The 115343-nt window shown below is 71.3% G+C and carries 91 protein-coding genes and 1 pseudogene (2 of these 92 running past the window's edge); 35 read left to right on the top strand and 57 right to left on the bottom strand.

The features are described from left to right. Positions 1-702, top strand: the 3' portion of a protein-coding gene (locus ACZ32T_RS13450) for an NAD-dependent epimerase/dehydratase family protein (protein ID WP_467366865.1). 153 nt of this gene lie to the left of the window's left edge; only the last 702 of its 855 coding nucleotides appear in the window; its start codon lies off the left edge, out of view; it ends in the stop codon at positions 700-702. Between the two features lie 46 nt (positions 703-748). Here the strand turns inward: ACZ32T_RS13450 and ACZ32T_RS13445 are convergent, their stop codons facing one another. The 3 genes from ACZ32T_RS13445 to sucC all read right to left on the bottom strand — a co-directional run bounded on the left by ACZ32T_RS13445 (position 749) and on the right by sucC (position 4528). Next, positions 749-2317, bottom strand: coding sequence for an aldehyde dehydrogenase family protein (locus ACZ32T_RS13445; RefSeq protein WP_467366863.1), 1569 nt, complete (start codon positions 2315-2317; stop codon positions 749-751). Between the two features lie 190 nt (positions 2318-2507). After that, on the bottom strand, positions 2508-3389 hold the full coding sequence (gene sucD, locus ACZ32T_RS13440) for a succinate--CoA ligase subunit alpha (protein WP_467366861.1): 882 nt from the start codon (positions 3387-3389) through the stop codon (positions 2508-2510). A gap of 2 nt (positions 3390-3391) precedes the next feature. Then, on the bottom strand, positions 3392-4528 hold the full coding sequence (gene sucC, locus ACZ32T_RS13435) for an ADP-forming succinate--CoA ligase subunit beta (RefSeq protein ID WP_467366858.1): 1137 nt from the start codon (positions 4526-4528) through the stop codon (positions 3392-3394). 166 nt (positions 4529-4694) lie between these two features. On the opposite strand from sucC, the gene ACZ32T_RS13430 reads away from it, so the two are divergent. The 4 genes from ACZ32T_RS13430 to ACZ32T_RS13415 all read left to right on the top strand — a co-directional run bounded on the left by ACZ32T_RS13430 (position 4695) and on the right by ACZ32T_RS13415 (position 11316). Continuing rightward, positions 4695-6386: a thiamine pyrophosphate-binding protein gene (locus ACZ32T_RS13430; protein WP_356713343.1), complete on the top strand. Its 1692-nt coding sequence runs from the start codon at positions 4695-4697 to the stop codon at positions 6384-6386. A 16-nt stretch (positions 6387-6402) separates the two neighbouring features. Further along, entirely contained in the window at positions 6403-7641 is a 1239-nt protein-coding gene (frc, locus tag ACZ32T_RS13425) for a formyl-CoA transferase (protein ID WP_356713345.1), read from the top strand. Between the two features lie 2 nt (positions 7642-7643). Beyond that, a complete protein-coding gene (locus ACZ32T_RS13420) occupies positions 7644-9800 on the top strand; it encodes an acetate--CoA ligase family protein (protein WP_467366856.1) in 2157 nt (718 codons plus the stop codon). Positions 9801-9924: 124 nt separating this feature from the next. Then, entirely contained in the window at positions 9925-11316 is a 1392-nt protein-coding gene (locus ACZ32T_RS13415; RefSeq protein ID WP_467269926.1) for an OFA family MFS transporter, read from the top strand. A 71-nt stretch (positions 11317-11387) separates the two neighbouring features. On the opposite strand, the gene ACZ32T_RS13410 is transcribed toward ACZ32T_RS13415, so the two are convergent. The 17 genes from ACZ32T_RS13410 to ACZ32T_RS13330 form a co-directional block, all read right to left on the bottom strand. Beyond that, the gene (locus ACZ32T_RS13410) at positions 11388-12452 is read right to left on the bottom strand and encodes a sugar phosphate isomerase/epimerase family protein (RefSeq protein ID WP_467269925.1); all 1065 of its coding nucleotides are present in this window, start codon (positions 12450-12452) and stop codon (positions 11388-11390) included. A gap of 41 nt (positions 12453-12493) precedes the next feature. Next, positions 12494-13891, bottom strand: a complete 1398-nt coding sequence (locus ACZ32T_RS13405) for an alkaline phosphatase family protein (RefSeq protein WP_467366854.1) — start codon at positions 13889-13891, stop codon at positions 12494-12496. Then, positions 13888-15063: a metabolite traffic protein EboE gene (gene eboE / locus ACZ32T_RS13400; RefSeq protein WP_467366852.1), complete on the bottom strand. Its 1176-nt coding sequence runs from the start codon at positions 15061-15063 to the stop codon at positions 13888-13890. The genes ACZ32T_RS13405 and eboE overlap by 4 nt, the downstream gene beginning before the upstream one ends. A gap of 3 nt (positions 15064-15066) precedes the next feature. Then, on the bottom strand, positions 15067-15915 hold the full coding sequence (locus ACZ32T_RS13395) for a TatD family hydrolase (RefSeq protein ID WP_467269919.1): 849 nt from the start codon (positions 15913-15915) through the stop codon (positions 15067-15069). Next, positions 15912-16550, bottom strand: a complete 639-nt coding sequence (locus ACZ32T_RS13390) for an EboA domain-containing protein (RefSeq protein WP_467366850.1) — start codon at positions 16548-16550, stop codon at positions 15912-15914. Before ACZ32T_RS13390 ends, ACZ32T_RS13395 begins: the two co-directional genes overlap by 4 nt. 2 nt (positions 16551-16552) lie before the next feature. Next, the gene (locus ACZ32T_RS13385; protein ID WP_467269915.1) at positions 16553-17407 is read right to left on the bottom strand and encodes a sugar phosphate isomerase/epimerase family protein; all 855 of its coding nucleotides are present in this window, start codon (positions 17405-17407) and stop codon (positions 16553-16555) included. Continuing rightward, complete coding sequence (locus ACZ32T_RS13380) at positions 17404-18540, bottom strand: SCO3242 family prenyltransferase (protein WP_467269913.1); 1137 nt, start codon at positions 18538-18540, stop codon at positions 17404-17406. The genes ACZ32T_RS13385 and ACZ32T_RS13380 overlap by 4 nt, the downstream gene beginning before the upstream one ends. Next, positions 18537-19655 (bottom strand): inositol-3-phosphate synthase, encoded by a 1119-nt coding sequence (locus ACZ32T_RS13375; protein WP_467269911.1) that lies wholly within the window; start codon positions 19653-19655, stop codon positions 18537-18539. Before ACZ32T_RS13375 ends, ACZ32T_RS13380 begins: the two co-directional genes overlap by 4 nt. Positions 19656-19749: 94 nt before the next feature. Then, entirely contained in the window at positions 19750-23457 is a 3708-nt protein-coding gene (locus ACZ32T_RS13370) for a ThuA domain-containing protein (RefSeq protein WP_467366847.1), read from the bottom strand. A gap of 418 nt (positions 23458-23875) precedes the next feature. Next, positions 23876-24880 (bottom strand): sugar phosphate isomerase/epimerase family protein, encoded by a 1005-nt coding sequence (locus ACZ32T_RS13365; protein WP_467269907.1) that lies wholly within the window; start codon positions 24878-24880, stop codon positions 23876-23878. A 14-nt stretch (positions 24881-24894) separates the two neighbouring features. Further along, on the bottom strand, positions 24895-26115 hold the full coding sequence (locus ACZ32T_RS13360; protein WP_467269905.1) for a Gfo/Idh/MocA family protein: 1221 nt from the start codon (positions 26113-26115) through the stop codon (positions 24895-24897). A gap of 47 nt (positions 26116-26162) precedes the next feature. After that, positions 26163-27200: a substrate-binding domain-containing protein gene (locus ACZ32T_RS13355; protein ID WP_467269903.1), complete on the bottom strand. Its 1038-nt coding sequence runs from the start codon at positions 27198-27200 to the stop codon at positions 26163-26165. A gap of 82 nt (positions 27201-27282) precedes the next feature. Further along, positions 27283-28335: an ABC transporter permease gene (locus tag ACZ32T_RS13350; protein ID WP_467269900.1), complete on the bottom strand. Its 1053-nt coding sequence runs from the start codon at positions 28333-28335 to the stop codon at positions 27283-27285. Beyond that, positions 28332-29855, bottom strand: a complete 1524-nt coding sequence (locus ACZ32T_RS13345) for a sugar ABC transporter ATP-binding protein (protein ID WP_467269898.1) — start codon at positions 29853-29855, stop codon at positions 28332-28334. Before ACZ32T_RS13345 ends, ACZ32T_RS13350 begins: the two co-directional genes overlap by 4 nt. Before the next feature lie 239 nt (positions 29856-30094). After that, entirely contained in the window at positions 30095-31276 is a 1182-nt protein-coding gene (locus ACZ32T_RS13340) for an ROK family transcriptional regulator (RefSeq protein WP_467269896.1), read from the bottom strand. Positions 31277-31498: 222 nt separating this feature from the next. Then, the gene (locus ACZ32T_RS13335) at positions 31499-32176 is read right to left on the bottom strand and encodes a GntR family transcriptional regulator (protein ID WP_104783781.1); all 678 of its coding nucleotides are present in this window, start codon (positions 32174-32176) and stop codon (positions 31499-31501) included. Between the two features lie 75 nt (positions 32177-32251). Beyond that, complete coding sequence (locus ACZ32T_RS13330; protein WP_467269893.1) at positions 32252-33202, bottom strand: beta-ketoacyl-ACP synthase III; 951 nt, start codon at positions 33200-33202, stop codon at positions 32252-32254. 278 nt (positions 33203-33480) lie between these two features. Between ACZ32T_RS13330 and ACZ32T_RS13325 the strand changes: the two genes are divergently transcribed. The 5 genes from ACZ32T_RS13325 to fdhD are packed head-to-tail and all read left to right on the top strand — an operon-like array spanning position 33481 to position 40121. Beyond that, positions 33481-34470, top strand: coding sequence for a 2-dehydropantoate 2-reductase (locus tag ACZ32T_RS13325; protein ID WP_467269891.1), 990 nt, complete (start codon positions 33481-33483; stop codon positions 34468-34470). Then, a complete protein-coding gene (locus tag ACZ32T_RS13320) occupies positions 34467-36422 on the top strand; it encodes a molybdopterin oxidoreductase family protein (RefSeq protein WP_467366845.1) in 1956 nt (651 codons plus the stop codon). Before ACZ32T_RS13325 ends, ACZ32T_RS13320 begins: the two co-directional genes overlap by 4 nt. Next, positions 36413-38410, top strand: coding sequence for an NAD(P)H-dependent oxidoreductase subunit E (locus ACZ32T_RS13315; RefSeq protein ID WP_467366843.1), 1998 nt, complete (start codon positions 36413-36415; stop codon positions 38408-38410). Before ACZ32T_RS13320 ends, ACZ32T_RS13315 begins: the two co-directional genes overlap by 10 nt. Beyond that, entirely contained in the window at positions 38407-39267 is an 861-nt protein-coding gene (locus ACZ32T_RS13310; RefSeq protein ID WP_467366841.1) for a 2Fe-2S iron-sulfur cluster-binding protein, read from the top strand. The genes ACZ32T_RS13315 and ACZ32T_RS13310 overlap by 4 nt, the downstream gene beginning before the upstream one ends. Positions 39268-39272: 5 nt before the next feature. Then, on the top strand, positions 39273-40121 hold the full coding sequence (fdhD, locus tag ACZ32T_RS13305) for a formate dehydrogenase accessory sulfurtransferase FdhD (protein ID WP_467366839.1): 849 nt from the start codon (positions 39273-39275) through the stop codon (positions 40119-40121). 77 nt (positions 40122-40198) lie between these two features. On the opposite strand, the gene ACZ32T_RS13300 is transcribed toward fdhD, so the two are convergent. From ACZ32T_RS13300 to ACZ32T_RS13290, 3 genes are read right to left on the bottom strand one after another with little or no spacing between them, the layout of a single operon-like run. After that, a complete protein-coding gene (locus ACZ32T_RS13300) occupies positions 40199-40678 on the bottom strand; it encodes an NUDIX hydrolase (RefSeq protein WP_467366837.1) in 480 nt (159 codons plus the stop codon). Between the two features lie 47 nt (positions 40679-40725). Then, positions 40726-40935 (bottom strand): DUF397 domain-containing protein, encoded by a 210-nt coding sequence (locus ACZ32T_RS13295; RefSeq protein WP_467269881.1) that lies wholly within the window; start codon positions 40933-40935, stop codon positions 40726-40728. Then, on the bottom strand, positions 40917-41759 hold the full coding sequence (locus tag ACZ32T_RS13290; RefSeq protein ID WP_467269879.1) for a helix-turn-helix domain-containing protein: 843 nt from the start codon (positions 41757-41759) through the stop codon (positions 40917-40919). The genes ACZ32T_RS13295 and ACZ32T_RS13290 overlap by 19 nt, the downstream gene beginning before the upstream one ends. 174 nt (positions 41760-41933) lie before the next feature. Between ACZ32T_RS13290 and ACZ32T_RS13285 the strand changes: the two genes are divergently transcribed. Continuing rightward, on the top strand, positions 41934-42203 hold the full coding sequence (locus ACZ32T_RS13285) for a hypothetical protein (protein WP_467366835.1): 270 nt from the start codon (positions 41934-41936) through the stop codon (positions 42201-42203). Beyond that, entirely contained in the window at positions 42193-42510 is a 318-nt protein-coding gene (locus tag ACZ32T_RS13280) for a hypothetical protein (protein ID WP_467367002.1), read from the top strand. Before ACZ32T_RS13285 ends, ACZ32T_RS13280 begins: the two co-directional genes overlap by 11 nt. A 313-nt stretch (positions 42511-42823) precedes the next feature. Here the strand turns inward: ACZ32T_RS13280 and ACZ32T_RS13275 are convergent, their stop codons facing one another. Then, the gene (locus ACZ32T_RS13275) at positions 42824-43858 is read right to left on the bottom strand and encodes a bile acid:sodium symporter family protein (RefSeq protein ID WP_467269873.1); all 1035 of its coding nucleotides are present in this window, start codon (positions 43856-43858) and stop codon (positions 42824-42826) included. A 115-nt stretch (positions 43859-43973) separates the two neighbouring features. On the opposite strand from ACZ32T_RS13275, the gene ACZ32T_RS13270 reads away from it, so the two are divergent. The 4 genes from ACZ32T_RS13270 (at position 43974) to ACZ32T_RS13255 (ending at position 48358) form a co-directional block, all read left to right on the top strand. Continuing rightward, positions 43974-44867, top strand: coding sequence for a LysR substrate-binding domain-containing protein (locus tag ACZ32T_RS13270; RefSeq protein WP_467366833.1), 894 nt, complete (start codon positions 43974-43976; stop codon positions 44865-44867). 228 nt (positions 44868-45095) lie between these two features. After that, positions 45096-46895: an AMP-dependent synthetase/ligase gene (locus ACZ32T_RS13265; RefSeq protein ID WP_467269869.1), complete on the top strand. Its 1800-nt coding sequence runs from the start codon at positions 45096-45098 to the stop codon at positions 46893-46895. Positions 46896-47031: 136 nt separating this feature from the next. Then, the gene (locus ACZ32T_RS13260; protein ID WP_467366831.1) at positions 47032-47868 is read left to right on the top strand and encodes an aldo/keto reductase; all 837 of its coding nucleotides are present in this window, start codon (positions 47032-47034) and stop codon (positions 47866-47868) included. Positions 47869-47998: 130 nt separating this feature from the next. Beyond that, on the top strand, positions 47999-48358 hold the full coding sequence (locus ACZ32T_RS13255; protein WP_467366829.1) for a DUF6204 family protein: 360 nt from the start codon (positions 47999-48001) through the stop codon (positions 48356-48358). Positions 48359-48416: 58 nt separating this feature from the next. Here ACZ32T_RS13255 and ACZ32T_RS13250 read toward each other — a convergent pair whose 3' ends face one another. The 6 genes from ACZ32T_RS13250 to ACZ32T_RS13225 form a co-directional block, all read right to left on the bottom strand. Next, entirely contained in the window at positions 48417-51446 is a 3030-nt protein-coding gene (locus ACZ32T_RS13250) for an alpha-mannosidase (RefSeq protein WP_467366827.1), read from the bottom strand. 41 nt (positions 51447-51487) lie between these two features. Next, entirely contained in the window at positions 51488-53557 is a 2070-nt protein-coding gene (locus ACZ32T_RS13245; RefSeq protein ID WP_467269861.1) for an endo-beta-N-acetylglucosaminidase, read from the bottom strand. 63 nt (positions 53558-53620) lie between these two features. Continuing rightward, positions 53621-54874 carry a glycoside hydrolase 5 family protein gene (locus ACZ32T_RS13240; RefSeq protein WP_467366825.1) on the bottom strand — a complete coding sequence of 418 codons (1254 nt, stop codon included), beginning with the start codon at positions 54872-54874 and terminating at the stop codon, positions 53621-53623. Positions 54875-54917: 43 nt separating this feature from the next. Then, a complete protein-coding gene (locus ACZ32T_RS13235; protein WP_467366822.1) occupies positions 54918-55778 on the bottom strand; it encodes a carbohydrate ABC transporter permease in 861 nt (286 codons plus the stop codon). Next, the gene (locus ACZ32T_RS13230) at positions 55775-56767 is read right to left on the bottom strand and encodes a carbohydrate ABC transporter permease (protein ID WP_467269856.1); all 993 of its coding nucleotides are present in this window, start codon (positions 56765-56767) and stop codon (positions 55775-55777) included. The genes ACZ32T_RS13235 and ACZ32T_RS13230 overlap by 4 nt, the downstream gene beginning before the upstream one ends. Positions 56768-56773: 6 nt before the next feature. Then, complete coding sequence (locus tag ACZ32T_RS13225; RefSeq protein WP_467269854.1) at positions 56774-58060, bottom strand: ABC transporter substrate-binding protein; 1287 nt, start codon at positions 58058-58060, stop codon at positions 56774-56776. Positions 58061-58468: 408 nt separating this feature from the next. Between ACZ32T_RS13225 and ACZ32T_RS13220 the strand changes: the two genes are divergently transcribed. Then, the gene (locus tag ACZ32T_RS13220) at positions 58469-59524 is read left to right on the top strand and encodes a LacI family DNA-binding transcriptional regulator (RefSeq protein ID WP_467366820.1); all 1056 of its coding nucleotides are present in this window, start codon (positions 58469-58471) and stop codon (positions 59522-59524) included. Between the two features lie 9 nt (positions 59525-59533). Here ACZ32T_RS13220 and ACZ32T_RS13215 read toward each other — a convergent pair whose 3' ends face one another. Then, positions 59534-60277 (bottom strand): class I SAM-dependent methyltransferase, encoded by a 744-nt coding sequence (locus ACZ32T_RS13215; RefSeq protein WP_467366818.1) that lies wholly within the window; start codon positions 60275-60277, stop codon positions 59534-59536. A 278-nt stretch (positions 60278-60555) separates the two neighbouring features. Between ACZ32T_RS13215 and ACZ32T_RS13210 the strand changes: the two genes are divergently transcribed. Further along, a complete protein-coding gene (locus ACZ32T_RS13210) occupies positions 60556-61518 on the top strand; it encodes a LysR family transcriptional regulator (RefSeq protein ID WP_467269848.1) in 963 nt (320 codons plus the stop codon). Between the two features lie 10 nt (positions 61519-61528). Here ACZ32T_RS13210 and ACZ32T_RS13205 read toward each other — a convergent pair whose 3' ends face one another. The 5 genes from ACZ32T_RS13205 to ligA form a co-directional block, all read right to left on the bottom strand. Next, positions 61529-61834 (bottom strand): 4a-hydroxytetrahydrobiopterin dehydratase, encoded by a 306-nt coding sequence (locus tag ACZ32T_RS13205; RefSeq protein WP_401518996.1) that lies wholly within the window; start codon positions 61832-61834, stop codon positions 61529-61531. 113 nt (positions 61835-61947) lie between these two features. Further along, the gene (locus ACZ32T_RS13200; RefSeq protein WP_467366998.1) at positions 61948-62691 is read right to left on the bottom strand and encodes a YoaK family protein; all 744 of its coding nucleotides are present in this window, start codon (positions 62689-62691) and stop codon (positions 61948-61950) included. Positions 62692-63257: 566 nt separating this feature from the next. After that, the gene (gene secD / locus ACZ32T_RS13195) at positions 63258-65576 is read right to left on the bottom strand and encodes a protein translocase subunit SecD (protein WP_467366815.1); all 2319 of its coding nucleotides are present in this window, start codon (positions 65574-65576) and stop codon (positions 63258-63260) included. 731 nt (positions 65577-66307) lie between these two features. After that, positions 66308-67156, bottom strand: coding sequence for a rod shape-determining protein (locus ACZ32T_RS13190; protein WP_467272679.1), 849 nt, complete (start codon positions 67154-67156; stop codon positions 66308-66310). A gap of 147 nt (positions 67157-67303) precedes the next feature. After that, positions 67304-69418, bottom strand: a complete 2115-nt coding sequence (gene ligA / locus ACZ32T_RS13185; RefSeq protein ID WP_467272677.1) for an NAD-dependent DNA ligase LigA — start codon at positions 69416-69418, stop codon at positions 67304-67306. Between the two features lie 237 nt (positions 69419-69655). On the opposite strand from ligA, the gene ACZ32T_RS13180 reads away from it, so the two are divergent. The 3 genes from ACZ32T_RS13180 to ACZ32T_RS13170 all read left to right on the top strand — a co-directional run bounded on the left by ACZ32T_RS13180 (position 69656) and on the right by ACZ32T_RS13170 (position 72368). Then, complete coding sequence (locus tag ACZ32T_RS13180; protein ID WP_467272675.1) at positions 69656-70591, top strand: DUF1996 domain-containing protein; 936 nt, start codon at positions 69656-69658, stop codon at positions 70589-70591. Between the two features lie 83 nt (positions 70592-70674). Next, positions 70675-71262 carry a DUF305 domain-containing protein gene (locus tag ACZ32T_RS13175; protein ID WP_467366813.1) on the top strand — a complete coding sequence of 196 codons (588 nt, stop codon included), beginning with the start codon at positions 70675-70677 and terminating at the stop codon, positions 71260-71262. 50 nt (positions 71263-71312) lie between these two features. Next, on the top strand, positions 71313-72368 hold the full coding sequence (locus ACZ32T_RS13170) for a LacI family DNA-binding transcriptional regulator (RefSeq protein ID WP_467272672.1): 1056 nt from the start codon (positions 71313-71315) through the stop codon (positions 72366-72368). A 13-nt stretch (positions 72369-72381) separates the two neighbouring features. On the opposite strand, the gene ACZ32T_RS13165 is transcribed toward ACZ32T_RS13170, so the two are convergent. Further along, positions 72382-74667, bottom strand: a complete 2286-nt coding sequence (locus tag ACZ32T_RS13165; RefSeq protein ID WP_467366811.1) for a phage holin family protein — start codon at positions 74665-74667, stop codon at positions 72382-72384. Between the two features lie 275 nt (positions 74668-74942). Between ACZ32T_RS13165 and ACZ32T_RS13160 the strand changes: the two genes are divergently transcribed. Continuing rightward, positions 74943-75719, top strand: a complete 777-nt coding sequence (locus ACZ32T_RS13160; RefSeq protein ID WP_467272668.1) for an MBL fold metallo-hydrolase — start codon at positions 74943-74945, stop codon at positions 75717-75719. Continuing rightward, complete coding sequence (locus ACZ32T_RS13155; RefSeq protein WP_467272666.1) at positions 75716-76336, top strand: DedA family protein; 621 nt, start codon at positions 75716-75718, stop codon at positions 76334-76336. The genes ACZ32T_RS13160 and ACZ32T_RS13155 overlap by 4 nt, the downstream gene beginning before the upstream one ends. 28 nt (positions 76337-76364) lie before the next feature. On the opposite strand, the gene ACZ32T_RS13150 is transcribed toward ACZ32T_RS13155, so the two are convergent. From ACZ32T_RS13150 to ACZ32T_RS13135, 4 genes are all read right to left on the bottom strand, one after another. Further along, on the bottom strand, positions 76365-77387 hold the full coding sequence (locus ACZ32T_RS13150) for an MBL fold metallo-hydrolase (protein WP_467366809.1): 1023 nt from the start codon (positions 77385-77387) through the stop codon (positions 76365-76367). A 13-nt stretch (positions 77388-77400) separates the two neighbouring features. Then, positions 77401-78639 carry an aminotransferase class I/II-fold pyridoxal phosphate-dependent enzyme gene (locus ACZ32T_RS13145; RefSeq protein ID WP_467272662.1) on the bottom strand — a complete coding sequence of 413 codons (1239 nt, stop codon included), beginning with the start codon at positions 78637-78639 and terminating at the stop codon, positions 77401-77403. A gap of 117 nt (positions 78640-78756) precedes the next feature. Further along, a complete protein-coding gene (locus tag ACZ32T_RS13140; protein WP_467272660.1) occupies positions 78757-79605 on the bottom strand; it encodes an SMP-30/gluconolactonase/LRE family protein in 849 nt (282 codons plus the stop codon). After that, positions 79602-80375 carry an IclR family transcriptional regulator gene (locus ACZ32T_RS13135; RefSeq protein WP_467272689.1) on the bottom strand — a complete coding sequence of 258 codons (774 nt, stop codon included), beginning with the start codon at positions 80373-80375 and terminating at the stop codon, positions 79602-79604. The genes ACZ32T_RS13140 and ACZ32T_RS13135 overlap by 4 nt, the downstream gene beginning before the upstream one ends. 215 nt (positions 80376-80590) lie before the next feature. Here ACZ32T_RS13135 and ACZ32T_RS13130 point away from each other — a divergent pair, with 215 nt between their 5' ends. The 3 genes from ACZ32T_RS13130 (at position 80591) to ACZ32T_RS13120 (ending at position 83434) form a co-directional block, all read left to right on the top strand. Then, positions 80591-82087: a phosphatase PAP2 family protein gene (locus ACZ32T_RS13130; protein WP_467272658.1), complete on the top strand. Its 1497-nt coding sequence runs from the start codon at positions 80591-80593 to the stop codon at positions 82085-82087. Positions 82088-82198: 111 nt separating this feature from the next. Then, on the top strand, positions 82199-83008 hold the full coding sequence (locus ACZ32T_RS13125) for a class I SAM-dependent methyltransferase (protein WP_467366807.1): 810 nt from the start codon (positions 82199-82201) through the stop codon (positions 83006-83008). A gap of 72 nt (positions 83009-83080) precedes the next feature. Next, positions 83081-83434, top strand: a complete 354-nt coding sequence (locus ACZ32T_RS13120; protein WP_467272653.1) for a VOC family protein — start codon at positions 83081-83083, stop codon at positions 83432-83434. A 5-nt stretch (positions 83435-83439) separates the two neighbouring features. Here the strand turns inward: ACZ32T_RS13120 and ACZ32T_RS13115 are convergent, their stop codons facing one another. The 4 genes from ACZ32T_RS13115 to ACZ32T_RS13100 are packed head-to-tail and all read right to left on the bottom strand — an operon-like array spanning position 83440 to position 87345. Beyond that, entirely contained in the window at positions 83440-84345 is a 906-nt protein-coding gene (locus ACZ32T_RS13115) for an arginase family protein (RefSeq protein ID WP_467272651.1), read from the bottom strand. Between the two features lie 54 nt (positions 84346-84399). Further along, on the bottom strand, positions 84400-85095 hold the full coding sequence (locus ACZ32T_RS13110; protein ID WP_467272649.1) for a UdgX family uracil-DNA binding protein: 696 nt from the start codon (positions 85093-85095) through the stop codon (positions 84400-84402). Continuing rightward, positions 85092-86132, bottom strand: a complete 1041-nt coding sequence (locus ACZ32T_RS13105; RefSeq protein ID WP_467272646.1) for an NAD-dependent epimerase/dehydratase family protein — start codon at positions 86130-86132, stop codon at positions 85092-85094. Before ACZ32T_RS13105 ends, ACZ32T_RS13110 begins: the two co-directional genes overlap by 4 nt. A gap of 28 nt (positions 86133-86160) precedes the next feature. Continuing rightward, positions 86161-87345: an alcohol dehydrogenase catalytic domain-containing protein gene (locus ACZ32T_RS13100; protein ID WP_467272644.1), complete on the bottom strand. Its 1185-nt coding sequence runs from the start codon at positions 87343-87345 to the stop codon at positions 86161-86163. A gap of 279 nt (positions 87346-87624) precedes the next feature. On the opposite strand from ACZ32T_RS13100, the gene ACZ32T_RS13095 reads away from it, so the two are divergent. Then, a complete protein-coding gene (locus ACZ32T_RS13095; protein WP_467272642.1) occupies positions 87625-88080 on the top strand; it encodes an SRPBCC family protein in 456 nt (151 codons plus the stop codon). A 42-nt stretch (positions 88081-88122) separates the two neighbouring features. Here ACZ32T_RS13095 and ACZ32T_RS13090 read toward each other — a convergent pair whose 3' ends face one another. From ACZ32T_RS13090 to ACZ32T_RS13055, 8 genes are all read right to left on the bottom strand, one after another. Next, positions 88123-89226, bottom strand: a complete 1104-nt coding sequence (locus ACZ32T_RS13090) for a glutamate--cysteine ligase (RefSeq protein WP_467366996.1) — start codon at positions 89224-89226, stop codon at positions 88123-88125. A 131-nt stretch (positions 89227-89357) separates the two neighbouring features. Beyond that, a complete protein-coding gene (locus ACZ32T_RS13085; protein WP_467366805.1) occupies positions 89358-89591 on the bottom strand; it encodes a LapA family protein in 234 nt (77 codons plus the stop codon). 111 nt (positions 89592-89702) lie between these two features. Beyond that, positions 89703-91484 carry a CocE/NonD family hydrolase gene (locus ACZ32T_RS13080; RefSeq protein WP_467366803.1) on the bottom strand — a complete coding sequence of 594 codons (1782 nt, stop codon included), beginning with the start codon at positions 91482-91484 and terminating at the stop codon, positions 89703-89705. A gap of 178 nt (positions 91485-91662) precedes the next feature. After that, entirely contained in the window at positions 91663-92607 is a 945-nt protein-coding gene (locus tag ACZ32T_RS13075) for a S66 peptidase family protein (protein ID WP_467366801.1), read from the bottom strand. Next, positions 92604-94604 carry a S9 family peptidase gene (locus ACZ32T_RS13070; RefSeq protein ID WP_467366799.1) on the bottom strand — a complete coding sequence of 667 codons (2001 nt, stop codon included), beginning with the start codon at positions 94602-94604 and terminating at the stop codon, positions 92604-92606. The genes ACZ32T_RS13075 and ACZ32T_RS13070 overlap by 4 nt, the downstream gene beginning before the upstream one ends. A gap of 35 nt (positions 94605-94639) precedes the next feature. Further along, positions 94640-95983, bottom strand: coding sequence for a M20/M25/M40 family metallo-hydrolase (locus ACZ32T_RS13065; RefSeq protein WP_467272631.1), 1344 nt, complete (start codon positions 95981-95983; stop codon positions 94640-94642). Then, positions 95976-96809: a M55 family metallopeptidase gene (locus ACZ32T_RS13060; RefSeq protein ID WP_467272629.1), complete on the bottom strand. Its 834-nt coding sequence runs from the start codon at positions 96807-96809 to the stop codon at positions 95976-95978. The genes ACZ32T_RS13065 and ACZ32T_RS13060 overlap by 8 nt, the downstream gene beginning before the upstream one ends. Before the next feature lie 170 nt (positions 96810-96979). Beyond that, positions 96980-97981, bottom strand: coding sequence for an aldo/keto reductase (locus tag ACZ32T_RS13055; protein WP_467366796.1), 1002 nt, complete (start codon positions 97979-97981; stop codon positions 96980-96982). 123 nt (positions 97982-98104) lie between these two features. On the opposite strand from ACZ32T_RS13055, the gene ACZ32T_RS13050 reads away from it, so the two are divergent. After that, the gene (locus ACZ32T_RS13050) at positions 98105-98998 is read left to right on the top strand and encodes a LysR family transcriptional regulator (protein ID WP_467272625.1); all 894 of its coding nucleotides are present in this window, start codon (positions 98105-98107) and stop codon (positions 98996-98998) included. Here the strand turns inward: ACZ32T_RS13050 and ACZ32T_RS13045 are convergent. Next, the gene (locus tag ACZ32T_RS13045; RefSeq protein ID WP_467366794.1) at positions 98905-100038 is read right to left on the bottom strand and encodes a glycoside hydrolase family 18 protein; all 1134 of its coding nucleotides are present in this window, start codon (positions 100036-100038) and stop codon (positions 98905-98907) included. The two genes, ACZ32T_RS13050 and ACZ32T_RS13045, sit on opposite strands and share 94 nt — an antisense overlap. A 292-nt stretch (positions 100039-100330) precedes the next feature. Between ACZ32T_RS13045 and ACZ32T_RS13040 the strand changes: the two genes are divergently transcribed. The 3 genes from ACZ32T_RS13040 to ACZ32T_RS13030 are packed head-to-tail and all read left to right on the top strand — an operon-like array spanning position 100331 to position 104057. Continuing rightward, positions 100331-100756: a hypothetical protein gene (locus tag ACZ32T_RS13040; protein ID WP_467366792.1), complete on the top strand. Its 426-nt coding sequence runs from the start codon at positions 100331-100333 to the stop codon at positions 100754-100756. Then, entirely contained in the window at positions 100756-102981 is a 2226-nt protein-coding gene (locus ACZ32T_RS13035; protein ID WP_467366790.1) for a bifunctional polysaccharide deacetylase/glycosyltransferase family 2 protein, read from the top strand. The genes ACZ32T_RS13040 and ACZ32T_RS13035 overlap by 1 nt, the downstream gene beginning before the upstream one ends. Beyond that, positions 102981-104057 (top strand): acyltransferase family protein, encoded by a 1077-nt coding sequence (locus ACZ32T_RS13030; protein WP_467366788.1) that lies wholly within the window; start codon positions 102981-102983, stop codon positions 104055-104057. The genes ACZ32T_RS13035 and ACZ32T_RS13030 overlap by 1 nt, the downstream gene beginning before the upstream one ends. 49 nt (positions 104058-104106) lie before the next feature. On the opposite strand, the gene ACZ32T_RS13025 is transcribed toward ACZ32T_RS13030, so the two are convergent. Beyond that, a complete protein-coding gene (locus ACZ32T_RS13025) occupies positions 104107-106575 on the bottom strand; it encodes an MFS transporter (protein WP_467366786.1) in 2469 nt (822 codons plus the stop codon). Positions 106576-106775: 200 nt separating this feature from the next. Then, positions 106776-107219 carry an SRPBCC family protein gene (locus ACZ32T_RS13020; RefSeq protein WP_467272615.1) on the bottom strand — a complete coding sequence of 148 codons (444 nt, stop codon included), beginning with the start codon at positions 107217-107219 and terminating at the stop codon, positions 106776-106778. Between the two features lie 148 nt (positions 107220-107367). On the opposite strand from ACZ32T_RS13020, the gene ACZ32T_RS13015 reads away from it, so the two are divergent. After that, positions 107368-108411: an Rv2578c family radical SAM protein gene (locus ACZ32T_RS13015; protein WP_467366783.1), complete on the top strand. Its 1044-nt coding sequence runs from the start codon at positions 107368-107370 to the stop codon at positions 108409-108411. Positions 108412-108538: 127 nt separating this feature from the next. After that, a complete protein-coding gene (locus ACZ32T_RS13010) occupies positions 108539-110125 on the top strand; it encodes an alpha/beta hydrolase (protein WP_467366781.1) in 1587 nt (528 codons plus the stop codon). Between the two features lie 137 nt (positions 110126-110262). Here the strand turns inward: ACZ32T_RS13010 and ACZ32T_RS13005 are convergent. Next, positions 110263-110406: pseudogene (locus ACZ32T_RS13005) on the bottom strand (peptidoglycan-binding domain-containing protein); the annotation flags it as partial. Between ACZ32T_RS13005 and ACZ32T_RS13000 the strand changes: the two are divergent. Further along, on the top strand, positions 110385-110777 hold the full coding sequence (locus ACZ32T_RS13000; RefSeq protein WP_467366779.1) for an ATP-binding protein: 393 nt from the start codon (positions 110385-110387) through the stop codon (positions 110775-110777). The pseudogene ACZ32T_RS13005 and the gene ACZ32T_RS13000 overlap by 22 nt on opposite strands. Positions 110778-110947: 170 nt before the next feature. Next, positions 110948-115343, top strand: partial view of an RHS repeat-associated core domain-containing protein gene (locus ACZ32T_RS12995; RefSeq protein ID WP_467366777.1) — the 5' portion only. The gene runs 248 nt beyond the window's last position; only the first 4396 of its 4644 coding nucleotides appear in the window; it begins with the start codon at positions 110948-110950; its stop codon lies beyond the right edge, outside the window.

Here is a 115343-nt window from a genome sequence, read left to right as displayed (position 1 = left end):
GTCGGCGATCTGCGCGACGAGGAGGTGCTCGGCAGGGCGACGGCCGGTGTGGACACGGTGGTGAACGTCGCCGCCGCGTTCCGCGGGGTGCCGGACGAGGAGGCGCGGGCGGTGAACCGCGACGCGGCCGTCGAGCTCGGCCGGGCCTCGGTGGCCTCCGGCGTACGGCGGTTCGTCCAGGTCAGCACCGGGCTCGTGTACGGCGCGGGGCGGGGCAGGGCGCTGGTGGAGAGCGACGAGACGGTGCCCGGCGCCCACATGTGGGGCGCCTACCCGGAGTCCAAGTGGGAGGCGGAGCAGGCGCTCGGATCCATGGAGGGCCTGAGCGACCTCCGCATCGCACGTCTGCCCTTCGTGTACGGCGATGGGGACCCGCATCTCGCGGACGTGATGGAGTACGCGCCGAAGTGGCCGGCCATGCAGCGCCTGCACATGGGCCACCACGTGGACGTGGCGCAGGGCCTGCGGCGGCTGCTGTACGCGCCAGGCGCGCACGGCGCCTACAACATCGCCGACGACGCCCCGGTCACCATGGTCGACCTCTTCGAGTTCCACGGGCTGCCGGTGCCGCGGGACGCGCTCGACAGGGACGTCCCTGATCCCTGGCACGGGGTGATGTCGACGGCCCGTATCCGTCATGAACTGGGCTATCGCCCGCTGGTCCCGTCGGTGTGGACGGCGCGGGAGGCGGGCGTGCTGTAGCGGCTCGGCAGGTGGTGGCCCCGCGGCGCGGGGCCACCACCCTCGGTCAAGGCATGAGGTGGTAATCGGGGAAGTTGCCCGGCAGCCGCTCCCCCGGCGGGCCCTCGGTCACGGCCCGTACGAGGAGTTCGCCGCCCACGAAGGCGCCTCGCCAGGACCCTCCGAAGCCGCCGAAGAGTTCCTCGCGGTCGCCGCGGGAACGGGGCGTGCCGTGACCGGTCTTGAAGGCGCGGATCTGCGGGGCGAGTCGCTCGTACGTCGCCGGGTCGTCGGTGGACAGGGTGGCGACCAGGGCGCCGTTGGACGCGTTCATGGCGGCGAGGAGCTCGGCCTCGGTGTCGACCAGGACGATCGTGTCGACCGGGCCGAAGGGTTCCGCGTGGTGCAGCGGGGAGGCCGGGGGCGGGTTGAGGAGCGTGACCGGGTGGAGGTACGCGCTGGTGTCCTGGCCCGGGAGGAAGCGGGCGTCCGCCGCGGAGCCCTGGTGGAGGGGGACGGCCCCGCGGTCGATGGCCTCGGTGACCTGGTCGTGCAGTTCCTTGGCCTTGGTGGCGTTGATCAGGGGGCCGAAGTCCAGTACGGGAAGGGGGTCGGAGGGGTGCTCCACGGCGAGGGGGTGCCCGGTGCGCAGAGACCGTACGGCGGGGAGGTAGGCCGCCAGGAAGTCCGCGAAGAGCGTGCGCTGGACGACGAAGCGGGGGTAGGCCGTGCAGCGCTGCTTGCCGTAGTCGAAGAGCTTCGGGACGACCGCGGTGAGGGACGGCCAGTCCGTGTGGTTCCAGATGCCCCAGGTGTTGAGTCCCTCCTGTTCCAGGATGTGCCGCTTGCCGAGGTCGGCGACGGCCGTGGCGATCCGGGCGCCGGTGTCCCGGCCGCCGACGAAGGAGACGCAGCCGATCTCGGCCGACCGGACGAGCGGTTCCGACAGGTCGCTTCCGCTGCCGCTGAGGAGGGTGAGCGGAACGCCTTCACGGGCGGCGAGCGCGCACGCCAGGGTGAGGCAGGAGACGCCGCCGTCGGTGGGGGTCTTGGCGATCACGGCGTTGCCGGCCAGCGCCTGTACGAGCATGGCGTGGACCAGGACGGACATGGGGTAGTTCCAGCTGGCGATGTTGGAGACCGGGCCCCCGAGCGGGGTGCGGCCGGCCAGGAGGCGGTCGCTGTGGTCGACGTACCACCGGACGCCGTCGATGGCGCGGTCCACGTCGGCCTGGGCGAGGCGCCAGGGCTTGCCGATCTCCCAGACCAGGAGGAGGGCGAGGAGCTCTCGGTGCTCGGTGAGGGCGTCGAGGGTGGCCGACACGCGGGCACGGCGTTCGGGGAGCGGGATGTGGCGCCAGGCGCGGTGGGCGTCGAGAGCCGCTCGTACCGCCTGTCGGGCGGTGTCCGCGTCCAGGCGGGGCGGGCCTGTGATGGGCGTGCCGTCGATGGGGCTGGTGGCGGGGAGGGTGCGGCCGTCCCGGTGCCAGGTGGCGGCCCAGAGGTTGCGGGCGCCGTCCTCCTCGAAGGCCTCGGGGGCGGTGGTGAGGCAGCGGTTCCAGGCGTCCTGCCAGGCGGTTCCTGGTTTGAGGGTGAGCGGGGCGGGGGCTGAGGTCCGTACGGGCGTCTGTGGCATGGGGTCTCCGCTCTGGGTGCGGGGTTCGGGTGGCGCGGGCGGTGACGGGGGTGCGGGTGGCGCGGGGCGGGCGGGGCGCCTGCGGCGGGCCTGCTCCCCTGCCCGCCCCTCCCCGTAACCGGGGCTCCGCCCCGGACCCCGGTCCTCGATCTTCCCCGGACTTCGTCCGGGGGACCCCCGAGGGGCTTGCTTACGCGCGCAGCCTGATCTCTGCCAGGCGGGCCGTTTCCGTCGGCGTGGCGCCCACGGCGACTCCCGCCGCTTCCAGCGCCTCCTTCTTCGCCGCGGCCGTGCCGCTCGATCCGGAGACGATCGCTCCGGCGTGGCCCATGGTCTTGCCCTCGGGCGCCGTGAAGCCGGCGATGTAGCCGACCACGGGTTTGGTGATGTGCTGGGCGATGTGGGCCGCGGCACGTTCCTCCGCGTCGCCGCCGATCTCACCGATCAGGACGATCAGCTCGGTGTCCGGGTCGTTCTCGAAGGCCGTCAGGCAGTCGATGTGCGTCGTCCCGATCACCGGGTCTCCGCCGATGCCCACCGCCGTCGAGAAGCCCGTGTCGCGCAGCTCGTGCATCAGCTGGTAGGTGAGCGTGCCCGACTTGGAGACCAGGCCGATGCGGCCGGGCTCCGTCGCGATGTCGGCGGGGATGATGCCTGCGTTCGACTGCCCCGGGCTGATCAGCCCGGGGCAGTTGGGTCCCAGGACACGTGTGCCGCGGGCCTTCGCGTGGGCGTGGAAGGCCACGGCGTCGTGGACGGGGATGCCCTCGGTGATGACCACGGCCAGGCCGATGCCCGCGTCCGCCGCCTCGACGACGGCCGCCCTGGCGAAGGGCGGCGGGACGAAGACGACGGTGACGTCGGCGCCGGTGGCGTCCATGCCGTCGCGTACGGAGCCGAAGACCGGGACCGTACGGTCGTCGAGGTCCACGGTGCGGCCGGCCTTGCGCGGATTGACGCCGCCGACGATCTGCGTGCCCGCGGCGAGCATCCTCCTGGTGTGCTTCATGCCCTCGGCGCCGGTCATGCCCTGGACGAGGACCTTGCTCTCCTTGCTGAGGAAGATGGCCATGATCAGTGCCCTCCCAGGGCGAGTCGGGCTGCTCGGTCGGCCGCGCCGTCCATCGTGGTGACCTGCTGGACCATCGGGTGCGCACGGTCGTCGAGGATCGCCCTGCCGCGTGCCGCGCTGTTGCCGTCGAGGCGGACGACCAGCGGTTTCGTCAGGTGGACCGAGTCGAGGGCCTGGACGATCCCGTCGGCGACCGCGTCGCAGGCGGTGATGCCGCCGAACACGTTCACGAAGACGGATTTCACGGACGGGTCGGAGAGGATGACCGTCAGCCCGTCGGCCATGACCTGGGCCGAGGCCCCTCCCCCGATGTCGAGGAAGTTGGCCGGGCGTGCGCCGCAGCCGGCGACCACGTCAAGGGTGGACATGACGAGTCCGGCGCCGTTGCCGATGATGCCGACCTCACCGTCGAGCCTGACGTAGTCGATCCCCTTGGCGGCGGCCGCGGCCTCCAGCGGGTCCCCGTGGGGGTCGGTGGTGTCCGCACCCCGACGGCTCTGCCGGAAGGCGGCGTTGTCGTCCAGGGTGACCTTGCCGTCCAGAGCGAGGATCCGGCCGTCCGTGGTGCGGACCAGCGGATTGACCTCGACGAGCAGGGCGTCCTCCTGGGTGAGCACCCGCCACAGCGCCTGGAGCACGGGCGCGGTCTCCGGCGGGAGCGAGGCGGCCTCCGCGATCCGAGCCGCCTCGGCCGCTGTGACCCCCTCGGCCGGGTCCACGGGGATCCGGGCCACGGCCTCCGGACGGGTGGCGGCGACCTCCTCGATGTCCATGCCGCCCTCAGCCGACGCGATGGCGATGAAGGTTCCGGCGGCCCGGTCCAGGACGTAGCTGACGTAGAACTCCGCCTCGATGTCGACCGGCTGAGCGAGCATCACGGTCCGGACGAGGTGGCCCTTGATGTCCATGCCGAGGATCCCGCGCGCGGTGACGACGGCCGCCGCGGGGTCGGCGGCGACCTTCACCCCGCCGGCCTTGCCCCGGCCCCCCACTTTGACCTGCGCTTTGACGACGACACGGCCGCCGAGCCGTTCGGCCGCGGCGTGCACCGCGGACGGGTGGTCCACGACCTCGGCGTCCGGTACGGCGATGCCGTGGTCCGCGAAGAGTTGCCTTGCCTGGTGCTCGTACAGATCCATAGCCACTCCCGATCGTGCCGATTGTGAAAGTGCCGCTCGCCCCCTGGACACCACCCACCGGATGCGGGATAACAAGCTTCATACAGTATTCGTCGACTGTATGCAATGTACCGCGAGAGCGGCGGAACGGCTCCCGCACCCCCCTACGAAGGGACAGGACATCGCCATGCCCGAGGACAGCCAGGACAGCCAGAACCTCATCTCCGGTGGGCACTTGGTCGCCAAGGCACTCAAGGCGGAGGGGGTGGAACGCATCTACACCCTCTGTGGCGGCCACATCATCGACATCTACGACGGCTGCGTCGACGAGGGCATCGAAGTCGTCGACGTGCGGCACGAGCAGGTGGCCGCCCACGCGGCCGACGGCTACGCCCGGATCACCGGGAAGCCGGGGTGCGCAGTCGTCACCGCCGGCCCCGGCACGACCGACGCCGTCACGGGCGTCGCCAACGCCTTCCGCGCCGAGTCACCGATGCTGCTTATCGGTGGTCAGGGAGCCCACACCCAGCACAAGATGGGCTCGCTCCAGGACCTTCCGCACGTCGACATGATGACGCCGATCACCAAGTTCGCGGCCACCGTGCCGGACACCGCGCGGGCGGCGGACATGGTGTCGATGGCGTTCCGGGAGTGCTACCACGGGGCGCCCGGACCGTCGTTCCTGGAGATCCCGCGCGACGTTCTGGACGCGAAGGTCCCGGCGGACCGGGCGCGGGTCCCCGAGGCTGGGCGATACCGTGCGTCCACCCGGGGGGCGGGTGACCCGGCCGACATCGAGAAACTCGCCGATCTGCTCGTCCACGCCGAGAAGCCCGCCATCCTGCTGGGCAGTCAGGTCTGGACGACCCGCGCGACGGACTCCGCCACCGAGCTCGTCCGGACGCTCAACATCCCGGCCTACATGAACGGGGCGGGCCGCGGCACCCTCCCGCCCGGCGATCCGCACCACTTCCAGCTCTCGCGCCGTTACGCCTTCTCCAACGCCGACCTGATCGTGATCGTGGGGACCCCCTTCGACTTCCGGATGGGCTACGGCAAGCGGCTCTCCCCGGCCGCCACCGTCGTCCAGATCGACCTGGACTACCGCACGGTGGGCAAGAACCGCGACGTCGACCTCGGGATCGTCGGTGACGCGTCGCTCGTCCTGAAGGCGGTCACGGAGGCCGCGAGCGGCCGGATCAACGGCGGTTCCGCTCTGCGCAAGGCGTGGCTGGACGAGCTGCGGGCCGCCGAGCAGGTGTCGATCGAGAAGCGGCTCCCCCAGCTGAAGTCGGACGCCTCACCCATCCACCCCTACCGGCTGGTGAGCGAGATCAACGACTTCCTGACCGAGGACTCCATCTACATAGGGGACGGCGGCGACATCGTCACCTTCTCCGGGCAGGTCGTCCAGCCCCGCACCCCGGGCCACTGGATGGACCCGGGCCCGCTCGGCACGCTCGGGGTCGGAGTGCCCTTCGTGCTCGCCGCCAAGCAGGCCAGGCCCGACAAGGAGGTCGTGGCGCTGTTCGGCGACGGCGCGTTCTCCCTCACCGGATGGGACTTCGAGACGCTGGTCCGCTACAACCTGCCCTTCGTCGGCATCGTGGGCAACAACTCCTCGATGAACCAGATCCGCTACGGCCAGAAAGCCAAGTACGGCGACGAGCGCGAGCGGGTCGGCAACACCCTCGGCGATGTCCACTACGACAAGTTCGCGCAGATGCTGGGCGGTTACGGCGAAGAGGTGCGCGACCCCGCCGACATCGCACCCGCGCTGCGCAGGGCCCGCGAGTCGGGTCTGCCCTCGCTCATCAACGTCTGGGTCGACCCGGACGCGTACGCCCCCGGAACGATGAACCAGACCATGTACAAGTGACAGAGGAGCGGTTGGCATGACCAAGGCTCTTGAGGGCGTGCGCGTCCTCGACATGACGCACGTACAGTCCGGTCCCTCCGCCACCCAGCTGCTCGGCTGGCTCGGGGCGGACGTGGTCAAGCTGGAGGCGCCGGGCGGCGACATCACCCGCAAGCAGTTGCGCGATCTGCCCGACGTCGACTCCCTCTACTTCACGATGCTCAACTGCAACAAGCGGAGCATCACCCTCAACACCAAGAGCGAGCGCGGCAAGGAGATCCTCACCGAGCTCATCCGCCGCAGCGACGTGATGGTGGAGAACTTCGGCCCGGGCGCCGTGGACCGCATGGGGTTCACCTGGGAGCGGATCCAGGAGATCAACCCCCGGATCGTCTACGCCTCCATCAAGGGCTTCGGCGAGGGCCCGTACACCAACTTCAAGGCGTACGAGGTCGTCGCGCAGGCCATGGGCGGCTCGATGTCCACCACCGGATTCGCGGACGGCCCGCCGCTCGCCACCGGCGCCCAGATCGGTGACTCGGGCACGGGGATCCACGCGGTCGCCGGCATCCTCGCCGCCCTCTACCAGCGCGAGAACACCGGGCGCGGCCAGCGGGTGAACGTGGCGATGCAGCACGCGGTGCTCAACCTGTGCCGGGTCAAGCTGCGCGACCAGCAGCGGCTGGAGCACGGGCCGCTCGCCGAGTACCCGAACGCGCAGGACACCGCCGGCGCCGACGAGGTGCCGCGCAGCGGCAACGCCAGCGGCGGCGGCCAGCCGGGCTGGGCGGTCAAGTGCGCGCCGGGCGGCCCCAACGACTACGTGTACGTCATCGTGCAGCCGGTCGGCTGGAAGCCCCTGTCCGCGCTGATCGGCCGGCCGGAGCTGGCGGACGACCCCGAGTGGGCGACGCCCGAGTCCCGGCTGCCGAAGCTCGGCAAGATGTTCCAGCTGATCGAGGAGTGGTCGGCGACGCTCCCCAAGTGGGACGTCCTGGAACAGCTCAACGCGCACAACATCCCGTGCGGTCCGATCCTCTCCACGAAGGAGATCGTCGAGGACGAGTCCCTCGCGGCGAACGAGATGGTGGTCCGCGTGGAGCACCCCGAGCGGGGCACCTTCACCACCGTCGGCAGCCCGCTGAAGCTGTCCGACTCCCCCGTCGACATCGTCACCTCCCCGCTGCTCGGTGAACACAACGCGGAGGTCTATGTCGGCGAACTGGGCCTGGGTGACGAGGAACTGCGGCTTCTCAAGACGAACGGAGTCATCTGAGCATGGCCGGAACAGTCGAGAACCAGGAGCATGAGCGCGTCAGGACACTTCTCGACCGCGTCCGGGGCGAGGGGCGCAGCGCGCTCACCGCGCCGGAGGGGAAGGTCGTCGCCGACGCGTACGGGATCGCGGTGCCGGGCGAGGGCCTGGCCCGGGACGTGGACGAGGCGGTGGCGCTGGCCGACCGGCTCGGCGGACCGGTGGTCCTCAAGATCGTCTCCCCCGACATCCTGCACAAGACGGATGCGGGCGGCGTCGTGGTCGGTGTGTCGGGCGCCAAGGAGGTGCGCGCGGCGTTCTGCACCGTCGTGAAGAACGCGAAGGCCTACGCGGCCGACGCGCGGATCGAAGGCGTACAGGTGCAGCAGCTCGTGCCGCCCGGCCAGGAGGTCATCGTCGGGGCGGTCACCGACCCCACGTTCGGGAAGGTGGTGGCGTTCGGCCTGGGCGGTGTCCTGGTCGAGGTGCTCAAGGACATCACCTTCCGGCTGGCACCGGTGACGGCGGACGAGGCGCGGTCGATGCTCGACTCGATCGGCGCCGCGGAGATCCTCAAGGGGGTGCGCGGAGCGCCGGCCGTGGACCGGTGGGCGCTGGCGGAACAGATCCGGCGGGTCTCCCAGCTGGTCACGGACTTCCCGGAGATCGCGGAGGTCGACCTCAACCCCGTCATCGCGTCTCCGGACGGTGCTGTCGCCGCCGACATCCGGATCCTGCTGACGACCGAGGAGGTGAAAGCGCGGCGGCGCTACAGCCGGGAGGAGATCCTCGTGTCGATGCGCCGGCTGATGGAGCCGCGTTCCGTCGCGGTCATCGGCGCGTCCAACGAGCAGGGCAAGATCGGCAATTCGGTGATGCGCAACCTCATCGACGGCGGTTTCGCGGGCGAGATCCATCCGGTGAACCCCAAGGCCGATGACATTCTCGGCCGCAAGGCGTACAAGAGTGTCACCGACGTTCCCGGTGAGGTGGATGTGGCGGTCTTCGCGATACCCGCCAAGTTCGTCGCGTCGGCGCTCCGGGAGGTGGGCCGCAAGGGGATCCCCAACGCGGTGCTGATCCCGTCCGGCTTCGCCGAGACGGGTGAACAGGCCCTCCAGGACGAGATCGTGGCGATCGGCGAGGAGCTCGGTGTGCGGCTCCTCGGGCCGAACATCTACGGCTACTACTCGACGTGGCAGGACCTCTGCGCCACGTTCTGCACCCCGTACGACGTCAAGGGTTCGGTGGCTCTGACCTCGCAGTCGGGTGGCATCGGCATGGCGATCCTGGGCTTCGCGCGGTCGACGAGGACGGGGGTGTCGGCGATCGTCGGACTCGGCAACAAGTCGGACATCGACGAGGACGACCTGCTGACCTGGTTCGGCGAGGACCCGAACACCGAGTGTATCGCGATGCACCTGGAGGACCTGAAGGACGGGCGGGCGTTCGTGGAGGCGGCGCGGGCGACCGTGCCGAAGAAGCCCGTCGTGGTCCTCAAGGCGGGCCGTACGAGTGCGGGCGCCAGGGCGGCGGGTTCCCACACGGGCGCGCTGGCCGGGGACGACGCCGTGTACGACGACATCCTGCGGCAGGCGGGGGTGATCCGGGCTCCGGGGCTGCTGGACATGCTGGAGTACGCACGGGCGCTGCCCGTGCTGCCGGCCCCCAAGGGCGACAACATCGTGATCATCACGGGGGCGGGGGGTTCGGGGGTGCTCCTGTCGGACGCGATCGTCGACAACGGGCTCTCGCTGATGGAGATTCCGCCGGACCTGGACACGGCGTTCAAGGCGTTCATCCCACCGTTCGGCGCGGCGGGGAACCCGATCGACATCACGGGCGGTGAGCCGCCGTCGACGTACGAGGCGACGATCCGGCTGGGGATGGAGGATCCGCGGATCCACGCGCTGGTCCTGGGCTACTGGCACACGATCGTGACCCCGCCGATGGTCTTCGCGGAGCTCACGGCGCGGGTGGTGGAGGAGTTCCGGGCGCGCGGGATCGAGAAGCCCGTGGTGGCGTCGCTGGCGGGTGACACGGAGGTCGAGGAGGCATGCGCCTACCTGTTCGAGAGGGGCGTCGTGGCGTATCCGTACACCACGGAGCGGCCGGTCGCCGTACTCGGCGCGAAGTACAGGTGGGCCAGGGCCGCCGGGTTGTCGGGCGGTGCCCGATGACCTGATGACGACGGCTCGAACCACGGGGTCTGCGGCGTACCGCTCGGCCGCGGACCCCCGCGCGAAGTGAGAACGGGCAGGGGGCGCTGGCCAGACTTCTTCCACGCAAGGGGTTCGATCGACCATGACTGCTACAGACATCTCCACATCCGTCCCCTTCAGGGAGGTGACGGACGCCAACGGCAGGACCTACCGCCTTGGCGAGAGCGACATCGACATCATGGGCCGCAAGCGCAAGTGGATGGTCATCCTGCCGTGGGTCGGCATGATGGGCATCAGCTCGGCCGAGTACGCCTTCGCGTCGGCGGAGGACACACTCCACCACGCGCACAACTGGGACAGCGGCCACATCTACTGGATGATGACCGTCTGGGTGTTCTTCCAGGCCGCGGTCGCGATGCCCGCGGGCAGACTGCGGGAGACCGGCAGACTGCCGGCCCGCTGGGCGATGATGCTCGGCGCGGCGGGCACGCTCCTCGGCTATCTGTCGCTGGCGTACGCGCCGCACGTGATCTTCGCGTACCTCGGTTTCAGCGTGTTCTCCGGCATGGGCGCGGGGATGGTGTACGCCACCTGCGTCAACATGGTCGGCAAGTGGTACCCGGAGCGCAGGGGCGGCAAGACGGGCTTCGTCAACGGCGGTTTCGCCTACGGTTCGGTGCCCTTCGTCTTCATCTTCACCGGATTCATGGACATCACCAACTTCAGGTGGGTCCTGGTCTCGGTGGGTGTCTTCCTCGCCGCCCTCGTGGCCTGCGCCGGCTTCTTCTTCCGGGACCCGCCGAAGAACTGGTGGCCCTCCGAGGTCGACCCGCTCAATCCGCCGGAGGACCCACGGGCCCGCCGTGCACTGGAGAAGAACCCGCCGGCCGTCAAGCAGTACTCCCCCGGTGAAGCCTGGAAGACCGGCCGTGTGGCGCTGATGTGGTGCTGCCTCGCCTGTACCTCCGGCGTGAACATCTTCGGTATCGCCTTCCAGGTCGACATCGGCCAGGACGCCGGCTTCGCGGCCGGGATCGTGGCCACCGCCATGTCGCTCAAGGCGATCGTCAACGGCACCGGGCGCGGCGTCATCGGCTGGCTCTCCGACCTCTACGGCCGCAAGAAGTGCCTGCTCTACGTCTGCGTCATCCTGGGGCTCGCCCAGTTCGGCATCATCTGGGCGGCCGACATGAAGAGCCTGCCGCTGTTCCTGCTCTTCTCCGCGATCTCCGGTTTCGGGGGCGGCGCGATCTTCCCGATGTTCGCGGCCATGACCGCGGACTACTTCGGCGAGAACAACAACGCCACCAACTACGGCATGGTCTACAGCTCCAAGCTCGTCTCCGGACTCGGAGCGGGGATGGGCTTCCTGGTCGTCGACGCGTGGGGGCTCAACGGCGCGTTCATCCTGGCGGGCAGCATCTCGTTCTTCGCGGGATTCCTCGCCCTGTTCCTCGCAGCGCCCGGCCGCGACCGGAAGGGCAACTCACTGGTGAAGGCCGACCCGTCGCCGGTGATCCGGGAGACCGACTGACCGCACACCGCGGCACACGCGTGGGGCCCGGTTCCCCGGAACCGGGCCCCAGGCGTGTGAGCCGTCCGGCGTCAGTCCCCGCAGCGGCTCTCGCGGAGGGAGTGCAGGTGCTCACTGGACTTGCGCGCGAAGGCGAGGGAGTCGACCGGGCTGTCGTGCTCGGTCTGCCAGTGGTGGTAGGTACGGCCCCGGTGTGTACGGGCGGTGACCCGGCTCAGGAAGTTCTTGTAGTCGATGTCCCCGTCACCGACGTCCGTCATGTCGTAGCCGTCGCGGGCGGCGTCGTTGCGGGTGCCGTCCTTGACGTGGAAGAGCGGGTAGCGGTCGGGCTGCTTGAGCACGTAGTCGATGGGGTTGAAGGGGGCCGGTGTGCCGTCCACGCGCTTGCCGAAGCGGAACTGGGCGCAGAACGCCCAGTAGATGTCCATCTCGAGGTAGACCAGGTCGGGGTCGGTCTCGGCGAGCAGGACGTCGTAGAGACGCACCTTCGGCTTGTCGGTGGCGAAGGAGAACTCCTCCGCGTGGTTGTGCTGGTAGAACTTCATGCCGCGCTTGCGGGCGGCGGCGCCGTAGGTGTTGAAGTCCTCGGCGGCCCGCTTCCATCCGTCGACCGTGTCGCCGTAGCGGAACGGACCGGAGGCGGTGCCTATGTGCTTGAGGCCGAGGGCCTCCGCCTCGTCGAGGACCTTGGTGAGGTTCTGCGCGAAGGAGTAGGCGTCGGGGTTGTTGTCGTCGTAGTAGTTGACGTGACTGCCGATGGGGTTGAGCCCGTGGTCCTTGGCCAGCCTCTTGAGCTGGGCGAGGCTGATGGCGCCGGCCGAGCCCTGGGTGTAGCCGGCGAACTCGATCTCGTCGTAGCCGTACTTCTCGAGTTCGGCGAAGACGGGGGCGAAGCCGAGGGTGGAGACCTTGTCGCGGAGGCTGTAGAGCTGGATGCCGAGGCGGCCCGGAGGCAGGACGGCGCGGCCCTTGCCGTGCCCGTGGCCATGTCCGTGGCCGTGGCCGCTCTGGGGGCCGGCCGCCTGGGCGGCGGCGCCGCTGAGGAGGGTCGCGGCGGTGGCTCCGGCGGCGACGCCCAGGACGTTGCGGCGGCTGAGTCTGCGCGCGAGCTCGGGGTCCTTCGGGGTGCGGCTCATGATCACGATTCTCCCTGTGAACGTGCGGGCGGGACGGATTGTCAGTGCAGTCCGGCAAGCTGGAGGAGCAAGGACTTCACTTCGGTGGCCTGGACACGGCCGTCGAACGCATGGGGGGTGGAGCAGAGGATGAGCGGACCTTCGTCGTCGCTCGTGGGCAGGCGGCCGTGGCTGCCGCGGATAGGTGAGGGATCCAGGGGGACGACCGCCATGCGGTAGCGCATCCCGAGTTTCTTGCGGGCGACCGCCGAGGCGGCCTTGACCCGGACGTAAGGGTCCTGGGGGTCCATGAAGAGCTCCACGGGGTCGTAGCCCGGTTTGCGGTGGATCTCGACGAGCTGCGCGAAATCGGGCGCGCGGTCGTCGTCGAGCCAGTAGTAGTACGTGAACCAGGCGTCCTTCTCCGCCACGGCGACGAGCTCGCCGGATCGGGGGTGGTCCAGGTGGTGGGCCTTCTTGCCCTCGTCGTCGAGGAGTTCGGCGATGCCGGGGAGGTCCGCGAGGGCTTCCCGGGTCGCGTCGAGGTCCTCGGGCCGGCGTACGTAGACGTGGGCGAGCTGGTGGTCGGCGACCGCGAAGGCGCGGGAGGCCATCGGGTCGAGGTACTCCATGCCGTCCTGGGTGTGCACCTCCAGGAGTCCGGCGCGGCGCAGAGCCCGGTTGATGTCGACGGGCCGGTCGACGCGGGTGATGCCGTACTCGGAGAGGGCGACGACCGTGCGGCCCTCGGCCCTGGCGTCGTCCAGCAGGGGTGCCACGGCGCGGTCGAGGTCGGCCGCTGCCCGGTGGGAGCGGGGGTCGTCGGGGCCGTAGCGCTGGAGGTCGTAGTCGAGGTGCGGGAGGTAGCAGAGGGCCAGGTCGGGGCTGCGGGTGGTGAGGATGTGCCGGGTGGCATCGATGATCCACTGCGAGGAGACGAGGTCGGCGCCGGGACCCCAGAAATGGAAGAGGGGGAAGGTGCCCAGTTTCTCGGTCAGTTCGTCGTGGAGCGCCGGGGGCCGGGTGTAGCAGTCGGGCTCCTTGCGGCCGTCGGCGTAGTACACGGGGCGGGGGGTGACGGTCCAGTCGGTGTCGGCGCCCATCGCGTACCACCAGCAGATGTTGGCGACGGTGTAGCCGGGGTGGGCGCGCCGGGCGGCGTCCCAGAGCTTGTCGCCTTCGACGAGCCCGTTGTGCTGGCGCCACAGGAGGACGTCGCCGAGCTCGCGGAAGTACCAGCCGTTGGCGACGATCCCGTGTTCGGAGGGGGTGGTGCCGGTGAGGAAGGTGGACTGGGCGGCGCAGGTGACGGCGGGCAGGACGGTGGAGAGGGGCGCCTGCGCGCCGGCACCGGCCATGGCCTGGAGATTGGGCATGTGCTGGAGCAGCTGGGGGGTGAGGCCGACGACGTCGAGGACGAGGAGCGGGGTGGGGCGCGTTCCGGCGCCGGGTGCGGTCATGGGAGCTCCTTGAGTCCGAGGTCGACGAGGAGGTCGCGGGCGAGGGTGAGCTCGGCGGCGATGCCGTCGGCGAGCTGGGTGCGGGTGCGCGGCCGCAGCTCGGCCGGGAGCGCCTGCCAGGTGTACGTCTCGACCTCCAGGTGCCGGGTGAGGGGTGCGGGACCTCCGACGAGCCGGTTCAGCACGGACTGGAGCACGGGGAGTGTGGAGGTGAGCGGGGGCGCGGGCGGCGCGTGCAGGGGGACGTGGAAGTGGGAGCGCCAGGGGGTGCTGTCGGGGAGGGCGCCGCCGGAGACCGCCTCGTCGAGGTCGTCGGTCCCGCGGAGGCCCGCACCGGTGAGGGTGCGGGTCTGGTGCAGGAAGCGGGGTTCCGCGAAGGCTCCCAGGGCGGCGCGCACCTCGGGCAGATGGGGGTGTTCGGCGTGCAGTGCCGCGGAGAGCTGGGCCTTCGCGATGGTGATCCCGGCCGCGTTCAGGGCGTCGAGGGCGGTGTCCGGGTCCTCGAAGGAGGTGGCGAGGTGGCAGGTGTCGACGCAGATGCCGATGCGTGCGTGACCCACGGCGGTGAGGGGGCCGATGGCGTCGGCGGTGGTCTCCACGGTGCAGCCGGGTTCGGGTTCGAGGCCGATCCTGACGGCCTTGCCGGTCAGCTCGTCGAGGGCGTCGAGCCGCTGCGCGAGCGTGGTGAACGCCTTCCGCGCGGTGACCGCCGCCGTGGGGTCGTCGGCGAACGGGGTGCGCCAGGCGATCGGCAGGGTGGAGATGGTGCCTTCGGTGACGTCGTCGGGGAGCAGCGCGGCGAGCAGCCGGGCCAGGTCGGTGGTGTGGGAGAGCCGTTCGGGGTCGGTCCAGTCCGGTGTGTAGACGCGGTACTTGACCTCCTGGGCCCCGAAGCCCTCGTAGGGGAAGCCGTTGAGGGTGACCACTTCGAGGCCGCGGTGTTCGAGTTCGCCGCGCAGGGAGCGCAGGGCGGCGGGGTCGTTGATGAGGGCGCGGGCGGCGTCCCTGGCGAGCCAGAGCCCGATGCCGAGCCGGTCCCGGCCGAGCCGTTTGCGTACGGGTTCGCAGTGGTCGCGCAGCTGGGCGCGGACCCCTTCGAGGGTCTCGGCGGGGTGCACGTTGGTGCAGTAGGCGAGGTGCACCGTCGAGCCGTCGGGGTGGCGGAAGCGCATCGTTCACTCCCCGCCACGGAGGATGGAGTTGCCTTCGTGGAGCGGGCCCGGTGCGTCGAGGTCGAGCTGGAGCCGGCCGCTCTGCCCGTAGAAGGCGACGGGGTTGCGCCAGAGGACCTTGTCGACGTCGTCCTCGTCGAAGCCGGCCTTCAGCATGGTGTCGGCGACCTTGCGGGTCTTCAGCGGGTCGCTCTTCCCCCAGTCGGCGGCGGAGTTGACGAGGATCCTGTCGGTGCCGTGATTCCGCAGGACCGTGACCATGCGGTCCTCGTCCATCTTGGTGTCCGGGTAGATGGAGAACCCGGCCCAGCAGCCGCTGTCGAGCGCGTCCTTCACGGTCGTCTCGTTGAGGTGGTCGAGCAGGACCAGCTCGGGGGCGAGGGCCGACTCACGGATGACGTCGATGGTGCGGTGCAGGCCGGCGAGCTTGTCGCGGTGCGGGGTGTGCACGAGCGCGGGAAGACCGTGGTCGGCGGCGAGCTGCAGCTGGGTGGCGAGTGCCTTGTCCTCGGCGGGTGTCATCGAGTCGTAGCCGATCTCACCGACGGCGACGACGGAGTCCTTGACGAGGTAGCGGGGCAGGGCGTCCAGGACGGGGGTGCAGCGGGGGTCGTTCGCCTCCTTGGGGTTGAGGGCGAGGGTGCAGTGGTGGGCGATGCCGTACTGGGAGGCGCGGAAGGGCTCCCAGCCCAGGAGGGCGTCGAAGTAGTCGAAGAAGCTGGCGGGCGAGGTGCGGGGCTGGCCGAGCCAGAAGGAGGGTTCGACGAGGGCGCGGACCCCGGCGTCGTACATCGCCTGGTAGTCGTCCGTGGTGCGGGAGGTCATGTGGATGTGGGGGTCGAAGATCCTCATCGGGTTTCCTCCGTGGACGTGGGGGTGGTGGCGGGAGCCGGGGCCGTGAGGTCGAGAACGGTCCGCAGACCGGCGGGTACGGGGCGCCCCGCGGCAGTGCGTTCGGTCGCGAAGTCGCCGAGCATTCGGGCGAGTTCGGTGTCTCCGCGGGCACGTTCGCCGAGCCGGTCGAGGGCTTCGACGGGGACCTCGGTGAAGAGGCACTTGAGGACGGCGTGCCGCCAGCCGTGCGCGTCGAGGTGGGCAGCGCCGTACGGGCCGACGGCCGCGGCGACCAGCCGGGTGTCGTTGGTGCGCAGGGCGTCCTCGACGAGCGGGAGGGCGGTGGCGCCGAGGTCGAGGCGGTGCAGGGTGAGGAGGACCGCGCGGCGTTCGGCGGCGGTGCCCTGCTCGTAGAGCCTGGTCACGGCGGGCAGCCCCGCGCGGGCTTCGAGCAGCAGCAGTGCGCGCACGGAATCGGCGTGCTCCAGGCCGCAGTGTCTTCCCGCCGACGCGAACCGCAGCTCCCAGGGCGGGTTGCCGCTGTCGGCGCCGGGGTGTGCGGCGGCGTGAGCGGCCTCGGCGAGCGCTTCGTCCAGCCAGGCCCTGGCCGCTCCCGGCAGTCGGTCGTCGAGTTCCTCGCGGCTGTTCAGCATGGTCAGGCTCCGTTCGCGGCCAGGGCGGCCCGGCGCAGGAAGTCGATGGAGCTGTGGGCGAGTTCGGGGCCCGCGTGGGAGTGCCGGGGCAGTTCGACGACGGTGAGGCCGGTGTATCCGGTGGAGGCGAGCGCTTCGAGCACCGGCGGGAAGTCGATCTCGCCGTCGCCGAACGGCAGGTGTTCGTGCACGCCGCGTCGCATGTCCTCGATCTGGACGTGGCGCAGCCAGGGTCCGGCTTCCTTCACGCAGTCCACGGGCGAGGCGGGCTCGAGGCACTGGCAGTGGCCGATGTCGAGGGTGAGCCCGAGCGGGCCGGGGTCGCCGAGGAGGACGCGGAGGTGGTGGAAATCGGCGAGCGTGGCGAGGAGGTGACCGGGTTCGGGTTCGACGGCGAGCGGGATGCCCGCACGGTCGGAGGCCTCCAGTACGGGAGCGAGTGCCTCGGTCAGCCGCTGCCACGCGGTGTCCGTGGAGGTGTCCGGCGGGGTGATGCCGCTGAAGCAGTGCACGGCGTGCGCACCGAGGTCCGTGGCGACCTCGACGGCGCGGACGAGCAGGGCGGTGCGGGCCGCGCGGGCGTCCGGGTCGGGGTCCAGGAGCGACGGCCCGTGTTTGCGCCGGGGGTCCAGGACGTAGCGCGCCCCGGTCTCGACGGTGACGCCGAGGCCGAGTCCGGCGAGCCTGCGGGCCACCTGGCGGGTGCGGGCGGCGAGGTCCGGCGCGAGCGGGTCGAGGTGCATGTGGTCGAGGGTCAGGCCGACCCCGTCGTAGCCCAGGTCGGCGAGGAGGCCGAGGGCGTCGTCGAGCCGGAGGTCGGTCAGCCCGTTGGTGCCGTAGCCGAGGCGCAGGGTCATGTCGGGCTCACTTTCCGGGCGAGCGCGCGGGCGAGGGGGACGAGCCCCATGACCGCGAGACCGTTGAAGGGCGCCCCGGCCCTGGCCGCGAGCGCCGCCTGCAGCGGGATCATCGCCCGGATCCCGCCGCCGACGGCGCGCTGGGTGAGGGGCGGGGACGGGTTGAGCGCGGCGTGCAGGAGGGGGACCGCGGAGGTACGGAGATAGGTGCCGGCGAAGACCGGGAGCAGAAGCCGTACGGCGGTGGCGGGAGGGGCCGGCGGCTCCCCCTGGGCTGTCCGGCCGCGCAGGACGGTGGCCCCGAGGACGGCGACACCGGCAAGCGCCGCCAGTGGAGCGGCGGTGGAGCCGCCGTGCGCCTCGTTGCGGGAGACGGCGGTCACCGCGTAGGTGTGCGTGCCGAGCAGGAGGGCGGCGGGGAGCGCGGCGGCGGGCGTGCGCCCGGGAGCGGTCCGGGGGACCGCGGCTGTCCCTCCCCCCGCAGCCGTCGTCGGCACTCTTGCCCCGGTCGTCGCCGTCGACACCGCAGCCGCCGTCGACACCCTCGACATCGTTGCCACCGTCGCGGTCGCGCCGAGCAGCAGGTCCAGGGCGCGGGCCGAGGCCATCGCGGCCGGCCCGAGCTTCGTGTGCTTGAGACGCAGGTCGTAGGCCCAGACGGTCGCCGCCAGACCGGATGCCACCACCAGTGCGGGGCGGCCCGCCCGTGCGGCCAGGGCCAGACCCGCCGCCGTCAGGGCGCCCGCGGCGGCCAGGGCGGCCCCCGGGGCGACGCGGCCGGAAGGAATCGGCCGGTGCGGACGGTCGACGGCGTCCTCCTCGCGGTCGGCCCAGTCGTTGAGTGCCATGCCCGCCTCGTAGAGGCACAGCGAGGCGCCGACCGCGAGTGCCGTGCCCCGGCCGGGACGCCGGCCCGCGGCAGCGGCCCCGGCGAGCGCGTCACCGGGCACGGTGAACAGCGCCGACACCCGGAGCAGCTCCGCCCAGGCTCGCAGGCGCGCGCGGGCGGGGGGCCTGCCCGGTGCGGGCGCAGTCCCGCTCGCACCGGACAGGCTGTACGGGGGCGCCACCGGCCGGGCGCCGAGCAGCCGCGGGGCGCCGGTCACCGCCGCGAGCAGCCGCAGCGCCTTCACCGGGCGGCCCGCAGCCGTCCGGCGAAGGCCAGCAGCTCGGCGTACTGCTCGGGCAGTGCGGCCGGGCCGCCGTCCGGGTCCTTGAAGTAGAAGCCCAGTTCGGGCCGTGGCCCGGTCAGGCCCGCCTCGTGGGAGCGTGCCAGCAGCCGGGCGAGGTCCAGGACCAGCGGTGCGGCGAGGGCGGAGTCGCAGCCCTGCCAGATCGTCTGCAGGATCATCCGCGAGCCGAGGAAGCCGTCGAAGGCGATGTGGTCCCACGCCGTCTTCCAGTCGCCCATCGCCGGTACGTCGTCGATGTGGACCTCGCCCTCGGGTGCGGACCCGAGCGTGTCGGCGAGCACGCGTTCCTTGCCGGCGTTCTTTGCGGCCGCCGCGGCCGGGTCGGCCAGCGCCGCCCCGTCCCCGCCGCCCAGCAGGTTCGTGCCCGACCACGCCCGCACCGGCAGTGCGCGCTGGACGAACATCGGTGCGAGCACGGAACGGAGCAGCGTCTGGCCCGTCTTGCCGTCGCGTCCGGCGTGGGGAAGTCCGCAGGAGTCGACGGCGTCCTGGAGGTGGGGGCTGCGCAGCCCGGTGGAGGGGGTGAAGTTGGCGTACGGGCAGCCGGCGCGGAGCGCGGCCGCCGCGTAGAGGGAGCTGGCGGGCAGGCGGGAGTCGTCCTCGCCGGGGGCGGGTTCGGTCGAGGCGACGTTGACGACGACGGTGCGGGCCAGCCGGTTACGGCGCGCGAAGTCCTCGATGTCGGCGGCGAACGCGGAGATGAGCTCCTCGTCGGTGCGGGTGTCACCCGGGAGCGGTCCGCCGGGGCGTATCTCCGTGTCGGCGGCGGTCAGTTCGGCCTCGACGGCGGAGGGGAGCCCGTGCGGGAGCACTCCGCCGGCCGCGAGCGCCTCGGCCCGCTTGGGCAGGGGGCAGTCGAGGGTGTCGTGACCGCCGAAGACGAGGGTGGTCAGCGGTGGCAGCCCGCTGTCGGTGAAGGGTGGTGTCTCGGTGACCATGCCGGTCGGCGGGTGGAGCCCTGCCGCGACGGCCGCGCACCCGGCGGTGGCGGTGGTGGCGACGGAGCCGCGTGCTCCGATGAACCAGACTCCGGTACGAACGGCACGTGCGGTCACGGGCTGCCTCCCTGGGGGCTGAAGAGGGATGGTGGACGGTGGGCGGGGAAGAGGAACGCTTCCCCGCCCACCACCGGCGCAGGAGGTCGCCGCCCTACGTGGAGGGCAGCTCCTTCAGCTGGATGTCACGGAAGGACACCTGGTCGTCGGCTCCGTGGTTCTGGAGGCCGATGTAGCCGTTCTTGAGGCTGCGGGCCGGGTCGGTGTTGGTGAAGTCGTTGATCTTCACCCCGTTGAGGAAGACCTGGAGCCGCTCGCCCTGGACCTTGATCTCGTAGCTGTTCCACTGGCCGGGCGGCCGCAGAACCTGGTCGCGGGCCTTGATGTTGGCGGATTTGAAGGTGTAGACGGCGCCGGTCGTGCGGTCCGCCGCGTCGGTGGCGTCGATCTGGACCTCGTAGCCGTTGTTGACCGCGGACCAGGGATCGTCCGACTCGGGGAAGCCGACGAAGACTCCGGAGTTGTCGTCCCCCGACATCTTCCAGTCGAGCTTCAGCGAGTAGGACTTCAGCTCCTTGGCCTGGTAGGTCAGCAGGCCCATGCCGCCCTCGGAGCGGAGCTCACCGTCGGCCACGGCGAACTTCCCGGGGCCGGCCTGCTTCCACCCTTCGAGCGTCTTCCCGTTGAAGATCGACCGGTAGCCGGTGTCCGGCTTGCAGTTGGCCTTCACCTGCCCGGCCGCGTAGCGCAGACCGCCCAGCAGGTGCTGCCGGAGGGCGGGCTCGGCGTAGGACTCCTTGGTGTGGCCGAGGCCGGTGTAGAAGGAGCGGCCGCCCTGGTACGCCTGGCACCAGGCGATCGGGTGGTCACCCTTCATGTTGCCGCCGGTGTAGGTCGTCTCGTCCAGGGTGGCGAGGACCTGGGCCTTGTCCCGCGGGTTGGTGCGGTAGTTGTACCACTCGTCGGTACGGTCCCAGGCCTCGTCCAGGTGTGCGGTCGCCGGGTGGTCGTGGTTCTCCACACGGACGGTCGCGGGCTGGATCTGCGGGTGCGAGTCGAAGTACGCCCCGACGAGCCCTCCGTAGAACTCCCAGTCGTACTCCGTGTCGGCCGCGGCGTGGACGCCCATGTAACCGCCGCCGGTGGAGACGAAGTTCTCGAACGCCTTCTTCTGGTCGGCGTTCAGGACGTCACCGGTGGTCGACAGGAAGACGACCGCGTCGTAGCGCGCCAGGTTGCTGGTAGTGAACTGACCGGCCTCCTCCGTGGAGTCGACCGTGATGTTGGTGTCCTTGCCCAGTTCCTTCAGCGCGGCGATGCCCTCGGGGATCGAGTCGTGCCGGAAGCCGCCCGTCTTGGAGAAGACGAGGACGCGCTTCGCGGTCCGGTCGACCGGGCTGTTCGAGAGTTCGAAGTCGTCCACGTCGTACAGGGCTCCGGCCCCGCCCTTGAAGACCAGGAAGAGCTGGGTGGCCTTCTTGGGCGCGCCGCGCAGCGGCACGTCGATGTCCTGGAACGTGTCCCAGCTGCCGGTCACCGGGACGGGCGCGGAGCCGAGGATCTTGCCGGTGGGCGATCCGGCCCGCACCTCGAGGAAGCCTCCCGCGCCGGCCGAGGACGTACGGGCGGTGAGCTTGGTCGAGCCGTCGAGGATGTACGGGGTGAAGGAGATCCAGTCGTTGTTGTCGATGTCACCGACGGTCCTGCCGCCGTGGGCGCTGGTCTTGTTCGGCGTGGTGACACCGGAGGAGTTGTCGAAGTGCTCGGCCTGGCGGTGACGCGGCTGGAGCTTCGCCCCGTCGCGGCCGGTCAGCGCGGCCTGTCCGCCGCCCCCGCCGTCGGTGTAGGACGCGGAGATGCCGCCGTAGATGTTGGCGTTCGGGTCGTGGCCGCCTTCCATGGCGGTCTTGATGGTGCCTTCGCAGCCGTGTTCGGTGGTGATGTCGTGGCCGTGACTGTCATGGCCCAGGGTGAACTTGACCTCGACCTTGGAGCAGTCGATGGTGCCGTCCTCCGGGTCGGTGACGGTCACCTTGAAGGGCACCTCGTCACCGAACTCGAACGGCTGCCCGTCGGCCGGGGCCTGCAGCACGACGGTGGGCGCCGTGTTGCCGACGGTGACGTGCACGCTCGCCGAACCGGTGCGGCCCGTCGGGTCCTTGGCCGTCACGGTGGCGGTGTAGGTGCCGTTCTTCTTGTACGTGTAGGTGGGGTTGGCGGCCGTCGACTTCCCGCCGTCGCCGAAGTCCCAGGCGTAGGTGAGGGCGTCGCCGTCCCCGTCGGCCGTGCCCTCGGAGGAGAACTTCACCTTGAGGGGCGCGGTGCCTGAGGTCTTGTTCGAGGATGCCTCGGCGATGGGCGATCGGCCGCCGGTGGCGTTCTCGATGCGGTACAGCGCCGAGTGCTCGTCGCCGCCGAACCAGGAGAGGCCGTAGTCCAGGACGTACAGTGCGCCGTCCGGGCCGAAGGCCATGTCCATGATCTGGGTGCCGGTCCACGGGACGTCGTTGATGGACTGGACCGCGCCGTCGGCGTCCTGCTCGATGCGCTTGATCCACTGCCGGCCGAACTCCCCGGCGAAGAAGTCACCGTCGTACTCCTCGGGGAACTTCACCGGTGAGTCGAGGTCCGCGTCGTAGTGGTAGACGGGGCCGCCCATCGGGGACTCGGAGCCGGTGCCGAACTCGGGCACGGACGCGCCGTCGTAGGGGATCCAGGCCGCCTGTGCGGGCGGCAGGTCGACCAGGCCCGTGTTGTACCGCGACTCGTTCTTCGGGGCGGCGCAGTCGAAGGCCGGTCCTGAGGTCTGCGTCGCGAAGTCGTAGTCGCGGTAGGGCTGGTTGTCGCCGGTGCAGAACGGCCAGCCGAAGTTGCCGGGCTTCGTCACCCGGGCGAACTCGACCTGACCGGCCGGTCCGCGGTTCGGGTCCGCCGCGCCCGCGTCGGGGCCGTAGTCACCGACGTACAGGATGCCGGTGGCCTGGTCCACGCTGAAGCGGAAGGGGTTGCGGAAGCCCATCGCGTAGATCTCGGGGCGCGTCTTGTCCGTGCCCGCGGCGAAGAGGTTGCCCTCGGGGACGGTGTACGAGCCGTCGTCCGCGACCTTGATGCGGAGGATCTTGCCGCGGAGGTCGTTGGTGTTGCCGGACGTGCGTCGGGCGTCGAAGGCGGGGTTGCGGTCGGCCCGGTCGTCCAGCGGGGAGAAGCCGTCGGACGCGAAGGGGTTGGAGTCGTCGCCCGTCGAGAGGTAGAGGTTGCCCTGCGCGTCGAAGTCGATGTCGCCGCCCACGTGGCAGCACATGCCGCGCGTGGTCGGGATGTCGAGGACCTTCTTCTCGCTGGCGTTGTCGAGGGTGCCGTCCTCGTTGAGGACGAAGCGGGAGAGCCGGTTCACGCCGTCGAACTTCGCGAAGTCCGCGGCGGTGCCGTTCTCCGGGGCGTCGCCGGCCGGGGTGTCCAGCGGGGGCGCGTAGTAGAGGTAGATCGCGCGGTTCTCCGCGAAGTCCGGGTCGATCCCGACGCCCTGGAGGCCTTCCTCGTCGTGCGAGTAGACGGGGATGGTGCCGGAGACCCGGGTGTTGCCGGCGCTGTCCGTGATCCGCAGCTCGCCGCCGCGCGAGGTGTGCAGCACGCTGCGGTCGGGGAGCACCGCCAGCGAGATGGGTTCACCGGTCTCGGCCGCGCCCTTGGCAAGGGCGACCTGCTGGAAGTCCTCCGCGGCCGCCTGCGCGGCCGGGGCCTTCGGGACGTCGGCGGTGGCGGCGGGCGAGGAGCCCAGGGTGAGGGTGGCGGCGGCGAGCAGTCCGCCGGTGAAGAGAGCGAGTGATTTTCGGGCGCGGAGCCGTCTGCTGCTTCTGTGCACGTGCGTCCTCCGGAGTGTGCCGGTTGTACGGGCGGGTGCGTGGTGCCGATCCGCGCGGGGACTGCCGCGCTCGCCTCCGGGGCTCCGTACGGGGCCCCGGTGACGCGAGTCATGTCGTGTACACGTAGGGGACGGTAGCTGTGTTCGTCCCTGCCGGAAAGCCCTTGCGCAGGAGCTCGGTCGAACTTTTACCCATGGCAGGACAAAGGGCCGTCAGGGCAGGCGGGACCGCCCCCGCGGGCCTGGGCCCTGCGGGGCTGTTCCCCTGTCCGGCGTTCGAGGCGCGGGCCCGGGGCGAAGCCCCGCGACCAAGCCCGGCCGGCGTTCGAGGCGCGGGGTCAGGGGGCGGAGCCCCCGAAAGGCGCGGGGTCAGGGGGCGGAGCCCCCGAAAGGCGCCCCGCCCCCGCCCCCGCCCCCGCTACTCGCCCCCGCCGAACGCCGCGTCGAACGACGCGCTCGGCGGGTCGAAGTCGAACCGTTTCAGCGACGCCAGCGCCTCAGGCGCCCCCGTCAGCCGGTCCATGCCGGCGTCCTCCCACTCCACCGAGACCGGCCCCTCGTAGCCGATGGACCGCATCATCCGGAAGACGTCCTCCCACGGAACGTCCCCGTGCCCCGCCGAGACGAAGTCCCAGCCACGCCGTGGATCGCCCCAGGGCAGGTGGGAGCCGAGGCGCCCGTTGCGGCCGTCGAGGCGCTTGCGGGCCTCCTTGCAGTCCACGTGGTAGATCCGGTCGCGGAAGTCGTACAGGAAGCCGACCGGGTCGAGGTCCTGCCACACGAAGTGGCTCGGGTCGAAGTTCAGCCCGAACGCGGGCCGGTGGCCCACGGCTTCCAGGGCACGGTGCGTGGTCCAGTAGTCGTACGCGATCTCGCTCGGGTGCACCTCGTGGGCGAAGCGCACACCCTCGGCGTCGAAGACGTCCAGGATCGGATTCCACCGCTCCGCGAAGTCCTCGTAGCCACGTTCGATCATGTGCGGCGGGACCGGCGGGAACATGGCCACCAGGTGCCAGATCGAGGACCCCGTGAAGCCGATGACGGTGTCGACGCCGAAGGCGGCCGCCGCACGGGCGGTGTTCTTGATCTCCTCGGCGGCCCGCTGCCGGACACCCTCGGGCTCCCCGTCCCCCCAGATGCGGGCGGGCAGGATTCCCTGGTGGCGCTCGTCGATCGGGTCGTCGCAGACCGCCTGGCCCACCAAGTGGTTCGAGATTGCCCAGCACTTGAGGCCGTACTTGTCGAGGAGCTGTCGCCGGCCGTCGAGGTAGCCGGGGTCCGACAATGCCTTGTCCACCTCGAAGTGATCGCCCCAGCAGGCGAGTTCGAGCCCGTCGTAACCGAAGTCCCGGGCGTGCCGGCAGACCTCCTCCAGCGGCAGGTCGGCCCACTGGCCGGTGAAGAGAGTGAAGGGACGGGGCATGCGCACAACCTCTCCTAGAAGGGGACCGGGGTGTAGACGGAGTTCTTCGCGGCGCTCTCCTCGACGGCGGCGAGCACCCGTTGCACCTGGAGCCCGTCGGCGAACGACGGCACGGGGGTGCGGCCTTCGGTGATGGTGCGCACCACGTCGTGGGCCTGGTGGACGAAGGTGTGCTCGTAGCCCAGACCGTGGCCCGGCGGCCACCACGCCTCCAGGTAGGGGTGCTGGGGTTCGGTGACGAGGATCCGGCGGAAGCCGGCGCTGGTCGCGGGCTCCGTCTGGTCGTGGAAGGAGAGCTCGTTGAGCCGTTCGAGGTCGAAGGCGATCGACCCGAGCTCTCCGTTGATCTCCAGGCGCAGGGCGTTCTTGCGCCCGGCGGCCATCCTGGTCGCCTCGAAGGAGGCCAGGGCCCCCGACGCGAGCCGCCCCGTGAAGAGGGTCGCGTCGTCGACGGTCACCGCCCCCCGCGCGGTACTGTCACCGACCCCGGAGAGCCCGGCGGCGGCTCCGGCGAGCACGGGCCTCTCGCGTACGAAGGTCTCGCTCATCGCCGACACCCCGACCAGCGTCTCCCCGGCCAGGTACTGGGCGAGGTCGACGATGTGCGCCCCGAGGTCGCCCAGTGCGCCGGATCCGGCGCGCTCGCGGTCCAGCCGCCAGGTGAGCGGTGACTCCGGGTCGACGAGCCAGTCCTGGAGGTAGGTGGCCCGTACGTGCCGCAGGGCGCCCAGCCTGCCCTCCTCGATCATCCGGCGGGCGTAGGTGAGGGCCGGCACCTTGCGGTAGTTGAAGCCCACGATCGCCACCTGGCCGCGGGCCGCCGCCCGTTCGGCGGCCTGCGCCATGGCTTCCGCCTCGGCGACCGTGTTGGCGAGCGGCTTCTCGCAGAGGACGTGCTTGCCGGCCTCCAGGGCGGCGATGGCGATCTCGGCGTGGCTGTCGCCGGGCGTGCAGATGTCGACCAGCTGCACGTCGTCCCGGGCGATCAGGGCGCGCCAGTCGGTCTCCGCCGCAGCCCACCCGTGCCGGGCGGCGGCGGCCTCGACCGCCGTCCGGTCGCGCCCGCAGATCGCGGCGAGAGCGGGTCTCACCGGCAGGTCGAAGACGTGTCCCGCGGTGCGCCACCCCTGGGAGTGGGCGGCGCCCATGAACGCGTATCCGACCATGCCGACACCGAGCGTCGCCGTCGGCGGCGGTCCCTCGGTCTCCTGCTCCGTTTCTTCCCTGCGGGCCATGCGGGCTTCCTCCTCGTCGGTGGTTCGGTGGCTGCGGCGGTGCGGGATCAGCTGAAGCCCGTCGGCAGGTACTGGTCGACGTTGTCCTTCGTGACCACGGCCGAGTACAGGGTCAGCGAGGTCGGGATCTCCATCTCGGAGAGGCCGGTGATGCCCTTGTTCTGGCCGAGTGCGCGCGCCAGGTCGATCGCGGAGGCCGCCATCGTGGGCGGGTAGAGCACGGTGGCCTTCAGGACGCCGTCGTCGGCCTTGATGGCGTCCATCGCGGACTTGGCGCCGGCGCCGCCGACCATGATGAACTCGTCGCGTCCGGCCTGCTGGATGGCCCGCAGCGCGCCCACGCCCTGGTCGTCGTCGTGGTTCCACAGCGCGTCGAACTGCTTCTGCGCCTGGAGGAGCTGCGCCATCTTGGCCTGTCCCGACTCCACGGTGAAGTCGGCGGCCTGACGGGCCACCAGCTTGATGTTGGAGTAGTTCTTCAGCGCGTCGGCGAAGCCCTGGCTGCGCTGCTTGGTGAGTTCCAGGTTGTCGACCCCGGCGAGCTCGACGACCTTGGCGTTCGCCTTGTCCTTGAGCTGTTCGCCGATGTAGTGCCCGGCGTTGAGGCCCATGCCGTAGTTGTCGCCGCCGACCCAGCAGCGGTAGGCCTGCGGTGAGGCGAAGATGCGGTCCAGGTTGACGACCGGGATGCCGGCCTTCATCGCTTCCAGGCCGACCTGGGTGAGTGCCTTGCCGTCGGCGGGGAGGACGACGAGGACGTCGACCTTCTTGTTGATGAGGGTCTTGACCTGGCCGATCTGGGCGGCGGTGTCGTTGGAGCCCTCGGTGATCTCCAGGGTCACCTCGGAGTACTTCTCCGCCCGCCCCTTGGCCTGGACGTTGATGGCGTTGAGCCATCCGTGGTCGGCCTGGGGTCCGGCGAATCCGATGGTGACGGGCTTGCCGGGCTTGTCGTCGGCTGCGGGCTGGTCGCTCTGCGCGGCCGCCGCCTCCTTGGGCTCGTTGCTGGTGCAGGCGGTGAGGAAGGCTCCCGCGGAGACGGCCGCGGTGCCGAAGAGCAGTCCTCTACGGCTGGTTTCTGGCATGGCTGTCGAACCCTTCATCCGGTGCGATACGTACGGAACTGCGGGTGGGTGTGCTCCAGGTGCTCGCCCTGACCGGCGAGGATCAGGTGTCGCCGCCGCGCAGTGTGCGGTGCTGGACGAGTACGGCGGCGACGATGATGGCGCCCTTCGCGATCTGCTGGACGTCGCTCTGCAGATTGTTCAGAGCGAAGATGTTGGTGATCGTGGTGAAGACGAGGACCCCGAGCACGGACCCGACGATGGTGCCCCGGCCACCGCTCAGCAGGGTGCCTCCGATGATCGCGGCGGCGATGGCGTCGAGCTCGTACAGGTTGCCGTTGGTGTTCTGCCCCGAGCCGGACAGGATGATCAGCATGAAGGCGGCGATCCCGCAGCACACGCCGGAGAGCAGATAGAGGTAGAGCCGCTGGCGGCGTACGTCGATGCCGGCGAGCCTGGCCGCCTCCGCGTTGCCTCCGATGGCGACCGTACGGCGTCCGAACGTGGTCCGGTTCAGGATGAGCCAGCCGATGACGGTGACCGCGGCGAAGACGAGGACCAGCGGCGGGATGCCCAGGACGTAGGAATCGGGCAGGCCCAGGTCGAGGACGGACTGGACGGTGACGATCTGTGTCTTGCCGTCGGTGATCAGGAGGGCGAGGCCACGGGCCGACGCGAGCATGGCGAGCGTCGCGATGAAGGGGACCATGCGCCCGTAGGCGATGAGGACCCCGTTGACGAGCCCGGCGGCGAGGCCGACGACCACGGCGGTGAAGAGGATCCCGGCGAAGCCGAAGTCCTGGGTGGCGAGCGTCGTCGCCCAGACGGAGGCGAGGGCCACCATCGCGCCGACCGAGAGGTCGATGCCGCCGCCGATGATGACGAGGGTCACGCCGACCGTGACGACCCCGATGACGGAGGCCTGCGTCAGGATCAGCTGGAGGTTCCCGGTGTCCAGGAACGCGTCGGGTTCGGTGAGACCGCCGACGAGTGCCAGGACGGCGAGGACGCCGAGCAGCGAGAGGTTGCGGACATCGGCTCGCAGGCCGAGTGCGCGCAGGCCACCGCCCTGTTTCGAGGGCGGCTCGGCCACGGGGCCGGTGGCGGTCCCCTTGTCGGGCCCTTGGTGCTGCGCCGACGGTGCGGGCTGTGTCATGACGTCGGGCTCCCTTCCATGACGAGGTCGAGGACACGGTGCTCGTCGAGCTCCCTGGCATCGGCCGTGTGCACGACACGGCCCTCCCGGAGCACCAGCACCCGGTCGGCGAGGCCCAGCACTTCGGGCACTTCGCTGGAGACGAGCAGTACGGCGAGGCCTTCGTCGGCCAGCCGGCGGATCACGGCGTAGAGCTCTGCGCGGGCGCCGACGTCGACGCCGCGGGTCGGTTCGTCGAGCAGCAGGACCCGGCAGCCGCGCAGCAGCCAGCGGGCCAGGACCGCCTTCTGCTGGTTGCCCCCGGAGAGTGTGCGGACGGCGGCGTCCGGGTTGTCGGGCCGCAGGGAGAGTTCCCGGGTCGCGGTCCTGGCGGCGGTGCGCTCGGCGCCCCGGTCGAGCCAGCCTCCGCGGGCGAAGCGGGAGAGGGAGGAGACCGAGACGTTGCGGGTGACCGATTCCGTCAACAGCAGGGCCTGGGCCTTGCGTTCCTCGGGGGCCAGGCCGATGCCCGCGGCCACGGCGGCCCGGACACTGCCGGCGCGCAGCGGTGTTCCGTCGACGAGGACGCGGCCGGCGGTCGGTTTGCGGGCACCGTAGACGGTCTCCAGGATCTCGGAGCGCCCGGAGCCGACGAGGCCGGCCAGACCGACGATCTCACCGGGCCTGAGCTCCAGGTCGACGGGCTCGAACTCCCCTTTGCGGCAGAGCCCTTCGACCCGCAGTACGGGTTCGGCCGTGGCCCGGGCGCCGACGGCGGGCCGCTCGGGGAAGACGTATTCGACGTTGCGGCCGGTCATCATGGCAACGATGTCGTTCGTGGGGGTGGAGTGGGCGGGCAGCCCGACGGCGACGGCCCTGCCGTCCTTGAGCACCGTCACCCGGTCGCCGATGCGGCGGATCTCCTCCAGCCGGTGCGAGATGTAGACGACGGCGACCCCGTCGGCGGTGAGCCCGTCGACGATGCGGAAGAGGTTGTCGACCTCGTCGGGGTCCAGCGCCGCGGACGGCTCGTCCATCACGATGAGCCGCACGTCGTGGGAGAGCGCCCGCGCCATGGAGACGATCTGCTGGTGGGCCGCGGAGAGGTCGCCGACCAGGCGGGCCGGGTCGATCTCCGGGTGCCCCAGGCGTTTCAGGAGTGCGGCGGCCGTGGTGCGGGCCTCCCGGGTCCGGACGACGAAGCCCGCACTGGTCGGTTCGTGGCCGAGGAAGACGTTCTCCGCGACCGACAGGCCCTCCACCAGGTCGAGTTCCTGGTAGATGGTGGCGATTCCCAGTCGCATGGCGGTGATCGGCGAGGACAGCTGGACGGGCTCGCCGCGCCAGGTGATCGCGCCGCCGTCTGGCTGGTGCGCCCCGGCCAGCACCTTGATGAGGGTGGACTTGCCGGCGCCGTTCTGGCCGAGGAGGCAGTGGACTTCACCGGCCAGCACCTCCAGGTCCACACCGTCGAGGGCGCGCACACCGGGAAACGACTTGGTGATGCCGGACATCGTGAGCAGAGGTGGTTCTGGTGCCATGACGAATCCCCTCGGCGGGTGGGTTCTCCCCTGCTCGGACGTGACCGAGATCGCGGGGAAGGCCGGTGAGCGGGCAGGGGGCAGTGCCGGCGGTGCCGTACTGCTGACGGAACTGCTGGGGTGGTACTGCTGTGCGGTTCTGCGTGCGCGTTCTGTGCGGTCCTGCGGGCGGAACTCGGAACAGGCTGCTTACGGAGGTGACGCTGGAACGTGTGCCGTACGGCGCACCGGCCCGGACATCAGGCCGGCGAGAACAGGTGGTCGCTGATGAGCCTGGCCGCGCCGGTCACTCCGGCGACGGGCCCCAGCTCACCGAGGACGATGGGGAGGTTGCCCGTGGCCAGCGGCAGGGACTGCCGGTAGACCTGGGTGCGGACACTGGCCAGCAGGTTGTGGCCGAGCCCGGTCACCCCGCCGCCGATCACGACGAGGCCCGGGTTGAAGAAGCTGACGAGTCCGGCGATGACCTGACCGACCCGGTTTCCGCCCTCGCGGATCAGGTCGAGCGCCGTGGGGTCGCCGGCCGCGGCGGCGGCGGCCACATCGACGGCCGAGAGCTTTCCGGCCGCTTCCAGCCGGGCCGCCAGCTCCGGCGACCGTCCGGCGCGGGCCGCGTCCTCGGCGTCGCGGGCGAGTGCCGCGCCGCTGAAGTGGGCTTCCAGGCAGCCCTTGTTGCCGCAGGCGCAGGCGCGTCCGTCCGGTTCCACCTGGATGTGACCGATGTCGCCGGCGCTGCCCGTCGTACCGCGGTAGACCTCTCCGCCCACCACGATGCCGCAGCCGATGCCCGTACCGATCTTGACGCAGAGGAAGTCGCCCACCGAACGGGCGACGCCCGCGTGCTGCTCCCCCAGCGCCATCAGGTTCACGTCGTTGTCCACCATGACGGGGCAGCCCAGTTCCTGGCTGAGCGCCTCGCGGACCGGGAAGCCGTCCCAGCCCGGCATGATCGGCGGAGCGACCGGTACGCCTTCGGGGAAGCGGACGGGTCCAGGTACACCGATGCCGGCGCCGTCGAAGCCTTCGGCGAGCCCGGAGGCCCGGAGCTTCGCCGCCATCGTCAGCACCTGGTCGAAGATCGCGACGGGTCCTTCCCGTACGTCCATCGGATGGTTGAGGTGCCCGAGGACCTCCAGCTCGGCGTTGGTGACGGCCACATCGATGGACGTGGCACCGATGTCGACGCCGAGGAAGCGCAGTCCAGGTGCGAGCCGGATGTTGTGGGAGCGGCGCCCACCACGCGACGCGGCGAGCCCGTCGGCCACGACGAGTCCGGTCTCCAGGAGACGGTCCACCTCTACGGCGAGCTTGGAGCGTGAGAGATCGACCTGATCGCCCAGCTGAGCACGGGAGTTGGGCCCCCCGTCGCGCAACAGCCGGAGCAGTCGCGCCTGGTGCGTGTTCGCGGGTCGTGCCGTCATACGTCTCACGCGTCCCTCCCCGCCACATCGGCCAGTCCGTCGGGCTTTCGAGGGGAACGTAGCAGCGGTTTACCGGAGTGGGAAGAAGTTGCGCGTGAATCCGTCCCAACTTTCTCCACACTCAGGACAAAGGTGCGGCGCGCGGGCGCCGGAACGCGAAGAAGGCCGGGGCGATATGCCCCGGCCTCCGGTCAGGCGACCGTACACATGTGTGGCGGACGATCAGGCCTGTTCACGCCGGTGGTAGGTCTGACGCGTGTGCTCGGTGTGTGCCCGCATGATCTCGGTGGCCCTCTGTTCGTCCCTGGAGGCGATCGCCGCGATCAGCTCCCGGTGCTCGATCCAGGACCGGGTGCCTCGCTGGCGGGCGACCGGCGTGTAGTACCAGCGGACCCGGCGGTCCACCTGGGCGGCGAGCTCGGAGAGGACGACATTGCCCGCCAGCTCCATCACCTTGGCGTGGAACGCGGCGTTCGTGGCGACGGCGAGGTCCACGTCATCGGCGGCGACGGCCCGCTCCCCCTGCGAGCACAGCTCCTCCAGGGCCTCGATCCCCGGCCGCCCCGAGTGGGCCGCGGCCAGCCGGGCGGCCTCCGCCTCCAGAAGGGTGCGGACCGAGAGCAGCTGGTCCGCCTCCTCCTCCGTGGGCTCGTGCACGAACGCGCCCTGGGCGGGACGCAGATCGACCCAGCCCTCGGTGTTCAGCCGCTGGAGCGCCTCGCGCACCGGCTGGCGTGACACCCCGAGATGGCCCGCGAGTTCGCTCTCGACCAGGTGCTGGCCGGGGCTGAGGGCGCGCGTGGTGATCAGCTCGAGGAGCGCCTCGTAGACACGCTCGCGCAACGGGCCGGGCCGCTCCAACTTCGGCACCGTTCCTTGCGGCAGTCCTGCGGACAACATCGCGGTCCCCCTCCGGGCGCCCGGGCCATTGCTTATCGTCTACAGTCTACCGAGCACAATGCCACGCCGGGGGCCTCAGGGGCAGCGGATCACCTGACCCGCGTACGAAAGATTCCCGCCGAAGCCGAAGAGCAGGGCCGGCGCACCGCTCTCCACCTCGCCCCTTTCGACGAGTTTGGACAGGGCCATCGGGATCGACGCGGCCGAAGTGTTACCGGAATCCACGACGTCCCGGGCGATGACGGCGTTGACCGCCCCGATCTTGCGGGCGACGGGTTCGATGATCCTCAGGTTGGCCTGGTGCAGCACCACCGCGGCGAGGTCCTCGGGCGTGACACCGGCGCGTTCGCAGACCTTGCGGGCGATCGGCGGCAGCTGCGTGGTGGCCCAGCGGTAGACGGACTGCCCCTCCTGCGCGAACCGCGGGGGCGTGCCCTCGATCCGTACGGCGTTGCCCATCTCCGGCACCGAACCCCACAGGACGGGGCCGATCCCGGGCCTGTCGCCCCCGTCGGGGTCGGCGGTGACGACGGCCGCACCCGCGCCGTCGCCCATCAGGACGCAGGTGGAACGGTCCGTCCAGTCGACGATGTCCCCCATCTTGTCGGCGCCGATGACGAGAGCGCGGGTGGCGGCTCCGGCCCGGATGGCGTGGTCGGCCGTGGCGAGCGCGTGGGTGAACCCGGAGCAGACCACGTTGATGTCCATCACGGCCGGTGAGCCCATGCCCAGACGGGCTGCCACCCGGGCGGACATGCTCGGCGACCGGTCGATGGCCGTGGAGGTGGCGACCAGGACCATGTCGATGTCCGCCGGCTGGAGTCCGGCCGACGCGAGGGCCTTGGCCGCGGCGTGGGCGGCGAGTTCGTCCACGGGTTCGTCGGGCCCGCCCACGTGCCGGGTCCTGATGCCGACCCGACTGGTGATCCACTCGTCGCTGGTGTCGACCATGGCCGCCAGATCGTCATTGGTGAGGACCTTGGCAGGCTGGTAGTGGCCGAGCGCCACGACACGTGAGCCGGTCATGTACGGGTTCCCCTCGCTACGTTTGGCAGGAACTATCCAGTCTTGGTTGCTACCGACCGGTACGAGGGCACCTAACCCCACAGGAATACAGGCCTGAGGTTGGAGCGTCTCGAACAGCTCCCCGGGAACTCTCGCGGACGCTCCGGAGTACCCGCCGGAATCACGTAGAGGCCATGCACCCGCTGTCACGACTATTGACCCTCCCTGACGGCATACTGTAGACAATATTCTGTCGACTTGACACCCTCGCTCGGTCCTCTCACCGAACGGAGAGCCCCGTGAAAGTCGCAGTTGTCGGCGCCGGAGCCATCGGCGCCTATGTCGGGGCCGCGCTCCACCGCGCGGGCGCAGACGTCCATCTCATCGCCCGGGGCCCGCACCTGGCGGCCATGCGCCGTGACGGAGTACGCGTGCTCAGCCCGCGCGGTGACTTCACCGCACGGCCCGCCGCCACCGACGACCCCTCGGAGGTCGGGCCCGTCGACTATGTGTTCCTCGGCCTCAAGGCCCACTCGTACGCGGTGTCGGGGCCGCTGGTCCACCCGCTGATGCACCGGGACACCGCGGTGATAGCCGCTCAGAACGGCATCCCCTGGTGGTACTTCCACGGTCTCGAAGGCCCGTACACCGGGCGTCGGCTCCACAGTGTCGACCCGGCGGGCTCGGTGAGCGACACGCTGCCGCCCGAACGGGCCATCGGCTGCGTGGTCTACGCCGCCACAGAGATCGAGGCACCGGGCGTCGTACGCCACCTCGAAGGCACCCGGTTCTCCATAGGTGAGCCGGACCGGACGGTGTCCAGGCGCTGTCTGGACTTCAGCGAGGCGATGGTGGCGGGCGGACTCAAGTGCCCCGTGGAGCCGGACCTGCGCAACGACATCTGGATCAAACTGCTCGGCAACATCTCCTTCAACCCGATCAGCGCGCTGGCCCGCGCCACCATGGGCCAGATCTGCCGCCATCCGGACACCCGCGCACTCGTGGAGTCGATGATGCGCGAAACCCTCGACGTGGCGGCGGCCGTGGGCTGCCGCCCCGAGATCTCCGTGGAGCGGCGCATCGCGGGCGCGGAGCGCGTCGGCGATCACAAGACATCCACCCTCCAGGACCTGGAGAAGGGCAAACCCCTCGAACTCGACGTGCTGCTCGCGGCCGTCGTCGAGCTGGCCGAGCTGGCCGGAACGCCCGTACCGACGCTGCGCGCCGTGCACGCGCTCGCGGATCTCCTCGCCACCACGTCCTCGGCACCGGCAGGGAGCGCACCATGAAGAGCGAACGCACAGGCGGCCGGAGCCGGAAGGGCCGGCAGCCCAAGACGTACGAACGCCTCACCCACCCCCTCGTCCGCGGGGAGGACGGTGTGCTGCGGCGGGCGAGCTGGGACGAGGCACTGACCCGCGCGGCTGCCGGATTCCGGCAGACCCGCGAGGCACACGGCCCCGACGCCTTCGCGATGCTGTCCTGCGCGAGGGCCACCAACGAGATGAACTACGTGGCCCAGAAGTTCACCCGCGTCGTGATCGGCACCAACAACGTCGACTCCTGCAACCGCACCTGCCACGCCCCGAGCGTCGCGGGCCTCTCGGCCGCCTTCGGGTCCGGCGGCGGCACGTCCTCGTACGAGGAGGTGGAGCACACCGACCTGATCGTGATGTGGGGCTCCAACGCCCGTTTCGCGCACCCGATCTTCTTCCACCACGTGCTCAAGGGCATCCGTAACGGCGCCCGGATGCACGCCGTCGACCCGCGCCGCACCTCGACCGCCGAATGGGCCGAGAGCTGGCTCGGTCTCAACGTCGGCACGGACATCCCGCTCGCCCACGCCATCGGCCGCGAGATCATCCACGCCGGCCTGGTCAACAGGGCCTTCGTCGACCGCGCGACCAGCGGGTACGAGGAGTACGCCGCGCTGGTCGAACCCTGGACCCTGACCGCCGCCGAGAAGGTGACCGGCGTCCCGGCCGAGGCGATCCGCGACCTCGCCCACGCCTACGCCACGGCCGAACGGGCGCAGCTCTGCTGGACCCTCGGCATCACCGAACACCACAACGGCACCGACAACGTCCGCGCGCTGATCAACCTCTCCCTGCTCACCGGCCACGTCGGACGGTACGGCTCCGGGGTCCAGCCCCTGCGCGGCCAGAACAACGTGCAGGGCGGCGGCGACATGGGCGCCATCCCCAACAAACTCCCGGGCTTCCAGGACATCCTGGACCCGCCCGTCCGGCAGAAGTTCGAACGGTCCTGGGACACCGTGATCCAGCCGCGGTACGGCAAGACCCTCACCCAGATGTTCGAGGCCATGGAGACCGGTGAGCTGCGCGCGGTGTACTGCATCGGGGAGAACCCCGCACAGTCGGAGGCCGACAGCGACCAGGCGGTGCGCCGGCTGGAGGCCCTCGACCATCTGGTGGTGCAGGACATCTTCCTGACCAGGACCGCCCAACTGGCCGACGTGGTCCTGCCCGCCACCGCATCCTGGGCGGAGACCGACGGCACCACGACCAACAGCGAACGGCGTGTGCAGCGGGTCCGGGCCGCGCTGGTGCCGCCGGGCGAGGCCCGCGAGGACATCGACATCATCTGCGCCATGGCCGGACAGCTGGGCCACGACTGGAAGTTCGAGGACGCCGAGGCCGTCTGGGACGAGCTGCGCTCCCTCTCCCCCGACCACTTCGGGATGACGTACGAACGGCTGGCCGAGCACCAGGGGCTGCAGTGGCCCTGCCCCGACACGGAGAAGCTGCCGTCGAGCTTCCTGCACGCCCGGCTCTGGGAGACCGATCCGGAGCGGCGTGGCCCCGCGGCCCCCTTCGGGCTGGTGCAGCACGACCCGCCGGTCGACCTCACCGATGAGTCCTACCCGCTGCGGCTGACGACCGGGCGGCGCCTCGACTCGTACAACACCGGTGTGCAGAGCGGGAGTTACGCCTCACCCTTGCGCCGGGGCGAGTACATCGAGCTGTGCCCCGAGGACGCGGAGTCGTACGGCGTCCGCGTGGGCGAGGAGGTGCGGGTCTCGTCGCGGCGGGGCAGTGTCACCGCGCCCGTCTGGATCGACCCCGGGCTGCGGCCGGGGCTGGCCTTCATGACGATGCACTTCCCCGACGAGGTCGACACCAACCAGCTGACCATCGAGGCGAACTGCCCGATCGCCGGCACCGCCGAATTCAAGGCCTCCGCCGTACGGATAGAGAAGCTGGTGCCCGCATGGACCTGAGATACACCGACGCGGCCCCGTCCGACGCCGAACGGGAGGCGGTGGACGCCCTGTTGGGCCCCCCGCCGTCCGGCTGGGAGGGTGCCGCCGAGCGCACGGACGAGGACCTCCGGTGGGCGAGGGGCGGTGCCGCCGCGGCCAAGGACCGCCGCGACCAGCTACTGCCCGCGCTGCACGCGGTGAACGACCGCGTGGGCTGGATCAGCGAGGGCGCGCTGGACTACATCTGCCGGCGGCTGACGGTCCCCCCGGCCGAGGCCTACGGCGTGGCGACCTTCTACGCCATGTTCTCGGTGCGGCCCCGCCCGGCGAAGGTGCTCCACGTCTGCACGGACCTGGCCTGCGCGGCCCGCGGCTCGGCGGCCGTCCGCGCGGACCTCACCGCGCGCCTGGGTGCCCCGGGCACCCCGGCCGAGGGCACGGTCTGGCAGGAGAGCCCCTGCCTGGGCCTGTGCGAACGAGCCCCGGCGGCGCTGCTGCTGCAGGCGGGGGCAGAGCCGGCAAATCCACCCCAGGCGACGCTCCCCCGCACGGCAGGAGAGAACCCACCCTCGGCGACGCTCCCTCCAGCTGGGGCACATTCAGCCCCTCCGGCGATTGAGGAGCGGGGGCCCGGGGGCGGAGCCCCCGAAGAGCCCGCCGCCGGCGCCACCCGCTGCTCCGGCGTGCTCGCCCCCGCCACCGCACCCGCGCTCGCCGCAGCCGCCCGGGCCCCCGAGTCGGCCCCCGCCGAGCCCCCGGCCTCCGCAGCCGTCCCCCAGGCCGGCGACCCCGCCCTCGTGCTCCTCAAGCGGATCGGCACCGTGGACCCCGCCTCACTCGACGACTACCGCTCCACCGGCGGCTACACCGCGCTGCGCCGCGCGTTCGCGCTCAACCCCGCCGGGGTGATCCGCGAGGTGCTGGACGCCGGACTCGTCGGCCGGGGCGGCGCCGCCTTCCCCACCGGACGCAAGTGGCAGGCCACCGCCCAGCAGGCCGACGGCCCCCACTACCTGGTGTGCAACGCGGACGAGAGCGAGCCCGGCACCTTCAAGGACCGGGTGCTGATGGAGGGCGATCCGTACGCCCTGGTCGAAGCGATGACGATCGCCGGTTACGCCGTCGGGGCCCACCAGGGCTACATCTACCTGCGCGGCGAGTACCCCCGCGCGTACGAACGGCTGGGCCACGCCCTGACGAGCGCCCGCACGCGCGGACTGCTCGGCCCAGATGTCCTCGGGCAGGGGTACGCCTTCGACATCGAGATCCGGCGCGGCGCGGGTGCGTACATCTGCGGCGAGGAGACCGCGATCTTCAACTCGATCGAGGGGCAGCGGGGCGAGCCGCGCTCCAAACCGCCGTTCCCGGTGGAGAAGGGTCTCTTCGGTAAGCCGACAGCGGTCAACAACGTCGAGACACTGGTGAACGTGCTGCCGATCCTGGAGCACGGCGCCGCCGCGTACGCCGCGACCGGCACGGAGACGTCCACCGGGACCAAGCTGTTCTGCGTCTCCGGCCAGGTGGCCCGCCCCGGCGTCTACGAACTGCCCTTCGGCGCGAATCTCCGCGAGCTGCTCGACCTCGCGGGCCCGCCCGAGCGGCTGCGGGCCGTGCTCCTCGGCGGTGCCGCCGGCGGCTTCGTACGCCCCGACGAGCTGGACGTCCCGCTGACCTTCGAGGGCACCCGGGCCGCGGGCACGACGCTCGGCTCGGGAGTGGTCCTGGTCCTGGACGACTCGGTGGAGCTCCCCCGGGTGCTGCTGCGCATCGCGGAGTTCTTCCGCGACGAGTCGTGCGGCCAGTGCGTGCCCTGCCGGGTGGGCACGGTCCGCCAGGAGGAGGCCCTGCACCGGATCGCGGACCGCACGGGAGCCGAGGCCGCAGAGGACATCGCGCTCATGAGAGAGGTGGGGCAGACCATGCGGGACGCCTCGATCTGCGGTCTCGGCCAGACCGCGTGGAACGCCGTGGAGTCCGCCATCGACCGTCTGGGGGTCTACAAGTGACCACTGTGCCGCTTCAGCCACCGCGCCGTCTCGTCTCCTTCACGCTGGACGGCGAGGAGAGCCGCGTCCCGGAGGGATCCACGATCCTGGACGCCTGCCGGACGGCGGGAAAGGACATCCCGACCCTCTGCCAGGGCGACACGCTCACCCCGAAGAACGCCTGCCGGGTGTGTGTGGTCGAGGTGGAGGGCTCCCGCACACTCGCCCCGGCCTGCTCCCGGCGCGCCGAGGCGGGCATGACGGTCCACACGGACACGGAGCGTGCCCGGCACAGCCGCAAGGTGGTCCTGGAGCTGCTGGCGTCGTCGACGGATCTGTCCACGACCCCACGGGCCGAGGAGTGGATCAAGGAGTACGTGGCGAAGCCCGAGCGCTTCGGCGCGGACGCCGCCCGGATGAACGAACAGCCGAAGATCGACAACGAGCTGTACGTCCGTGACTACGACAAGTGCATCCTCTGCTACAAGTGCGTCGACGCCTGCGGCGAGCAGTGGCAGAACACGTTCGCCATCGCCGTGGCGGGGCGCGGTTTCGACGCCCGTATCTCCACCGAGCACGATGCCGCGCTTCCCGACTCGGCCTGTGTCTTCTGCGGGAACTGCATCGAGGTGTGCCCGACCGGCGCACTCTCGTTCAGCACCGAGTTCGGCATGCGTGCGGCGGGGACGTGGGACGAGGACGCGCAGACGCAGACCACGACGGTCTGCGCCTACTGCGGTGTGGGGTGCAACGTGACCCTTCACGTACAGGAGAACGAGATCGTCAAGGTCACCTCGCCGCACGACAACCCGGTGACCCATGGCAACCTCTGTATCAAGGGCCGTTTCGGCTACCAGCACGTACAGAATCGGGTTTAACGGCTATGGGACGGGTCACCGAGCGTCGCCGCACCATCCGCATCCGGGACGGGGCGGTCACGACCCGCCCCGACACCCTCGTCGCCGAGGAGCCGCTGGAGATCCGGCTGAACGGCAAGCCGCTCGCCATCACGATGCGCACACCCGGCGACGACTTCGCGCTCGCGGCGGGCTTCCTGGTGAGCGAGGGTGTGATCGGTGAGGGCTCCGAGGTGCAGTCGATCGTGTACTGCGCGGGGGCGACGGCCGACGGGGTGAACACGTACAACGTGGTGGACGTGAAGCTCGCGCCCGGCGTCGTGGTGCCCGACATCACGCTGGAGCGCAACGTCTACACGACCTCGTCCTGCGGGCTCTGCGGCAAGGCGAGCCTGGACGCCGTCCGCACCACGACGCGCCATCCCGTCTCCGACACTCCCCCGGTCCGGGTGACGCCCGCGCTGCTCTCGGCCCTCCCCGACCGGCTGCGCGGGGCACAGCGGGTGTTCGACCGGACCGGGGGCCTGCACGCGGCGGCGCTGTTCTCCCCGGAGGGCGAGCTGCTGGACATCAGGGAGGACGTCGGCCGCCACAACGCGGTCGACAAGCTCGTGGGCCGCGCCCTCACCGACGACCGCCTGCCGCTCTCGAAGGCGATCCTGCTGGTGTCGGGCCGGGCCTCCTTCGAACTGGCGCAGAAGGCGGTGATGGCGGGGATCCCGATACTGGCGGCGGTCTCGGCGCCGTCGTCGCTGGCCGTGGACCTGGCGGCCGAGAGCGGACTGACCCTCGTCGGCTTCCTGCGGGGGCAGTCCATGAACGTGTACGCGGGTGACCACCGCATCGCCCTCGGGGCGACGGTGGGCCAAGGCTGATCCGGCCCGCCCGCTGCACGGGGCAGGGGTCCGGCCGACGGGGAGCGCCCCCTGCGCCGGCCGGGCCCCCTCGTGCGTCACCAGCGTGCGACCAGCGTCTCGTCCCCGCCTCGGTTGCGGTACAGCCAGGTGGTCCCGGGCGCGACCTCCCCGTTCAGGTAGCCGACGATGGGCTCCCGCTGCGTTGCGCTGTCGAGCTCGCCGATCAGCTTCAGGGCGTCGGGCAGGGGGAAGAAGGCGGCCTGTTCGATGTCGTCGTCCTGCGGCGCGATGTCCCCCGACCACGCGTCGATCTCGAAGGCGGCGGCCAGCGCGGACGGGTAACGCTCCGAGTCGATGTGCATGAGGAACGCGGTCCGCACCGGATCGCCCACGAGCAGTCCGGTCTCCTCCCGCAGCTCGCGCCGGAGGGCTTCGTGCATGAGCTCGCCGTCCTCGACCCCACCACCGGGCAGCGACCAGAGGATCTCACCAGCGGCGCCGAGACTCTCGCGCACGAGCAGGATCTCGTCGCCTCGGCGGATGATGCCGATGACCAACTGTGCCCGGGGTTTCAAGGTCTTGGAATTCTGTGCCGTTGTCATTCTGTGGCGCGGTGGACGGTTCAGGCGTCCACTCCTCCGTCCTTCACTGCGGAGACGAACGATGCCCAGCGGTCCGCCGTGAATGTAAGCACCGGGCCGTGTGGTTTCTTGCTGTCTCGCACGGGGACGACATCAGTGAAGGCGTCGGAGACCTCTACGCACTGGCCGCCATCCGAGTTGCTGTGGCTGCTCTTCCGCCAGGCAGTGACACTCAGGTCGATGGATCGCACGGAACTTCCTCCAACAAGCGCGAGATGTGCTTACGCGACTCACTCGGGGACAGTGCCAAGTCGCGCACAGAATCGTACATTTGCTGAAGCTCCTCGACTTGCCGAGATGCCTCAAGCAGGTTGCCGTGACTGGCGCTCTCCACGTACGCCACCGTACGCCCCTCGGCCACACGTAGGAACATCACATCGGTGCTCGACAAACTGTGTGCACCGGCACTGTGCAGCAGGACTTGCACGACGATCTGCGCCCTGTCGGCCATCTCCAGAAGATGCTGCAACTGCTGGCGCCACGCGCTCACCTCTCGCAGCGGCGTGCAGAGCACAGTCTCGGACAGGATCGAGCGGAAGTGCGGTGGGCTCTCCCCCTCCAGCAGGTCCCGCCGCGTCAGTCGAGCCTTCACCTGCTCATCAAGCTCTTGGTCGTTGAGCCGTCCAGCCGCGAGCACTTCCCGTGCGTAACCCTCCGTCTGAAGCACCCCCGGCAGCACACCCACCGCGAAGTGCCACAGACTCGTCGCCTCAGCCTCCAGCGCCATGTACCGCCGGTACCGCTCCTTGAACTGCGACTGGTCGCTGATCGCCAGCTCCCACAACGCCAGCAGCAGCCCCGGCGTCCCGTAGTACTGATCCAGCGCCTGCACCACCTCCGGGCCGCCGACGGTCTCGCCCTTCTCCATCTTCCCGAACAACGACCAGTCCCAGCCCAGCCGCTCGCCGAGCTGCCGCAGACTGTCCCCGCGTTCGGTACGCAGGTTCCGCAGCTCTTCAGCGAACCGCGCCCGTGGTTCCCTGCTGCGGCCCGTGACCGCCCGCCTCGTCGGCATCGCATCCTCCGTGGAACGTGTGGAACGTGACTCACCGCTGGGGAAGCACGCCCCGCCGTCGGTGTGTCACACCCCCGACCAGGCCATTCTCGTAATGAGCTCCTCACGCACCGTAGTCCGCCGCATGAGGCCAGGCAGAGGATTCCGCGAAAGAACAACCGAAGGAAGACGCCCATGACTCCGCCGTCACAGAAGCCGCCCCTCTCCCGCAGGACGGCCAAGATCCAGGAGGCCGTCGATGCGCGGGACACCCTCGCCGCCGCGCTGAGCAGCGCCGGCATCCAACTGCCCGCGATGGATGTGCGTACCCCTTGGACGGAGACCGAGGACGGCGACACCGCACGGCCGGCCCGCTACGCCCTCGTCCGCCTCGGCGTCTGCTCCGCCCCCGTGGCGCATGCTCTCGCCGCAGTGATCAGGAGCGGAGCGGCAGGTGACCGATGACGGCGCCCTCCGCGTCGGGGCGGTCGTGCACGACAACGACAGCGGCCGGGTGGGCCTGGTGATGGGCCACGAAGGCCCCTACCTCCAACTCCGCCCGCTCGGCGGTGGCCGCGAATGGGACGCGGACCCGGCCCTCCTACGACCGCTCGGCCCGGCCGAGTTGCTGAGCGCCCGCGTCGCCGAGGCCAACGCCCGGAGCCGCACCGGCCTCGGACTCGCCGACATACGGGGCGCCCCGCACGCCGACCAGGCGGAGCGCGACGCAGTCAACCGCCCGAAACCCACCGGGCCACCGCGATCGCGCTGAGGATCAGCGGCGGCGCCACCCACCAGGCACCCATGGCACGCCGCACCGTGGGAGGAGCAACTGTGATGACCAGAGCGATGACGCTGACCGCGAGGGCAAGGAAACACAGCAAGGTGATGGCGCCGTACGCGTCCCTGTCCCAGAGTCCCGACGGGCGGATCGTCCATGCCGAGTAGCAGAGACCGGCAGCAAGCAGATGCAGAAGCCCAAGAGGTACGGCCATCACCCGGCGGAGGCACCCGTCGTCCTCCGCCGCGCGGCCGTTTCCCATGTGGTCAGACATCAGCGCATCGCCCCCCTGACGTTGGAGACGTCAGTTCAGCGCCTCCGCCCGAGCATGCCTCACCGGGCCATCGCCCGGCAGCGGGTCACGCGAACGGCGCTTCGCGATCACCGCGCAGACCATCAGCTGCATCTGGTGGAAGAGCATCAGCGGCAGCACCGCGAGGCTCGCGTGCGCGCCGAACAGGACGCTGGCCATCGGCAGGCCGGCCGCCAGGCTCTTCTTCGACCCGGCGAACTGGATGGCGATCCGGTCCTCCCGTCCGAAGCCCAGCCGCTTCGCCCCGTACCAGCTCACCGTGAGCATGAGGGCCAGCAGCACGGCCTCGGCGCCGAGCAGGGCGCCGAGCCGGAGCGGGGTGACCTGGTGCCAGATGCCGGCGACCATCCCCTCGCTGAAGGCCGTGTAGACGACGAGCAGGATCGAGCCGCGGTCGACGTACCCCAGCACCTTGCGGTGGCGGCTGATGAATCCGCCGACCCAGCGGCGCAGCAGCTGCCCGGCGAGGAAGGGCACCAGCAGCTGGAGGACGATCTTCACCAGCGAGTCCGCGGAGAATCCGCCTCCGGCCCCGCCGAGCAGCGCGGCCGCCAGGAGCGGCGTGAGCACGATCCCGGCGATGCTGGAGAAGGAGCCGGCGCAGATGGCGGCCGGCACGTTGCCGCGGGCGATCGAGGTGAAGGCGATCGACGACTGGATGGTCGAGGGCACCAGGCACAGGAAGAGGAAGCCGTCCTGGAGCTGTGGGGTCAGGACGTACGGCACCAGGCCGTGGCTGGCGAGGCCGAGCAGTGGGAACAGGAGGAAGGTGCAGGCCAGAACGGTGAGGTGGAGTCGCCAGTGCTTCAGGCCGTCGAGCGCCTCGGCGGTCGAGAGGCGCGCTCCGTAGAGGAAGAAGAGGAGGGCCACCGCTCCGGTCGACGCGCCGCCCGCCACGTCCGCGCCGGTCCCGGAGACGGGCAGCAGCGCCGCGAGTACCACCGTGCCGATCAGCGCCAGGATGTACGGGTCGACCGGAAGCCAGGACGGCAGCGCGGGGAATCGGCGGCTGGTGCGGCGGCTCATGTGCTCCGTGCTCTCTCGGTGGAATCGTGCCCTCACCATCGTGCTCCTCGTCCCCGCGATCGGGAATCCCGTACACCGCACTGACTGTCATCATGATTCGCGATAGCCTCGCTCCATGTACGACCCCGTCCAGCTCCGCACCTTCCTGGCCGTCGCCCAGACCCTGAGCTTCACGCAGGCGGCACGCCGGCTGGGCGTCCGGCAGTCCACGGTCAGCCAGCACGTGCGCCGGCTGGAGTCCGAGGCCGGCCGCCAGCTGTTCGACCGGGACACGCACCGGGTCGATCTCACCGAGGACGGCGAGGCCATGCTGGGCTTCGCGCGGACGATCCTGCAGGCCAACGAGCGTGCGGCGGCGTTCTTCACCGGCACGAGGCTGCGCGGACGGCTGCGCTTCGGGGCCTCCGAGGACTTCGTGCTGACCCGGCTCCCGGAGATCCTGGAGTCCTTCCGGCGGGAGCACCCCGAGGTCGAGCTGGAGCTCACCGTGGAGCTGTCCGGCGCGCTGCACCGGCAGCTCGCGGCCGGCCGGCTCGACCTGGTGCTGGCCAAGCGCCGTATCGGGGACACCCACGGGGAGCTGGTCTGGCAGGACACCCTGGCCTGGATCGGCGCCCCGCAGCTGCGGATCGATCCCGAGCGTCCGCTGCCCCTGATCGCCTTCCCGCCTCCCGGGATCACCAGGGCGCGCGCCCTGGAAGTGCTGGAGGAGCACGGCAGGCCCTGGCGCTTCGCGTGTACGAGTGCGAGCCTGAGCGCACTCGTGGCGGCGGCCCGTGCCGGTCTGGGGGTCATGGCGCACACCCGGGGGCTCATCCCGCCGGGGCTCGTGCCCGTCCCGGCCCGGGCAGGTCTGCCGGAGCTCGGAGACGTGGACTTCGTCCTGCTGCACGGGCGCCGCAGGGACACCGCCCAGGAGGCGGCGGACGCCCTCGCGGCGGCGATCCTGGCGGGCGGCGACCGTCTCCACCGGGGTCCGGTCATGCCTTCACACCCGGAATCGGCGTAAGCACGGCGTACAGATTCGGTGGAGATTCCCGCCCGAGCTACTTACTCCGCGGTCAGAACTGCGCCCGAGCCTTGCCCATCTGGCCCGATTTCTACGGTTGGCATGGCCAGATGCCATGTTTTCCGGAGACTTCGGACCCTCCCGCGGCCTCGTACGGTGAGGTAGCGTCGCGGCGCCGTGCGGAGCGCCACAAGGAGCAGGTCATTGCGCGAGTTCACTGTCCCACCCATGGCCGCTGCCCCTCAAGTCGGCGGTCTTGCCGATACCGTCTTCGACTATGCGCAGGAGAACCCCCACCGGACGGCCCTCGGCCGCAAGGACGCGGAGGGCCGGTGGCACGACGTGTCGGCGGCCACCTTCCGCGACGAGGTGCTCGCTCTCGCCAAGGGCCTGATCGCGCACGGCGTCCGGTTCGGCGACCGGGTCGCCCTGATGTCGCGCACGCGCTACGAGTGGACCCTCTTCGACTTCGCCCTCTGGACGGTGGGCGCCCAGTCGGTGCCGATCTATCCGACGTCGTCGGCCGAGCAGGTCCTGTGGATGCTGCACGACGCCGAGGTCGCGGCCGTCATGGTCGAGCACGAGGACCATGCGATGACGATCGGCTCGGTGATAGACCGGCTGCCGAACCTGCGCAGACTCTGGCAGCTGGACGCCGATGTGGTGACCGAGCTCAACGAGGCCGGTGCGCTGGTCGACGACGAGGTCGTCCACCGGCACCGCCGCGCGGTGACCCCCGACTCCGTGGCGACCGTGATCTACACCTCCGGCACGACGGGGCGCCCCAAGGGCTGTGTGATCACGCACTCCCACTTCATGTTCGAGGCCGACACCATGGTCGGCCGCTGGCATCCGGTGTTCCTCTCCAAGCCCGGCGAGGAGGCGGCGACGCTGCTCTTCCTGCCGCTCGCCCATGTCTTCGGCCGCATGGTGGAGATCGCGGCGCTGCGCGGCCGGGTGAAGCTGGCGCACCAGCCCGAGCTGTCCGCGAAGGCGCTGATGCCGGACCTGGTGGCCTTCCGGCCCACCTTCATCCTGGCGGTGCCGTACATCTTCGAGAAGGTCTTCAACGGCGCACGGCGCAAGGCGGAGTCGGAGGGCCGCGCGGGGGCGTTCGACAAGGCCGTGGACATCGCGGTGAAGTACGCCGAGGCGATGGAGGCGCGGGCCTTCGGCACCGGACCCGGACCGTCCGCCGGGCTGCGGATGCAGCACCAGTTCTTCGACAAGGTGGTCTACCGCAAGGTCCGTGACGCGATGGGCGGCCGGGTGCGGCACGCCATGTCGGGCGGCTCCGGGATGGACCGGCAGCTCGGGCTGTTCTTCGCGGGCGCGGGCGTCACGGTCTACGAGGGTTACGGGCTCACCGAGACGACGGCCGCGGCCACGGCGAATCCGCCCGAGCGCACCCGTTACGGCACCGTCGGCCAGCCGATTCCCGGTTCCTCGGTGCACATCGCGAGGGACGGCGAGGTGTGGGTGCACGGCGCCAACGTCTTCTCCGGATACCTGGGCGACCCCAAGGCCACGGACGCCGTCCTGCACGACGGGTGGCTGGCCACCGGCGACCTGGGCGCGCTCGACGAGGACGGTTATCTGACCATCACCGGGCGTAAGAAGGAGATCCTGGTGACCTCCGGGGGCAAGAGTGTGGCCCCGAGCGGCCTGGAGGAGCGGGTGCGCGCGCATCCGCTGGTGGCGCAGTGCATCGTCGTCGGCAACGACAGGCCCTACATCGCGGCCCTGGTCACCGTGGACCACGAGTCGGTGGAGCACTGGCTCGCGATGCAGGGCCGTACGCCGATGCGCCCCGCAGATCTGGTGCGGGACCCCGACCTGGAGATGGAGGTGCGCAGAGCCGTGGTGGCGGCGAACACGGCGGTGTCCCAGGCCGAGTCCATCCGCACCTTCCGCATACTGGCGCACCAGTTCACCGAGGAACACGGCCTGCTGACCCCCTCGCTCAAGCTGAAGCGCAAGGCGATCGAGACGGCGTACGCGGCCGAGGTCGACGCTCTCTACCGATGAGCCGGTGCCGCTCCTGACGTGGCGTCAGAGGTGCACTCCCTCTCCGGTTCACCGGATCGGGGCAGGTGGGAATGGTTAGGCTTTTCCGATCGTTCCCTCTGGGAGTACCCACCTACAACGTAAGGATCGACCGCTCGTGAGCCAGGTCCCCACCATCACGCTCAACAACGGCCTCGAGATGCCGCAGCTCGGCTTCGGTGTCTGGCAGGTGCCTGACGACGAGGCCACGACGGCCGTGGCCACGGCCCTGGAGGCCGGGTACCGGAGCATCGACACCGCCGCGGTCTACGGGAACGAGGCGGGCACCGGCAAGGGTCTCGCCGCCTCGGGTGTCGCCCGCGAGGAGCTGTTCGTCACGACCAAGCTCTGGAACAGCGAGCAGGGCTACGACTCGACGCTGCGCGCGTTCGACGTGTCGCTGGAGAAGCTGGGCCTTGAGTACGTCGACCTCTACCTCATCCACTGGCCGACGCCGGCCAAGGACGCGTACGTCGACACGTACAAGGCCTTCGAGCGGATCCTCGCCGACGGCCGCGCGAAGGCCATCGGCGTGTCCAACTTCCTGCCGGAGCATCTGGAGCGCCTGATGGGCGAGACCTCCGTCGTCCCCGCGGTCAACCAGATCGAGCTGCACCCGCAGCTCCAGCAGGCCGAGTCGCGCGCCGTCCACGCCGAGCACGGCATCGTCACCGAGGCCTGGTCGCCGCTGGGCTCGGGCAAGGGCCTCCTGGAGGTCCCGACGGTGGTCGCCGTCGCGCACAAGCACGGCCGGAGCCCCGCGCAGGCGGTGCTCCGCTGGCACCTGCAGACCGGCCACGTGGTGATTCCCAAGTCCGTGACGCCGTCGCGGATCGCCGAGAACATCGACGTCTTCGACTTCGAACTGGACGCCGACGACCTGGCCGCGTTCGCCGCGCTGGACGAGGGCAAGCGCACCGGATCCCACCCGGCCGAGATGAACGTCGGCGCCTGATCCCCGCGTCTCCCCCGGCGCCCCCACCGCTGTACGTCGGTGGGGGCGCCGGTGTGTCCGCGCGGGCACGGTGTGCGGTGCGCGGGAAACACGGTGGAACCGCGGCGGCCAGGCTGGTTAAGGTCGCCGGATGAGTACTCGAACCTTCCGCATCACGGTCCGCGGCGTCTTCGACGGTCTCGGCCCCGACCAGCGGGCCGAGCTCCTCTCCCGTGCCGCGGAGCACGACGTCCTGCGCGCGGCCTTCACCCCCGAGGGACACCTGAGCTACGACCTGGCCGCCCGCTCGGCCTTCACGTTCCGCTTCCAGGACTCGGGCGATGAGGAAGAGGACGTCCTGGAGGCGACCGAACGTGCCGAGAACGCGGCGCGGGGCTGGCTGGAAGAACGCGGCTACGGCTACAAGAACCTCAGGAGCAGCGCCGAGGACCTCTCGCAGGCGCCCCTGGGCAAACGGCAGCGCCGCGCCGCGGCCGGCAAGGACGCCTGAGCCTGCCGCCTCGGGCCGGAGCGGCGTGGGGGCCGGGCGCCGGCCCCCACGCTCCGGTTCAGCGGCGGGCCAGCCGCAGCGTGACCAGCTCGAACGGGCGCAGTGACAGGCTCACGCCCTCGTCGGTGGGTACGGGCGTCTGCACGTCGTCCAGCGGCCGCTCCAGCAGGTCGGTGACCGCGACGCCTGCCGCGTCGAACCCCGTGGCGAGGCGGACCCGGGCCCGGCCGCCGGTGGACTCGTAGAGGCGGACGACGAGGTCGCCGCTCGCGTCGTCGGCCAGCTTGACCGCGCTGACGACGACGGCGTCGTTGTCGACGGTCACCAGCGGTGCGACCTCGCGCTCTCCGGTGACGCGGCGCTCGGGCAGATTGATGCGGAAGCCTTCACGCACCGCGTCGCCGATCGTCGCGCCCGGCGCGAGGGCGTGCCGGAAGCGGTGCACTCCCTGGTCGGTCTCCGGGTCGGGGAACCGGGGGGCGCGCAGCAGCGAGACACGGACCGTGGTGGTCGTGCCCGCGTCGGACGCGCGCACCGTGCGGGTCACATCGTGCCCGTACGTCGAGTCGTTGACGAGTGCCACGCCCCAGCCGGGCTCCTCCACGTGGACGAACCGGTGGTTGCACGCCTCGAATTTGGCCGCCTCCCAGCTGGTGTTGGTGTGGGTGGCCCGGTAGAAGTGCCCGAACTGGGTCTCGGAGGCGTAGCGCTCCGCGTGCACGTCCAGCGGGAACGAGGCCTTGAGGAACTTCTCCGTCTCGTGCCAGTCGACCTCGGTGTCGATGTCGAGGCGCTTGGCACCGGAGGTGAGGGTCAGCAGCTGGGTGACCTTCGAGGTGCCGAAGCTCCGTACGACCCGGACTCCGACCGTGCCTTCGCCCTCGACAGGGGTGAGCTCGTCGAGGTCGGTGAGGTCGGTGACGGTGTTCCGGTAGAACGCGTCGACGTCCCAGGCGTCCCACATGTTCGGGAAGTCGGGGTGGATCTGGAGGAGGTTCGCCGCCTGCCCGGGCGCGACGGTCTCGCGCTCGGCACCGATGTCGTACGCGGAGACGACCAGGCCCCGCGCGTCGATCTCCACCTGGAGGAGCCCGTTGTCGAGCACGAAGCCGCCGCCCTCACGCGGGGCCAGCTGCCCGTCGCTGCCGGGGCGGGCGGCAGCGGCCGCGCCCGCCTCCACCCCGGCACGGGTGTGCGGGGCGGAGTTGAAGACGAGTGCGCGCCCCGCGGAGGGGTCGCCCGCCAGTGCGCGCTGGGCGGCGTCCACGATGCCGTTCAGCTCCCCGGCGACGGCCGCATAGGTCTTCTCGGCCTCGCGGTGCACCCAGGCGATCGACGACCCCGGCAGGATGTCGTGGAACTGGTGGAGCAGTACCGTCTTCCAGATCCGGTCCAACTGCTCGTAGGGGTAAGCGAATCCGGTCTGCACGGCGGCGGTCGCGGCCCACAGCTCGGCCTCCCGCAGCAGGTGTTCGCTCCGGCGGTTGCCCTGCTTGGTCTTGGCCTGGCTGGTGAGTGTGGCGCGGTGGAGCTCCAGGTACAGCTCGCCGACCCACACCGGTGCGTCCGGGTATTCGGCTTCGGCCTTGGTGAAGAAGTCGGCGGGCTTCTCCCACTCGACGGTGGCCGAACCCTCCAGGCTCCGCATGCGGCCGGCCTTGGCGATCATCTCGCGGGTCGTACCGCCGCCGCCATCGCCCCAGCCGGTGGGCGCGAGCGAGTGGCGGGCGACTCCCTTGTCCTTGAAGTTGTCGGCCGCGTGGGCGATCTCGCTGCCCTTCATGGAGCAGTTGTACGTGTCGACCGGCGGGAAGTGGGTGAAGATCCGCGTGCCGTCGATGCCTTCCCAGCGGAAGGTGTGGTGGGGGAACTTGTTGGTCTGGCTCCACGAGATCTTCTGGGTGAGCAGCCACTTGGAGCCCGCTGCCTTGATGATCTGCGGCAGCCCGGCGGCGAAGCCGAAGGTGTCGGGGAGCCATGCCTCGTCGTTCTCGATGCCGAACTCGTCGAGGAAGAAGCGTTTACCGTGCACGAACTGACGGGCCATCGCCTCGGAGCCGGGCATGTTGGTGTCCGACTCGACCCACATGCCGCCGGAGGGCACGAACCTGCCTTCCTCGACGGCCTTCTTGACCTTGGCGTAGACCTCGGGGCGGTGTTCCTTGATCCAGGCGAACTGCTGTGCCTGGGACATCGCGAAGACGAAGTCGGGCTCGTCCTCCAGCAGGGCCGTCATGTTGGACGTGGTCCGCGCCACCTTGCGGACGGTCTCGCGCAGAGGCCACAGCCAGGCGGAGTCGATGTGGGCGTGCCCCACCGCGCTGATGCGGTGGGCGGACGGCTGCGCGGGGGTGGCGAGCACCTCGGCCAGCTCGGCTCGGGCGGACGCCGCGGTTCCGTTGACGTCCTGGAGGTCGACCGCGTCGAGCGCCCGGCCGACGGCGCGCAGGATGTCCCAGCGGCGGGCTCCCTCGACGGGCAGCTCCGCCATCAGCTCTCCCAGCACCTCCAGGTCCTGTACGAGGTTCCACACGTGCTCGTCGAAGACGGCGAGGTCCATCCGGGCGAGGGTGTACTGGAGCTCGCTGCCGGCGGTCTCCTTGTCACCCAGCCGCGTGGGCAGGAAGGGGTGGTAGTCCAGGATGACGGGGTTGGAAGCGGCCTCGACGTGCAGCAGTACCTCTTCGCCGCCCTCGACGGGAGCCCCTACGCGCACCCACTGGTTACGCGGGTTGAGGCCCTTCACCGGGGTGCCGTCGGGGCGGTAGACCAGACCCTCGCACTGGAAGCCCGGCATGTTCTCGTCGAAGCCCAGGTCGAGGAGCGCCTCGACGGTGCGGCCCGCCCAGTGCGCGGGGACCGTGCCGGAGACGCGGAACCAGCAGGTGCTCCAGGGTGCGCCCCACCGGTCGCCGACCCTGATGGGCTCGACGGGTCCGGCCAGGCCCTCGGCGACGGGGACGGGCTCGCCCGGGGCGTTCCAGACGGCGACGTCCAGTGGTACGGACTCCGGGTACACGGCGGGGCGGATGCGTTCGTCCAGGACACGCTTCAGACGGGCTTCCACCAGGCTGCGGTCGTCGTGCATGAGGGTGACTCCGTTGTGATGTGGGTGCGGGTGGGGGCGGATTACCAGCGGTGTGCGGCGGCTGTGGCGCCGGACAGGCCGTAGAGCTCGTCGACGGCACGGACCTGGAAGCGCGCGGACCTCTCGCCCGCCTCCCTGCGGATGCCGGTCAGGCAGAAGGCGGTCTGGCAGGTGCCTCCGAGGAAGCGCAGGGTGCCGTCGGGGAGGATCCGGTGCAGTTCGTAGTGGCGCACCGGGCCCGGGGCGGGGTGCCAGCGCAGGCGCAGCTCCGAGCCGTCGGCGGCGGCGTCGGTGATGCGCAGGGCGGTCGGCGCGTGCGGCTTCCTGACGGTATCGCGTACGGCCAGTGCGCCGAGTCGCCACCGCACCGAGGCCCTACCGGCGCCCGTGCCCGTGAGCCGGATGCCCAGTGCGTGGGCGGTGCCGCCGAGTGAGCCCGGCCGCAGCGTCGTGGTGGTCCAGCCGGCCGCGCCGGGCCTCAGCTCTCCGGCCGGCACGTAGGTGTAGGCGAACGGGTCGCCCGCGCGGTCCGGTCGGTGCGGGGCGACGGCCAGTTCCACGGTGACCGGACCGGAGTCCGGATCGATGCGGTGGGTGAGTTCGACGACCGTACGCCGGGAGAGCGGCAGCCGGGTCGCGAACAGGTCGACGGTGGCCGGGGCCTTCAGGTCGCCGTCGACCAGGAGACTGCTTCCACCACGCCAGGCGTCGTCGAAGTCGAAGGTGACGGAGGGCGTGCCTCCCTCGGTGCGCACGACCCAGCGGCGTCCGGGGAGCCGGTCCTGGAGCCCCAGGTGGTTCCACGGGGCGTCGGAGACCGGCCGCCCGTTCTCGTACCACCGCAGGCCGTGCCCGGTGTTGAAGGTGGTGGCGAACGGAAGCCGGGCGACCGTCGAGCGGTCGGCGAGCACCGCTGCCGGGGCCCGCCATTCCTCCTTGGGCGCGGGCCTGGCGGGGTCGAGCGAGCTGCCGGTCCAGAATCGCTGGTCGGCCGCGTGGAACTGGCCGGGCGTCCGGTCCTCGGGGAGGTGGTTCAGCGTCCATTCGGGGCGGTAGAAGCCGTACGAGACGGTGTGCGGGCGGTCGGTGGGGACGATCGCGTCCCAGTCGACCGCCTTGTTCCACCCGGTGGACTCGACGTCCACCCCGGCCCACAGGTCGTAACGGCTGCGCCCGATGGCCTCCGCCCGCTCACCGGACGCGGCGAGGGTGTCCGGGGTCCAGCGGAAGTCGACGAACATCGAGTCCGCCTGCTGGAACAGCGCGGTGTTCTCCTCGTTGAGGGCGCCCTGCCAGCCGACCTGGCCGCGCACCGTCATGGCGTCGTACCAGGTGGTGCGGAGCCCGGCGGCCTCTCCGCGTTCCCGCAGGTCGGTGACGAAGGCCAGCATGTCGGCCCCGAGTGCGGCGTCCCCGCCCTCGGTCTCCGCGTTGAGGAACCAGCCGTCGAAGCCGTACACGGTGGCGACCTCGACCAGCTTGGCCGCCAGGGGGAAGCGTCCCGCGGCGTCGCGCTGCACGAGGTCGCGGGTCCAGCGGAGGTCGCCGCCGTGGTGGACCGGGGGGAGGAAGACGGTGCCGAGTACGGGGACGCCGTTGCGGTGGGCGGCGTCCACGACCGGCGCGTTGGGCGCGAGGATCAGTCCCTCACCGGCCGATCCGCCCCAGAAGACGAGCTCGTCCAGGTAGGCCCACTGGCTCAGTGCGTAGTGGTCGGCGGTGGCGGAGCCCTGGGCGGGGTTGCCCGCGGTGTGCCCGAAAGCGACCAGTGAGGTGTTCCGCGCCTGCCCGGTCCGGGCGGTCGTGTTGACCGGGACGGGCGTGAAGCGGTCGGCGAGCGGGACGGTCGCGGTGTTGAACGGGAGGTCCCGGTCGTCCTCGGCACGCCAGCTCTTCAGACTCCGCCAGGTGACACCGTCCCCGGGGGTGCCGGTGGGCAACGAGTCGGGGAACCAGTACGAGGCGTAGGGCTGGAGCGTGTCCGGGGCGGCGGTGGCGGCCGCGGCCCGTCCGGGGAACGCGGGGCTGAGAAGAGCGGCGGCGGTCCCGGCGCCGGCGAGGAGGACGGTGCGCCGGGTGGGGGCGGCGGCGTGTGGGTGAGGCTGGGTCATGGTCTGCTCCGTATCGTGCGAGGTGCGATTCCGGTGCTGGGCGGGGCGGTGTGCGTCAGCGGGTCACAGGACCTGGCCGGGGGTGACGACCTCGGTGATACCGCGGCCGGCCAGGTGGTGCCGGTCCTCGGCACGGCTCGCGAGGACCGTGGTGGGGCGGGCGCCGTCCGCGGTGAGCATGGCGAACGCCTCGAAGACCGCGCCGCCGGGCGCGCACACCGACCGGTGGGGCGCCGTGTCGTCGTCCCCGGTGTCGACGACGAGCGCGGTGGTCCGGGGCGCGGGGCGGTGGGCCGCCGCGCGCTGCTCCCGAACCATCCTGGCGATGGCCTGCCCGGCGGGTTTGACCTGGCGGTCGTTGGTCAGCAGCCCGAGGCCGTATTCCAGTTCGGGGAAGTCGGCCAGGGAGCGTGAGACATCGTGGGAGCACCACCAGGTGACGCCCCAGACGTCCTCGCAGTCCAAAGCGTTGGTGACGGTCGCCTCCGTGAAAGAGGCCGCGTGCCCGGCCGGGATCAAGGGCGCCGGAGCGCCCACCTCCTGGAGCCACACCGGCCGGTGCGGGTCGTGCGCCCATGCCTTGGAGAGTTCGATCAGATACGCCGCGTGGTGCTCGGTCGCCGTGCCGTCCTGTCCGTGACGCTGGGCGGTGCCGTTGAAGACCCAGGAGTGGACGGCGGTGACCGCGCCGATCCGGGCCGCGTGCGCGGGGGTGAAGGCGTGGTCGTCCTGGTACCAGGAGGCGTCGTACTCCGCGTGCAGATGGAGCTTCCCGGGAGCGCCCTCCTCGCACGCGTCGAGCAGGGTCCGCAGCCAGTCGGCGGCCTGGCCCGGTGTGACGGGGTCGGGATCGGGATGCGGGCTCCCGGAGAACTGGTTGATCTCGTTGCCCAGGGTCATGCCGATGAAGTTGGGCCGGTCGGCGAGGGCGGCGGCGAGTGTACGCAGGTATGCGGCCTGGCCGGTGACGACATCCGGATCGGTGAACAGGTTGCGGCGGTGCCATGTCCGCGTCCAGGCGGGCAGGAAGTCGAAGCTCGACAGGTGGCCCTGCAGCCCGTCCACATTGACGTCGAGGCCGCGTTCGGCCGCCGCGTCGGCCAGCTGGACGAGTTGCTCGACGGCGCGCGGGCGGATCAGCGTGCGGTTGGGCTGGAAGAGCGGCCAGAGCGGGAAGACGCGGATGTGGTCGAGGCCGAGACCGGCGATCGAGTCCAGGTCGGCGCGCACTGCGTCCAGGTCGAAGTCCAGCCAGTGGTGGAACCAGCCTTGGCTGGGCGTGTAGTTGGCGCCGAAGCGCGGCACGGTGGAGCTCATGGGAGGGGGTGATCCTGGTTCTGTGGTGGGGGGCGGTGGACGGTCAGCCCTTGACGGCGCCTTCGCCGACTCCCCGGAAGAAGAAGCGCTGCAGACAGGCGAAGAGCGCGATGAGCGGGGCCACGGCGATGATCGTGCCCGCCGCGACGAGCCGTTCGTCGTTGGCGAAGGTGCCGTGCAGATAGTTCAGTCCGATGGTCAGGGTGAAGTTCTCCGGGTCGCTGAGCACGATCAGCGGCCACAGGAAGTCGTCCCAGGCGCCCATGAAGGCGAAGATCGCGACGACGGCGAGGGTGCCCTTGACCGAGGGCAGGGCGATCCGCAGGAAGCGCTGCCAGACATTGGCCCCGTCGACGTACGCGGCCTCCTCCACCTCCTGCGGGAGGTTCAGGAAGGCGTTGCGCATCAGCAGGACGTTCATCGCGCCGATGGAGCCCGGCAGGAGCACTCCGAGCAGGGTGTTGTTGAGGCCGAGATCACGCATGGTGGTGAACTGGGCGATGATGATGCCCTCCACCGGCACCAGCATGGCCAGGATGAACGCCAGGGTCGCGGCCCTGCGTCCCCGGTAGCGCAGCCTGGCCAGTGCGTAGCCGGCCAGTGCGGCGCCCACGCAGTTGGTGACCACGTTGGCTGCGGCGACCTTGAGGGAGTTGAACGCGTACTCCCAGACCGGGATGGTGTCGGCGACCCGGGTGTAGTTGTCCAGGGTCGGGTCGCTGGGGAAGAACTTCGGCGGGGAGCTGAAGATGTCCTCGCCGGGGCCCTTGAGCGAGGTCGAGAGCTGCCACAGGAACGGCCCGACGGTCAGGGCCAGCACGAGGAGCAGCAGGACGTAGCGCAGGACGAGTTGCCAGGCCGGGATGCGGCGGCCCTCGGCGTCGGTGGTCCTCAGGATGCTCACGCGTCCTCCTTGCGGTCGGCGCGGAGCACCAGCAGCATCAGCCCGACGGTGACGACGAAGATGACGACCGAGATCGCGGAGGCGTAGCCGACGCGCCCGGTCAGGCCTGTGCCCACCCGCTGGACCAGCATCACCAGCGTGGTGTCCTCGCCGGCCGGGCCGCCGGAGGGGCCGGCCATCAGGTAGACCTCGGAGAAGACCTTGAAGGCCGAGACCGAGGCGAGCGCCGCGACCAGCACCATGGTCGAGCGGACGGCGGGGACGGTGACGGTGAAGAAGCGGCGCACGGCCCCGGCACCGTCCACGGACGCGGCCTCGTGCAGCTCCCGTGGCACGTTCGCCAGGGCCGCGAGATAGATGATCATGTAGTAGCCGAGGCCCTTCCAGACCGTGACCGTCATCGCGCTCAGCAGCAGCAGCCACTGGTCGCTGAGGAAGCCGACCTTGCCGATGCCGACCGCCTCCAGCAGGGAGTTGATCAGCCCGCGGTCGTCGAGCATCCACACCCAGATCAGGCCGACGACCACGATGGAGGCCACGACGGGGGTGTAGAAGGCGGAGCGGAAGAAGGTGATGCCGGGGATGTGCCGTTGGACGAGCATCGCGAGCAGCAGCGGGAGGATCACGAGCGCGGGCACGACGCCGAGGACGTAGAGCGTGCTGTTGCGGAGCCCGATCCAGAACATCTCGTCGTGCAGCAGCTCCTGGAAGTTGTCCAGGCCGACGAACGTGCCGGGCACCAGCGTCCGGCGGTCGGTGAAGGCGTTGACGAGGGTGCTGAAGAAGGGGTACAGGCTGAACGCGCCGACGACCAGCAGGCCGGGCGCCGCGAACAGCCAGGGGCTCAGGGGGAGATGGCGGCTGATCCGGCGGACCGGCCGCCCGCCGCCGGGGGCCGCGGACCCGCTCCCCTTCGGGGCGGTGCGGGGGCCGGGAACCGCGTCGGGCGTCGCGCGCGTGGCGGCGGAGGGGGTGACAGGGGTCTTCATCAGGTCTCAGCTCTGCTGCAGGAGCCGGTCACAGGCCTTGACAGCGTTGTCAAGAGCTTCCTTGGGGCTCTGCTTGCCCTGGAGCGCCTTGGCGATCTGGTTGCGGAGTTCGGTCTTCATCTGTTCGCTGAACAGCACCGGCGTGTAGTTGACGGCGGTCTTCAGCGACTTGGCGGCGGCTATGCGGACGCGGGTCTCGTCCGTGCCGTCCTCCTCGGTGAAGTAGGGGTCGTCGAGGGAACCCGCGGTGCTCGGGAAGATGGCGACCTTCTTCGCGAACCGCATCTGGCGGGTCGCGTCGGTGACGTAGTGGGCGAAGGCCACGGAGGCGGGCTTCCGCTCGCTCTGCGCGTTCACCATGAGCCCCATGACGTACATGTTGGCCTTGCCGGTGTTGCTGACCTGGTCGGTGATGCCGATGTTCTCGTAGAGCCCCGGGGCCTGCTTCTTGAAGTTGGCCAGGTCCAGGGCGCTGCCGGGGTTCATCGCCACGGACTCGGTGAGGAACTTGTGCCCCGAGGACTCGGGTGTCGCGGTCAGCGCCTGCGGATCGAGGGCCTTCGCGTCGTACAACTGCTTGTACTTCGTGAGGAGTTCGACTCCCTTGGCGTCGTTGAAGGTGAAGCCGGTGCCCTCGTCGTTCATCAGGCCGCCGCCGTAGCGGCCGAAGTCCTCGATGGTGGGCACGTTCGCGAGGGCCGCGACCTTCCCGTCACTGGCCTCGGCCAGCTTCAGCCCGGCGGAGAAGACCTCGTCGTAGGTGGACGGCGGCTTCGCCGCGTCGAGCCCGGCCTTCTCGAGCAGTCGCTTGTTGTAGAACATCGGCCCGGTGTTGAGGTACCAGGGGAAGGCGAACGTGCCTTCCGCGCCCGGGACCTGATGGCTCGCCCACGCCTCCGGCAGGTACTCCTCGCGGTACTTCGGCGCCGCCTTGTCGAGGTCCAGGGCGATTCCCGCCTCGGCCAGCGGCGCCACCAGGTCGGGCGATACGTTCACGACGTCCGGCAGGGTGCCGCCGGCCGCGTCGGCGCTGATCTTGTCCGCGTAGCCCTCGCCCGGGCGGTCGACCCACTTGACCTCGGTGCCGGGGTACTTCTTCTCGAAGTCGGCGATCACGCCGTTGAAGTAGTCCTTGAAGTTCGCCTGCAGGTTCCAGGTCTGGAAGGTGATCTTCCCTTCGACCTTGCCCGACGCGTCGGTGGAGTCCGCTCCGGAGCCGCCCCCGCAGGCGCTCAACGGCAGGACTGTGGCGAGTACGACGGCAGCGGCGGCTGCTCTGCGGGAGATGCGCACGGTGAACGGCTCCTTTGCTCGGACCAGGCATGCGAAGGGAAGCCGAGTGGTGAACCCGGCGGCCGCCTTCGCTCGGCTGAGACTGCAAGGCACCTGAGGGAAAGTCAATACATTCATCGAAAATTGAACGAACTTTGCGAGATACATGCAGGTCAGACGATCGTGTAGCCTCAGTCTCCATGCGGAACTAAAGCGCTTTAGAGCACCTCGACTCAAGCGCATTAGTCATCCGTTGTCTTCTCTCGACCCGGTCGTCGGCAGGGCTTACACTGCCCCGGGGCCGGGCGAAGACGCCGGCCTCACTTGGGGACCACGGGGAACGCGGGAAAGAGGCACCGGGTGATACCGAAGGGGCCGTCGGCCGGGGACATCTCACCGGCCAGACGCACACCGGCACGCCGGCCGACCATGAAGGACATCGCGCAACGCGCCGGTGTCTCGGAGAGCGCCGTCTCGTTCGCGCTCAACGGCCGTCCGGGCGTCTCGGAGATCACCCGCGACCGGATCCGCCGCGTCGCCGAACAGCTGGGCTGGCGGCCGAGTACGGCCGCGCGGGCACTGTCCGGGGAGGGGTCGGCCACCGTGGGGCTGGTCGTGGCACGCCCTGCGGCCAATCTGGGCGTGGACTCCTTCTTCCTGCAGCTGATCTCCGGAATCCAGGAGGTGCTCGCCGAGCGCCAACTCGGCCTGCTCTTCCAGGTGGTGGAGGACGTGGCGGCCGAGTGCGCGGTCTACAGGCGCTGGTGGGCCGAGCACCGGGTCGACGGCGTGCTGATGGTCGACCCACGTACGGACGATCCGCGTGCGGACCTGCTGGACGAACTGGGCCTGCGGGCCGTCGTCATCGGCACGCTGCCGGGCGGTGACACGGGCCCGCATCCGGGGCTCTCACAGATCCGCGCGGACGACGCGGGCGCCATGGCGGCGCTCGTCGGCCGTCTGCACGAGCTGGGGCATCGCCGCATCGTGCACATCGCGGGTCTGTCCACCCTCGCCCACACCGACCGGCGCATCGAGTCCCTGCGGGCCGAGGCCGACCGCCGCGGCCTGGCCGAGGCGCACTCGGTGACGACGGACTACTCCGACAGCGAGGGGGCGGCGGTCACCAGGAAGGTGCTGGAACGGCCGATGCCGCCGACGGCCCTGATCTACGACAACGACGTGATGGCGGCGGCCGGGTCCGCCGTCGCCACGGGCCTCGGACTCACGGTCCCCGACGACGTATCGGTCGTGTCGTGGGAGGACTCGGCACTCTGCCGGCTCACCGCACCGTGGCTGACGGCGCTCTCCCGCGACCCGGTCGCGTTCGGCCGGCTCGCGGCGAGGGAGTTGACCGTCCTGCTCGACGGCGGCCCGGCCCGCGCCGTGCAGGTCCCGCTCCCCCGGCTGATCGAGCGGGGCAGCACGGCGGCGGCGCGGGACGGCGGGGACGGGGCGGGAGCGGGAGCGGAGCCGGCTCGGTGACGGGCAGGCTCAGCCGGGCGCCCGGAACCCCAGCAGCCGGTACGAGGGGTCGGCCCGTGGGCGGTCCGGGTGGGGCAGCGCGGTGAGTTGGGACGCGAGCCGGGTGGCCGCCGTTCCGGGCAGCGCGAGTCGCGAGGCGTAGTCGCCCCGCAGCACCGCCCGTGCGGTGCGCAGGGGCGAGCGCCCCTGCCCGTGCCCGGTGAAGCCGGCCTCGCCCGCCGGCAGCAGGCCGCCGGACCGCGCGTAACCGGTGACCAGGTCCGCCGCGTCGGCGGCTCGCGAGCTGCGGTAGGGGGTGAGCACAGCGTCGATGTCGCTGCCGACGTCGTGCCCGGCGTCCTTGTCGACCGTGGCGACGAACACCCCGCCGGGCCGCAGCACCCGGGCCGCCTCGGCCACCACCTCGCGGACGAGGCCGTCGCCCCGCAGCAGGTGCAGCAGCCAGACGGCGCTGACGGCGTCGACCGAGGCGGACAGCAGGGGCAGTTGCCGTACGTCGGCGAGTGCGACCGCCCCGATCCGCTGCCGGGCCAGCCGCGCCATGCCGTACGAGGCGTCCACGCCGAACACCCGGAGCGTCGGCCGGCCGTGGGCGATCCGCCGGGTGACCAGCCCCGTCCCGCAGCCGATGTCCAGCAGCGTACGGGCGGCCGGTGGCAGCAGTCCGAGTACGGCGCCCGCGGCGGCCTCGGCCCGGGGCTCCCCACCGCGGGTCCTGTCGTAGCGGGCGGCTTCCGTGTCGTAGTCCAGCACGCCGCCACCCTAGGCGGTGCACGTCAGGTCGTGTCCGGGCTTTCCCCATCCGAACGTGATGCCCCGGAGCGAGGCGGGACCGCGTCGAGCGCGGCGACCGTCGCCTCGTCGAGCGACTCGCCGGAGAGGACCGGTCAGCTCCTCGACCTGGCCGTGGACGCGCTCCGGAGCTCCACGAGCCGGAACGGCTGACGGACCGGGGCCACCGCTGCACGATTACCGGCCTGGAGCACGCTCCACGTATTGCCGGTGGGTCCCAGCGGCCATAACGTGCGCGCATGGAGCTGGAGTTACGTCATCTGCGCACCGTACGGGCGATAGCCGACAGCGGCAGCCTCACCAAGGCCGCGGCGGCTCTCGGGCTCGCGCAGCCCGCGCTCAGCGCGCAGTTGCGGCGGATCGAGAAGGCGCTCGGCGGCCCGCTCTTCGACCGGGACCACACAGGCGCGCGGCCCACCATGCTCGGTGAACTGGTGCTGGAGCGGGCCCGGGTGGTGCTGCCCGCGGTGAGCGGGCTCCAGGAGGAGGCGGTGCGCTTCGCCAACGCCTCGGCCACCGTGGAGCGCTTCCGGCTCGGCGGCACGCACGGCCCGCTGCTCGGCGGCCTGGTCGACCGGCTGGCCGCCGCGCACCCGGCGGCGCCCGTGTCCACGTACACCTCGTGGTCGGTGGCGGAGATCGCCTCGCTGCTGATCGACGGCAGGCTGGACTTCGCCCTGATCGGCGCCTGCGGGGAGAGCCCTCCGCCGATGGCGGACCGGCTGGTCTGGCAGGTCATCGGGGTCGACCCGGTGTTCGTCATGCTCCCGGAGAGCCATCCCCTGGCGGACCGGCAGGAGCTCGAACTCTCGGCGCTGGCGGACGAGTGCTGGGCCGACGTACCCGGCGACGGGTGCTTCGCCGACTGCTTCACCGCCGCGTGCGCGCGGGCCGGATTCACCCCGGCGTCGGTGTACGAGACGGACACCGCGTCCGTGGTGCATCTGGTCCAGGTGGGCCGGGCGATCGGGCTGTGCCGTGCCACGTTCCCCCCGACCACCGGCCTGGTGACCCGGCCCCTCGTGGGTTCGCCGCTGAGCTGGCGTCATCTGCTGGGCCGGCATCCGCGGTCCCCCGCCGCGAGCGCCGCGGCCGCCGCGGTGGGCGGGCACACGCGTGCGGCGTACGCGGAGGCCGCGCGGCGCAGCGACAGCTACGCGAACTGGCTCGCCGCGCACCCCCGCTTCGGTCCCGCTCCGTGAGGAGGCCCGCCTACTCCGCGCCGTGCCCGGCGGCGACCGCCTCCACCCGGGCCGCCAGCGCGAGGTCCTTGCGTGTGACGGCGCCACCCGCGTCATGCGTGTGCACGGCGAGCGCCACCGTGTTGTAACCGAGTGTCAGGTCCGAGTGGTGGTTGAGCTCGTCCTGGATCTGGGCGACGTGGACGGTCAGCCCGGCGGCGGCGAAGTGGGAGGGCAGCCGGTAGGTACGGGTGATCCGGTCCCCCTCCAGCTGCCAGCCCGGCAACTCGCGCAGGCCGGCCTCGATGTCGTCTGCGGACAGCGGTTCTGCGGGCATTCGGCGGCTCCTGGGCGTACGGGTGCGGTCGACGGTACCTGTGACGTTACGGCCCGGGTGCCCCGGCTGTCGCGCCTGACACGGGGCGGGGCTCCACCGCCGACCGGCCCGCCTCATCCCTCGTCGCGTGGCCGTGTCCAGGGCGCGTCGGTCCGGGCCAGCAGGGTCGCCACCGTGCTCAGCACGGCCAGGAGGACCACGGCGAGGACCAGCGGCAGCGCAGGGTGCCCGTTCAGCAGGAGCAGAGCGCCGAGGAAGGCACCGGCCAACAGGGCGGCGGCGGAGAGGAGCCTGCGCCCCGCCCGGCTGCCGGGGCCCTTGGCGAACCGGCTGTCGGCCACGGCGCCGGTGAGGGTGCGGGTCAGCACGGTGGTGGTGAGGTCGGGTACGGCGAGCACCCGCACTGCGGCGTTCTGCACACCGAGGCCGAGGGCGAGGAGCGCGATGAGGGCGAACCGTACTCCCCCGGTGTACGGCCGGCCGGAGACCAGCGTGACGATCAGCGCGGCGGCGACGAAGACGGTCTCGATGAGGAGCGCGTGCTGCAGCTGTCTGCCCCGGTGCGCCCTCGCCCGGTGGGCGGTGATGCCGCCGGCCAGCGCCCCGGCCCCGAACGACACGAGAGCCACGATCGAGGCGAGCGTCGAGAAGCCCGCCGCGCCCGCGAGGGCGAAGCCCATGAAGACGACGTTGCCCGTCATGTTGGCGACGAACACGTGCCCGAGCAGCAGATAGCTGAACGCGTCGACCAGCCCGGTGAGCACGGTCAGGACGAGCAGCACCGGCGGCAGCGGCCCCTGCGGGCCGCCCATGTCGGGTACGAGCGTGTCCCGGACCTCACGCAGCACGAGGGGCACGAGGGGCACACTCCGATCACTCGACGTGGTCAGGATTGTGCCCCAGCCCGGCGCTCGACCCCTCCGTACGTGCCGGGCGGGACGGCATGCTGCCGGAGCTTGTCGACGTTCGACCGGATGCGGAGGGTCAGCTCGCTGTGCACCGGATCTGCCGTCACTGGAGCCACGCGGCATCGTCGAGGTCGCTGGTGAGCGGGACGTCCTGCCAGAAATCCGTCACCTCGGCCGACGCCACCGAGGAGGCACCGAAGGCAATCGTCACTCGCATGCCTGCCAGCTTTCGAGTAACCGTCAGGCGATCTCACCGCACTTGTCCTTTATGATTCTCCCGATCCAGCCAATGATCGGCGCAATCCATACGGGTAGGCATCTCCTCCCGAATAGGCGGAATTCGACATGTGGCGGCGGTCCTGCCAGGGCGGCGGCCATGACGCACGAGGCTCCCGCACCGGTGAGCGAGGTGTTCGAAGCCTCGGCCCACCGGCACAGGAGCCTCGGTGGCGCCAAGGCCGTCCGGACCCTGGCGGATTACCGCTGAACGGGCTCGGTGAGCCGGACAGAACCGTCTAGACGCGCGCCCCGTTGTCCGCGGGGTCACGGCGCGGCTTGCCGACCGTCTTCCCGCGCCGCGGTGTCCGTTTGCGGGCGGGCGGCGGGGCCATGCTGCTCCGCTCCAGAAGGAGCGCTCCCGGTACGGCGGTCATCACCGAGGAGTACGTCCCCACGCAGACGCCGATGAGAAGGGCGAGCGCGAAGTCCGCCAGCGAGTCGCCGCCCAGCACCGCGAGGGCGACCAGGATGAACAGGGCGCCCATCCCCGTGTTGACGGTGCGTGGGACGGTCTGCAGGACGGCACGGTTGGCCACGTCGGCGACCGGGGTGCGCCGGTCCCTGGCCCAGAGTTCCCGTACCCGGTCGAACACCACCACGGAGTCGTTGACGGAGTAACCGATGACGGTGAGCAGGGCGGCCAGGAAGATGCCGTCGACGGGGCGTCCGAGCCAGGCGAAGGCGCCGACCAGGATGACGACGTCGTGGACCAGGGCCCCGACCGACGCCACGGCGAACGTCCAGCGGAAGCGGGCCGCCAGGTAGGCGAGTTGCACGAGCACGGCCACGCCCAGGGCGATCAGGGCGTTACGCCGCAGTTCGTCCCCGAGACTGGGGCCGATCAGCTCGTCGCGCACCTTCGTGGTCTCGCCGCCCTCCTCGGCGAGCGCGGCCCGCAGGGCGTGTTCCCCGTCGTTGTCCAGTTTCCCGGTGCGTACGGAGAGGTCGTGCTCGCCCGCGGTGGTGACCTCGGCGTCGGTGAATCCCGCGGCGGCGATCGTGTCCCGGGCGGACTCGACGTCGACGGGGCGGCTGGTGGAGTACTCCACCAGCCGCCCGCCGGTGAATTCGACCCCCAGGCCCACTCCGCGCACGAGGATGCCGGTCACGGCTACGAGGACGAGCGCGGCGGACACCATCAGCCAGCGGCGCGGTGCGCGGAACAGATGAGGGTCGCGGGCGTTCAGCCAGGTGCGTACGCGGCCGGGCCGTGCGAGGCCGTTGACGCCCGCGTAGTCACCGACGAACCGGGATCCTGCCGCGATCTCAGTCATCGCCCGGGCGATGACGAGCGCCGAGAACATGGAGACCAGGACACCGATGGCGAGGGTGACTCCGAAGCCCTTGACCGGCCCCGAGCCGAGGAAGAAGAGAAGGCCGGCGGCGATCAGTGTGGTGACGTTGGAATCGGCGACGGCACTCCAGGCGTTGCGGAATCCGGCGCTCAGCGCGGAGCGCAGTGAACCGTTCCGCCGCTCCGCGTACTCCTCCCGGGCCCGTTCGAAGACAAGGACATTGGCATCGACCGCCATTCCGATGGCGAGGACGAAGCCGGCGAGTCCCGGCAGGGTCAGGGTGACGCCGAGGACGACGAGCACCGCGTACGAGATCACTCCGTAGGCGGCGAGGGCGAGTGCGGCGAGCGCTCCGAACAGCCGGTACATGAAGGTGATGAAGAGCGCCGTGGCCGCGGCGCCGATGAGAGCGGCCTGCGCGCTGGCGTCGATGGCGGCGGCCCCGAGGGTCGGGCCGACGGTCCGCTGCTCGACGATCTCCACGGGGACGGGGAGTGCGCCGCCCTTGATGAGCAGGGCGAGGTCGCGTGCCTCGTCGGCGCTGAACGAGCCGGTGATCTGGGTGGACCCGGAGGGCAGCCCCGTCTTGCAGCCGACCGACGGATCGACCTGCGGCGAGGAGATGACCTTCCCGTCGAGGACGATCGCGACGCGGCGCCGTTCGTCCTGGGCCGGGTTGCACGCGGCTTCCCCGGTGAGATCGGTCCACTTCCTGCCCGCGTCCTTGTGGAAGTCGAGCGAGACGCTCCAGCCGGTGCCCTGCTGGGCGTCGAAGTCCGCGGTGGCGTCCTTCACCCCGGCGCCGGAGAGCTGCGCGGGGCCGAGGTCGAGGAGTCCGCCCTGCTCGTCGGGGAGCGTCGGCCCGTCCCCCGCGGCGTCGGGCTTCGCGTCCTTCTGCTCCTGGGTCCCGGGCCCCTGGACGGCGTGGAAGCTGAGCTGGGCGGTTCTGCCGATGACCTCGGAGGCCTGGCGCGGGTCCTGGACGTCGGGCAGTTCGACGATGATCCGGTCCTCGCCCGAGCGGGTCAGGACCGGTTCGGCGACGCCGAGTGAGTCGATGCGCTGCCGCAGTACCTCCAGGGTGCGGTCCGTACTCTCCCGGTCCGCCTTCGCGGTGCCGGAGTCCTTGGCCTGCAGCACCATGCGGGTGCCGCCCTGGAGATCGAGGCCGAGTCTGGGTGACATGGTCAGCGTGATGAACACGGAGACGAGCAGAACGGCGGCAGCCAGAACCGCTCGCACCGTGGTGGCGCGAGTCATGGGAGTCCCCTTGAGTGGGCGTCGTCCGCCCAGGCCTCAGAGGGAAGGGCGGGGCGACGGGTCTGTGGAACAGGACCGGCGAAGGGCCGGCTGACCGGCCGTCCCGGCTGGAGGACCCCGCACACCGGGAAGCGCCGCCCCTGCCCTCACGACGACGAAGGGGCCCGCGCCCACCGCTCCCGGCGCGATGCCCCGCGGCAGGGGGAGGCCCTGCGGGCGCGGTGTCAGGGCGCCGTGGCCGGGCGGGGGGACGTGGTGCGGAGCATGGGGGCGGTCGGCACCCGCACGCGGCACCAGGCCGACGGCGGGATCGACGATGTCCTCGGCGGCGGCCTGCGCGGCGGGGACCGCGGCGTCAGCAGCGCCGGTGACGGCGTGCGCGGCGCCGGGGCCGGGCGCGGGGAGGGTGGTTCCGGCGGCGGCCGGCGCGCCACCGAGAAGGGTCAGGACGGTGAGGAGCAGCGCGGCAAGGAGGTGCCGCGCCTCGTGGCGCGCCGCGCCGTGCGGTCGCGTGTTCTGCCCTCGCCTGCGGTGCGGCCGTGGGCCCGGCGTCCGCGTGGTGTGCGGCGTCGGGCCGAGCGTCCGCTTGTCCTGCGGTCGTGGGCTGAGGGCCTGCGTGTCGTGCGGCCCCGGGCCGAGGGTCCGCGTGTCGCGCGTCCGCGTGTCGTGCGGTCGTGGGCCGTGCGGCGCCCTCGGGGGCGCGTTCCCCCGGGGTGCCCCCGGGAGGGGGCTCACCTCAGCCGGACCGGGCGGAGGGCCACGGCACCGGAACCGGCGGCGGGAGTCGGCACGGAGCCCAGGATCAGTGCTGCGCCCCGTACGACAGCGGTCGAAGGGTCGGGGGCGACGCGCACCGGCACACCGAGGCGGCCGGCGATCAGGTCGGTGACGTCGCGGCGGAGCGCGCCGCCGCCGGTGAGCACGGGTCCGCGGCGCAACGCTCCGCGCACCGCTCCGTGCTGGTCCTCACGCCACATGGACGTGATCATATCCAGGACGCTACGGACGAGTTCCGCCGGCAGCGTCCGCGGTGCGAGATCGCTGAGTCCCGCGTCGGCCTGGCGGGCGTCGACGACCCTTCCGTCCACGAGCACGGCGACTTCGGTCAGCTCGGCGCCCATGTCGACGACCAGCACGGGACCGCTGCCCAGCAGCCCGACGGACGCTGCCACGGCACTGGCGCTGTTCAGCACCACCGCCCCGGAGGCGCCAAGAGCGGCGAGGAGCTCCCCCGCCAGGGCGCGGTGTTCCCGGCCGGCCAGGACCGGCTGGCTCAGCACGATCACGCTGTCCTGCCGGTGGTCGCCCAGCGCGGTGTCGGCGAGGCGTCCCAGCAGTCCGGCGCAGGACGCCGCGTCGACGATGCGCCCCCGCCGGACCGGTCGGCCCGTGTGGTCCTGCCACCCACCAGGTCCGCCGGTGACAAGGCCCCGCCCCGGGACCCAGGCACGGGCCCCGGAGCTGCCCAGGTCGATGGCCAGTCCCCTGACGGGAGCGGGACATGGAGCCGCTCCCGCGTGTGCGACCCGCTGCCGGAGGACCGGCAGGCCGCGCCGTCGTCCGTCACGCGAAGTACGCATCGGGCCCTCACCCTCAGGTCTGCCGCCCCAGCCGCCCGGACTCACCGGCCGCTGATAGCGAGGCATGATCGAGCCCTCACTATGCAATACACGGCACGGAAAGGCCACTCTCTTGCCAATTCCAAGGCTTATGCCGGTGTGTACCTTTCACGCCTCGGCGGCGAGGTAGCTCTCGACCAGCGCGGCGAACTCCTCGGGCGCGGCTATCCGGACCCCGAGGTCCTCGGCCTTGGCCCGCTTGGACCCTGCCTTCTCGCCGGCGACCAGCAGGCTCGTGCGCTTGGAGACGCTGGAGGAGGACTTCCCGCCGGCCCGCTCGATCAGCTCGTTCATCTGGTTGCGCGAGAGTTTCTCCAGAGACCCGGTCATGGCTCCGGTGACCACGACCGTCATCCCTGCGAGCGGCAGCCCGGCCGTCGTCCGGTCCTCGCCTCCGCCCTCCGGCTCGGCCCCGGGCTCCGGCTCGGCCCCCGGCTCCGGCGGCGGAGTCGCACCGGGCTCGGTCATGTTGACGTCCGCGGCCACCAGCTTGCCGATCAGCGGCGCCAGCTCCGCAAGCTCGGTGACGACCGCCGCCGCCTTCTCCTTGCCGATGCCGTCGACCTGTTGCAACGCCTCCGCGTCCGCCGCGACGATCCGGTCCATCGAGGCGAAGTAGCGGGCGATCCGGCGGGACATGGAGCGGCCCGTGCCCCGCACGCCGAGGGCACAGAAGACGCGGGAGAGCGGACGGGTCCTGGCCGCCTCGACGGCCGCCAGCAGATTGTCGGTGGAGGTCTCCCCCATCCGCTCCAGCGAGAGCAGTTGCTCCCGCTGGAGCGTGAAGAGATCGGCGAAGTCCCGGACGAGACCGGCGTCGACGAGCTGGACGACCCGGGTCGCGCCGAGTCCCTCGATGTCGAGCTGGTCACGGCCGGCCGCGTAGGAGATGGAGGCGACGACGCGGCAGTCGCGGCCCCGGACGCAGCGCCAGCGCTGCTCGCTCATGTCGATCTCCGACCCGCACCGGGGGCAGACCTCGGGGAACTCGACCGGCTTCTCCTCACCCGTCCGCAGATGCGCGACCGGCGCTTCGATACGCGGGATGATGTCGCCCGCCTTGTAGACCATCACCTGGTCACCCAGCCGCAGATCGCGGCGCGTGATGTCGGCCGGGTTGTGCAGGGTGGCGTAGCTGACGGTGGATCCGTCGATCTCCACGGGCTCCAGCACGGCGCGGGGGGCGATGATGCCGGTCCTGCCGACGTTCCATTCGACGCCCAGCAACCGGGTGACCTTCTCCACCGCCGGGAGCTTGTAGGCGATGGCCCAGCGCGGCGCCCGCGTACCCGATCCCGCGTCGCGCTGGTCGGCCGCCAGGTCCGCCTTGATCACGATGCCGTCGATCCCGAACGGCAGGGACGCGCGCAGGGCCGCGATGTCCTCGACCCCGGCCTGCACCTCGTCGACCGTGGTGACGGTGCGCGGGGCGACGGCGGTGTCCGCGGCCGTGTGGACGCCCAGCCCCGCGACGTACTCCAGGACCTCGCCGTGCGGGAGTTCGGCCAGGGTGGCGGTCAGCTCGCCGGATTCGGGCAACGCGAGCGCGCCGTACGCGAAGAAGGTCATCTCCACCCGGTACGGACGGTCCTTGGCCCGCAGGGTGCCCGCCGCCCCGTTGCGCGGATTGGCGAAGGGAGCGGCTCCGTGCTCCGTGCGCACGGTGTTGGCCTGCTCGAACTGCTCGTTGGTCATGAGGATCTCGCCGCGCACCTCCAGGGTGACGGGAGCGCCGAGCCGCTCGGGCAGGCCGAGCACCGTACCGATCGCGTGCGAGACGTCCTCCCCGGCCGTCCCGTCGCCCCGGGTGATCAACCGGTCGAGGCGGCCCTGCCGATAGCGTGCGGCGACGGCGAGACCGTCGAGCTTCGGCTCCACACTCCACGCGGCGACACACCTGCCTATGCGCCGCTCCACGGAGGCGGTCCAGGTGACGAACTGCTCGGCGGAGAAGACATTGTCCAGCGAGAGCATCGGCACGGTGTGCGGCACGTCCCCCGAAGCCGCCCCGCCCGCGACCTTCCCGGTCGGCGAGGCGTCCAGCACCTCCTGCGGGTGCTCCTCCTCGTAGGCCGCGATCCCCCGCACCAGGCGGTCGTAGGCATCGTCGTCGAGCGTGCTCTCACCTGTGGCGTAATACGCGGCGGCGGCACGCGCGGCTTCTTCCACAGCGGCCGCGTAGGCGGCGGTGTCGGCGAGCACACCGACTGAGTTCGTCGTCATGACCACCATCCTGCCGCCCCCCACTGACAATGCCCTCCAGCCATCATCCGGACCCCTCGACAGGAGAGCGCTCCCCCTAGGCTGATCACCTCAACTCTGTTCAAACGGCAGGCAATTGATACCCCTGCGCGGATTATTGACATGCGTGCGTCACGCTTTTACGTTTCATGAGAGAGCGCTCTCTCCCTCGGTCGGACAACCGCCCGAAGGCCCCCCACTGCTCGGAACAGGAGTGCCGTGCTCTTCCTCAGAAGACGTAAGCCGGGACCGCGTGGAAGCAGAACCCTCCCACCCTGGCGCTACCGGATCGCGGGGCTGGCGGCCGCCGCCCTGGCCCTGTCCCTCGTCCAGGCCAACGCGGGAAACGCGGCCGGTGACCGGACCGCACAGCCCGGGGCGAAGGCCGCGGCCGACGTCGTCCGGGTCGCCGAGTTCCTCGCGGAGTGCCCCTACACGCACCGCGCTCCCGACGATCCGATCGTGCTGCCCAACCTGCCCGGCGCCTCGCACATGCACAGCTTCTTCGGCAACGACACCACCGACGCGCATTCCGACCTGGCCTCACTGGAGAAGGGCCGGACCAGCTGCTCGCCCACGACCGACCTGTCCTCGTACTGGGTCCCCACGCTCTACGACGGCGACAAGGAGGTGGAGCCGACCGGCACCACCTTCTACTACCTCGGCGAGGGGGTGCGGGACGACGTCATCCGTACGATCCAGCCGCTCCCCCGGGGGCTGCGGATCGTCGCGGGCAACGCGAAGGCGACCGGCCCCGACGACAACACCATCTCGCGCTGGTCGTGTCTGCACCACGGTGAGGTCAACCCGTCCCACGACTTCGTCAACTGTCCGGCGGGCTCGATGCTGGAGAGCTACCTCGACTTCCCCCAGTGCTGGAACGGCACCGATCTCGACTCGGCCGACCACAAGAGCCACATGGCCTACCCGGTGGGCGGCGCCTGCCCGTCGACCCATCCGGTCGCGGTGCCCAAGCTGCGCCAGGTCCTGCGCTATCCGGTGAACGGTGACCCGGCGCGGCTCCGGCTGGCCTCGGGGCGCGGTTACACGATGCACGGCGACTTCTTCAACGTATGGCCCGAGGCCGAGATGGCACAGCGGGTACGCGACTGCATCAACGCCATCATCAAGTGCGGGGCCGACGGCACCCCCTGATCTGCCGTGGTTCCACTGTCCACCGGTGCCTGTCCGGGTCCCCGCGGCCCGGGCAGGCGCCCTCTCGCCAGGAACACCTGCCTATGCCGGTTCTTCGCACCGCGGCGCTGCTTCTCCTGCTCGCCGTCCTGACCTCGTGCGCAACGGATGACCGACGGGCCCCGGAACCCCGCCCCGTGCCGTCGCGGACCACGGCCACTGCGGCCTCCTCCGCGCACCCGACGGACTCCGCCTGGGTCCAGTTGATGATCCCGATGGACCAGCAGGCCGTGGTCCTGCTGGGCCTCGCGGCGGAGAAGGCCACCGATTCCCGGCTGCGGGACTGGGCCTCCCGCCTGCGGACCGCCCAGACCGCCGAACTGGCGGCGCTGCGGAGGCTGCGGGACCTGATGGGGCTGCCGGACACCGACCCGCACAAGGGACACGCCATGCCGGGCATGGTGACGGTCGAGGACCTCGAGGATGCCCGTACCGCCGAGGGGGCGGCCTTCGACCGCCTGCTGGTGGAGCAGATCCGCGACCACCTCCACCAGTCGCAGCAGGTCTCGCGCTCGGAGGTGTCGGCGGGCACCCGGGCGGAGGCCAGGGCACGGGCCAGGGCGCTCGTCACCGCGCGTGTGACGCAACTGTCCGCCCTGACCGCGCTGCACGCGGGCACGCACAACCGCTGACGTGCCGGAATCCTTCGCATGTCTGTCCGGCCACCTTGTATAAAGACTGCATGACTGCCGACGTATCGCCGCCCGTACGCCCCGCCACCCTGGAGGACGTGGCCGCGGTGGCGGGCGTCTCCCGGGCGACCGTGTCCCGTGTGATCAACGGCGCGACCACGGTGGATCCGGCGTTGCGGCGGGTGGTGGAGGAGGCGGTGGCCGCCACCGGCTACGTCCCCAACCGTGCGGCGCGTTCGCTGGTGACCCGGCGCACCGATTCGATCGCCCTGGTGGTGTCCGAGCGTGAACGACGCCCGGTCTCCGAGCCGTTCATCGGCCGGATGTTCTCCGACCCGCACTTCGGGCGCGTGGTCGGCGGGCTGATGGACGTGCTGCGCCCCGCCGGGATCCAGATGGTGCTGATGCTCTCCGACGACGAGGCCTCCCGCAACCAGCTCCTGTCGTACCTCCGCCAGGGGCACGTCGACGGAGTCGTGCTGATCTCCTCGCACGCCGACGACCCGCTGCCCGGCCTGCTCCACGACACCCGGCTGCCGGCCGTGCTGGCCGGGCGGCCCCGGCGGCCCTCGCCGCTCACCTATGTCGAGGCGGACCAGCGGGCGGGTGCCCGGATGGCGGCCGACCATCTGGCGGCCCTGGGCCGCCGTCGTATCGGGACGGTGGCGGGTCCGCAGGACATGCCCGCGGGCCAGGTGCGTCTGACCGGCTTCCTGGACGCCCTGGAGCAGCACGGCATCGGGGATGTGGTGACCGCCGAGGGGGACTTCACCCAGTCGGGCGGGGCTTCGGCGATGCGCCGGCTGCTGAGTGAACGGCCGGATCTGGACGCGGTGTTCATCGCCTCGGACCTGATGGCGCTGGGCGCGCTGCCCGTGCTGCTCCGGGCGGGCAAGGATGTCCCCGGAGATGTGGCGGTGGTGGGTTTCGACGACAGCAACGCGGCGGTGGCGTGCGATCCGCCGCTGACGACCGTGCGTCAGCCGGTGGAGGAGATGGCCTCCGAGATGGCCCGGCTCCTCCTGAAGCAGATCGGCGAACCGGGCGCAGGTCCCGCACCTTCGGTGGTCTTCCACCCGACGCTGGTGCGGCGCGAGTCCGCCTGACGCCGAGGGCCTCTCAGCCGCGTGGGCCCGGGACGGCGTCGCCTGGGTCCGGGACATCGGCGGGGACAGGCACGTCCGCGCCGGCCGGGCCGTCCGGGACCGGTGAGGCCGGGAAGGGCTTTCCGGCCGGCAGCGGTCGACCGGCCGGGAAGGGTTCGTCCACCCGCACCGCCCCGGTGAAACCCTCCTGCCGAAGCGGCACCTGGGGCCCGGACAGCTCCCTCAGCCAGCGTGCCAACACCCGGTGCACCGCCTCCGCCCCCACCGGACCGGCCGGAACTACGCCCGCGGGACCGGCCGGAGACGCACCCCGGGGAGCGTCCGCCGCCACGGCGTCGAGGGGGTCCGTCAGTGTCCGCGGCCACAGCAGGAACGGCCGGGACTGTGCACCGCCCAGTCCGCCGTGCGATCCGATCTGCTCCTCGAAGGCGTGTACGCGGCCGGTCTCCGGGTCGTACACCGAATTGACCATGACGTCCGCGACGTGCGGGAAGCCGTCGGTCCGCCGCACCGCGTCCGCCGCACCGGCCCCGAAGACGGCCAGCGGCCCTTCCCCGTCCGTCAGCTCCGCCACCGGGACCTCCGCCCCGCCCGGCCCGAGCACCACCGACCCGTGCTTCTGGCTCCCCACGAGCAGGAAGCCGATCCCCGGATGGGCGGCGAGCGTGCCGAGCAGTGCGGGGTAGCGCCGGTCGAGCTGCTCGCGCGTGGCCCGCCCCTCGATGTCCGGGAACGACAGAAGCCCGAGATTGCCGGAGGCGAGCACCACCGGGTCGGAGGACTTGGCGGGGTGCTCGGCCTCCTGCTCGCCGTCGACCGGCCTGTGCAGCGCGATGCGCACGGCGTCGCGCGCCTCGGACGCGCTGCGGGTGCGCTGGGCCCTGCGGGGTACGGGCAGCCCGCAGCCGGCCCGTACGAGGTCCTTGAGTGTGAGGCCGTACCGCCCCGCGAACGTCTCCCCGGGGCTCTGGCCGTGGTCGGACAGCAGCACGATCCGGTAGTCGCGCGGGGTGTGGTCCGCGATCTTGAGGATGAGGCCCAGCGACCGGTCGAGCCGTGTCAGGACCTTCTCCGCGTCCCTGCTGAACGGGCCGGAGTGGTGGGCAACCTCGTCGTAGGCGACCAGGTCGGCGTAGACCGCGGTGCGACCCGCGAACATGTCGCCGATCACCGCGGCGACGACCACGTCGCGTTCGACGACGGTCGCGAAGGCCCTGATGAAGGGGTACAGCCCGCCGCGCTTGACCCGGGGGGCCTCCTTCCGCACCCGTGCCCGGACGGACTGGCCGATCTCGCGCCCCACCTCGGCGACGAAGGACAGAGCTGTGCGGACGGCGTTGGCCGGGTCGGAGAAGTAGGCGAAGTAGCCGGCGCGCGAGCGGCGCCCCTTGCCGAGCCTGGCGGCCATCGACAGGACCAGGGCGAGCTGGTCCGCGCCGCCGCTGAAGAGGTTGCCGCGGCTGGCGCCGTCGACGGTCAGCAGGCCGCCGTCATGGGTGCGGGCGATGGCCCTGCGCTGCAGTTCGAGGGCGCTCGCCGGTCTGCTGGAGACCATGACGGTGCCCGTCTCCTTCTCGAACCAGCGGAAGGCCGGCACGTCGAAGTTGCTGCCGTGCAGGATGCCGAGCTGGCTGGCGCCGGTCTGGCTGGACCAGTCCGTGGTCCACGGGGTGAGCCGGTGGCCCGCCTCGTCGGAGAGCAGACCGGCCACGGTCGGCATGAGTCCGTCGGCCGCTGCCTGTTCGAGTACGTCGTGGCCCACGCCGTCGAGCTGGACGAACACGATCCCGGGCGGGCCCCCACGGCCGCCGTCGGCGGTCTGCGGCGTGCCGCTGCGTCTGCGGCGCCGGTCCGCGAGGCGGGAGAGTCTGCGCCGGTAGGCGTCGTCGTCACGGACCGCGAGGGCCGTGGAGGTGGCGGAGGCGACAGCCGACATGACGGCGGCCACCACGACGGCTGTCTCCGGGTTCGCGTCCCCGCGCCCGTCCGGGATGAGCCGCAGGGCGATCAGCAGCAGCGAGCCGTTGAGGAAGAAGACCAGGGCGCCCAGCACCAGGGCGGGCACGATGAGCAGCGCTCTGACGAGCACCGGCCACACGAGGGCGGACAGCAGACCGAAGGCACCCGCGCCCCATGCCGCGGTGAAGGCGGTCCTCGTGACGGTGTCACCGTCGTCGGCCTGGAGCTGGAAATCGGGCAGGATCCCCGCCAGCGCCAGCATGGTGAGCGTGGAGACGGCCCACACCGAGATCACGCGTATGAGGGTTCCCCCCGCCCTGCGCCATCGCCCGTCGCTCACGTCGTTCCACCTCACGTCCGGGCCCCGTATCCGTCATGGGCCCGCATCAAGCCTGTCATAGCCGTTTCGGGATCTTCCCAGGCCCCGGGCCCTTTCGAGGGCTCGGATGCCGGCCATGACCCTACCCCTGGGGTAGCCCTCCGTAAGCGCCCGCAGGCGTACCGGCCCGGGCGCGAAGGAGCACTCCGGCGTGGGAAGAGCGCCGAGCGCCTACTCTCGTACGAGCACGAACACGAGTACGCGGTCGGCGGGGCCGGGAACGAGGAGGCAGGGCGGTGGAGGTCACCTGGTGGGGTCATGCCACCTGCACGATCGAGGACACCGGAGTCCGGGTGCTGACCGACCCGCTGTTCGCACGGCGCTTCGCACATCTGCGCCGGCGCCGGGGCGAGGTCCCGCCGCCGGAGGCCGCGGTCGCCGACGCGGTCCTGATCTCCCACCTGCACTCCGACCATCTGCATCTCCCCTCCCTGGCCCGTCTCGCCCCCGGCAGCCTGCTGATCGTGCCCCGCGGCGCCGTAGGGGCCGTCCCGGGCCTCCGGCTGCTGCGCCGGGCGCGCGGGCTGCGGATCTCCGAGGTCGCGCCGGGGGACGAGGTACGGATCGGAGAGGTCCTGGTCCGGGCGGTTCCGGCTCTGCACGACGGGCGCCGGCTGCCGGTCGGTCCGCGCCGGGTGCCCGCTCTCGGCTACGTCGTCGAGGGCGAGGCCCGGACCTATTTCGCGGGCGACACCGGGCTCTTCGAGGGCATGGCCGACGCCGTGGGGCCGGTGGACGTGGCACTGCTGCCGGTGGGCGGCTGGGGACCCAATCTGGGCCACCACCATCTGGACGCGGCCCGCGCCGCGCAGGTGCTGACCATGCTGGAGCCGCGCTCCGCGGTGCCGGTGCACTACGGCACGTACTGGCCGATCGGGATGGACGGGGTCAAGCCGCACGAGTTCCATGCGCCGGGCGACGAGTTCGTGCGGCAGGCGGCGCGGGTGGCACCGGAGGTGGCGGTGCACCGGCTGGGGCACGGCGAGCATGTGAGGCCGGAGGCCCGTAGGTGATAGAGGAAGTGCTGGGGCAGCTGCCGACGGAGTCGACGCAGCAGGCCGTCGGCTATCCGTCGCTGTTCCTGCTCGTGGCGCTGGGGTCGCTGGTGCCGGTGGTGCCCACGGGAGCGCTGGTGAGTACGGCGGCCGTGGTGACGCTCCACCAGACCTCACCGTTCGCGCTGCTCGTGGTGTTCGCCGTGGCGTCGGGCGCCGCGTTTCTCGGGGACATCTGCCTGTACTGGCTGGGGCAGCGCGGGGTGCGGTCCAGCCACGGGTCGAAGTGGCTGGAGGCGATCACCAGCAGGGCCGCTCCGGAACGGCTCGCCCAGGCACAGCGGAAGCTGGACGAGCACGACACGATGGTGCTGGTCCTGTCCCGGCTGGTGCCGGCCGGGCGCATACCGGTGATGCTGGCCTGCCTGCTCGGTGAGATGCCGCTGCGGCAATTCGCCCGGGGCGACGTACCCGCGTGTCTGGCCTGGGCGGCGACGTACCAGCTGATCGGGATCCTCGGGGGTTCGCTGTTCGCCGAGCCCTGGGAGGGTGTGCTCGCGGCGGTCGTGCTGACGCTGTTGATCAGCGGGACGCCGGCGCTCTGGAGGCGGCTGCGGGCGCGTACGGCCGACTGAGTGTCCGGGGCGCCGACCGGGCACGGCCTCAGTCACCGAGGACGCGTGAGGCGCCGACCGGCAGGTCCCAGAGGTCGGCGCGCGGATGCCCGGCCCGCTGCCAGGCGGTACGGAGCCGGGTCAGCGGTTCGAGGACCGGTTCGGCGGAGAGCAGGAACGTCGCCCAGTGCATGGGGGCCATCGCGCGGGCCCCGAGGTCCTCGTACGCCTGCACGGCCTCCTCGGGGTCGGTGTGGACGTCGGAGAGCCACCAGCGCGGTTCGTACGCCCCGATCGGCAGCATCGCGAGGTCCAGGCCGGGGTGGCGGAGGCCGATCTCCTTGAACCAGTGGCCGTAGCCGGTGTCCCCCGCGAAGTAGATCCGCCGCCCCTGCCCGTCGCCGAGCACCCAGCCTCCCCACAGGGAACGGCAGGTGTCCAGGAGGGTGCGCTTGGACCAGTGGTGGGAGGGCACGAAGTCGAACCGGACTCCGCCCAGCTCCACCGACTCCCACCAGTCGAGCTCGGTGACGCAGGTGAAGCGGCGGCGCCGGCACCAGCGGCCCAGACCCGCGGGGACGAGGAGCGGGGTGTCCCTCGGAAGTCTGCGGAGCGTGGGGGCGTCCAGGTGGTCGTAGTGGTTGTGGCTGATGAGGACGGCGTCGACGCGCGGCAGTGCGTCCCAGGGGACGCCGACGGGGGTGATCCTGGCGGGGGTGCCCAGGATGCGCCGTGACCAGACGGGGTCGGTGAGGACGGTGAGTCCCCCGATGCGGATGATCCAGCTGGCATGTCCGGCCCAGGTCACGGCCGTCGTGCCGGCGTCCGTGACCGGGAGCGGCTGGGGGGCGTACGGCAGCCGGTGGACGCCCCGGAGTCCCTCCGCGTTGGGCCGCAGGGCACGCTCCCTGGCCAGACGGGTCATGCCCCTGACACCCGGGAGGGGCGTGGTGAGGCGGTCGGCGAAGCTGCGGGGCCAGGTCCGCGGCTCACCGAGGCGGCGTGGAGCGTCGAGGGGACGGCTGGGCGCGCGGCCGGCTCCGGCGAACGGACGCTCGGTCTGTTCCGTCATCGAGAGGCTCCTGTCATCGGAGTTCATCGAGGGCTGCTGCGAAAATGCTCAGTGCTCGGGCGACATGGGGCAATTCCAAGGGCTCCACCGCAGTGAGGGACTCCGTCTGCTGCTCCGGGGTTGAGCCGAGGAGCGGTCCGGTGCTCAGCCGCACCCGCAGCGCTCCGAGTTCGTCCCCGAACCGGTGCCCGCCGGGAGCCGGGGCGCCGAGCCGTTCCGTAAGGTATTCCTCCAGCTCCATGGAGTCCGTGACGCCCCGGGCGGCCAGCCGGGTGCGCAGCGGTCCGAGATCGGCGTAGAGGTGGCGGCCGGCCTGCGGCGGCCTGGCGAGCGCGCCCACGGTGAGCACCGCGCGGTGTGCGGCGGAGGCGACGTGGGACTGGAGGTGCGCCGCCTGCCGGATCCTTGCCGTGACGGCCTCGGGCTCGCCCAGCGCGTGGGCGGCGGCCCGGGCGACCGGCTCCGCGACGAGGGCGCCGAGCGCGGTGAGGATGTCGAGGACCCGGGCTCGGCGCGCGGCGGCGCGCGCGGTGGGCGGGAAGCGTGCGACGGCCACCGGCCAGGCGGAGGGGGTGAGCGCTCCCGCCAGGTCGGAGAGGACGGTGACGTCGTCCGGGCACATCTCGGCGGGGCTGAGGAGAACGGTGTCGTGGGGCCGGTGCAGGGTGTCGCGCCAGGTCTCGTCGCTGACGATGTGCAGCCCTTCGGAGACGGCGGCCTCGCACGCCTCGCGGACCAGTTCCGGCGGGGCGAGGGTCGCGGTCGGGTCGTCGGCCACGGAGATCAGGAGCAGCCGGGGCCTGCCGCCCTCGGCGCGCACCCTGCGCACGGTCTCCAGCAGGGCGTACGGGTCGGGGATTCCGCCGCACTCGGCGGGCGTCGGCACGTGGTACGCGGGCCTGCCCAGCAGCCGCGCCTGGGGCATCCAGGTGGCGGGGCAGGGCCGGGGCATGAGCACGTCGCCGCCGTGCGCGGCGATCAGCGCGAGGAGGAGCGGCTGAGCGCCCGGGGCCGCCGCGATGCCCTCGGGGCCGCCGTGGAGGCCCCGGCGCTCCCAGTAGGCGCAGGCCGCCTCGCGCAGAATCGTTCCGCCACCGGGCGGCTCGGGGCGGGTCCGCGCGGCCGACGCGGCCAGTACGCCGGCGAGCTCGGGCAGCACGGGAAGGCCGGGGTCGGGGGCGGGTGGTCCGTACCGGACCGGGCCGTGGTCCTCGCCGGGCGGGCGGGGCCGCCGCCGCTCGCTCCAGTGCATCCCGGGGCCTCCCTCCGACTGCGTCCCTCTGGCCCCTTTATACGGAGGTTCCCCGGAGCCCGCCCGCGCACCGGTCCCGGAGGCGGCAGAAATACGCACGCCGTCCACCCGCCCCGCTCATCCGGCGAACGGCGTCCCCGGCAGTCCCTGCCCCACGTCCGGCAGCACGAGCAGGGAGCCCGACAGCGGGTGCGGGGAGTCCAGGCCCGTCCGGGCGGTGGTGACGTACAGGTCGCGGAGGCCGGGCCCGCCGAACGCGCACGCCGTGGGCCGGCGGACCGGCAGCTCCACGACGCGGTCCACCCGGCCGTCGGGGGTGTGGCGCCGTATCGCCGCACCGTCCCAGAGGGCGGTCCACACACAGCCGTCGGCGTCGACCGTCAGCCCGTCGGGCCACCCGGCGCCCTGCTCGGTCTCCGCGAAGGGACGCCGGTTCAGGACACGATCCCCGTCCACGTCGAAGACGTCGATGCGCCGTGTGGTGGTGTCGATGTAGTACATGAGCCGGCCGTCGGGGCTCCATCCGGTGCCGTTGCTGACGGTCACCGAGTCCAGCACGCGGCTCACCGTGCCGTCCGGGGCGATCCGGGACAGGGTGCCGCCCCCTTCCGCCTCGTCGTAGCGCATGGTGCCCGCCCAGAGCGCGCCGTCCGGTGCCACGGCCGCGTCGTTGCCCCGCCGGCCGGGGACGGGGTCGTGGACCAGCCAGGAGAAGGCACCCGCCGCGTCGTACAGTCCGGCTCCGTCCCGCAGGACGACCACGAGGCCGCCGCCCGCCCGGGGTTTCGCCGCCCCGACGTGCTGGCCGGTGGCCATGACCGTACGGCGGCCGGTCGACGGGTCGTAGGTGTGGACGCGGGCCGAGAGGATGTCGACCCAGACCAGCCGCCCGGTGGCCGGGTCCCAGGTGGGGCCTTCGCCCAGCTCGGCCTGCTCACGCACGGCCACCTCCAGGGCCGGCCTCATATCTGCGGCCGGTGGTGTCCGAGCCGGCCGGACAGCGCGTCGGCGCCGCCCGCCGCGAGCTGCGCGAGTTCCGCCTCGCGCTCCTCGGACCAGCGGATCATCGGGACCGAGATGGAGAGCGCGGCGACGACACGCCCGGAGCGGTCCCTGACGGGCGCGGCCACACAGCTCACATCCGGGTTCGACTCCCGGTGCTCCACCGCTATGCCCCGCTTGCGGACGACGGCGAGGGCCTCCCGCAGCTCCGTGGCGTCGGTGAGGCTGTTGTCGGTCATGGCGATGAGCTCGCGTCCGTCGAGGCGGGCGTCGAGCTCCGCCTCCGGGAGCGCGGCGAGCAGCAGCTTGCCGACGGAGGTGCAGTGCGCGGGCAGCTTCCGGCCCGCGGCCGAGACCATACGGACGGCGTGGGTGGAGTCCACCTTGGCGATGTAGATGACCTCGGTGTCCTCCAGGATCGCCACGTGTACTGTCTCGCCGCAGGTCTCGGCCACCTCACGGGCCACCTGCTGTCCCTCGGCCGCCAGGTCGAGCTGTTCGGCGTAGCGGCTGCCCAGCTGGTAGGTGCGCACGCCCAGCCGGTAGCGGCCCGGCTGCTCCGGGACCGTGACCAGGTAGGACCGCGCGGCGAGCGTGGTGAGCAGTTCGTGCACGGTGGTCCGCGGCAGTTGGAGCTTGCGTGTGACCTCGGGAGCCGAGAGGGTCCCCTCGCTCTGGAGGAAGAGCTCGAGAACATCCAGCGCCCTGGTCACCGCAGGGACGAGTCGCCCCATGATCGCCCGCCAATCTCGTTCGACACTCCGGTCAATGACCGGAATCACGAACGCAGGCTAGCGGCAGGAATCTTGTCCGGGCAATGTCCTCGGTGCGACGGAGCAGGCGGGACGGGGGCAATTCGGCGCTTCCCGTCTGATTCCGTCGAGATCCGACGGGGCTCGCTGTGCGCGCCTCCTGGTTCACCGCCCGGTGGCAGGGTATTCGCTGTCCCATGTCGACAACGAGCAGCCTCCCCTCCCCCGGCCGCTGGCGGGCCTGGTTCCACCAGCGGGACCTCGCCGCGTTCCAGCGCGTGGCCGAAAGACACTGGCCCGGCGCCGAGCCGGTCCTGCCGCGGCTTAGCCGCAGCGCCAACCACGGGCTGCTGTGGTTCGGGGCCGCCGCGGGCATGGCGGCGCTGGGCTCCAGCGCGCGGTCCCGCAGGGCGGCACTGCGCGGGGTCGCCTCGCTGGCCGTGGCCTCGGCCGCCATCAACACCGTGGGCAAGGGAGCGGTGCGCAGGGAACGCCCGATAGTGGACCTGGTTCCGGTCATGAGGCAGCTGAAGCGGCAGCCGTTCACCACGTCCTTCCCGTCGGGGCACGCCGCGTCCGCAGCGGCTTTCGCGACCGGCGTCGCCCTGGAGTCGAAGGGCTGGGGCGCGGTCGTCGCCCCGGTGGCGGCGGCGGTCGCCGCCTCCCGCGTCTACACCGGGGTCCACTATCCGAGCGATGTGCTGGCCGGTGCGGCGCTCGGCATAGGAGCCGCGTTCGCGTTGCGGGGCGTCGTACCGACGCGTGGACAGCTCCCGGCCCCGGGCCGCCCGCCCGCCGAGGCGCCCGCGCTGGCGGCCGGCCAGGGCCTGGTGGTGGTCGTCAACCGGGAGTCCGGCTCCGCGACCGCGGCGGCGACGACGATCCGCGACGCGCTGCCGCTCGCGGAGACGATCGAGTGCGCGCCCTCCGACCTGTCGGGATGCCTGGAGAAGGCGGCACGGGAGGGCAGGGCCCTGGGTGTCTGCGGAGGCGACGGCACGGTCAACATGGCGGCGGCCGTCGCGGCGACCCACAGCCTGCCGCTCGCCGTGTTCCCCGGCGGGACTCTCAACCACTTCGCCTACGACCTCGGCATCGAGACCGTGCAGGACACGGTGACGGCGCTCACCGCGGGCGACGCGGTCCGGGTCGACCTGGGCCGCTTCAGGCCCGGCCCGCAGGGGCCGGGTGAGGCGGACGGCTACTTCCTCAACGCCTTCAGCCTCGGCGTGTATCCGGAGCTCGTGCGGACCCGGGAACACTGGGCCCCCCGGATCGGCGGCTGGCCCGCCGGGGTGCTCGCAGCCTTCGAGGCGCTGCGCGGATCGCGCCCGCTGACGGCGGAACTACAGGGGAGGCGGAGGCCGTTGTGGCTGCTCTTCGTGGGCAACGGACTGTTCCAGCGGGTGGGTCCGGCCCCGGGACGCCGCCACAATCTGGCGGACGGCCTGCTGGACGTACGCGTGGTCCACGGCGGCCGCACCCCCGGACTCCGACTGCTCGCCGCAGCGATCGCGGGACCGCTCAGCCGGTCACCCGTCCATGCCGCGGTACGGCGCCGCAGGGTGCGGATCGCCGGTCTCACGCCGGGGACGCCCTTCGCGTACGACGGCGAAGTGGCCCACTCCGGGACGGAGTTGCTGATCGACAAGCTGCCCGAGGCACTGACGGTGTACTGCCCGATGCCGGTGTAGCGGGAGACCAGGCGATGACCACATCATGAGACATGTATCTCAGGATGCGACATCGCGGCGTACCGTCGTCTCCATCGCCCGCGACTGAGGTCCGAGAGAGGACGTACGGCCATGCCGAAGGAACCAGCGGTCTACACACACGGCCACCACGAGTCGGTGCTGCGCTCCCACCAGTGGCGCACCGCCGCCAACTCGGCGGCCTACCTGATCGGCGAACTCCGTCCGGGCCAGGCGGTTCTGGACGTGGGCTGCGGGCCGGGCACCATCACCGCGGATCTCGCGTCCCTGGTGGCGCCCGGCCGGGTGACGGCGGTCGACACCAGCAGCGACGTGCTGGAGCGCGCGGCTCTGAACGCCGCCGAACGCGGTGTGGACAACGTGGAGTTCACGACGGCGGACGTCCACGCCCTGGACTTCCCCGACGACTCCTTCGACGTGGTCCACGCCCATCAGGTGCTCCAGCACGTCAGTGATCCGGTGCGGGCGCTGAGCGAGATGCGGCGGGTCTGCCGGCCCGGCGGCGTCGTCGCGGCCCGCGACAGCGACTACGCGGCCATGACCTGGTTTCCGGAGGTGCCCGGGATGCGGGAGTGGCTGGAGCTGTACGGCCGGGTTGCCCGCGCGAACGGCGGCGAGCCGGACGCCGGTCGGCGGCTGCTGTCCTGGGCGCGGCAGGCGGGCTTCACCGACATCACCCCGTCGGCGGCGGCCTGGTGCTTCGCCACCCCGGAGAACCGCGCGTGGTGGAGCGGCCTGTGGGCGGACCGCACGACCGCGTCGGTGTACGCGAAGCTGGCGGTTGACGGCGGGCATGCGAGCGCCGGAGAGCTGACGGCGATCGCGGAGGCCTGGCGTGCGTGGGGCGAGGAGCCCGACGCATGGTTCATGGTGCCTCACGGCGAGGTGCTCTGCCGGGTGTGATCCCGGGTGTGATCCGGTGGCGGGACCGGGAATCGATCACATGCGGCCGGGACGCCAACTACCCTCGTGGGCATGGAGATCCTGGGAACCACGCTGCGTATCTGCGTCGACGACCTGGAGGCCTCGGTGGCCTTCTACGAGGGCCTGACCAGCACCCCGGCACAGCGCTTCGAGCGCGGCGGGGTCTCGGTGGCCGCGATCGGCTGCTTCCTGCTGATGAGCGGCCCCGAGTCGCAACTGGAGGTGTTGCGCAAGGTGTCGGCGACCATCGCGGTCAAGGACGTCGACGAGGCGCACGCGGCACTGACGCGGGTGGGCGCGAAGGTCATCGCGGGCCCCGTGCCCACCCCCGCGGGCCGCAATCTGATCGCTCTGCACCCGGACGGCTCGGTCTTCGAGTACGTCGACCGGAACGTGCCGGCCTGATGTGCTCAGCCGGCGGGCTCCTCGGCGAAGGCGCCGACGACCAGGTCGGTGAGCAGCGCGCCGGCTGTGCCGTCCGGGTCCAGGTCGGGGTCGTAGATCGTGACGTTGAGTCCCGCGCAGCGCGGTGAGCGGACCAGGGTCCGCAGGAGTGTGGCGAGTTCGCCGGGAAACAGCCCGCCGTCGTCGGGGCTGTCGACGGCGGGCATGACGCCCGGGTCGAGCACATCGGCGTCGAGGTGCACCCAGAAGCCGTCGAGGACGGGGACCTCCAGGGTCTGCACCACGGCGCGGGCGATGTCGGCGGGCCCCCATTCCCTGATCTCCCCCACCGTCGCGTTGGAGATCTTCAGCGCGGCCATCTCGGCGCGGTCCTCGTCGTCATCCCGCATGCCGAAGAGCCGGATGTCCTCGTCCTTGAGATAGGGCCCCAGCCCCTCCAGATCTGTGAGGTCGGCCTGCCCGCGGCCGGTGGACAGGGCCAGTTCCTCGCCGCCCGCCGCGCCGATGTGGTCGCTGTTGCCCAGGTGCCGGAAGTCCGCCGAACCGTCGATCGCGGCGAGCCCGTACCGTCCGATGCGGCGCAGGGCGAGGGCGGCGCCGAGCTGGATGGAGCAGTCGCCGCCGAGGACGACCGGGAACTCACCGGCCCTGACGTGCCCCTCTATCCGGTCGGCGAGCGTGCGGGTGTAGCGGGCGATGGCGGCGGCGTTGAAGACGCCGTCCCCCTCCTGCCAGTCGCCGCGGTCGTAGCGGGGCGGCACGACGACACCGCCCTCCGATGCTCCGAGCCGCTGCACGATCCGCTGCTCGCGGAGCGCGCCGGCCAGTTTGTAGCAGCCGGGCACGGTGCCGGGCGCGGGGGGCCGCAGCCCGAGGTTCGAGGGTGCGTCGAGGACCACGAGTGTGCGCATGCGGCCCATCCTGGCCGCTCCGCCCTCGCGTGTCCCGCCGATATCCGGACCGGCTCAGCCGAGGAACCCGGCGGCCACCCTGAGGTCGGACACCAGTCCCTGGTAGGCCTCGGCCCGGTCCTTCGATCGGAGGACCGCCGAGGGATGGACGGTGGCGACGAGCCGCCGGGCCTCCCCGTCGTCGTCCGGCTTCTCACCGGCGGTGGCGGGCAGTTCGGATCCCGGCAGGTACAGCAGGGCGCCCCGGCTCTCCGTCACCTTGAAGGAGTTGCCCAGCAGCGACTTGCCGGCCGTCGCACCGAGCGCCACCACCAGTTCAGGGTCGACGCGCCGCAGTTCCGCGGTGAGCCAGGGGCGGCAGGCGGCCAACTCCCGCAGGCTGGGCGCCTTGTGGATGCGGCGCTTACGCACTTCTCCGACGGGCGCGAACTTGAAGTGCTTCACCGCGTTGGTGAAGTACACCTGGTCCTCGTCGATGGCCGCGTCCGCCAGCGCCTCGCGCAGGAGGCGGCCGGCGGGCCCGACGAACGGCTCGCCCTCCCGGTCCTCCTGGTCACCCGGCTGCTCCCCGACGACGACCGTGCGGGCGTGGGCCGGGCCCGCGCCGAAGACCGTCTGTGTCGCGTTCTCGTGGAGCGGGCACCCTCGGCAGTCCGCCGCGGCCCTGCGCAGCGCGGCGACCCCGCCGCGGGCGGGAACGTACGGGAGCGCGCCGTCCTGCCGGTCGTCCGGGCTGGCCGGTGTGCTCATCCCAGTCGCCTTCCGGCCAGCGGCGCGGTGTCTTCCCCCTCGCCGCGGGAGACGCCGTGCAGGAAGGCGGTCAGCGCGTCGGTGGCCGAGTACGCGGGGCGCCAGCCCAGTTCTTCCCGGGCACGGGCGCTGTTCATGACCGGGAGGCGCAGCACGGCGTCGAAAAGGTGCGGGGAGGCCGGCACGGCGTGTGCCCGCCAGGCGGCGGCCAGGGCGCTCCGCACCAGTGCCGCCGGAGCGCGCACGACACGGGCGTCGAGCAGCTCGCCGAGCTGCCGGGCGTCGGTCACGGAGTCCGCGGCGAGATTGAAGGCGCCGCGGACATCGTTCGTGACGGCGAGCCGGTATGCCTCGGCCGCGTCGTCCGTGTGCAGCACCTGGAAGCGCAGCCCCTTGAGATCGGGGACGAAGGGCAGCAGGTCGGGGCGGAGCAGGACGCCCGGCAGGTAGCGGCCTGCGAAGATCCGGCGCTGTTCGCTCGCCGCGGTCCTCTTGAACAGGAACCCCGGGCGCATCCGCACCACCCTGATTCCCGGATTCCGCAGCTCGTAGGTGTCCAGTACGCGTTCCAGGTAGGCCTTCTCCCGGCAGTACGCCGCATCCGGCCACCCGTGGGTGGGCCACTGCTCGTCCACCCCCGGCTCACGCTTCGGCCCCGGCGAGTAGGCGCCCACCGACGAGGCGTGGACCAGCACCGGCACGCCCGCGTCCCGGACCGCGCCGAAGACCCGCAGCGAGCCCTCGACATTGCTCCGCCAGGTGACGACGGGGTCATGGGTGGGCTGGAAGCGCCAGGCCAGGTGGACGACGGCATCGGCGCCTGCCAGGTGTTCCGCCAGCCTGCGGGGGCTGTCGGAGTGTTCGAGATCCACCGTGCCCCACTCCACGCCGGGCACGGTGAGCTCCGGGCGACGTCGCGCCAGGCCGAGGACCGAGGCCACGGAGGGGTCCCCGGCCAGGGCCCGGACGACGCTGGTCCCCACGTTTCCGGTGGCGCCGGTGACCACCACGCGGCGGCCCCGGGGTGCGTTCGTCATCGTTCCTCCTGCCGCGATCCGGCGGCGGTCACGGCGTGAGCAGGGTCTTCACCATGCCGTCCGCCTTCTGCTGAAAAGTCTCGTACGCCTTCGGCCCGTCGGCCAGCGGCAGGTGGTGGGTGGCGAAACCGTCCACCCCGAGCGGATCGTCGTCGACGAGCAGCGGCAGGATGTGGGGCACCCAGTTCCGGACGTTGGCCTGCCCCATCCGCAGCTGGATCTGCTTGTCGAACATCTTGAGCAGGGGCAGCGGGTCCACGGCGCCCCCGTAGACGCCGGAGACGGAGACGGTGCCGCCCCGTCGCACCAGGTCGATCGCGGTGAGCAGGGCGCTGAGGCGGTCGATGCCCGCGCGCTCCATGAGCGGGCGCGCCGCCTTGTCGGGGAGCATGCCCACGGCCCACTGCCCCGCCTTGGCCACGGGCGCTCCGTGCGCCTCCATGCCGACCGCGTCGATGACGGCGTCGGTGCCCCGTCCGTCGGTGAGGTCGCGCACGGCGTCTGTGAGGTTCTTGCCGTGCTCGCGCAGGTCGAGGGTCCGGACGCCCCGCGCCGAGCTCCGATGCAGGCGGTCGGAGACCAGGTCCACGCCGATGACCAGCCCGGCGCCGCGGTGCAGGGCGATGCGGGCCGCCATGTCACCGATCGGCCCGAGCCCCAGGACCGTCACACTGCCGCCGGGCGGCACGGCCGCGTACTCCACGGCCTGCCAGGCGGTCGGAAGGACGTCCGACAGATAGACGAACCGGTCGTCGGGCGGGCCGTCGGGGACCTTGACCGGCAGCGTGTTGCCGAACGGGACGCGGAGCAGCTCGGCCTGCCCGCCGGGCACCTGCCCGTAGAGCTTGGTGTATCCGAAGAGGGCGGCCCCGCTGCCGTACTCGCGGACCTGGGTGGTCTCGCACTGGGACTGGAGTCCCTGGTCGCACATGAAGCAGTCGCCGCAGGAGACGTTGAACGGGACCACGACCCGGTCCCCGCGCTTGACGGCGGTGACCTCGGAGCCCGTCTCCTCCACCACGCCCATCGGTTCGTGACCGAGGATGTCGCCGGGAGTGAGATAGGGGCCGAGTACCTCGTACAGATGGAGGTCCGATCCGCAGATTCCGCTCGAGGTGACGCGGACGATGATGTCCGTCGGATCCTGGATCACGGGGTCGGGGACCGTCTCCACACGGACGTCCCGCCGTCCTTGCCAGGTGAGTGCGCGCATGCGCCCTCCTCAGTTCTTCGGGTGGGTTTCGCCGGCATGGTGCATTTCCGTTCTACTGCCCGCTCGCCCGCACGGTGAACAGGACTTCGGGCGGATCACCGGTGACCTGGGCCGCACGGGCGCGGCGGCCCGCCGGTGGGACGGCCTGAGCGTCGTTAGGCCGTTCGGGTGAGGTCCGGGACGGGCCGGCCCCGACATGTGGGCTCCGGACGGGCCACGTAGCATTTCTGGTGACCTCGCCACCGTGCCCACCGTCCCGATGTCCGTGTGGAGGCGTCCATGGCCATTCGCCATCAGCTGATTCACCACCCGCCCTCGGCCCTGTGGGCGGTTCTGGAGCAACCGGACCAGTACGCGAGATGGGTGGTGGGGACGCACGACTCCCGCCTCCTCGAAGGCCGCTGGCCGGAGGTCGGCTCCTCCATCGAGTACACCCTGCGGCTCGGCCCGAAGGAACTTCAGGGCCGTACCACCGTGCGCCGCCTCGACCGGCCGGGCGCCCTCGAACTGGAGGTGTACAGCGGGCCCCTGGGCACGGCGCGCATCGCGTTCGACATCCGCACCTGGGGTGACAAGACCCTGGTGCTGCTCGACGAGCACCCACTGCAGGGGCTCGGCGGCATCCTGCACAACGTCGCCCTCGACGCCGTCCTCCAGATCAGGCACCGGACCATGCTGAAGCGGCTGGCCGAGGTGGTCGACGCCGAGGCGGAGGGCGGGCAGCCCGCCGGGTGACCCCCGCCCCCTTCCCTGTGCCCGCCCGGACGGCCGTGTCAGTCAGCCACGGGTCCTCGCCGCGCACTCGGTCACGACGGCCCGGAGGCTGTCCGAGCCCGCGAGCAGGTCCCGCTGGACCCGGGCCCCGCTCCCCCGGGCCAGCAGCGTCCGCAGCGCCTTGTCCGCCGCCGCTAGGTCGCCGCTGTCCTCCAGCGCGTCACCCACCTGGGTGAGCAGGGCGCCCGCGACATCGGCGGCCGGCTCGGGGCGCATGGTGAGGGGATGGAGCAGCCGCCCCTCGATGCCCGAGTGGGCGGCCTGCCAGGCGGCCAGGCGCAGCGCGCTCACCGCCGCCGGGTCCGGCGGGTCACCGGCCCGCCAGGCGCGTGCCGCGGTCTCGACCAGGCCGCGGGCGAGCGTGGCCAGCAGCACGGTGTCCGCCGGGTCCAGGCAAACGTCCGCGACCCTGATCTCCACCGTGGGGTAGCGGTGCGAGAGCCGCGCGTCGAAGTAGATCATCCCCTCGTCACGCAGGACGCCCGTGCCGACCAGCTGCCGGACCTGCTCGTGGTAGCGGTCCGCGGAACCGAACACCTCCACCGGGCCCGCCGAGGGCCAGCGGCCCCAGACCCTGCTCCGGTAGCTGTCGTACGCGGTGTCCCGGGCCTGCCAGAAGGGGGAGTTCGCGCTCAACGCCAGCAGGACCGGAAGCCATGGCCGTATCCGGTCCAGTACGGCGACGCCCTCCTCGTCCGACTCCACCGATACGTGTACATGGCACCCGCAGGTCAGCTGCTCCTGTGCGGTCAGACCGAACCGTTCCGCCAGCCACCGGTATCTCTCGCCCTGTCCGATGGAGGGTCCGACCGGCAGCGGTGAGGTCGCCAGGGCCGCCACGGCGGCGCCCGCCTCGGCCGCGCTGTCGGCCGCCTCTGCCCGCCAGCGGAGGATCTCCTCCGCGAGGTCGCTCATCACACTGCGCGGCTCGGTGGCGAACTCCAGCTGCTGATCGTGCAGTTCCGACTCGAAGACGGAATTCCCGTCGGCGCGGCGTTCCGCCAGGGCCAGCACCGCCGTCGACAGTGCGCGGGCGTCACCGCTCTCCGCGTCGACGAGCAGCAGTTCTTCCTCGACACCGACAGTCCGCACGTTCGCATCCTCCATCTGCTGCCCGCCCGTCCGGTACGCCATGGCGGTGATGAGGCACACGTACCCCCGGCGGCACCTTTCAGGCTGTCCCGAGCCGGCGGAAGGGCGGGAACGCGGATGGCCGCGAAGGTCCGGACCGCGGGTCCCTACCGGGCGGCGCGCCTGCGGAGCAGGTAGGCCCCGCAGAGCCCGCCCGCCAGGAAGACGCCCAGCAGTGCCGCCCAGAGCGGCATGGTGACCTTGGGGATGATGACGCGGATGGTGACCTCGGCGGTGTTCACACAGATGAAGACGACCGTCAGGATCGCCAGCACGATGACGGCGATCCGGGCCGGCGCGAAGGCGCTCGTGGTGCCGCTCGATACGTCCTTGGGGCTCATGCGCTGCCCTTTCGCTCGTCCAGGTGCCGGGCCGGGAACGGCGGTCCCCGGACCCAGGATGACGCCGTCCCGGGTCCGGGGAGCTGTGGAGCGGGGCCGTACGGGTGACGGTCAGCCGATGACGGGCAGCTCCAGCACGCCGGTGTCCTGCGGGGCGCTGACCACGGTGACCGGCTTGATGCCCCGGTTGCCGAAGTACGCCGTGTCGCTCGCGGCGATCACGAACCGCAGCCGGTGCCCCGTCTCGTACCGGTGCACGATGCCGGGCAGCTCGACGGTGAAGGCGCGGGTGACATCGGGGACGCGGACGGGGGCGACCAGGCGGTTCACCAGTTTCTGGGTCCCGTCGGGTGCCACGTCGTACACCTTCGCGAACAGGGTCAGCTTGTCCGCGGCGTCGCCGCTGTTCTGGACCCGTTCCGTCTTCGGGGAGACGACCTTCAGGGTGGCCTTCGGCGCGCCGACGACGTCGACCGGTGTGGTCAGCGGCGCACTGGTCCAGCCGAGGTAGGTGCCCTTGGTGTCGTACGGCGCGGGGTCGGACAGCCCGATGAGTCCGGCCAGGGAGCTCTCGGAGTGGCTGGTCGGCAGGAGCCAGTTGGTGTACTGACGACTGCCGCGTGTGACCTTCGAGCGGCTGTCCACCAGGGCGCCGTCGCCGGAGAGGTACATGGTCCTGGACAGGGCCGGGACGGCGGCCGCGGTGCCGTAGCCGCTCTCCCAGTCGCGGTGGTAGGCGAACTCGGGGCCGGTGTCGGCGGACTCGTCGTGGTGGAGGTAGCGGTCGAACCAGGCGAGGATGCGCTGCCCGACGTAGCTGGTCTCCAGATTGCCCGTGGAGAGGTCGAGTTCGCCCGGCACCGAGCCGCCGCTGTGGCCCCAGGCCTGCCAGATCATCTTCGTCGTGGTGCCCTGGGCCTCGAGTGCCCGATAGGTGGCCGTGGCCTCGTTGAGGTTGAACAGACTGTCGGCCTGGCCCTGGACGAGCAGCGTGGGCGCGGTGACACCGGACAGGTAGGAGGCCGGCGAGACGCTTCGCGCGTACGTCAGCATGTCCTCGGTCGCGTCGGCCGGATAGCGGCCGGAGTTCAGGAGGCGGATTATGTCGCACGCCTGCGCGGCGAAGTGCAGGCAGCCGAGGCTGCCGAAGCGCGACGGATCGAGGCTCGGGACGAGCAGCGGCTGGCCCTCGCCGATCAGGTAGAAGCCGTTGGTCCACTGCCACTTGAAGACACCGGGCGTGTCGGAGGAGACTCCCCGGGACGCTCCGGCGGTGTTCGGGGCGAGCGAGTAGGCCAGGTCGTTCCAGGTGATCAGCGGGACGAGCGCGTCCACGCGGTGGTCGGCCGACGCGGTCGCCATCTGGATGGCTCCGCCGTACGAGCCGCCGATCATGCCGACCACCGGATCGCCCGGTCCGTCCGTGGTGACGTAGTCGGCCTTGGTGCCGTCGTCGGCGGCGCGGGTACCGGCGAGGAAGTCCACGAGCCCGGAGGCGGCCTTGCCGTCGATCGCGGGGTCGTCGAGCGTGATGAGGCAGCCGGACTTGCCGAAGCCCAGGCCCGAGTAGACGAGTCCGACGTAGCCGCGCTCGGCGAATGCCTTGCCGATGACGTCGGTGGAGCCGTCGGACTTGCTGCCGCCGAAGCCGTTGGTGGCGAGGACCGCCGGGGCCGGGTGCCGCGCGTCGACCCCCGCCGGCCGGTAGAGGTCGGCGTCGACCGTGCAGGACCGGTCGCCTGCCCGCACGGTGAACTCCAGCGGGGTGACGGTGTACTGGTCGGCCGCGGAGGCGGGCGGGGCGCCGGTCAGGGCGAGCGGGGCGAGGAGCGCCGCCCCGGCGAGCAGGGAGAGTGGACGAGGACGGCGGAATCTGGGCACAGCACGCGTCACATGGGCCTCCACAGCGAGGACACATTACCGACCGGTAAGTACCGGGCCAGGCCCATGGTGTGACACACCTCATACCCCTGTCAACGCACGTGGGCGGAGTTTTCCGGGTCAGCCACTTCGGTCTCGCGCACCCTGGCGGACCGTCAGCCCCTGCGGTTGCGCCCGGCCTGGCGGGCCGTCAGGCCAGTGCCGGGACCAGGGAGGTCAGCGTGCAACGGCCGCCGTCGGCCGGCGCGTCCAGCACCGCCGGCACACCGAGGGGGACGGTCAGCGCGGTGGAGCCGTGGCCGAAGCCCAGCTCCTCCACGACCGGCACCCCGAGTCCGCCGAGCCGGTCCGCGAGCACGGCCCGCACCCCTTCGTAGGGGCCGCAGCCCTCCCAGGAGCCGCACACCACACCGGATATCCCGTCCAGGGCTCCGATGCGCAGCAGCCGGGTGAGGACGCCGTCGAGCCGGTACGGCTCCTCCCCGGTGTCCTCGATCACCAGCAGCCCGCCGTGGGCCGAGGTACGGGCGCGCGGGGTGCCCGCGTCGGCGGCGAGCAGCGTGGCGCAGCCGCCGTAGGTGACTCCCCGGGCCGTGCCGGGCACCAGCGCCACCGCCGCGTCCAGCCCCAGGGTCCGCACCGCCTCGGGCTCGAACAGGGTGGACCGCAGGGCCTGTCGGGTGGCCGCGTCGTTGAGGAAGACCTCGGTGGCGATCATCGGGCCGTGCAGGGTCGAGAAGCCGGCCCGCAGGGCGAAGGCCTCGTGCAGCACCGTGATGTCGCTGTAGCCGACGAACACCTTGGGCCCGGCCGCCCGCATCGCGGACCAGTCCAGGAGATCGACCATGCGGTGGGCGCCGTATCCTCCCCTGGCACACAGCACAGCGTCCACGGAGGGGTCACACCAGGCTTCCTGGAGGTCCCGGGCACGGTTCTCGTCCGTGCCGGCGAGGTGGTCCAGCCGCGGGTGCGTGTCGAGCACATGGGGAGCCACGACGGGGTCGAGGTCCCAGCCGCGCAGCAGGCCGAGGCCGCGCTCCAGCCGTTCGGACGGAACGGGACCGCTGGGGGCGACGACCGCGACCCTGGCGCCGGGCCGCAGCCGGGCCGGGCGGACGAGGGGCTCCAGGGTCACTGCTTCAGCTCCAGCCGTGGCACGTCGGGCCGGTCGATGCCGAACGTCTGGGCGTACAGCGAGAGTTCTGCCTCCAGTGCGCGCCGCACGGTGTCGGCCCGGCGGAAGCCGTGGCCCTCCCCCTCGAAGGCGAGGTAGGCGTGCGGGATCCCGTGTCCCTCGGTCGCGGCGAGGAAGCGCTCGCACTGTACGGGCGGGCAGATCGGGTCGTCGAGCCCCTGCAACAGCAGGAACGGGGTGGTGAGCCCGTCCGTGTGGTTGACGGGTGAGCGCTCCCGGTAGCGCTCGGGCACCTCGGCGTAGGGGCCCACGAGCGACTCCAGGTACTGCGACTCGAAGTCGTGCGTCTCACCGGTCGCCCAGCCCTCCAGGTCGAGGATCGGGTAGCTGATCGCTCCGCAGGCGTAGACATCGGTCCGTGTGAGGGAGGCCGCGGCGGTCCAGCCCCCGGCGCTTCCGCCCCGGATCGCCAGCCGGTCGCGGTCCGCCGAGCCCTCCTCGGCCAGCCCCAGGGCGACGGCGGCGCAGTCCTCCACGTCGACGACGCCCCACTGTCCGCGGAGTCGTTCGCGGTAGGCGCGGCCGTAGCCGGTCGAGCCGCCGTAGTTGACCTCCGCGACGCCGATGCCCCGGGACGTGAAGTAGGCGATCTCCAGGTCGAGTACGAGCGGGGCGCGGCCGGTGGGACCGCCGTGCGCCCAGATGACGTAGGGCGGGAGTTCGCCGTCGGGTCCGGTGAGGTCGGGGTGGCGGGGCGGGTACACATGGGCGTGGATCTCGCGGCCCGCCGGTCCGGTGAAGGTACGGATCTGCGGTTCGGGGTGGTAGGCGGGGTCGACCGCGTCCTGGTGGGGGGCGCCGATGGTCCGGGTGTGGCCCGTGGCCGTGTCCAGCTCCACCACCTCGTACGAGCTGTGGGGGCTCGCGGCGATGCCGATGATCCTGGTGTCCTGCACGGCGAGGGTCTCCGCCCATGCCGTCCAGGGACCCACGGCGTCGACGAGTTCACCTGTCTCCGGGTCGAGTACACCGAGCGCGGTGGTGCCCCGGCCGTGGATCACGGCGATCAGGCCGTTGTCCAGGAGCTGGAACCAGCGCAGTCCGATCTTCCACAACGGCCCGCCGAACTCCTCGCGCCGGCCGCCGCAGAGGCGGCTGGTGGGCACGACCGCTCCGGCGACGGCGTCGGGCCTGAGGCGCTGGAGCTCCCACCAGCCCCCGACGTCCGAGACGAAGAGCAGCGATCCGTCGCGGTCCCACTCCACCTGGACGACCGATTCGTCGATGTCGCCGACCAGGGGCCGGACACCGGTGAAGTCGCCGTCGGCCGTGACGTCGGCCATCTTCACGACGGTGCCGTCCCACGGCATCGCCGGATGGTCCCAGGCGATCCAGGCGGCCCGGCGGCCGTCGTGCGACAGCCTGGGACCGGTGACGAACCGGTTGTGGTCGTCGGTGAGTTCGCGTACGGCGCCGCGGTCCTCCGCGGCCGAACCGTCCAGCGGCACGGCGGCGATCACACGCCGCACATCGGTGGGCGAGGCGCCGGTGAACTCCTCCAGCACGCACCACACCTCACCGCGTGCGAGGTGCAACTGCGGGTCGGCCCAGCGCAGTCCGCCGCCGAGGTCCGACACGGGGGTGAGCGGCCACGGCTCGCCGGGCCCGTCCGGTTCGTAGGCGTACAACCGCTGGTCGGGGAAGTGGATGAAGACGACCAGGGGCCCGCCCTCCTCGCGCGGCGCACCGGCCCACGGCGCTCCGCCGTACTCGATGACGCGGCTGCGTGGATTCCACGGTTCGGGGAGCACGGACCGGGTGCTGCCGTCGGCCCTCCGGCGTACGAGGGCGCGGCGGCCGCCCTCGGCCGGGCGCGGCTCCGTCCACCACACCTCGTCGCCGACGGTGCCGGCGAACTCCGGCCTGCCGTCGTGCGAGGCGGTCAGTGCAGCGTCGATCGGTGACGGCCATGTGCCGTACGCCGCTGTGGACGTCATGGTCGGTTTCCCCCTCGGTCGGGCGGTGCGGTTCGTCAGGCGGTGCGCAGGAAGTGGTCCAGGACCCGGACGCCGAAGTGCAGGGCTTCGACGGGGACCCGTTCGTCGACGCCGTGGAACAGCGCCTGGTAGTCGAAGCCGACGGGCAGCTTCAACGGGGAGTAGCCGTAGCCGGTGATGCCGAGGCGCGAGAACTGCTTGGCGTCCGTGCCGCCCGACATGCAGTACGGGACGACGTGGGCGTCCGGGTCGAACAGCTCGAGGGCGGCGCGCATCTTCGCGTACGTCGGCGAGTCGACCGGGGCTTCGAGCGCGACCTCGCGGTGCTGGAACTCCCAGTCGACGCCCGGGCCGGTCAGCCGGTCCAGGGTCTCGCGGAACTCGTCCTCGCCGCCGGGAACCATGCGTCCGTCGATCTGGGCGGTGGCATGGCCGGGGATCACGTTGACCTTGTAACCGGCGTCCAGCATCGTCGGGTTGGTGCTGTTGCGTACGGTCGGCTCGATCAGCGCGGCGGCCGGACCGAGCTTGCCGAGCAGTTCGTCCACGTCGAATCCGGGGGCGTCGGGGTCGGCACGGATGTGGTGGAGCGCGGCGATCTCGGTGAGCGCGGCCCGTACGGTCGGGGTCAGCCGCACCGGCCACTCGTGCGCGCCGATCCGTGCGACGGCCGATGCGAGCCTGCTGACGGCGTTGGCCCGGTTGACCTTGGAGCCGTGGCCGGCCTTGCCCTCGGCGGTCAGCTTCAGCCAGCCCGTGCCGCGTTCGCCCGCCGCGACGGGGTAGAGCGACATGCCGGGGCCCGCGTGGAAGGTGAAGGCCCCGGACTCGCTGATGCCCTCCGTACAGCCTTCGAAGAGCTCGGGGTGGCGGTCGGCGAGGAAGCCGGCGCCGTCGTCCGCGCTGGCCTCCTCGTCGGCCGTGTAGGCGATGACGATGTCGCGGCGCGGGCGTACGCCCGCGCGTGCCCAGGCGCGGACGACGGAGAGGACCATCGCGTCCATGTTCTTCATGTCGATGGCGCCGCGTCCCCACACGACGCCGTCGCGCACCTCCCCGGAGAAGGGGTGCACGGTCCAGTCCTCCGCCACCGCGGGCACCACGTCGAGATGACCGTGGACGAGGAGCGCGTCGGCGGACCGGTCGGTGCCCTCGATCCGGGCGACGACGTTGGTCCGTCCCGGCGTGCGCTCCAGGAGGGCCGGTTCGAGTCCGGCGTCCGCGAGCCGCTCGGCGACGTACTCGGCGGCCGGCCGTTCCCGGCAGGTGCCGTCGCCGCGGTTGGTGGTGTCGATCCGGATCAGCTCGGAGGTGAACGTCACCGCTTCTGCGAGCGCCCGCTCGTCGACCGGTCCGGTGGGGTTGCCCGCCTCAGCCATACTGCTCCTCCACAGCGGCCGACACGATCGTCGTCACCGCCTTGAATGTGCGAATACCTTCGTACATCGTCCCGCTGGTATAGACGACGCGCCGCTCGCCGCTCGGCGCCACGCCGGGAACCACGGTCGCGGCGGCCCCCAGATGCTCGGCGTCGAATTCCAGCTCCACCGTGTACGAGCCGTTCGTCACGGGCGGGCGGCGACCGGCGAGCGCGGTCGCCGCGGCGGCGGCCGCCCTGATGTCGGCGGCGGTACGGGCCGGGGTGCGGCACACGGCGGCGTACCGCGAGACGTGGTCCTTCACCGCGACGGTGCGCGCCTCGGGGGCGTAGCCCCGGGCGTCCTCGCAGGTCAGGTCGTCGCCGGTGACCAGGACGACGGGGACGCCGTACTCCGCCGCGACATGGGCGTTGAGCAGGCCCTCACTGGCGCGGACCCCGTTGAGCCAGACCCCGGTGATGGAGTTGGCGAGGTAGGTGTGGGCGAGCACGCCCTCCGTGCCGGCGCCCGTGTGGTAGCCGACGAACGCGACGGCGTCGACGTCGCCGTGCTGGATGCCCTCGACCATGGAGAGGGACTTGTGCTTGCCGGTGAGCATCTGGACGCGGTCGTCGAGCCGCTCCAGGAGCAGGTTGCGCATGGACCAGTGGGCCTCGTTGACGAGGACCTCGTCGGCGCCCCCGTCGAAGAAGCCGAGCGCGGCGGCGTTCACGTCGGAGGTGAAGAGCGAACGGCACCGCTCCCACTGCGGGGTGCCGGGCAGGACGTCCGCCGGCCATGTCACTCCGGTGGCGCCCTCCATGTCGGCGCTGACGAGGATCTTCACGTGCGCGGTCCTGTCGCTGGTCGGTCGCTCCCCCGCCCGTTCCCGGGAGAAGGATCTTCGTGCCGCATCACGGTACGCGCCGGGACAGCGCCGGACCAGGGCGTCGGTGATCTGCCACTGGTCCAGTCCGGTGAAGCCGTCCGCCGCACGGACGGCGGACGGCTCCGAGGTCAGGCGCGGGTGGCGCCCTTGACGAGCTCCTCGATCCGGGCGAGTTCGTCCTGTCCGAACTCCAGGTTGCCGACCGTCGCCACGCTGTTCTCCAGCTGGGAGACGCTGCTCGCGCCGACGACGGCGGAGGTGACCCGGCCGCCGCGCAGCACCCAGGCGAGCGCCATCTGGGCGAGGGACTGTCCGCGCTCACGGGCCAGCTCGTTCAGTGCGCCAAGCCGGCTCACGAGGTCCGGGGTCACGGCCTCGGCCGACAGGAAGGGGCTGCTCCCCGCCGCGCGCGATCCCTCCGGGATGCCGTGGAGATAGCGGTCGGAGAGGATGCCCTGCTCCAGGGGCGAGTACGCGATGGAGCCGGTGCCGAGCTCGTCCAGCGCGTCAAGCAGTCCGTCCTCGACCCAGCGGTCGAGCATGGAGTAGCGCGGCTGGTGGATGAGGAGGGGCGTGCCCAGCTCGTTCAGGATGCGGGCGGCCTCGCGGGTCTGCTCGGCGGAGTAGTTGGAGACGCCCGCGTAGAGCGCCTTGCCCTGGCGCACCGCCGTGTCGAGCGCGCCCATCGTCTCTTCGAGCGGGGTGTCGGGGTCGAAGCGGTGCGAGTAGAAGATGTCGACGTAGTCGAGGCCGAGCCGGGTCAGGCTCTGGTCCAGCGAGGAGCGCAGGCTCTTGCGGGAGCCCCACTCCCCGTACGGCCCCTCCCACATGTGGTAGCCCGCCTTGGTGGAGATGACGATCTCGTCCCGGAGCCCGGCGAAGTCCGTCCGCAGGGCGCGGCCCATGGCGGTCTCGGCGGAGCCGGGCGGCGGACCGTAGTTGTTGGCGAGGTCGAAGTGGGTGATGCCGAGGTCGAAGGCCCTGCGCAGGATCTCGCCCTGGCTCTCCGGGGTGCGGTCTCCCCCGAAGTTGTGCCAGAGCCCGAGCGAGAGCGCGGGCAGGAGCAGGCCGCTGCGTCCGGTGCGCCGGTAGGGCATGGAGGCGTAGCGGTCGGCGGACGGTACGTACATACGGGCACTCCACGGGGCGCGGTCTGGCGCCCCAGGACCGGTGCGCGTACCAAGACTGACGGAGAATGATCCAGCGGTCCAACAGGAGATTCCGTTGAGATTCATCGGTTAGATTGCTCAATCATGGAACTGCGTCAGCTGGAGCACTTCGTCGCGGTCGCCGAGGAGCGGCACTTCACCCGGGCGGCCGAGCGTCTGGCCGTGTCCCAGTCGGGGCTGTCCGCGTCCGTCCGCGCGCTGGAGCACGAGCTGAGGACGCCGCTGTTCAGCCGGACGACACGCACGGTCCGGCTCACCGAGGCGGGTGCGGCCCTGCTGGTGGAGGCGGAGCGCACGCTGGCGGGTGCCAGGGCGGCGCGGGACGCCGTCGACGCCGTACGGGGGCTGCTGCGCGGGACGCTGACGCTGGGGGTGGAGCAGTGCGTGGCCGGGGTCAGCACGGCGCGGCTGCTCGCGGCCTTCCACCGGGAGCATCCGCACATGGAGATCAGGCTCCGGCAGGAGGGCACGTCCAGTCTGCTGGAGGGAGTGGCCGGCGGGCGGCTGGACCTGGCGTTCGCCGCGACCGTGAGCCCGCCGGAGTGGCGGGGCGAGCTCGTGCCGCTGGCCCGGGAGCCCATGGTCGTCCTGTGCGCCCCTGGTCACCGGCTCGCCGAGGAGGACGTGCGGGTGGCGTGGGGCGAGCTGCGCGGCGCGTCGTTCATCGACTTCCACCCCGACTGGGGGCCCCGGCGCGCGGCGGACGAGGCGTTCGCGGCGGCGGGGGTCCGCCGCACGGTGGCGCTGGAGGTCAACGACGTGCACAGCCTGCTGGAGCTGGTGCACGAGGGCCTCGGGATCGCGGTCGTGCCGCACCACTTCTCCCGTAAGCCGGAAGCCCGGGGGCTGGTCGTGGTGGAGCTCGACGGAGCGCACCGGCCGGTCTACGAGAGTGTCGTGGTGCTCCCGCCGGCCCAGGCCATGAGCCCGGGGGCCAAGGCGCTGATGGCGCTGGTCCGGGAGGCACCGCTGCGCTGAGTGCGGCCGGCTGCGCTGAGTGCGGCCCGACGCACTGAGCCGCTCAGCGCCTCGGCGTACGCTCCCGCTTCCTGGTCGACTCCGCTGCAGGTGTCCGAGGCGGTCTCCGTGTCCTCGTCCGAGGCGCACTCCTGGTCGCGGAAGGCCGCCCAGAGGGAGAGCGCGCCGACCCCCCGGCGGGTGGAGAAGGAACGCAGGGACGCCGCGTCCTCCAGGGTGAACGTCTCCCCCTCGACGTCGTTGACGCCGATCATCACGGTGATGTGCAGCGCCTTCCACGCCGCGTCCTGCGACAGCCCGAGGACCTCCACGAGCTGGGCCTGGGCCCGGGCGGCCGCCTGCTCGGCGTAGTCACCCATGTCGCCGCTGTGGGAGGTGCTGTAGTTCATCGCCATGATGTTGACCGCCGAGAGGTGGACCCCCTGCTCCACCGCGTCCTCCAGGACCGCGAGCCCGGTGTCCTCAAGCCCCCCGGGCATGACGGGCAGTGTGTAGGTGACGTCGAGGTCGCGCTCTTCCTGGAGCAGGGCGAGTGCCTCGTTGCGCCGGGTGACGGAGGCGGTGTCGGTGAGGGCGTCGCCCTCGATGTCGAAGTCGGCCTTCGTGGCGCCGACCGCGTCGAGCACCTCGGCGTAGGCGTCGGCCAGCTCCTCCGCGCTGTCGCAGGCGAGCGCCGCCTCGGTGCCCGCGGCGCCGCCGAAGGAGACCCGGAGGTCGGCGCCGGTGCCGGTGAGCGCCTCGGCGCGCGCCGTGACCGCGTCGCTGCCGGCCGCGGTGGTGCCGCCCCAGAGCGGGGTGCAGCCGGAGCCGGCGGAGGTGACGAAGGCCAGGTTGTACGTGTCGGGTGACCCCGCGCCGTCGGTGTCGGCGGCCGTCGTGGCGCTCACGTACGGGGTGTAGGCGGTCTGCGCGGCCGCCGACGGGGGCGGTGCGGAGCCGTTGGACTGATCGGCGACGCCGCCCGGCGAGCAGGCCGCGCACGCGAGGCCGAGCGCGATCAGCCCGGCGACGGCCGAGGAAACCCGTGTGCGCCTTCGCATGACGGTTGCACCTGCTTTCGGGATGTCGTCCCGGAACGGCAGCCGGTGCTGCCGGGACGCCTTGAACCTCTCACACCCGGGGCCGTGGCGAAGACACAGGAAACCCATGGAAAGGGCCCGTCAAGCCTCGTCCGGAACACCCAACTCCCCTGCTGGGGGCGGTTCGAGCGGCGCGGAGCCGATGCGCCGCGGCCGGCGCACTCTCAGCGGTCCGACAGGTTCGGGCGCTCTTCACAGCGAGCGGCCAGAAAAGCTCCAGACTTCGCACAACAAGCTTCGCCACCATGCGCACATGCAATCCGACCCCGTCATCGAGAAAGACCCGGCGCCGCGCGGCCGACGCCGGGCACACGCCGGCCCGGCCCGCTCGGCCGAGCGCCGTCGCACGGCCGGGCAGCCACAGGAGGGACCCGTCTTCGTGGACGGATCCGGGCGCCGGGCCAGGCTGCTGCGCCGCGCCGGGATGCTCCTGGGCGCCGTCTGCGTCGGTTACGCCGCCGTGCTGGGGCTCGCCTTCATGGGCGGCATCTCCATGACCCCCGCGCACTTGCTCCCCTTCAACGGCGGCCCGGCCGCCGAAGCAGGCCCGGGAGGTGGCACGCCGCCGGGCTACGGCGTGCCACCGGGCGGGACCGCACCCCCGAGCGGCGCGCCGACGCCGCCTTCCGGTGGAGCGACGCCGTCCGGCCAGGCATCGGCATCGGGCGGGGCGAACTGATGGCCGCTTCCCGCCGTCGGCATGCGACGCCCGGCAGGATCAGCCGCGTGGGGCGCCAGGCCGCCCCCCGGCCCCGTGTGATCATGGCCCTGCTGCTCCTGCTGGGGCTCGTCTGCATGATGCTGCTCGACGGCTGTCTGCGCGCCGAGATCGGCGACGACCAGCGGATCAGGACCGGCGCGTCCGCGGACTCGGTGCCCAGCGACGTGCTGGAGGGCGGGCCGATCCTGAGCTTTCCCGGCGGCACCGCCCGTACGCAGTCCGTGCCGGACAGGACCATCGTGCTGACCTTCGACGACGGCCCCGATCCCGAGTGGAGCGGGAAGGTGATGGACATCCTGGACGAGAACGACGTGCCGGGCACCTTCTTCCTCGTCGGCTCGATGGTCGCGCGCTACCCGGACGTCGTCCGCAGGATGGTCGACGAGGGGAACGAGGTGGGGGTCCACACCTTCACCCATGTCGATCTCTCCTACCAGAGCGAGGCCCGCGTCAAGCGGGAGATCGCCCAGACGCAGCTCGCCCTGGCGGGCGCCGCAGGCATCACGACGACCCTGTTCCGCGCCCCGTACTCCTCGAAGACCGACGCGATCGACGACTACAGCTGGCCCGTCTACGAGCGTCTCGGCGCGATGGGCTACACCAGTGTGTTCATCGACACCGACAGCGAGGACTGGCAGCAGCCCGGCGTCTCCAAAATCATCAAGTGGGCGACGCCGGAGGACGGTGAGGGTGCCTCGGTGCTCTTCCACGACGCGGGCGGCGACCGCTCCGAGACGCTGGCCGCGCTGCCGAAGTACATCAAGAAGATGAAGGCGAAGGGCTACACCTTCACCACCGTCAGCGGAGCTCAGCAACAGGCCGGCACCGACGGCGGCACCGCTTCCCCCGCCCCCGGTCAGGACGGCGGTTCCCAGGCCGACTCCGCACAGGCCGCCCACCGCGAGGCGGACACCGCGAGTCTCTGGGAGGGCCGCGCCCTGCTCGCCGCGGTCGGCGTCGCGGAGTGGACCGTGCCGGGGCTGGCCACGATGCTCGGGGTGGTCGGGGTGGCGGTCCTGGGTCGCTTCGGACTGATGCTCCTGCTCGCCAGGCGCCACCACCGGCAGCGCAACAGACGCCGGTTCAGCTGGGGTCCCGAGGTGACCGGCCCGGTGAGTGTGATCGTGCCGGCGTACAACGAGAAGGAGTGCATCGCCGCCACGCTCAACTCTCTGGCCGCGAGCACCCATCCGATCGAGATCGTGGTCGTCGACGACGGTTCGACCGACGGCACGGCGGAGATAGCCGAATCACTCGGCCTGCCCAATGTCCGGGTGATACGGCAGGAGAACGCCGGAAAGCCGGCAGCCCTCAACAACGGTGTCCGCCAGGCGCGTCACGACATCGTCGTGATGATGGACGGGGACACCGTCTTCGAGCCCGACGCGGTGCACCAGCTCGTCCAGCCGTTCGCCGACCCCGGCATCGGTGCCGTCGCCGGCAACGCGAAGGTCGGCAACCGCTCCACGATGATCGGTGCCTGGCAGCACATCGAGTACGTGATGGGCTTCAACCTGGACCGCAGGATGTACGACCTGCTGCGCTGCATGCCCACCATCCCCGGTGCCATCGGTGCCTTCCGCCGCCGGGCAGTGCTGGAGGCCGGCGGGATGAGCGAGGACACGCTGGCGGAGGACACCGACATCACCATCGCGCTCCACCGCGCGGGCTGGCGCGTCGTCTACGCCGAGCACGCCCGGGCCTGGACCGAAGCACCTGCTTCCCTGGGGCAGTTGTGGCGTCAGCGCTACCGCTGGAGCTACGGCACCATGCAGGCCCTGTGGAAGCACCGCGGGTCCGTCACCGACCGGGGCCCCTCCGGGCGCTTCGGCCGTGTCGGGATGCCGCTCGTCGTCCTCTTCCAGATCGTCACACCGGTCTTCGCCCCGCTCATCGATGTCTTCACCGTCTACTCGATGGTCTTCGTGGACTTCCGGGCCTCGCTGCTCGCCTGGCTGGCGATCCTGGCCGTGCAGCTGTTCTGCGCGGCGTACGCCTTCCGCCTCGACCGGGAGAAGTACCGGTACCTGCTGATGATGCCCCTCCAGCAGCTCGCCTACCGGCAGTTGATGTACCTCGTGCTGATCCACTCCTGTGTCACGGCGGCGACCGGGGGCCGGCTGCGCTGGCAGAAGCTGAAACGCACGGGTGAGGTGGGCACGCCCCGTGTGGGGGCCTCGTAGTGGCGGGGGCGCACCGCAGGGCGGCGTTCGCGCCGCCTCCCGCGGCCCCCCCCACCGGCACGGGCCGCGACCGTTCCTTCGATGTGCTGCGGGCCGTGGCGCTCGTCCGGGTGGTGACCTACCACACCTTCGAGTGGCCCTGGCTGGGGTACGTCTTCCCGTCCATGGGCGTGATGTTCGCGCTCGCCGGGTCGCTCATGGCCCGCTCGCTGGAGCGGCCCGCTCGGGGGGTGCTCCGCGGCAGGCTGCGGCGGCTGCTCGTCCCGGTGTGGCTGTTCGGCCTCGTGCTCGGGGTGGCGATGCTGCTGCACGGCTGGGTGCCGGGGCCGGACGTCCTGCTCTGGGTGCTGCCGGTCGGTGACCCGCCCGGCAACGCCTGGGGTGAGCAGGCGTGGGCGGTGCTCTGGTATCTGCGGGCCTATCTCTGGTTCGTACTGCTCTCTCCGCTGCTGCTGCGCCTCTTCCGGCTCGCACCGCTCCCCGTGCTCGCCCTGTCCCTGGTGCCGGTCGTGGTGCTGGAGACGGTGTCCGGGGTGCCGGACGGCCGGCTGGGGGGCGCGATCAGCGACGCCTCGGTGTTCCTCTTCTGCTGGCTGCTGGGCTTCGCGCACCGCGACGGTGTGATCGACCGGCTGCGCGGCGCGGGAGCGGCGGCGGTCGCGGTGCCGCTGATGGCCGCGGGTGCCTGGTGGGCGGCCGGGCATCCGGCGGAGGGTTCGTCCGACCTGGACGGCCTCCCGCTCTCCCAGGCGCTGTGGTCGGCGGGGTTCGTGCTGCTCCTGCTGCGCTTCAGGCCCCGCTTCGACGGACTCGTACGCCACCGGGTGCCCGACCGGGTCGTCACGGTGTTCAACGCCCGCGCGGTGACGGTCTATCTCTGGCACGAGGTGGCGCTGATGGCCACGGTGCCGCTGATCGACCTCATGTGGGAGATGCCGGCGCTGGAGCGGCACCTGCCGCTGGACAGCCTCTGGTGGCAGTTCGGCGTCGCCTGGGTGCTGATCGCCGCCGCCGTGGTGTGCTTCGGCTGGGTCGAGGACGTCGCGGCGAGGCGGAAACCCCGGCTGCTGCCGTGAGCGGGGCGGGTGCGCTGCTCGCGCGCCCGCCCCCGGGCCGGACGGACGCTCAGTCCTCGTGGCCCAGCTGGAGGTCGCGTTCGGTGCGGCCTCCGCCGGGGAGCTGGAGCACGGTCGCGACCGGCGGATAGCCGGCGGCGATCACGGTGTACTCGCCGGTCGACAGGTCGACGAACCGGAACGCCCCGTCGGAGCCGGTGGTCAGGGTGTCGACCACGTTGCCCGCCGCGTCCAGCAGCGTGACCCTGGCGTCCTCGACGGCCCGCCCGCCGGGCGCGCGCACGATCCCCCGGAGTACGGCGCCGCCCGCCAGCTCGATGTCCTGCCTGGTCTCCCGGGCGGCCTGCACGCTGACCGGGAGCGCGGCGGGGCGAAAGGCAGGCGCGCTGGCCGCGAGGGTGTACTCACCGGCCACCAGTTCGCTGATGACATAGGCGCCCTCGCGTCCGGTGCGGGTCGTCGCGACGACTTCGCCGCGTACGTCGGTGAGGGTGACCGCCGCGTCGCGGACGGGGGCTCCGTCGGGGGTGAGGACCGCGCCGGCGAGCCGTCCCGCCCCGCCCAGGACCACGTCGAGCTCCACCGGCCGGTCGCTGACGGTCACGCTGACGGCCTGCGGCTGGTGTCCGCCCGCGGCGGCGATCAGGACGTAGGCACCGGCCGCGGGCGCGCTCAGCGCGTACCGCCCGTCGTCACCGCTCGCTCCGCGCCCGACCTGCCGCCCCTGGCCGTCGATGAGGGTGAGCGCGGCCCGCCCCACCTTCGTGCCGTCGGGGTGCTGGACGCATCCGCACACCGGGACCCCGGAGAGCGGGCCGGGCTGCCGCGGGCCGGGATCGGTGCGGGCCGCGGGGATCGTGGAGTGCGCCTCGGTGGGGTCGGGGGCCGTCTGGGGGGTGTGGTGGGACACCAGCGGTTTCTCCTTGAGGAAGAAGGCGAGGAACAGGCCGAGCAGGAGCACCGGCACCAGGTAGAGGAAGATCCGCGGCATCGCGTCGGCGTACGCCTGGATGTAGGCGTCACGCAGCGCGGGCTCCATGGAGTGGACCAGCTGAGGGGTGATCGACTCGGCGTCGGGCAGATCGGCGCCGGAGGGGAGCCGCACCCCGAGCGCGTCGCTGAGCCGCCCGGCGAACAGGGTGCCGAAGATCGCGGCTCCGACGCTGCCACCGATCTGCCGGAAGTAGTTGTGCGCGCTGGTGGCGGTGCCGAGGTCGGACGGGCGTACGGAGTTCTGCACGGCCAGCACCAGGATGGACATGACGAGGCCGATCCCGATGCCCAGGACGGCCTGCCAGAGGCCGTACTCGAGCGCCGAGGTGTCCGTGTCGAGCAGGGAGAGCAGCCACATGCCCACGGCCGACACGGCTCCGCCGACCAGCGGATAGACACGGTAGCGGCCGGTACGCGAGACCAGTTGGCCGGAGACGACGGAGGAGATGACGATGCCGCCCATCATCGGCAGCATCAGCAGCCCCGACTCGGTGGCGGACACGCCCTCGACCATCTGGAGGTAGGTCGGCAGATAGCTGGCCGCCCCGAAGAGCGCGACCCCGATGACCGCGCCGACCAACGAGGTGACGTTGAAGACGGAGTCGCGGAACAGGCGCAGCGGGATGATGGGTTCGGCGGCCCGGTGTTCGACGACGAGGAAGAGCAGTGTCGTTCCGGCGGCTCCGGCGGCGAGCCCCAGGATGGTCCGCGAGCCCCAGGCGTACTCGGTGCCACCCCAGCTGGTGAGAAGCACCAGACAGGTCGACGCGACGGCCAGCAGCAGGGCCCCCAGCACGTCGAGGCGAGGGCGGACGGCGGGTTTGGGCAGCTTCAGTACGAGGGCGATGACGGCGAGGGTGACGAGGCCGAACGGCACGTTGATGTAGAAGCACCAGCGCCAGGAGGCGTGATCGGTGAAGAAGCCGCCGAGGAGCGGCCCGGCCACCGAGGCGAGGCCGAAGACGGCCCCGATGAGGCCCATGTAGCGGCCCCGCTCCCTGGCCGGGACGATGTCGGCGATGATCGCCTGCACGCCGATCATGAGTCCGCCGCCGCCGATGCCCTGGACGGCGCGGAAGGCGATGAGCTCGTCCATGGTGCGCGACCAGCCCGCCAGGGCCGAGCCGATGATGAAGACGACGATCGCGAACTGGAAGACGCCCTTGCGGCCGAAGAGGTCGCCGAGCTTCCCGTAGAGCGGCAGACCGATCGTGGAGGCGAGGAGGTAGGCGGTGACCGCCCAGGACATCTTGTCCAGGCCGTGCAGCTCACCGACGATCTTCGGCAGGGCGGTGGCGACGATCATCTGGTCGAGCGCCGCGAGCAGCAGGGTGAGCATCAGCCCGAGGAAGACCAGCCGGATCCTGCGGGGGCTGATCCCGTCCGGCGGCGCGGACGGTCCGGCTGCGGACGGAGACGGGGGCGGCTCGAACTCCGCCTCGGTGCCGGGCGCTGCCCGCGTGCCGGGCGTCCCGTACTCCGTGCCTCCCGGCTCGTCCTTCACCAGAGTGATCCCACCCACCACGTAACGCTCCCCTCGTCGCAGCTGCGCCGCCCATTTCTCGCATCAGGCAGCAAGGCGGGGCAAACGCGACCGGGCGCACGCAGGGCGCATTCAGAGGGCTTATGCGCCGGTGGGAGGGGTTGCGACGCACAACCGGCCACCCCGGAAAACCACTCGTTCCGGTGAGGCCGGCCGTGACGTCAACAGCAGCCGGAGCAGGGTTACTTCTCCACCTCGGTGGCGAGGTTCTGCAGCAGTTCGTCGTAGATGCGGCCGAGCCCCTTGGGCGCGAAGGTCTTCTCGAAGAACCCTCCGATGCCGCCGGCGCCGTCCCACACCGTCGAGACGACGGCCTTGGACCTGCCCTCCCCGGCCGGGGTGACGGTCCAGGTGGTGACCATCGAGGAGTTGCGGTCCTTCTCGATCAGCTGCCCGTCGGTGGGCTCGGTGACCTCGAGCAGGCAGTCGCGGACCCGCTTGCTCGTGGCCTGGAGCTTCCAGTGGACGAGGGTGCCTTCGCCGTCTCCGCCCTCGCGCACCTCGTACTCGCTGAAGTGCCCGGTCAGCACCTTGCCCCGGACCTCCTTGTAGTCGGCCAGCGCGTCGAACACCGTCTCTGCGTCCGCCGCGATGATCCGCTCTGTCGTGGCCTCGACCTGCGCCATGCCTGCTCCTCCAGCACTCGGTTGTTCGGGGTGCTGCTGAGCCAACCACCTCGGGTACGGCGCCTCAAAATCGGGCCCCGCACTCCGCCGCGCACGATCAAGGGAACACATGTTCTATTCTCTGCGGAGTGCTACCAAGGAGGCGTTCATGCGCTGGGACAATCTGGCAGAGAACACCACAAAAGTGGGTAACGGTGCGCTCTTCGCCGCGGACGCGGTGACGACGCGCACCTTCGACACCCCGGAATTCAGAGGGATCACGTTTCACGAGATCCGGGCCCGCTCGATCGTGAACCGGGTGCCCGGGGCCTCCCGCATGCCGTTCGAATGGACCGTGAACCCGTACCGGGGCTGCACCCACGCGTGCGTGTACTGCTTCGCCCGCAAGACCCACAGCTATCTGGACCTGGACACCGGTCTCGGCTTCGACTCCCAGATCGTCGTCAAGGTCAACGCCGCCGAGCTGCTGAGCCGCCATCTGGCCTCCCGTCAGTGGCACGGCCAGCACATCGCGATGGGCACGAACGTCGACTGCTACCAGCGGGCCGAGGGCCGCTACCGGCTGATGCCCGGCATCATCGCGGCACTGCGTGATCACGCGAACCCCTTCTCCATCCTCACGAAGGGCACGCTGATCCTGCGCGACCTCGACCTGCTGCGACAGGCCGCCGAGGTCACCGAGGTCGGTGTCTCCGTCTCCGTCGGGTTCACCGACCCCGAGCTGTGGCGCACGGTGGAGCCGGGCACCCCCTCCCCCGAGCGCCGCCTCGACGTCGTCCGCGCCATGACGGACAACGGGATCGGCTGCGGCGTGCTGATGGCCCCGGTCATCCCCTTCCTGGGCGACCACCCCGACCAGCTGCGCGCCACGGTCCGCGCCATCGCCGAGGCCGGGGCCACCTCCGTCACACCGCTCGTCCTGCACCTGCGGCCCGGCGCCCGCGAGTGGTTCATGCAGTGGCTGGCACAGCACCACCCGCACCTGGTGCGACGGTACGAACGGATGTACGCGGACGGGGCGTACGCGCCGACCTGGTACCAGCGGTCCATCACCCGCCGGGTCCACGAGCTCGCGGCCGAGTTCGGCATCGGCCCGGCCGACCGGGGCGGCGCCCGCCGCCTCCCCCGCGAAACCCCGCCCGCCCTCGCGGACGGTCACGCGCCGGGCCCCACCCAGCTGACCCTGCTCTGACCGCACCGGTTTTCCTGCCCGAACGGGTCAACTCTCGACGACATGTGTCCTGCCCTGACCCGATCCGGGAAGCATGCGGCGGGGGCTGTGCCACCCACAGCCGCGTTCCCCGACCACGGGAGGCCCTATGACGAAACGTGCAGGAATCCTGGTCGCCGTCGGCGCCACGGTCGCGGGTCTGGTGACCGCCGCGCCGTCCACCGCGTCCGCGCCGTCCACCGCGTCCGCCGCGACACCCGCCGCAGCACCGCTCTCGTGGAAGGGCTGCGGGACGAAGACGTATCCGGCGCTGCAATGCGCAACCGTCCGTACTCCGCTGGACCATGACAACCCGTCGGGCAGGCAGGTCACCCTCGCCCTCTCCAGGATCCCGCACACGGCGAAGACCTCGCAGGGCCCCCTGCTGGTCAACCCCGGCGGCCCCGGCGGCAGCGGGCTCTCCATGGCGGGCTTCGTCGCGTCGTCGCTGCCCGCGAAGCTCGCCGCGCAGTACGACGTGATCGGTTTCGACCCCCGCGGGGTCGGCAAGAGCACCCCCGCGCTGGACTGCGTACCGAAGTACTTCGAGCCCGTGCGACCCGACTCCGTGCCGGACTCCCACGCCGCGGAGAAGACCGCGCGCGACCGGGCCGCCTCCTTCGCCACCGCCTGCGGTGAGAAGCACGGCGACCTCCTGCCGTACATGGACACCGTCAGCGCCGCGAAGGACCTCGACGTCATCCGCCGGGCCCTCGCCGCCCCGCGGATCAACTACTTCGGATACTCCTACGGCACCTACCTGGGCGCGGTCTACGCCAAGCTGTTCCCCGAGCGCGTACGCCGCCTGGTGCTGGACTCGGTCGTCGACCCGGACGGCGTCTGGTACGAGGACAACCTCGGCCAGGACCACGCGTTCGACGCCCGTCACAAGGCCTTCATGGCGTGGGTCGCGAAGAACGACACCACGTACAAGCTCGGCAAGGACCCGGCAGGCGTCGAGGCCGCGTGGTACCGGATGCGCGACGCGGTGAAGAAGCACCCCGCGGCCGGCAAGGTGGGCCCCAGCGAGCTCGAGGACACCTTCATGCCGGGCGGCTACTACAACGGCTACTGGCCGCGCCTCGCCGAGACGTTCGCGGCGTACGTCAACGACAAGGACCAGGACGCGCTCGCCACCGCGTACAAGGACTTCGCCGCCGTGGACAGGAGCGGCGACAACGGCTACTCCGTCTACGCCGCCGTGCAGTGCCGCGACGCCGGCTGGCCCCGGACCTGGAGCACCTGGCGCAACGACACCTGGCAGGCGCACCGCAAGGCGCCCTTCATGTCGTGGAACAACACCTGGTACAACGCCCCGTGCGCCACCTGGCCGGTGGAGCCGCTGGAGCCCGTCCGGGTCACCAACGACGCGATCCCGCCCGCGCTGATCCTCCAGGCGACCGACGACGCGGCCACGCCCTACGAGGGCGGCGTCACCATGAGCCGCAGGCTCAAGGGGTCGAGCCTCGTCGTCGAGCAGGGCGGCGGCAACCACGGCATCACCCTGAGCGGCAACGACTGCCTGGACGCACACCTGGTGGACTACCTCACCGACGGCACCCTGCCGACCGGCGGCGGCAGCGGCGCGGACGCGGTCTGCGACGCCCTGCCGCAGCCGAAGCCCGCCCCCGCCACAAAGGCCGGCGCCAACCCGAAGGGCAAGGCACTGCACGGCCTGCTCGGCTTCCGGGGCTGAGGAAAACCCCGGGCCCCGTGCCGGGGGCGTACGCCAGGACGGACCGCGTGACCACACGCCCCGATCCCGCGTACGCCCCCGGCGTGCGAGCAAATGACCCGGCCCCCCGGGGCAGTCCGCTCGCGATGCCCAGTCGGTCAGACCGGCGGGTTGGCGCAGGCCTTGCGCCGGAACGCCGCCCTGGTCCCCGATCCGGCGATGCCGTCGAGGGCACCCGTGTAGCCGTAGAACTTCTTCAGGTTGGCCTGGAGCGAAACGATTGTCCTGGGCCCCACGATCCCCGCCTGTCGGACCAGCCCTGCGAATCAGGCCCACCCAACGGCTGGACGCCTGGGGCATCGCCTACCGTTCCCCCGCCCACGAGACGCTCTCGCTCATCACCGGCGAGCTCTGCGCCAACGCCGTGCAGCACGGCCACGTCCCAGGAAGCGACTTCCGCGTACGCCTGACCGTGACGGCGGACGTACTCCGTATCGAGGTGACCGACACCCGCACCGAACGACGCCTCGCCGATACCCCTCGGTCCACCACCCCACCCATGGACTCCGAAACGGGCCGCGGGCACCTCCTCATCGAGCACCTGGCCGCCCGCTGGGGTGTCACTCCACGCGTCGGCGCGCCCCGCAAAACCATCTGGGCCGAGCAGCTGTGAAGGAGCCGCCGGCCACCCTCAGCACCAACCGTCGTTGCTGGGCGGGCCGTTCTGCCCGTCTCTCCCGATCTCACAGGGTATGGCGGTCAATCGTATGGTGGGTCGAGCTGCTGATCAGTCAATCGGGGGGTTGCATCGTGGGGTATACGATTCCTGAGGGTGTCGACACCATGCTCGACGTGGTCGGTGTGGGCTGGCCGAATGTCGATGAGGACGCGTACCGCGACATGGCGGACGCCCTGCGGGAGTTCGGCGATGACGCGGACGACGATGCGTACGCCGCGTACCAGCACATCCAGAAGCTGTTGGCGAGCGGCCAGAGCGAGTCGTTGGCCGCCCTGGACGCGCACTGGTCGAAGGTCCAGGGCAAGCACAAGGATCTGGCGAAGGCGGCGCGCCTCGTCGCGGGTGCGTTGGACCGGGTCGCTGACATCATCGTGGCCCGGAAGATAGCCGCAGTGGCCGAACTGGCCGATCTGTGTGCGACGGTGGGGATCACGCTGGCGTTCGCCCCCCTGACCGCCGGGCTGTCGACGCTCCTGGCCGGCGCGAAGATCGCAGCTACCCGCATCGCCTTCAAGCGCATCCTGAAGGAGATGGCTGAGGCTGCCGTATCGGAGATCGTCGCGACGCTCACCGAGCCGGCGGTCGCCGCGATCGAGAACATCGTGGCGGACCTGGCCGTCCAGACCGCGCTGAACGTCGCGGGTGTGCAGGACGGTTACAGCACAGGGCAGACGGCGCAGGCGGGCAAGGACGCGCTGCAGATCAACTCGGTGGGCGGGCCTGGCGGCCCGGGCCCCGGCGGAGGCCCGGTGATCGACCACGATGCGCACAGCAAGGCCGGGATGCATCTGGCCAGTGTGCAGATCAACATGCGGGAGAAGACGGGCGGCAAGCTCGGCAAGGCCAAGGGCCACCATGGCCGGGCCAAGGGCAAGGACTCCCTGACCGCTGTACTCGACACCACGATCGAAGGGGTGGTGGACAAGCTCGGTAAGGCGCTGAGCGACATGGGCGACCACGTGGGCAAGACGGTTCCCGAACGCATCGCCAAGAGTTCCAAGACGCACAAGGACACCGACCACGACATCCGTGACGGCCTGAACAAGATCACCCCGGGCGACGGCAAGGGTGACGACAGAGGTGAACGGCGCGTGGACAACGGAGGCGGGCGCCGCAGAACCCCGCCTTCGATGCAAGACGCCCAGGAGAACCCGCGAGGCAATGCGGTCTCCCTGTCCAAACGGCGCTGTGAGACGGATCCCGTCGATGTCGCAAGTGGGCAGATGGTGCTGCCACAGACGGATCTGGAGCTGCCCGGGGTTCTGCCCCTCGCCATCCGACGCACCCACATATCCGACTATCGATACGGCCACTTCTTCGGCGCGAGTTGGGCATCGACCCTGGACGAGCGTTTGGAACCTCTCGGTAACGGCGCCGCCTGGGCGCGCGAGGACGGTTCGGTGCTTCTCTACTCCGCGCTGCCCGAGGAAGGCGTCGGCACGCACCCCGTCGAGGGGGAGCAACTGCCGCTCACGCACGGGGGCACCACAGCGATGGGCGACATCACGTACGTGGTGACGGACCCACGCACAGGGGTGATCCGCAGATTCCTGGGCAGCCCCTACCGCGGCGGCGTGTACTGGCTGCTGGAGATCGAGGACCGCAACGGCAACACCATCCGGATTCACCGTGACGACCACGGCCTGCCCTCCGCCGTGCTGCACGACGGCGGCTATCGGGTGCTCGTCAACTCTGACGCACAGCTCGGGCGCGTCACCGGACTGTCGCTCCAAAGTCCACAGGGCCCTGTCCCAGTCGTGGCCTTCGGCTTCGACAGCGACGCATGCCTGGAAACGGTCACCAACTCTTCCGGGCGCGCCCTGCGGTTCACCTACGACCAGGACAAACGAATCACCTCCTGGACCGATCGCAACGGGTCCGCCTACCAGTACGTGTATGACAGCGCCGGTCGGGTCGACCGGACCATCGGACCGGAGGGCTTCCTCTCGTCCGCCTTCACCTACGAGGTGGAGGGCGCAACGAACCAGCGGATCACCCGCTACACCGATTCCACCGGCTCGGAAACCGCCTTCCATCTCAACGAGCATCTGCAGGTCATCCGCGAGACCGATCCCCTCGGGCACACGACGTACTCCGAGTTCGATGCCTTCGGCCGCCCGTTGTCGCGCACGGACGCTCTGGGCGGTACCACCCGCTACGAACGGGACGAGGAGGGCAACCTCGTCGGGCTTGTCGCCCCCGACGGTGCCCGCACCACTGCGACGTACAACGACAGGAATCAGCCCGTCGCGATCACCGAACGTGGGGGCATCACACGGCGATACGCATACGACGATCGTGGGAACTGCGTTGCCGCGGTGGATGCGATCGGCGCAAGGACCGACTACGAGTTCGACGCCCATGGTGGTCTGGTCACGGTGCATGATGCGGCAGGCGGACTGACCCGGATCACGAACGACGCCGCAGGTCTGCCCGTCGGGATGACGACCGACAGCGGTGCCAGCATGCTCTGCACACGCGATCCCTTCGGCCGGGTCACCGAGGTCACTGACGCCATGGGCGCCACCCTCCGCCAAGGCTGGACGGTCGAGAGCAAACTCACGTGGCGGGAACTGCCCGACGGCACACGCGAGCAGTGGGCGTGGGACGGGGAGGGCAACCTCATCGAACACGTTGACCGCATGGGCCGTGTCAGCACCTCCGTGCCTACACATTTCGACCGGGTCGCGACCCGCCGGGATGCCGGCGGAAATGGCTATCGCTTCACCCATGACACGGAACTGCGCCTCACCACTGTCACCAACGCGCACGGCCTGGAGTGGCACTACACCTATGACGCGGCGGGCCGACTCGTCGCGGAGACAGACTTCGACGGCCGCACCGTCTCCTACACGCACGACGCGGTCGGCCGCCTCATACGGCGCACCAATGCCGCAGGGCAGAGTCTGGCGTACGAAAGGGATGTTCTTGGCAGAGTCACCCGGATTCGCCATGAGGACGGTGCGGTCTCCGCCTTCGCCTATGCGGCCACCGGTCACATAGGACAGATCAGCAATGCCCACGCCCGTATCGACCTCGAACGCGACGCGGAAGGCCGTGTACTCGCCGAGACCGTCAACGGGCGCAGGCTCTCCTTCACCTACGACGTCCTCGGCCGCCGCACCCACCGGCGTACCCCGTCAGGAGCCAGCAGCGACCTCGCCTACGGCCGGGGAGGGCTGGCTACCTACACAGCGGGAGATCACACCTTCCGCTTCGAACGGGACGCACTGGGACGAGAGACCTCTCGCACCGTGCAGGGGATGCTCGCACTGCGCCAGAGCTGGGACGCGGTCGGCCGTGTGGTTCTCCAGTCCTTGAGTACGCCAGGCGCAGAGCCCCTGGAGCGGGCCTTCGTCTACCAAGCCGACGGCATTCCCCTCAGCGTGGACGACAGCCACACCGGCCTTCGCACCTACACCGTTGACGCGGCGAGTCGGATCACTGCCGTCGACGCGCAGGGATGGACCGAGCAGTACGCCTACAACGCCGCCGGTGATCAGACCCACACCGCGCTTCCCACCGAAGCACCCGGTCAGGACACCGTCGGCCAACGCCGATACCAGGGTTCTCAGGTCACGCATGCCGGGCGAGCCCGATACCGGTACGACGCGCAGGGCCGCGTCACCCTGCGTCGGACCACGACCCTCAGCGGAAAGATCCTCACCTGGCGTTTCACCTGGGATGCGGAAGACAGGCTCACGCACGTCCATGCTCCGGAAGGCCGTTGGCGCTATCTCTACGACGCTCTCGGACGCAGGACAGCCAAAGAGCGCACGGATGCCGACGGCCACACGATGGAAGCGATCTCCTACTGCTGGGACGGGTCCCAACTGGCAGAACAGACCGCTGCAGGCGTGACGTCGGTGTGGGATTACGCAGGACTGCATCCCCTGGCGCAGCGAGAGTCCAAGACGGACAGCGCCCAGAGGGAGATCGACCGGCGGTTCTTCGCTGTCATCACCGATCTGTCCGGCAGCCCCAGCGAACTCGTGGGCAGCGACGGATCCCTCGGTTGGAGGGCCCGCAGCACAGCCTGGGGCGCCACACAGTGGAACCGTGACAGCACCGCCTACACCCCCCTGCGCTATCCGGGGCAGTACTTCGATCCGGAAACCGGCCTCCACTACAACGTCAATCGGTACTACGACCCTGACATCGCCCGCTACACCAGTCCTGACCCGCTCGGCATCGCGCCTGCCATCAACCACTACGGCTATGTCCCCAACCCCTTCACCTTTGCCGATCCGTTGGGTCTGGCGGGGTGCGAGGCCGACCCGACCTGGGGAGGGCGAGTCCGGTTCACCCGTGACGAGCACGGTCGGCCCTACGAGATGAACGCAACGATCACGCGGGACATGCTCAGGGAAGGAACAGAGGCCAACAAATTGCTGAGGCCCCCCGGGTTTCTGCACGGTACGGACTACAACCAGGGGCGAGGTCACATGCTGGCGAATATTCTCGGTGGTTCCGGTGACACCCTGGACAACCTTTTCACCA

Source organism: Streptomyces sp. NPDC023573, assembly GCF_055559735.1.
The sequence above is the reverse complement of the archived record's forward strand: the minus strand, read 5'-3'. Positions and strand labels throughout refer to the sequence as shown.

Bases quoted from the DNA above. Each gene is read 5' to 3' on its own strand.
- ACZ32T_RS13445 (WP_467366863.1), bottom strand. From the start codon at position 2,317: ATGCCACAGACGCCCGTACGGACCTCAGCCCCCGCCCCGCTCACCCTC.
- sucD (WP_467366861.1), bottom strand. From the start codon at position 3,389: ATGGCCATCTTCCTCAGCAAGGAGAGCAAGGTCCTCGTCCAGGGCATG.
- sucC (WP_467366858.1), bottom strand. From the start codon at position 4,528: ATGGATCTGTACGAGCACCAGGCAAGGCAACTCTTCGCGGACCACGGC.
- ACZ32T_RS13430 (WP_356713343.1), top strand. From the start codon at position 4,695: ATGCCCGAGGACAGCCAGGACAGCCAGAACCTCATCTCCGGTGGGCAC.
- frc (WP_356713345.1), top strand. From the start codon at position 6,403: ATGACCAAGGCTCTTGAGGGCGTGCGCGTCCTCGACATGACGCACGTA.
- ACZ32T_RS13420 (WP_467366856.1), top strand. From the start codon at position 7,644: ATGGCCGGAACAGTCGAGAACCAGGAGCATGAGCGCGTCAGGACACTT.
- ACZ32T_RS13415 (WP_467269926.1), top strand. From the start codon at position 9,925: ATGACTGCTACAGACATCTCCACATCCGTCCCCTTCAGGGAGGTGACG.
- ACZ32T_RS13410 (WP_467269925.1), bottom strand. From the start codon at position 12,452: ATGAGCCGCACCCCGAAGGACCCCGAGCTCGCGCGCAGACTCAGCCGC.
- ACZ32T_RS13405 (WP_467366854.1), bottom strand. From the start codon at position 13,891: ATGACCGCACCCGGCGCCGGAACGCGCCCCACCCCGCTCCTCGTCCTC.
- eboE (WP_467366852.1), bottom strand. From the start codon at position 15,063: ATGCGCTTCCGCCACCCCGACGGCTCGACGGTGCACCTCGCCTACTGC.
- ACZ32T_RS13395 (WP_467269919.1), bottom strand. From the start codon at position 15,915: ATGAGGATCTTCGACCCCCACATCCACATGACCTCCCGCACCACGGAC.
- ACZ32T_RS13390 (WP_467366850.1), bottom strand. From the start codon at position 16,550: ATGCTGAACAGCCGCGAGGAACTCGACGACCGACTGCCGGGAGCGGCC.
- ACZ32T_RS13385 (WP_467269915.1), bottom strand. From the start codon at position 17,407: ATGACCCTGCGCCTCGGCTACGGCACCAACGGGCTGACCGACCTCCGG.
- ACZ32T_RS13365 (WP_467269907.1), bottom strand. From the start codon at position 24,880: ATGCCCCGTCCCTTCACTCTCTTCACCGGCCAGTGGGCCGACCTGCCG.
- ACZ32T_RS13360 (WP_467269905.1), bottom strand. From the start codon at position 26,115: ATGGCCCGCAGGGAAGAAACGGAGCAGGAGACCGAGGGACCGCCGCCG.
- ACZ32T_RS13355 (WP_467269903.1), bottom strand. From the start codon at position 27,200: ATGCCAGAAACCAGCCGTAGAGGACTGCTCTTCGGCACCGCGGCCGTC.
- ACZ32T_RS13350 (WP_467269900.1), bottom strand. From the start codon at position 28,335: ATGACACAGCCCGCACCGTCGGCGCAGCACCAAGGGCCCGACAAGGGG.
- ACZ32T_RS13345 (WP_467269898.1), bottom strand. From the start codon at position 29,855: ATGGCACCAGAACCACCTCTGCTCACGATGTCCGGCATCACCAAGTCG.
- ACZ32T_RS13340 (WP_467269896.1), bottom strand. From the start codon at position 31,276: ATGACGGCACGACCCGCGAACACGCACCAGGCGCGACTGCTCCGGCTG.
- ACZ32T_RS13335 (WP_104783781.1), bottom strand. From the start codon at position 32,176: ATGTTGTCCGCAGGACTGCCGCAAGGAACGGTGCCGAAGTTGGAGCGG.
- ACZ32T_RS13330 (WP_467269893.1), bottom strand. From the start codon at position 33,202: ATGACCGGCTCACGTGTCGTGGCGCTCGGCCACTACCAGCCTGCCAAG.
- ACZ32T_RS13320 (WP_467366845.1), top strand. From the start codon at position 34,467: ATGAAGAGCGAACGCACAGGCGGCCGGAGCCGGAAGGGCCGGCAGCCC.
- ACZ32T_RS13315 (WP_467366843.1), top strand. From the start codon at position 36,413: ATGGACCTGAGATACACCGACGCGGCCCCGTCCGACGCCGAACGGGAG.
- fdhD (WP_467366839.1), top strand. From the start codon at position 39,273: ATGGGACGGGTCACCGAGCGTCGCCGCACCATCCGCATCCGGGACGGG.
- ACZ32T_RS13290 (WP_467269879.1), bottom strand. From the start codon at position 41,759: ATGCCGACGAGGCGGGCGGTCACGGGCCGCAGCAGGGAACCACGGGCG.
- ACZ32T_RS13285 (WP_467366835.1), top strand. From the start codon at position 41,934: ATGACTCCGCCGTCACAGAAGCCGCCCCTCTCCCGCAGGACGGCCAAG.
- ACZ32T_RS13275 (WP_467269873.1), bottom strand. From the start codon at position 43,858: ATGAGCCGCCGCACCAGCCGCCGATTCCCCGCGCTGCCGTCCTGGCTT.
- ACZ32T_RS13270 (WP_467366833.1), top strand. From the start codon at position 43,974: ATGTACGACCCCGTCCAGCTCCGCACCTTCCTGGCCGTCGCCCAGACC.
- ACZ32T_RS13265 (WP_467269869.1), top strand. From the start codon at position 45,096: ATGGCCGCTGCCCCTCAAGTCGGCGGTCTTGCCGATACCGTCTTCGAC.
- ACZ32T_RS13255 (WP_467366829.1), top strand. From the start codon at position 47,999: ATGAGTACTCGAACCTTCCGCATCACGGTCCGCGGCGTCTTCGACGGT.
- ACZ32T_RS13250 (WP_467366827.1), bottom strand. From the start codon at position 51,446: ATGCACGACGACCGCAGCCTGGTGGAAGCCCGTCTGAAGCGTGTCCTG.
- ACZ32T_RS13245 (WP_467269861.1), bottom strand. From the start codon at position 53,557: ATGACCCAGCCTCACCCACACGCCGCCGCCCCCACCCGGCGCACCGTC.
- ACZ32T_RS13240 (WP_467366825.1), bottom strand. From the start codon at position 54,874: ATGAGCTCCACCGTGCCGCGCTTCGGCGCCAACTACACGCCCAGCCAA.
- ACZ32T_RS13230 (WP_467269856.1), bottom strand. From the start codon at position 56,767: ATGAAGACCCCTGTCACCCCCTCCGCCGCCACGCGCGCGACGCCCGAC.
- ACZ32T_RS13220 (WP_467366820.1), top strand. From the start codon at position 58,469: ATGAAGGACATCGCGCAACGCGCCGGTGTCTCGGAGAGCGCCGTCTCG.
- ACZ32T_RS13210 (WP_467269848.1), top strand. From the start codon at position 60,556: ATGGAGCTGGAGTTACGTCATCTGCGCACCGTACGGGCGATAGCCGAC.
- ACZ32T_RS13205 (WP_401518996.1), bottom strand. From the start codon at position 61,834: ATGCCCGCAGAACCGCTGTCCGCAGACGACATCGAGGCCGGCCTGCGC.
- secD (WP_467366815.1), bottom strand. From the start codon at position 65,576: ATGACTCGCGCCACCACGGTGCGAGCGGTTCTGGCTGCCGCCGTTCTG.
- ACZ32T_RS13190 (WP_467272679.1), bottom strand. From the start codon at position 67,156: ATGCGTACTTCGCGTGACGGACGACGGCGCGGCCTGCCGGTCCTCCGG.
- ligA (WP_467272677.1), bottom strand. From the start codon at position 69,418: ATGACGACGAACTCAGTCGGTGTGCTCGCCGACACCGCCGCCTACGCG.
- ACZ32T_RS13175 (WP_467366813.1), top strand. From the start codon at position 70,675: ATGCCGGTTCTTCGCACCGCGGCGCTGCTTCTCCTGCTCGCCGTCCTG.
- ACZ32T_RS13170 (WP_467272672.1), top strand. From the start codon at position 71,313: ATGACTGCCGACGTATCGCCGCCCGTACGCCCCGCCACCCTGGAGGAC.
- ACZ32T_RS13150 (WP_467366809.1), bottom strand. From the start codon at position 77,387: ATGACGGAACAGACCGAGCGTCCGTTCGCCGGAGCCGGCCGCGCGCCC.
- ACZ32T_RS13145 (WP_467272662.1), bottom strand. From the start codon at position 78,639: ATGCACTGGAGCGAGCGGCGGCGGCCCCGCCCGCCCGGCGAGGACCAC.
- ACZ32T_RS13140 (WP_467272660.1), bottom strand. From the start codon at position 79,605: ATGAGGCCGGCCCTGGAGGTGGCCGTGCGTGAGCAGGCCGAGCTGGGC.
- ACZ32T_RS13135 (WP_467272689.1), bottom strand. From the start codon at position 80,375: ATGGGGCGACTCGTCCCTGCGGTGACCAGGGCGCTGGATGTTCTCGAG.
- ACZ32T_RS13130 (WP_467272658.1), top strand. From the start codon at position 80,591: ATGTCGACAACGAGCAGCCTCCCCTCCCCCGGCCGCTGGCGGGCCTGG.
- ACZ32T_RS13125 (WP_467366807.1), top strand. From the start codon at position 82,199: ATGCCGAAGGAACCAGCGGTCTACACACACGGCCACCACGAGTCGGTG.
- ACZ32T_RS13120 (WP_467272653.1), top strand. From the start codon at position 83,081: ATGGAGATCCTGGGAACCACGCTGCGTATCTGCGTCGACGACCTGGAG.
- ACZ32T_RS13115 (WP_467272651.1), bottom strand. From the start codon at position 84,345: ATGCGCACACTCGTGGTCCTCGACGCACCCTCGAACCTCGGGCTGCGG.
- ACZ32T_RS13110 (WP_467272649.1), bottom strand. From the start codon at position 85,095: ATGAGCACACCGGCCAGCCCGGACGACCGGCAGGACGGCGCGCTCCCG.
- ACZ32T_RS13105 (WP_467272646.1), bottom strand. From the start codon at position 86,132: ATGACGAACGCACCCCGGGGCCGCCGCGTGGTGGTCACCGGCGCCACC.
- ACZ32T_RS13100 (WP_467272644.1), bottom strand. From the start codon at position 87,345: ATGCGCGCACTCACCTGGCAAGGACGGCGGGACGTCCGTGTGGAGACG.
- ACZ32T_RS13095 (WP_467272642.1), top strand. From the start codon at position 87,625: ATGGCCATTCGCCATCAGCTGATTCACCACCCGCCCTCGGCCCTGTGG.
- ACZ32T_RS13090 (WP_467366996.1), bottom strand. From the start codon at position 89,226: ATGGAGGATGCGAACGTGCGGACTGTCGGTGTCGAGGAAGAACTGCTG.
- ACZ32T_RS13085 (WP_467366805.1), bottom strand. From the start codon at position 89,591: ATGAGCCCCAAGGACGTATCGAGCGGCACCACGAGCGCCTTCGCGCCG.
- ACZ32T_RS13070 (WP_467366799.1), bottom strand. From the start codon at position 94,604: ATGACGTCCACAGCGGCGTACGGCACATGGCCGTCACCGATCGACGCT.
- ACZ32T_RS13065 (WP_467272631.1), bottom strand. From the start codon at position 95,983: ATGGCTGAGGCGGGCAACCCCACCGGACCGGTCGACGAGCGGGCGCTC.
- ACZ32T_RS13055 (WP_467366796.1), bottom strand. From the start codon at position 97,981: ATGTACGTACCGTCCGCCGACCGCTACGCCTCCATGCCCTACCGGCGC.
- ACZ32T_RS13050 (WP_467272625.1), top strand. From the start codon at position 98,105: ATGGAACTGCGTCAGCTGGAGCACTTCGTCGCGGTCGCCGAGGAGCGG.
- ACZ32T_RS13045 (WP_467366794.1), bottom strand. From the start codon at position 100,038: ATGCGAAGGCGCACACGGGTTTCCTCGGCCGTCGCCGGGCTGATCGCG.
- ACZ32T_RS13040 (WP_467366792.1), top strand. From the start codon at position 100,331: ATGCAATCCGACCCCGTCATCGAGAAAGACCCGGCGCCGCGCGGCCGA.
- ACZ32T_RS13035 (WP_467366790.1), top strand. From the start codon at position 100,756: ATGGCCGCTTCCCGCCGTCGGCATGCGACGCCCGGCAGGATCAGCCGC.
- ACZ32T_RS13020 (WP_467272615.1), bottom strand. From the start codon at position 107,219: ATGGCGCAGGTCGAGGCCACGACAGAGCGGATCATCGCGGCGGACGCA.
- ACZ32T_RS13015 (WP_467366783.1), top strand. From the start codon at position 107,368: ATGCGCTGGGACAATCTGGCAGAGAACACCACAAAAGTGGGTAACGGT.
- ACZ32T_RS13010 (WP_467366781.1), top strand. From the start codon at position 108,539: ATGACGAAACGTGCAGGAATCCTGGTCGCCGTCGGCGCCACGGTCGCG.